Genomic DNA, 114545 nt, shown 5'->3' on the forward strand with positions numbered 1-114545 from the left:
AAAACTCGGTGCATGCGGCCGCAGCAGACCCGAAAGGCGCTGTCCCGCCGCGGAATCAGGGCGGGGTGCGGGCGCGGCCTGCACCCTCACGTCCGCAGTGTCGATCGCGGTCATCGCTCTCCCGTTCACAGTTTTAGTACGCGTATAAATAATGTACCTCGAGCGTACCCGGCGGGCCATAGATCGTTCGACCACACGGGAGCGGCACCCAAATTTGCTAACTTGCCTGGAAGGGAAGGGAGCCTCCATTGACCGATTCAGGTGACCAGCGCATCGATGCCGAAGAGCGCGCAGCAGTCGAGCGTTTGCTTCGACAGGGCGCGGACCCAGGTGTCATCACGTCCTACGGTTCGCATCCGGACCAGGTGCTGGAGGTCTTCGGCGAAACCGGGCCGACCGTGGTCTTCATCCATGGCGGCTACTTCCGATCCACCACCGATCGGACCCATGCTCGTCCCCTCGCCCGCGCGCTGGCCCGCGAAGGAATGCGGGTCGTGCTGCTCGAATATCGGCGGGTGCCGGGTGATCCGCAGGCGGCGATCGATGATCTGGACCGGTTCGAGAGCCAGCTGACCGAGCCGGTCCTCTGGGCCGGTCACTCCGCCGGCGGCATGCTGGCACTGACCCGGGCCTACAACAGGAAGGCCGCGGTCCTCGCCCTCGCACCGGTAGCCGACCTCGCCCGCGCCTCCCGCCTGCATCTCGGCGCCGGCGCGGTCACCACCTGGATGGGCGGCACTCCCGAACAGCAGCCGAGCCGATACGCCGACCTGAACCCCCAACTCCACCTGCCGCCCAACCCACCCGATGTCCTCCTGGTCCACGGCACCGACGACCAAACCGTCCCGGTCGCCCTGAGCCAGGACAGTCCCGCCGAAGCACTGGTGCTCCCGCACACCCACCACTTCGACCTCATCGACCCCGAGTCCGAAAAGTGGCCCGAGATAATGGAATTGGTGCGCTCGGCAGCAGGAAGACTGGTCGCCGCGGACTGAATTCCCGTCGATCGCGGCCGCCGGGCGCGACGATGGTCACTGCCGGTTTGCCGACCTGTCGCCGGCGTGAAATACGGTGTCCTTTGGAACGTAGGAACGCGACGCAGGGAGACCCATGCCGAATCGGTTACCAGCCAATTCGTTGACCAGCGCCGAGGCTCTGGACCAGCTGGAGAAGCTGTATGAGCAGTCCGTCGCCGCTTTGCGCGACGCGATCCGGGCCTTCGTGGAGAACGGGTCCGTGCCGGACGAGGCCACCCGGGATGCGGGTCTGTTCGTCTATCCCGAACTGCGGATCAGCTGGGACGGTGCCGCTCCGTCGAAGGATCGCTCGCGCGCGTGGGGCCGGTTCACCCGGCCGGGCAGTTATGCGACCACGATCACCCGTCCGGATCTGCTGCGCCACTATCTGGCCGAACAGCTGGAGATGATCGAGCGCGACTACGAGGTGCGGATCGAGGTGTCGCCGTCGCGGCAGGAGATCCCGTTTCCCTACGTGATCGATCGCGCCGACCTCGCGCTGGACAGTTCGATGGCCGCGGTGATGGCGCGGTATTTCCCGACCACCGACCTGGCCAGCATCGGCGACGAAACCGCCGACGGCATCTTCAATGCCATCGACACTTTCCCGCTCAGTCATTTCGACGCGCTGCGCACCGATTTCTCGCTGGCCCGTTTGCAGCATTACACCGGCACCCCGGTGGACCATTTCCAGCCGTTCGTGCTGTTCACCAACTACACCCGCTATGTCGACGAATTCGTGCGCTGGGCCTGCGAGCGGATCGCCGACCCGGACAGCCCCTACGACGGCCTGTCTTGTCCGGGCGGCACCGTGATCACCGCCGAAACCATCGGCGCGGCAACCACTTCCGACCTGGCCTGGAAGAAGCATCAGATGCCGGCCTGGCACCTGACCTCCGCCGATCGACGCGGCATCACGCTGGTGAACATCGGCGTCGGCCCGTCGAACGCGAAGACCATCTGCGATCACCTGGCCGTGCTGCGCCCGCACGCCTGGCTGATGATCGGTCACTGCGGTGGCCTGCGGGAGAGCCAGGCGATCGGCGATTACGTGCTCGCCCATGCCTACCTGCGCGACGATCACGTGCTGGATTCGGTGCTGCCGCCGGATATTCCGATTCCCAGCATCGCCGAGGTGCAGCGGGCGCTCTACGACGCCACCAAGATCGTCAGCGGAATGCCGGGCGAAGCGGTGAAGCAGCGGTTGCGCACCGGCACCGTGGTCACCACCGACGACCGGAACTGGGAACTGCGCTACTCCGCGTCGGCGTTGCGGTTCAATCTGAGCCGCGCGGTCGCCATCGATATGGAGAGCGCCACCATCGCGGCGCAGGGTTATCGCTTCCGGGTGCCTTACGGCACGTTGCTGTGCGTGTCGGATAAGCCGCTGCACGGCGAGATCAAACTGCCGGGCCAGGCGAATCGCTTCTACGAGGGCGCGATTTCGGAGCACTTGCAGATCGGTATCCGGGCCGTGGAGTTGCTTCGCGCCGAAGGGGATCGGCTGCACTCGCGCAAGCTGCGCACGTTCAACGAGCCGCCGTTCCGGTAGCGGCTCGGCCGGATCCTGCCGCGCGGGTGCGCCGCGCCGCAGGGTGCACACCGGGTACGTGCGTGCCTTGGTCCACCGCCCAGGTCGGCGGCGGTGGACCGCTCGTGATCCGATGTGATCGGGGCGTGATCTGCCCGTGATCGCCTGTCTCGCTGTTAATCAGCCCTCAACTCGATTTTAGAATTCGACTTACAAGTCGTGGGTTCGGCTGCTGAGTCCTAACCTCGAAGCAGAGCCTGTGCCTTTGGCGGACAGGCGATCCGGCAGGTGATCGACCACTCCGAAAGAAGCGTCTAATGGGTAAGCACAGCGCACCTAGCAAAAGTCAGATTCCGGCCCGATTGGCAATTCTGTCGACGGCCACATTGATCGGCCTCGGCGTCTCGGCGCACACCGGCGCGGGCCAGGCCGTCGCGGAAACGACGACGACCACCACCGCGGGTGACCACGTGGCACCGGCGCCGGCCAAGGCGAAGCGGGTATTGGCCGCGAACGGTCAGGGCCACCACAGCCGAAACGCGGTGCAGCCCAAGAAGAAGAAGCCCGGCGCCAAGCCGAAGGCGAAGCCGGCCGCCGACAAGCCCGCCGACCCGTTCGAGCTGCTGAACAGCGGCAGCGCCGCGCTCGGCGGACTGGCGAAGAGCCTCAACACCGGCAGCGCCGCGGTCACCCCGCTGGCCAAGGCGTTCAGCACCGGCAGCACCGCGGTCTCCGGCAGCGCCGCGACCGGCAGCAAGGCCGCCGGTGGACTCGCGCCGCTGCTCGGCCTGCTCACCGGCAGCGCCTGATTCGAGCGACTCGAGGCCGCTGACCAGCAACCAGAAGGCATTTCATGGGTAAGCACAGTGCACCGCGAAAAGTTTCGCCGGCAACAATGCTCACATTGTCCACCGCTTTCGGAGTATCAGCTTTTGCTGTGACTTTTGCTGGAGCTCCTACGGCCTCGGCGGGGCCCGATTCTCCCGCCGATGAGGTGATCAGCCTTACCAACGCTGCACGCACCAAAGCCGGCTGCTCTGCTTTGAAATCCGAAGAGCATCTCACCGAGGCCGCGCAGGCCCATACCAAAGATATGGCCGCGACCGGAAACCTGGACCACAGCTCGTCGAAGGGCGATCCGGGCGACCGGATCAGCGCGGCGGGCTACAAGGCCCAGACCTGGGCCGAGAACATCGCCCAGGGCCAGACCAGCGCGTCCGAGGTGGTCGACGCGTGGATGAACAGCGAAGGCCACCGCGCGAACATCCTGAACTGCGGGCTGAAGGACATCGGCGTCGGCTATGCCAAGGCCGGCGACGGAACCCCGTACTGGACACAGGATTTCGGTGCGTCCAACGGCTCGGACAAGGACAAGGACAAGGACAAAGATAAGGACAAAGACAAGGGCAAGGAGAAGGACAAAGACAAGCCGTCCGGGGGAGACAAGGACAAGCCCTCTGGTGGTGACAAGGACAAGCCCGGTGGCGACAAGCCCTCTGGTGGTGACAAGGACAAGCCCGGCGGCGACAAGCCTTCCGGCGGCGACGACTCGTCCGAGGATCCTTCGGGTGACGGCTCGGAAGATCCCACGCAGGACGAGGGCGATTCGCCGGCGGACCCGTCGGGTGACGGTTCGGACGAATCTTCCGACGGCGCAGGCGATTCGGCGGAGGATCCCGCGGGCGACGGTTCGGACGAATCTTCGGAAGGTGAGGGTGATTCGTCCGAGGACCCATGGGGTGAGGGTGCCGACGATTCCTCGGCAGACGGAGGCGATGCGTCCGAGGATTCGCCGAGTGACGAGTCGTCCGACGGGGATTGGTCCGACGGCGGGGATTGGTCCGAGGACGCGTTGGGTGAGGGTTCGGATGAATCTTCCGACGACGCAGGCGGTTCGCTCGAGGACTCCTGGAGCGACCTCTTCTCCGACGATGCGGGCGATGCGTCCGCCGACGGTTTCGACTGGTTCAACGCACCCGCCGACGACGGTCTAGGCGAACTCACCGGCGGTGGTGACGCCTTCGGCGGACTCGGTGACCTGCTGAGTGGACTCGGCGGTGCCGGCGACGCGTTGGGCGGACTCGGCGAAGCCGGCGATGTCCTGGGCGGACTCGGCGGTCTGGGCGAGGGCCTCGGCGCACTCGCCGGTGGACTGTAGTCGGTCGTCCTCGCGACTCGATCGCCGAACAAGGTGGACTCCCATCTTGTTCGGCGATCGTCTACGCCGTAGACCCGAACCGCTCAGCCGAGTTCGGCCAGCTGCGCAACCGCCGGCGCCATCTCATCGATCCACGCGGCCGGTGACCCGGTGGTCGGCATGATGATCGCCGCGTGCACGCCGAGCTTGGCGTAATCGGCCATCTTCCGGACGAATTCGTCCCGGGTGTCCGGGTTCGGCCGTGGATTGTTGGCCATGATGGTCACCCGGATGTCGTCGTAATCGCGCCCGACGTCGTCGCAATGCCGGCGCAGCACCTCGAGCTTGTGCTCGACCTCCGCGGGCGAACTGCCGAACAGGTTGCACGCGTCGCCGTACTGCGCGACCAGGCGCAGCGTCTTGCGCTCGCCACTGCCGCCGATGAGTACCTTCGGCCGGTTGATCGGCTGCGGCGCGCAGAGTGTCTCGGCGAGCTGATAGTGCTTCCCGTCGAACGGACCGTTGTCCGCCGGATCCCACATCTGCCGGCAGATCTGCAACGCCTCCTCCAGCCGCTCGAACCGTTCCGCGATCGGCGGGTACGGCACGCCGAGCCCGAGGTGTTCGCGCTCGAACCACGCGGCGCCGATGCCGAGCGTGGCCCGGCCGCCGGAGAGCACGTCCAGCGTGGTGACGATCTTGGCGAGCAGGCCGGGGTGCCGATAGGTCACGCCGGTGACGAGCAGGCCGAGTTCGATGGTCGAGGTGTGCGCGGCCAGGAAGCCGAGCGTGGTGTAGCCCTCGAGCATGTTCGACTCGGCGGGCAGCCCGGTCGGCTCGATCTGAAAGTAGTGGTCCATGAAGGACAGCCAGGTCGCGCCGGACGCCTCGGCCGCGGCGCCGACCCTGGCCAGTTCGCCGGCGATAGCGGTGGTACCACCGTCGATGTCGAAAATCGGAACGTGAAAACCGAGCTCCATCGAGCTTCCCCTTATGTGTCGGTAACCGAGATTTCCTCACGCTACGACCTGGAGTGCACTCCAAGTCAAGTGTCGCCGCCGCCGCACGTCTGCGACGCTCGAGCGGTTGACGAATGTACGTTCGTAGCAGTTCCTAATCCCTGGGAGCCGGTCGACGAGGAAGTAGGTGCGATGCACTGGGACCAGATGACCGCCACACCGGACGAACTACGCGAGCGCGCGAACCGGGTTCGGCGCGCGGTCGGGCAGCTCGGCGTGCTCGAGTCGATCATCAGCGCGGCCGACGGCCCGTGGCTCGGCGCGATGGACGCCGACGGGCGCGGCGCGGCGGAGTTGAAGATGCACCTCGCCGGGCGCTACCGGATCACCGCCATCGTGACGACGGCAGGCAAGCTCAGCCACGTGCAGCTGAACGCGCCGGTCGAAGGGCCGGCCGGCGATCGGGTGCTCTCGGCGAAGACCGCGACCCGGCGCGGCTGGGACGCCGAGGAGGAGATGCCCAAGCAGCCGGAGTGGCTGGACTACGTCGTGGAGTGGGTGCGCAACGCCAGCGAGGACGTGGATCGCCGCGGCGTCATCGAATGGCGCCTCAACGGGGCCGACCAGAAGCTGGCCGCGATGAACGACACCATCGAGAGCATGCGCGCCAGTCTGCTGGAACGCGAACAGCTTCGCGACGAACTCGCCACCGAGGTCGTGGAGCTGCGCACCGAACTCGAATCCCTCGACCGGACAGAATGACTCGCCGCACCCGGGGCGCGGCGAGTCACCTCTTGCCGAAACTTATTGGGACAGTTGTTTGATCAACCGGTAGAGGAATTCGCGGCTGGCGTCGAGCCCGGCGATCGGTGCTCGCTCGTTCACGCCGTGAATGCGGTTGGCGTCCGCGGACACCATGAACAATCCGCTGACCCCGTACATCGGAATCCCCTTGCTGCGCGCGTATTTGCTGTCCGTGGCGCCGGTGGACATGAACGAGCTCACCGCTGCCGTGGGGAACAGCTCCTTGGTCAACGAGGTGACCGCCGCCATGACATCGCCGTTGGTCGGCGAGATGCCGCCGGCCGGATCGAGCTTCGGCGTGACGGTCAGCTTGCTGTCGGCGAGCGCCGCCTTGAACTGCTTGTCGATGTCGTCGGGGTTGTCCTGCGGGAGGATTCGGCAATTGATCGTCGCCGTCGCCGTTTGCGGCAACGCGTTCTCGGCCTCGCCGGCCTTCAGCATGGTGGTCACGCAGGTGGTCCGGAGCTGGGCGTTGTACTCCGGGGTCGCCGAAAGCCGTTCCAGCGCTTCCGGACTCGGATTGCCCGCCGCGACCGCACGCATGTCGTCGGCTTCCTGCCCGGTGCGGGCGGCGGCCAGCGCGCCGAAGTTGTCCCGGGTCGGGTCGCTGAGCGAGGCCGGGAACCGGTATGCGGCAAGCCGATTCAGCGCGGCCGTGAGGGTGTAGATGGCATTGTCGGGCGTCGGCACCGAGCTGTGACCGCCGCTCGCCTTGGCCTCCACCTGGTAGGTGGCGTAGGTCTTCTCGGCCACCTGCACGCCTTGCAGCGACGGCTTTCCGTCGACCAGCAACGCCCTACCGCCCTCGTTGAGGCCGTATTCGGCGCTCATCAGGTCGGCTTTGTTGGCCATCAACCACTTCGCGCCGTTGTCCGTCCCGGCCTCCTCGTCGGCGGTCAGGGCGAGCACGATGTCGCGGTTGGGCTTGAATCCCTCGCGCTTCAATTGGATCAGGCCGGAAACGAGCGCGGACACCATGGCCTTGTCGTCGATCGAACCGCGGGCGGCGTAGAAGCCGTCGGTTTCGGTCAGCTTGTACGGCTCGGTGTTCCACCCGTCCTCGCGTTTGGCCTCGACCACATCGAGATGGCCCAAGAGCAGCAACGGTTTACGCTGCCCGGACCCGGTGAACCGGAGCACCAGGTCGCCCTTGCGCTGCACCGGTTCGAAGATCTGGATATCGGAGTCGGCGAAGCCCGCGTCGAGCAGGCGCTGCTTGACCGCGTTCGCGGCGACCGTGGTGCTGCCGGTCGAGTGCGAGGTATCGGTTTCCACCAATTGCTTGTATATGTCGTGGAAGATTTTCGTATTGTCTTGGGCCGGCGCGCTGGACGAGCTGGGCGGCGGCGGACTCGAATCGTTCTTCGAAGCCTCTGAGCTGCAGGCAGTTGCGGTAAGCGCCGCGATAAGTCCCAATGCGGCCACCAAAATGAGCGAGTTGCGGCGACTGATTTCAGACACCCGAACAATTTTACCCGCAGTGCGGCGTCGTGTCCGCAAATTAGCTTTCTCCCTCCCACAACCGTCGAGCTTCGCCCGACAATGGCCGACCCGCATATCCGGATCTGCACTCTTTCTCGGGAGCTGCACTGGCATTAGGACCCTATTCTCGGTGCGTATCCCGAAAGGGAGTGCAGATCTTCGGTGAAACCAGCTAGCGAACGGCTTCGGACAGGTGGAGTTTGCGGTGCGGCTATTCTGTCTGCCGAAATCGCAGTCGCTCGCCGAAACGGTAGACCAAGCGACAGGTAGGGCGAAGTTCGCACACCTGCTTCTAACTCCGCATACCCCTCAGCGTGCTGACGGATATGCGAAAGATGAAGCAGGTGTGCGAAGAATGAAACAGGTGTGCGGAGGATGAAGCAGGTGTGTGGACAACTACAGCCAACCCCGACAGCCGAAACCGCCGCCCACCCACTTCTTGTCCGAAGCGCTTGTGACCGGACCACAGCCAAGGAACCACGCCGGAACTCGACGAACACGCATCTGACTGCGGGAGGTAAGCCGGGTACGGCACACGACGTGCCCAGCACTGCTTCAGTGAAAACCTGTGTAGGTCTTCAGCTTTCTATCGTCAGGTCGGGTTGGGATGTCTGTTGTTGTGCCTGCCTGGGTAGGTGTACCTGCTCCCTGGGGATGATCGAGTAGTGCTGGGCGCGTCAGGTGGGGTACCCGGCTTACCTCCCGCTGTTGGTATGGGCAGCGTGGGAGTTCCGGCGTGGTTCCTTGGCTGTGGTCCGGTTTTAGAGAGGCTTGGGAAACGAGCGGGTGAGGTGGTCGGGGGAGTGGGGTGGTTGCCCTTGGTGGTCGGGGTGAGTCAAATGGTTGTTCCCCGTGCATCGAGGTGAGTCATAGGGTCGTTAAATGATCTTGTAGAGCGACCAGTTGACTCGCCTCGATGCATGCACGTGGCGGGTGGCTGGTCGGGGCGGGTCGAATGGTGGGTGTTGAAGATCAGCAAATGATCTTTTGGCTCGAATCGAGTGTGCACAGGGCTGCTGGGGCGGCGCTGCCCGTGCCTGCGTCGAGGTGGTGGTCCACGCACACCTTTTGACACATGCACGGGTGTCAGGGCGGCGAGTTGGTGTGCGGGAGATCAGGTGGTGTGCGGCTGCTCAGGTGTTGTGCGGCTGGGCGGACGACGGGATTGGTCGCTGTCCGGTGATCCCGGCATCGAATACGTGATGCGCAACGCGCTGGCCGATCGGCTGCCGGAATGGGTGCTATCGCTGTGTCCGGCCGGCGGCTCGCAACCAACGGGCCGTCGGCTTGGACATGGCGAATACCAGTGTCAGCAAGAGCAATCCCACCCCCGCGGCCATCATCCACCCGGTGGTGCCGACCGGGCTGTCATAGCCGAATCGGACGGGTGCCAGGCTCGCCAGATAGCCCGCACATCCCAAAACCACTAGCGCACGACCCAATCGCTTGCGGGCCAGCAATAGAACCGCGCCGCAGAGGAGTAACAGAACCGCGCCCCCGCTCGCGACACCGGCCGCGGCATAGGGGGCCAGCCGCGGCTCACCGTCGGCGAGGAAAGCGCGGATGACCGGTTCCCTGGGGGACACCACTTCGACGGCGACCAGGCCACCGAGCAGAACCGCGAGCACGCAGGCGCCGAGCGCGTCGCGGAAACCACTCGCGGGTGCCGGACTATTCGCCGAGGCAGCGCCATTCGACGGTGCCGGGTTGCTCGACTGGGCCGGGTTGCTCGACTGGGCCGGATTGTTCGACGGTGCCGGATTGTTCGATTGGGCCGGGTTGCTCGATGGGGCCGGGTGGGGCTGAGATGTCTGCGTGGGCCGGGCGACCGGCGCCTGCCGACCCTGCGCGTGGTGATTCAACGCCGTCGGCGCGATTCGCGCAGGCGCCGCGGCCGTGCGCGCTCGGCCGTGCAGCGACTCCCAGGCCGCCGTGGTGAACTCGCGGCAGCTGCCGAATCGCTCGTCCGGTCGCTTGGCCATCGCCCGGGCGATCACCTCGTCCAGCGCAGGCGGCGCATCGGAGCGCACTGAACTGAGTCGCGGCACCGGTTTACTGATGTGCCCGGCGACGACCTGTCCCGGATTCGTCGCCGCGAACGGCGGATGCCCCGCGAGCAGCGTGAACAAGGTGCAGCCGAGCGAATACTGATCCGAGCGGTGATCGACCCGCTCGCCGGACAACTGTTCCGGCGAGGCATACGCGAGCGTGGCATTGAATGTTCCGCTCGAGGTGAGCTGGGTATTCGAGTCGAGCAGCCGGGCGATCCCGAAATCGGTCAGGACCGCCCGTTCCGCGCGACCGGTGTCCGGCGACGACAACAGAATGTTCGCCGGCTTGATATCGCGGTGCAGCACGCCACGGCTGTGCGCGTGGTCGAGCGCGGACCCGGTCTCGGAGACGATGCGCAACGCGCGGTCCACCGGGACCTCCCGCGGGTTCAACCGGGAGGCGTCGGACCCGTGGATGTATTGCATGGCGATCCACAGGTGCCCGTCCTGCGTGCCCCGGTCATGGATGCCGACGATGCCCGGATGATCCAGCCGCGCAACGACATTGGCTTCCTGTTCGAACCGCCGCCGCAATTCCGGATCCGCGGAGACCTCGCGATTCAACAGCTTGAGCGCGACTCGGCGCGGCAACCGCGGATGCTGCGCCAAATACACGGTGCCCATCCCGCCGCGACCGAGCACGCCCTCGATGAGGTAGTCCGCGAACGACTCGTTCACTCCGAGCTGCACCACGCCTACCCCTACTCCCTTCGAGCGAACAATCCGAGAGGAGTTAACCACCCTCACCCACTACCCCGCACCCTCCGAATCTGCCACCTCGGGCCGGGACCGGGAAACCTCACCGCAGAACCACCGACTGACTCTTCGCCGAATCGACCGGATCGGTTTTGACGTGCACGACGCCGCCGCGGTCGTTCGGGTCGAACCACCAGCCGTTGGGCGCGCGGTTGAGGTCGTCACGACTGGCCCGCTGGGTCAACGGACCCGCGGCGGTCTGTACGGCTTTCGGCGCCGTCGCGGTGTGCACGGTGAGCTCGTAGCGGCGAGCGGCCGGTTTGCCCGGATACGACCCCGAACCGGCGCCGATACTCACTTCGATCGCACCGGCTTCGGGCGAGCGCACGGCGAAACTCTGCGAGGCTTGCTCGCCGCGCTGATAGCCCCGGGTCACCCCGTCGTCCTCGACCAGCGTGAAGTTGCCCGCGGCCTGCGGGTAGACGTCCAGGTTCAGCACGCTCTGGTCGCGGGTCCGCCAGGACTGGGTGCCCTCGGCCCACATCGGCACCACCGCGCCCGCCCGCACGAACAGCGGAAGCGTGTCCAGCGGAGCGTTGTAGCCGTTCACCGTGGTCGGCCCGGTCCAGGTGCGGCCGCTCCAGTAGTCGATCCAGGTACCTTCGGGCAGGTAGATGCCGTCCCGTTTTTCGGCGTCGGTATAGACCGGCGCGACGAGAAAGTCCTTCCCGGAAAGGAATTCGTAGCGGGCCTGCTCGCCCCACGTCGCCTTGTCGTGCGGGTACTCCAGCGCGAGCGGCCGAACCTGGCCCACCCCGGTGCGATTCGCCTCGACCGAGTACGAATAGGTGTAGGGCAGCAGTCTCTCCTTGAGCTGCAAGTACTTCCGGTTGATCGAGGTGTAGGGCTCGCCGTAGCGCCACGGCTGCTTGTCGTTGGGCGCCCAGCCGTCCATCGACATGATGGTGGGCAGGAACGCCTTCCACTGCAAGTCGCGCGTGTAGGTCCGGGGACTGCCGCCGAAGATGCCGTCGACGTCACCGGTGTTGTAGGCGATGCCGGACATCGTCGAGCCCGCGTAGGTGGGAATCTGCCAGCGGATGTAGTCGTAGGTGCCGGATTGGTCCCCGCTCCACAGCACCGAGCAGCGTTGCGCGCCGGCCCAGCTCACCGGCGTCCAGACGAAACCTCGTGCGTCGCTGTTCTCTTCGATGCCGCGGTGCGCGCTGTCGCACGCGTCCAAGGCGAACTGATAGCCGGGACCCACCCAGGCCACGTCCAGCTTGCGCACGCGCACACCGGCTTTGACCTCCTCGGCCTGATTCGGCAGCCCGTTCTCCGTCCACAGCCCGAGCTGCATGTTGTTCTTGCGCAGCCCCTCGCCGACCTGCGGCAGATTCTCGTAACCGCAGCCGTAGCCGTCGTTCACCAGCATCCAGCCGTTGGGCATCTGATTGCGCACGTACCCGTCGGCGATGCCGACCGCGTCGAGAGTGTGGCGCTCGCCCCGGTTGGCGTTGTGCAGATAGCAATCGGAGTCGCCCATTTCGAGGCCGTAGATCGGCGGCAGGAACGGCCTGCCGACCAGCGCGGTGTACGCGGAGATCACCCCCTTGGGGCCGTCGCCGACGACGTAGATCGCGTCGAAGCGGCGTTCCTCATGGGTGGTGCGGGCCGGATCGGTGAAGGCGTAGTTGCCCGGCGCGAAGGTGTTGCGCAGCACGCCGTATCCGTTGCTGGACAGGTAGAACGGCTGGGAGTTCGGCGCGCCGCCGTCGTTCCAGTTGTCGTCGGCGAAGATCTTGATCGTCTGATCGCGGTGGCTGAATCGCCCGTTCTGCTCGCCGCCGCCGAAGAACTGCTCGTCCTTGCCCCGGCCGAGGCTCTGTGTGGTCGCGTTCTTGGTCCAGGACAGCGGCGCCGATTCGGCCCAGATCTGCCGCCGGTTGGTGCCGTCGTAGAGGGCGAAGCGCAGGGGAGACTTGTAGGCGCGCAGGGTGAGATCGGTGGTGGTGACGGCCCAGTAGTCGCCCTTGTCCGTCTTCTTCGTCTTCGCGGGCGGGACCTTGGTCGGCAGGACGATCTTGTCGCGGGCCGGGTCGGTGAATTTGCCGTCCGGTGCCAGCTGCACCCGCACCGCGCCCGCGGTGGGGAAGTTGACCCGGACCGTGGCCGAGCCGGAGTACAGGGTGGTGGTCGTACCGTCGTCGACGATGCGACCGAGATTGCCGAGTCGGCCGTTGTCCGCGTCGGCCCAGGCGTCGGGCGTGGCCACCAGGCTGCCGGCGACCACCAGCAGACCTAGCGTGATATGCGTGATCCTGCGCATTCAGAAACCCTTTCACGCGTGAACGAGCATGGATGATCTAGGACCAAGTAGAACCACACCTGGCCGGTCATCTCGACTGGCGCGCAACTGGGGACCGGTCTACCTGCGGCGGCAGCCCGGAATCTGTTGTACGAGAACCCGACTCGCTACTCGAACAGCACGCAGGTGGCCGCCGGTGCGTCGAGCACCGCCGACGACGCGGCGGGCAGTCCGGTGCGGGGATCGAGGTCGAGCAAGGCCACCGAATTCGACTTCTGGTTGGCCGCGTACAGGTGCCTGCCGTCGGGGCTCAGAGTCAGGTCGCGGGGGAACTTTCCGCCACAGGGGGTGGTGCCCATCGGCATCAGCATCGCGCCGAGCACCGCGAAGGTCGCGACATTGTCGTGGCCGCGGTTGGCGAGGTAGAGGAATCGGCCGTCCTTGGCGACCACCGGCGCGGACGGGTAATTCCGGTCGCCGCCGGTGTTCGGGTCCGCGGGCACCGACTGCCCGGCCCGCAGTTCGCCGCGATCGGGCCGCCAATCCAGCACGGTCACCGTGGAATTCAGCTCGTTGGCGAGAAATGCGGTGCGGCCGTTGGGATGGAAGGTCAGGTGTCGTGGTCCGCTGCCCGGCGCCAGCGCGACCCGTGCGTGCTGTTTCAGCTTGTCGCCGGCCAGCCGATAGACGTAGATCGCGTCGACGCCCAGGTCCACCGCCAGCACCCAGCGGCCGGACGGATCGATGGAGACCTGATGCGCGTGCGGTCCGGTCTGACGGTCCGGATCCGGTCCGCGGCCGGTGTGCTTGGCCACGTCGACCACCCGGCCGAACCGCCCGTTGTCCGCCACGGCGAGCATGCTGACGCTGCCCGACGTGTAATTCGCGGTCAGCACATAACGGCCGTCCGGGGTGACGCACAGGTGAGTCGGGGCATCGCCTTGTACTGCAACGGTATTCAGTACGGTCGGGCGCGGTCCCTGGAGGTCAAGCGCGGTGGCCGTGCCCGCCCCCGAGCCTTCGTTCACCGCGTACAGGTAGCGCCGGTCGGGAGACAACGCCAGGAACGACGGATCAGCAACGGACACAGTGCTTTCCACGACCAGCTGGCCAGTGCCGGGGTTGACGGTGGCGACGCTGATGCCGGAACCGCCTGCGCCACTGGAGGTATAGGAACCGAGAAACGCGCGAGTACCACCCGCCGCGCTCGCTGTCGCGGGCTGCACCGCTCCGGCCGTGACCGCGACACCGACGCCTACCGCGCCGCCCAGTATCCCGAGGAACCCTCGCCGTCCGAGCTCACTATTGCGCACCGATTTCTCCTTCCGCCCCGCGGCAGATCTCTCCGCGGTCGGGTCAGAATGTCGCACGCATCTGAGAATTTCCTTGGCGCAGATCCCCAGTGGGACTGGGGAGATCGGAAAACCTGCCGGTCTGCCACCGACATTCGGGTCGAATGGCCTTCGGCGGCAGAACTTCCCCAGTTGAGTGTCTGGACGCGACGGGCATCCGAGGGGAATCTGGTGGCTGCCAACATCCACTGACCTGGCATCTGAGCTCAGGTGCTGGTCGGTGCAATACCGTTACCAGACAGGCGGTTTGAGTCATGTCCACTCTTCTCAGCGTTATGGATACCGTGCACTACATTGCCGCGAGCACCGGGTCCAGTGATTCCGGGTCCAGCGACGCCGGCGATTCCCTCAGTGGCGGCGGATCATCGACCGGATCGCTCGGCACCGGACTGGATTTGGCCAAGGTGGCCCTCAAACTGCTCAGCCTGTTGGTCGGCCATTTGTCCTGACCTTGGAACGCGATATTCAGCGCGGCGCATTTCGGTTGCCGCGCTGAATATGCGTGCGCATCGTATCGGTAATTTCGCGCGTAGTGAGGTTCAGATGTCAGTTACGCATTCGTCCAATCGCTACGTGGTGGCGACGATGGTGGCGCTCGGGATGGCCGTAGCCTCCGCAACCGTCGCGGCCCCGGCCGTCGTGCACGCGGCGCCCGCCGACTGCGCGGACACCTTCAACCTGTTCATTCCCGGCACCTGGGAGACCAACGAAAAGGCCGACCCCGCACAGCCCATCGGCATGCTCCGGCCGATCGCCGAGGCCATCCAGCGCCAGCACGGCCCGAGCTCCGACATCTACTTCACGCCGTACATGGCCCGCGCCTTCGACAACGGCTACACCTATGCCGACAGCAAGAACACCGCGCTGGTCAACGCGCGCAAGGCGCTGCGTGACTACGACAACCGCTGTCCCGCAGCGAAATTCACCATCACCGGCTACAGCCAGGGCGCGGACGCCGCGGGTGACGTCGCCTCCGAGATCGGCAACGACCGCGGGCCGGTGCCCGCCGAGCGGGTCATCGCCGTCGGACTCATCGCCGATCCGGCCGCGGGCACCAAGGGTGAGACCGCGGTCGGCCCGCACACCGTGGGCTCGGGGATCGCCGATCCGCGCCCGCAGGGCATGGGCAAGCTCACCGGGCGGGTCAGCTCGATCTGCGATCCCGGCGACCTGTACTGCTCGATCAAGAAGGGCGACAACCCGTTACTCGGGAAGCTCGGCTCGCTGCTGAGCAAGGTGCTCAGCAATTCCACCCTGGCCAAGACCCTGACCGCGAACGTCGCGAAGGCCGATCTCCCTGGCATGGCCGGGGCCGTCGACGAGCTGTCCACCAGCCTCACCGCGCCCGGCGGCATCAATCTGGTCCGGGTTCGCGATTCCGCCGCGAAGCTGGAGAGCAATCTCAAAACCCTAGCCGGGATGCAAGATTCCGACACGGCCGCTCGGCTCGCCGAGGCCCCCGCCGGATCGGCGGAGAACAATGCGGGACAGGTGCTGATCAAGGCGGGGGAGTCCGACCTGACCGGAGCCGCCACGGCGGTCAGCACGATCACCGACACCGCGACCAACCTGTTGAACCGAGGCGTGCGCACCCTCCAGGTGAACTCCCCGGACGCGACCACGCTGACCATCAAGGTCGAGGCCCTCGTCGATCAGATCGCGCCGCTGGCCGATCTGCCCGCGGCGATCCTCGGCTCGGCGACGAAGATCCTCGCGATGTTGAAGCCCACCATGCTGGTCGATCAGACCCTGGATGTCGTCGCCAATGTCACCGCGCTCGACTTCGGCGCGATCATGGCGAACCTCGCGCTGCTGCCGCAGAAGGTGGCGGCAATGGACGCCCAGGGCGCCCATCAGGTCGCGGGTGCGTTGAACAACCAGTTCAAACCGCTGGTCGACCTGGTCGCGAGCGCCGACCTGAAATCGGTCGCGCAGGTGCTCGCCACCGTGCCGAACTCGCAGGGCTACGTCCAGATCGCCGCGTCCATGACCTCGATCCTGGCCAATGTCGATGTCATCCGGATGGCCACCCTCGTCGGCCAGATCCAGGAGATCGCCTGGTCGGTGCTGGAGAAGCTGGTCCCGCCGCCTGGCCAGGCGCCTGATCCGGCCGGCGCGGCCGCCGTGCTGTCCGGCCTGCTACCGGTAGGCCTCGAGCTGGGCACCGTTGCCGCCGGCCTGCTCACCAGCAAGACCAACCAGCACCTCGACCTGGATGAGCTGAGCGACGCCCTGGCCAAAACCGCACCCCCCAAAGTGGGCATCAATCTCGTCGCCCTGATCCGCGACGGCCTCAGCGCCGCAACGTTTTTCTCCTCCAACGCCCACATCAACTACGGCGCTCTCGTCGTAGACGATTCCGGCCGCAACGCCATCCAGTGGCTGGGCGACTGGATGAACGGCCAAATCGGGCAGGCCAATTGAATCCGGCGTTAGGGTCGGGTATGCGGATTGCTGCGGCGCAGGCACGGCCTGCCTGGCTCGACCCCACGGCCGGGACGAAGATTGTTGTCGACTATTTGACTCAGGCCGCGGCGGCGGGGGTGGAGCTCGTCGCCTTTCCGGAGACGTTTCTGTCCGGCTATCCGATCTGGTTGGCGCGGACCGGCGGGGCGCGGTTCGACAATCCGCTTCAAAAGGCCGCTTACGCTTATTATTTGGATGCAGCGGTCACGCTCGATGGTCCGCATATCGCCACGGTGCGGGAGGCGGTCGCCGATCTCGGGGTGTTCTGCTATCTCGGCATCACCGAGCGGGTTCGCGGCACCGTGTACTGCACGTTGGTCGCCATTGATCCGGTGCGCGGCGTGGTGAGTGCGCATCGCAAGTTGATGCCGACGCACGAGGAACGGATGGTCTGGGGGATCGGGGACGGGAATGGGCTGCGGGCGCATGACGTCGGCGAGTTCCGCGTCGGTGGTCTGTCCTGCTGGGAGAACTGGATGCCCCAGGCGCGGCATGCGTTGTATGCCGATGGCGCGACGCTGCACGTCTCCACCTGGCCGGGGTCGGTCCGAAACACCAGGGACATAACCCGTTTCGTGGCCATGGAAGGTCGGGTGTACTCCCTTGCGGTCGGCGCTGTTCTGGATTACGAAGACGTGCCCACCGACTTTCCGCTCCGGGACGAACTGCTTGCCGTCGGTAAGCCCGCGGGTTATGACGGTGGCTCGGCCCTCGCGGGCCCCAATGGTGATTGGTTGATCGAACCGGTGGTCGGTGAGGAGCGACTTGTGATCGCCGATATCGAGCCGGGTGAAGTGGCAAGGGAGCGGCAGAATTTCGATCCGACGGGTCATTACGCACGTCCGGATGTGTTCACGGTGACCGTGGATCGTCGGCGCCGGAGCGCCGCGAATTTCGTGGAGGATTGATCGGCTGAACACCGGCGGTACATCGGAAGAACTGTAGCGAGAGTTGGGTCTTGTTGCGGAGCAGTCGATTTATAATTACTTCCGTGTGGAAATATCTGCTATGTCTGCTCATCACTCTGACGGCAATCACCGCACCCACTCCGGCCTTTGCGGCGGATGCTTCGGTCGAGGCGCGCGGCACGGTCTTCAACGATAAGAACGGCAACGGAATTCGCGACCGCGACGAGCCGGGACTGGCGGGCATATCCGTCACCGACGGCGCGGTCTGGGCGAAGACCGGCAACGACGGCGGCTACCGCTTGCGGATAGATCCGCGTCGCCGGGAAACCGATCTGGTACAGGTCGTCTCGCCGGACGGATACACCCCGGCCTTGCGCGAGGACTCGGTCCCGCGATACTTCCGGGCGCTGGCGGAGGGCACGTCCCGGCAGGACGACATCGACTTCGCCATGGTCCCCGACAAACACGCGGCCGATCCGCGCGAGGCGTGGCTGATGTTGTCCGACACCGAGACCGACAACCGCAGCGACGCTTCCGCGGCGGCCACCCGGGCCCAATGGACCGGCCAGGTCGAGGCGATGGCCAGGAACCGGGAGGCCACCGTCGCCATCGCGACCGGCGACATCACGGTCACCGATTACACCGCGCCCGAACGCCGTCAGGGCAGCTACGACATCCTGCGCGCCGGTTTGACCAAAGGCCGCTTCGGCCGCCCGTTCTACCCGGTGATGGGCAACCACGACGCGGGCGGCACCGGGACCGCGTCCGGGTACTCCGCGAGCATGGAGCTCTACCGGCGGAACATGGGTCCCGAGTGGTACAGCCTCGACCGCAACGGCCGCCACATCGTGGTGCTGGAGGACAACTACGACACCACCGGCCTGGCACCGCAATTGCAATGGCTGCGTGAGGATTTGCGCCGCCATGCGACCGGGAAGCAGGTGTTCGTCTTCGCCCATCGGTCGCTGTTCACCAAATGGGGCGCGGGACAGGCCATTCAGCCGACCATCGATGAACTCGCGCGCTACGACGTGCGTATGTTCGCCGCGGGCCACAATCAGCAGAGCGAGTTCCGCCGCGGCGCGTTCCCGCGCTCGGTGGAGGTGAACAACATGGGCGCCACCTACGGAATCGACGGCGCGCGAACGGGATACAAGATCCTGGACTTCGCCGGCATCACCGACGACCGGGCGACGCCGGCGAACGAGGACACCGGCTACGTCTCCGGCGTGCACCGGCAGTTCTTCGTCCGCGACCGGACGGCGCTGGTGAGCCCCGCACCCGAGAGCGCCCATCGCTCCGGTGCGTCGATCCCGGTCGACCTGTATGTCGAGGACGCAGGCCGGACCCCGGCGAGTGCTCAGGTGCTGGTGCGCGACGAGCGCGGCGGCGAGGTGTGGCGCGGGGATCTGCGCTTCGGCAGCACAGACGCCGCGCCCGGCTGGGTGAACTGCTACACACCGCCTGGCGGGCGAACCGAGGCGTGCCCACCCGTGCGCGCCAATGCGGCGACCGCGCACGGCAGCATTCTGTTCCTGCAACCGGGGACCTACCGAGTAGAGGCGATCGCGACCGACACCGCAGGCGGGAAGTGGCCCGCGTTGCAGAGCACCTTCCGTGTGTTGCCGGTCGGCCCGCCGCCGGCCGCCGGCGCGGACTGGCCGCGCCAAGGCGGGGCCGAATCGGGTGGCTCCACCGCGGTATCCGATCCGGGCGCGGTGCTGGACCAGCGGTGGTCGGCCAACACCGGCGAGCACTTCGCGCTCAACGGCGCAGCGGTGGTGGGCGACCTCGTGATCGTGGCGTCGCAGGCGTTTGCCTCGCCGTACAACCAGGTGCTGGCCTATCACCGTGATACCGGTAAGGAGGTGTGGCGGACCTATCTGGACGGTGACGCCGAGTCGTTCCCGACCGTGCAGGACGGGCGGGTGTACCTCACGACCGGCGTCGGGCGGGTGTACGCGCTCAACTCGCGCACCGGTGCGGTGGACTGGCAGACCATCGATGATGAGCACCGCACCGGCGAGACGGTGCGCCGCTACGGCCGGGCGGGCGGCCCGGTCAGCGTCTTCGACCTGCCCGATCAGCATCGCGCGGTCGCGGTCTATCAGGCTTACGACCAGATTGTTTGTCGCGACGCCGGAACCGGAGCCCGGCTGGGCGGCGGCTTCTCCGCACCCGCCGGCTGGGGTGAGTTCCACAGCGCCGCCGTGCGCGGGACCGATGCGAAAACTGCCTACCTGCACTCAGGTTCGAGTCAGTCCCTGATCGCGATGGACCTGACCGCCTGCACCAGCCGATACTCCGTCGACACCGCGGGCGGATTGTTCAGCCACTCGTCGCCCGCGCTCACCGACGGTGGCCGACAGCTGGTCACCATGACCGGTGGTGGTCTGAGCGGTCATGATCCGCGCGACGGCCGCGCGCTGTGGCATGCCGAAATCCCCGGCAGCGCTTGCGAACCCGGTCCTCCTCCGGTGACCAGCCCGGCCGTTCGCGGGCAATTGGTCTATGTCGCAGCCATAGATGGCAAAGTCCGCGCATTCGACACGGCGGCGAGCAACCCGGCAGAACCCTTGTGGGCGGCCGAGATCGGCTATCTGCCGGGCACCGGGCCGCTCGACGATCCCGCAAGGGTGGCAGCCGGCTGCACGGCCGCACCGAACGCTCCCGCGATGCACGCGCTGACCACCGAGACCGTCGTATACGTCGGCACTTGGGACGGGCGATTGGTGGTACTCGATCGACGCACGGGAAAGCAGTTGAACCAGTACGACTTCGGCGGCGCGGTCGCCTCGGCCATGTCGGTGACCGGCGACTGGCTGTTCGTCCTCACCACCGACGGCACTGTGCACGCACTGGCTCGCCGGTGAGAACCTGTGTCCTAGTGCTGAGTCCAGTCCGGTTGCGTGAAGTGGGCTACTCGGGCGGCCGCATGATCGCGTCCGAGTAGTACGACCGCGCGGAACTGCCAGAGCAGCGCACCGGTGGGGGCATGGATGGTCATGCCCTCGCCGAGGCGCATCTGAAGCAGGCCAACGCTTTCCGGCACGGATGCCGCCTGGTTACGGAGTTCGGGTTGCTGCACCGCCTCGTGCGGTGCGACCCAGTGCGGGACATCGTCGGCGGCCAGCCGGGCGAGCGGCACCAGATGCGCGGAGTGCACCTCGTCGGGGCTCGGCTTCAGCTCGGCGGTATCGGGGAGCGCTGCCACGAACGGGGTGATCACGAAACCCGATGCCGCGGGGAAATCGTCGAACCTGCCGAGGAGGTCGCCGGGCGCGGCGGTCAGGCCGAGTTCCTCGTGCAGTTCGCGTAATACGGCCTGCTCCGCGGTCTCACCCTCGTCCAGCCTGCCGCCGGGCAAGCCCCACTGGCCGGCATTGCGTCCACGGTAGGCCCGCCGGATGACGACCACCGACGGCGTGCCGTCGTCCGCCGCGACGACGCACAGCAGCACCGCGGCCCGGCGAAGGCCCGGTGCGTCCGGGACTTCGGTATGCGGGAATTCGCGCAACCGAGTGCGCGCGAGGCCGCGGAATTCGTCCACGGTCTCGGGTACCAGCGGTCCGGTGGCAGAGCTCATGCCCTCGATCTTGCCGCACGCGCCGACCGCTACATCTTGGCGTATCGGGCCATGACGAAGCTGTAGAGACCGTAGGTGATGATGCCCAGGCCGGCTACTACGAGCAGGATCACGCCATACGGTTGCGCACCAAGGGTTTTCAACGCGCCATCCAGTCCGGCGGCCTTGCCCGGCTCGGCCTTGCCCACCGCGAGGATCACCAGCAACCCGATGGCGGCGACCGCGAGCCCCTTCGCGATATATCCGGTCGTGCCCAGTCGGCGGACGAGGTCGCTGGTATTGCCCTCGAGGTCCTTGACGAACTTCCGGCTGATGCCCTTATAAACGTGATATCCGCCGACGCCGATGATGACCAGCCCTGCCACGACCAGGACGACCTTGCCCGCGGTGTTCTGCATCAACCGCCCGGTGATCCCGGCACTCTGTTCGCCACTCGATTTCCCGGACCCACGGGCGAACCCGAACGCGGACAACGCGAAGGAAAAGTAGATCACCGCCAGCGCGAACGCCTTCACCCGGTGAAACGCCTCCGACTTCTTGCTGTCCTTCTCCGGCTTGGACGCGCTCCCGAACGCCGCCTCCGCCAGCCGCCACAACCCCATCAGCGCAAACGCCACCACGCCCACCCACATGAGCACGATTCCGCCCGGCTTACTCGCCAATTCCCCCAGCGCCCCCGACTGATCGGCATTACCGCCCGACCCGCCCAGCGCGATCCGGATAGCGATATACCCGACGAACAGATGCACGATCCCGGTCATCACGAACCCGCCCCGGGCAAACCACTCGAACACCTCGTGCTGCGCAATCCGCTCGGCGGTGGACGAGTTCCCACCCCCGCCCCCCTGACCACGAGACCGATTCGTCCCAGTCGACAACCCACTCATGACGCCCTCATCTCCGTCGAACCGAACGTCCGGCAGATACCCGCCGAGCCCCGTTCGAAACACCACCCACCCGACTGGGCCCGGCGGCGCGGGCCCGCTGAGCGGTGCCTGTCCTGTGGTCGAGCGGCTCCTGCCTTTCCGTGGAATTGCGCGGAATGCGAATACTTACAGCTTATTTATGTGGTGGTTCTCACCGATGTTGTCGAATGATGGTTACGGTAGATTAGCTAACAAATACCTGTATTCAGTGGGAGCTAGGGCTTTCCAATCCGGCGGGGAGACAACCTGAGTCGGATGCGTTGGGTGGAATCCGTTGATTGGGCGTATTGCCCGAAGTATTGCGATACCGACTGGGTCGGTTTGGCCGCGGACTACGTGATCGAGCGCGCGGCCTGGTGCACAGGAGTGTTCATGGCAACCATCACTCGGGGGCTTCGCGCCGATCGGGACGACATCGCTGGTAATGGTGGGGTCTCGGCGGTGGGGCCGGTGTATGTCAATCTCACGGACAAGGCGTTCTTGCGACTGCATCACGGGTATGGGATGCCGGTTGTCACGCAGACGTTGACGGTGCTCGGTCGTCGACCGGGCGACGATCAGTTGGCTGAGATGCATGCGCTGTTGAAATCCGGGCCGTTGGCACGGCGGGTGCGCCGCTCGGTGGTGCCATTCGCTCGTGCGCGGTGGGTGCCTGCCGATGACGCGCTTCCGCTGGATGTCGCGCCCGAGCCGATCGATGCGGCCGACGCGTTGACCTGGGCGAACGAGCAGGCGCAGTATCGGCTCGACCCGGATGGGGGATTCGGGTGGCGATTGTCCGCGGTGCCGACGCATTCCGGTGGAATGGTGGTCTGCTTGACCAAGTCGCACGCCGTCGCCGACGGTCACGCGGGGTTGATGGCCGAGGCAGGTTTGGTCGATCCGGCACTTGCTACGAACGCAGGCCTCGACGCGGAGATAGGCATGTGGGAGGAACTGTCCGACGGCTATCGCCGCGGCATCGACATTGCGCGCCAAGCGTTTACGGAAATGCGGCGAGCCGCTCGCGACCCATTGCATCGCGCCGCCGTCCGCACGGCCTTGTTCTCCCGCCCGCCGGAGCCCATGCCCGACCCCAAGGGTTGGCATGAGCAGTCGGCAGTCGTCACCTTCGATGCGGCGCAATGGAAGTCGGCGGCCGAGCGCGACGGCGGCACCACCAACACGCTGTACCTCGCACTCACCGCGGACCTCCTACGCCGCTGCCCGCTCATCGACAACATCCCGCCGGTACTGACCCCCGCCGTCCGCATCCTCCGCGAACGCGACCAGCCGGATTCGAACTCCTTCACCAGGGTGCCGATCGTGGTGCAGCGCGAATGGCTGGACGCCCACGACCTGGTCGCCCTGCGCGCGGTGAGCAAGGCGGCGTTCGCGGCGGTGGCCACGGTCGGCTCCGGCGTCCTCTCCCAACCGCGCCAGATGCCACCCGATCTGCTCGACGTGCTGCCCGACGGGGTGGTCCACCGACTCCTGGAAACGGTCCCGATCACCGTCGGAATGTGTTCCAACATGGGCGTTCTGGACTCGTTCATCGCCCCGCAACTCGCCAGGTTCGAGCCGTCGCTGCACCTGAAGCGCGCCGTGGTCCAGGGCATCGACGTCCCACGTACCGCCCGGCAACCGGTCGCACTGGCGACGTGGCTGTCGGAATCCGGCGGCAAAATACACTGGGCGTTGGAGAGCCTCAAACCCGAGATGTCGCACACCGCAGCGGAACTGGCCGACCTGGCGAAGAAGGTCGCCAGGTCATGGGGCCTGCACCCGCTGCACATCTACACCGGGGATACGACCCTTACTGGAACAGCTTGAGCAGGTTGACGATCAGCCGATCGAGCCCATAGGCGAAGGGCGCGGCCACCCACAACCAGGCGAAGATCAGCAGCGGAATCCGCTGCGGCGGAGCCGTTTCGGCGCTGTCGAGTTCGGTCATGCCGGATTTCCCTCCGTGACGGCGGCTTCCGCCGGAACCTTCCGGTGATATTTCGAATCGACCGGGCGAATCAGCTCATTGGCGACGAAGCCGATGCACAGCAACGTGATCATGATGGCGAACGAGGCCCCGTACAGCTCGGGCCCGGTCTTCCCGTGCCGCGCACCGGAATCGGCGATGGCATTGACGATCAACGGTCCCGCGACCCCCGCCGCCGACCACGCCGTGAGCAGCCGGCCGTGGATCGCCCCCACCTGATAGGTGCCGAACAAATCCTTCAGATACGCCGGAACCGTGGCGAATCCACCGCCGTAGAACGACAGGATCACCATCGCGCCCAGAATGAACAGCGGCTTGTTGGTCTGCCCGACCGACCACACCATGGCGTAGGCGAGCGCGCCGACACCCAGGTAGATCCGGTACATGTTCTTGCGGCCGATCACATCCGACAGCGACGACCAGCCGATCCGCCCGGCCATGTTCGCCGCGGACAGCACCGCGACGAAGCCCGCCGCCGCGGCCGCCGTCACCGGTGTCGAGGTCTGCTTGAAGAAGTCGATCACCATCGGCGCCGCCTTCTCCAGGATGCCGATGCCCGCGGTCACGTTGAAGCACAACACAATCCACAGCAGCCAGAACTGCGGCGTGCGGATCGCGTCGTTGGCGGCGACATCGTGTTCGCTGATCAGCTTCGCGGTATTCGCCTTCGGCACCCAGCCCGCGGGCCGCCAACCCGGCGGCGGCACCCGCACGAGCAGCACGCCGACCGACATGAACACCGCGTAGACCAAGCCCATGACCAGGAACGTCTCGGCGATGCCGACATTGTCCTTGCCGAAGGTGGTGAGCAACTGGGTCGTCCACGGCGACGCGATCAACGCGCCACCGCCGAAGCCCATGATCGCGAAACCCGTTGCCATGCCCGGCCGGTCGGGGAACCAGCGGATCAGGGTGGACACGGGGGAGATGTAACCGATCCCGAGCCCGATCCCACCGACGAACCCGTAGCCGAACACGATGAGCCAGTAGGCATTCGCGTACGCGCCGACCGCCGAGATCAGCAGCCCCGACGAGAAACACACCAGCGAGACGGTCATCGCCCAGCGCGGTCCGCGCCGCTCGACCAGCGTCCCGCCGAAGGCCGCCGACAGTCCGAGCATGACGATGGCGATCTGGAAGGGCAGCGCGCTGCCGGTCCCTGAGACGTCCATCGCCTTTTCCAGCGGCGGCTTGAACACGCTCCACGCGTAGGCCTGCCCGATGGCGAGATGAATGGACAGCGCGGCGGGCGGAACCAGCCAGCGGCTCCAGCCCGGCGGCGCGATCACGCGGGCATATCCGGTGGTACCGGCGTTGGTAACTGCGGTCATGCGGCTATCTCCACTCTCGCTGTGTGGCGATCATAGGGCGCACGACCCGGTTCTGTGGCAACAACTTTCACTCGCTACCGCCGGACCGAAATCGGTGCCCAACAATCCGCCCGTTACCAGCGGAAACCGCGCCCGCCCCGCGGTCGAGGCGGGGCGAGCGCGGTCCGCTGAGCGGATCAGGCGCCGGCGGTCACCGGGTAGTGGTCGGACAGGTTGGTGTAGGTGTAGTCCTTGCCCTGGCTGGTGACCGTCCAGGCGGCACAGGTCTCCTCGAGCACCCGGTTCTGCCAGCTCGCGGGCTTGGCGTGACCCTTACGGTGCAGGACGTAGTCGAGGTCCTCGCGCGGGTCGTTCGGGTAACGGAAGTTGGCGATCGAGTTCTCCTTGGTGTCGAAGGAGAACGGGTGCCCGGTGCGGGCGGTCGCGGGTTCGAGGCGGGCATCGGCCAGCATCGAACCGTATTCGGCACTGTGCGAGTCGACGTTCAGGTCGCCGGCCAGCAGCACCTGCTCGTTCGCCGGAATGCGCTTCGCGGTCAGGAAGGCGTCGATCTCCTTGAACTGCAACGACCGATCGCGCGCGGCCTCACCGGCACTACAGCCCGGGTCGGTCGACTGGCTGTGCGTGCCGACCACGTGCACCTTGCTGCCGTTGACCGAGAGCACCACATAGGCGATCCCCTTGTTGGCCCACCAGTCGGCCCCGCACGCGTCGGCGAAGATGAACTGCTCCTTGCGGATGATCGGCCACTTGCTGAGGATGGTGACCCCGCCGTCCTCCGGCGTCGCGGCGCTGTACTTGCCGCCGGTGGCGTCCCAGCCGTCCTTCGAGCGGCCGACGACGGGCGTCTGATTCGGGTACTCCGCCTTGGCTTTCGCTTTCAGCGCGTCGGAGGCCTCGTTGTCGAACATCTCTTGCAGCACGACGACGTCGTTGCCCTTGAAGAAGTCGGTCTTCGGGATCTCCGCGGCCCGATGGTCCTGTCCCCAGTTGGGATACAGGTTCTTGCTCATCAGAAAAGTGTTGTAGGTCAGCACCTTCAGCTCGGGGGTCGAGGCGGGTGCTGCGGAGGCCTGCGGGGCACCCACCATGAGGGTGGTGGCGAGTGCGGCGATGATGCTGAGCCGGGTGGGCTTGGGTAGCGGCATGGCACTTCCTCGAATCTCATAGATTCCGGATATGACAGAAGTGATAGGACCAGACGTCGATGACGGATTCATGACGTGTGGATGCACTGAGCGGCACAACAAGTTTGACTGAATTTATTGTGTGCGGAACTGGGGAATATCAGCGTTGACGGACGTGGGTAAAGGCCGGTAAGGCGGTGCCGTTCGCCGGATCGACGGTGTAGGCGTCGAGCGTGACCGTGTTGCGGCGGATCTTCGCGATCATGAAGCCGAGGCTCGAAAAGTCCTGCCAGAAGGCCGGATTGGTGACCAAGGACGAGCCGCCGTTCGGCTTGGCGGACGCGCCGCAGACGATCTGCTGAGTGCCCCGGGCCGTTCCGGCGGTATCGAGGATCTGCAAGGTGTGATCGTGACCGGAAAGAATGTAATCCGCTCTGCCGCAGACGACTTCCTCGAACAATTCCTGCAAATGCCGCCCGCTCATATAGTCACCGATGGTGACTCCGTCGTAAGCGCCTGCGTTGCCGTGCTTTCCGTTGTTGCGATACGGATGATGGGTCAGCACGATCTTCCACGTCGCACGGGAAGCGGTCAGCGCGCGATCCAGCCACAGGCGCTGCTGGCGCATGTAGGGCCCGTCCCACCTGTAGTGGGGATCGGTCTGCAACACCGTCGAGGAGACGGGAACGGTGTCCAGCGCGAAGAATTCGACCAGCGGCGCACCCGCGGCCGGCAGCGCCACCTGGTAGTACCGCGCCGGCATGTACCAGCGCCGAGAGCGCTGATGGTAGGCGACCTCGTGATCGCCCTTGCTCGGATTCCCGCCGCTGCCGGGAAAGGTCCCGCTGCAATCGTGATTGCCGAGCACCATCAACCACGGCACGTCGATGCCCGCGTTGGGTTGCTCGAACTTGGTCGCGAACTCGTCGTCGTCCGCGCTCTCCGCACCGTCCTCGTAGATGTTGTCGCCGAGCCCGACCGCCAGCGACACCCCCTCGGCCTGGCAGATCCGCTTCGCCGCGGTCGCCACCGCGCGCTGCCCCGCCTCGCCGGTGCCCGCGTCACCGGTGATCAGCACAGTGAGGTCCGGCCCGGTCGGCAGCGGAAACTTGCTGTCCGCGCCCGCCATGCCCGGCAGCGCCAGGCTCCCCGCCAACACGCTCGCGCCGACCAGTAGTCCGCGCCTGGAAATACAGAGCTGGTGATGTCGTTCGCCCACTTGCCGTCCCCTGTCTCCGGTGGATTGAAGTGACAACGTTTAACTGGACCGGACGAACTGCGCGCGATAAACCTGGGACGAATCCCCCTCTTTCGGGCAAACAGGAGGTTGCGGACAGCGGTCGCGCCCGCACGCCTGGCGCAACCCGGGGGCGAGATGCTTCGATCAGGACATGACGGACAACATCGAGTCTTCGCGCACCGTGACCGCGAGCCGCGAGATCGCGGCCGGCGCGGAACACGTCTTCGAGCTGATCGCCGACCCGGCCCGGCAGCCGCTCTGGGACGGCAACGAGAATCTGGCGAAAGCCGCGGCGGGGCAACGGGTTCGCGCGGTCGGCGACGTATTCGTCATGACGCTGACCATCGGCGCGGACCGGGACAACCACGTGGTCGAGTTCGACGAGGGCAGGCGCATCGCCTGGCGGCCGTCCGAGCCCGGCCAGCAACCGCCCGGGCACCTGTGGCGCTGGGAACTCGAGCCCATCGATGAGACGCACACCCGGGTCACCCACACCTACGACTGGACGCAGCTGACCGACGAGAAGCGTCTCGTCCGGGCCCGCGCCACCACGTCCGAAAAGCTGCGAGCATCGGTCGACCGGTTGGCCGAACTCGCCGAAGGTCAGTGAATTCGCCTGCGCGACATCTCGGGCGACGCGGACTGTCGGTGGTCCCGGCTACCGTGATCGTGTTGTCAGCACCGGTTAGGCCAGTAGAGGAGACCCATCATGACAGTGCTGTCGGACCGACCCAACACCGCGTTGCTGGTGATCGACGTGCAGAACGGGGTGGTGGGCGAGGCGTACCAGCGCGACGCTGTCGTCGCCACCATCGGCGGACTCGTCGACAAGGCGCGTGAACGCGGCGTTCCGGTCGTCTGGGTGCAGCACAACTCCGAGGAGCTGGTGCGGGGGAGCGACAGTTGGGCCTATGTCCCGGAGCTGGTCCGCCTGGAGTCGGAACCGCTGGTGCAGAAGATGTTCGGCGACTCCTTCGAGGACACCGACCTGGAGGAGGTGCTGGCGAAGGCGGGCATCGGCCGGTTGGTCGTCACCGGCGCCGAGACCGATGCCTGCGTCCGGTCCACGATCCACGGCGCGTTCGCGCGCGGCTACGACGTCACCCTCGTCGGTGACGCGCACACCACCTTCGACAAGAGCGAATGGGGCGCGCCGCCGCCCGAGCAGGTCATCGCGCACACCAATCTCTACTGGCGCTTCCAGACGGCGCCCGGCCGCACCGCGGGCGTCGAGCAGGCCGAGGACGTGACGTTCGGCGGCTGAGTTCGGTTACCGGACACCGGGCGAGGGCGGGCTCGAACAGCGCGGGGTGCTTGGGGTACCGCCTCGGTCGGCCGGGTGTGCCGTGAGATAGCTGGTGCGCCAAAGGAATTCGTCACTACGACGATTGCGACAATCCAGCGGTGCGACCCGGGTTCCGGATATCCTCGGTGCATGGGTACCTCGGTGGCAGACCCGCATCCGCCCGTGGCCGTGTTCCGAGGACTGGCGGACGGGGGAACCGTCCCGAAGCTGAACCCGCAGATCCGATCCGAAGCACAGCGAACCGCGCTGACCCTGGCTGAAATACCGACGCACGCCGGTCCGAGCGAGCGCACCGCCGCACTCCAGCGCGCCGCGATCGCGGCAGGCGCGCTGGTCGACGCGCTGTCGGCAGAAGCGGGCCCGATCATCGGTGCGGACCTGCCCGCGGATTCGGTGAGCCAGTCGTTCTTTCGGGTCCGCGAGGTCGATCTGTCCGATCAGCAGGCGGCCCTGCACGGACTCCTGGTCGTCTATCGCGGTTTGCGGGATCTCTGCCGAGCCCCGCTGTCCGGCGCGGATCTGGCGGTGGAGGTCGCGGGCATGCGGCAGGCCGCCCTCGACCTCACCGGGGCCACGGACTCCGACGCGCCTTCCGACGAAACGTTACCCAGTTCGACAGCGGCGGAAGAGTTTTCGCAAGAGCGCGAATGGACCGCCCGCTGGCTCGTCGGGCACCAAGTCCACGTCCTGTTCAACATCTGCGCGGCCGTCGCGGTGACCGACGCCGCGCAGCACCTGCGTGACGGCGCGACCGGCACCGCATTGACTCGCCTCGAACACGCGACCACTTATGTGCGTGGTTTCCCCGCCGCGATGACCCACGCCAGCACCATCCCGGTGGAGTACTACATGGCCTCGGTCCGCCCGACCATGCAACCGCCGGACGTGTCGATCCCGTTGAGCGGACGACAACACCGCGGCTACAAGACCTTTCGCGGCGCGATGAAGGACCTGCTCGGTGTGCTGCCGGACACCTTCGCCGAATTGCACGCCCGCGACCCGGAACTCGCCGACGCCAGGGACGCGCTGCTGGAAGCCGACCTGGTGGACAGCGAACGTCATGTCACGCTGGCCTATTCGATGGTGCGGTTGCGCCGCTCCATCGCGCAGTTGCCCAGCGGCCCCGACAATGCCGTCGGCGAACTCCGGCTGATGCGGCACCGGCGGGCCGCCCAATATGCCCCGCTGATCCGCTTCGGCGATCACTATCTCGCCGATGCCATCTCGACCCGGCGGCATCGCTGATCGATCGAGAGTTGTTCGCCGCCTTCACCTTCCGATCCAGGAGCGCGCGTTGCCGTACGAGATCGCCGAGACCACCGTCGACTTGGAGCTGAACTCGGCCGACACGACCGAGATCGACCAGCTGGCGCGCACACTCTGTGGAAGTCCGCACGATCAGGTGAACGACCCCGAATGGGTCGCTCGCGCAAGGCATTCCTGGGACGCGCTGCCACTTCCGCTGCGTCGCGGGGTCCGCGAATTCCGGCGGCACTCCGGACCGCGCGGCACGCTGGTGATCAAGGGCCTCCCGGTCGACGAGGCGAGACTGCCCGCGACGCCCTCCACCCCGGATTCGGTGCAGCGCGTCGCGACCGTTTCCGCGGCCGTCCTGACCATGCTGGCGTGCGGTCTCGGCGATCCCGCCGCGTACCTGGCGGAGAAGGCCGGCGCCCTCGTGCAGGATGTCGTGCCGGTGCGCGGCAAGGAGACCTTCTCCGGCAACGCCGGTTCGGTCCTGCTGACCTTCCACAACGAGAACGCCTTCCACCAGCACGAACCCGACTACGTGTTGCTGCTCTGCCTGCGCGCCGACCACGACCGGGTGGCCTGCCTGCGCACCGCCTGCCTGCGGGAAGTGTTGCCGCTGCTGTCCGCCGCGAGCCGCGAAACGTTGTTCGCGCCGGAATTCATCACCGCGCCGCCGCCGTCCTTTCCGTCCGACGGCGAGGCCCGCGCGCCCAAACCCTTGCTGTCCGGCGCGGTCGAAGACCCCGACATCCGGATGGCCACCATCGCGACCACACCGCTGACCCCACGGGCCGAAGCCGCCCTGACCGAGTTCGGCCAGGCCTGCAACACGGTCGCCCAGATCACCCGACTCGCCCCCGGCGACCTGGTCATCGTGGACAATCGGGTCACCGTCCACGGCCGCACGGCGTTCCATCCCCGCTACGACGGCGCGGACCGCTGGGTGCAACGCACGTTCGCCGTGGCCGACCTGCGCCGTTCCCGCGACCACCGACCGGATGACGGTTACGTCATCGCCCGCTGATCACCAATGACCAGTGACCCGACGTCAGCACCACCGAGGAGTCGCACGATGGCACCGCCCAAGAGCCCGACCGACGACCGCGCCCCCGCACCGGACCCGACCACCCCCGACGTGCTCGACCCGGCCCCGGGCAGCGGGGACCTGCGCCGAGAACTGCTGTTGATGAAGGCTTTTCAGAGCCGGATCGCCGGCCCGCTGCTGCGGCGCTTCGCCGACCCGCAGCAGATCCTGGAGACCGGGATGGCGTTCTGGCCGTCCCGGGTCGTGCTCACCGCGGTCGAGCTGGGCGTGTTCACCGAACTGGCGGTGCGCCCGCTGTCGCAGCAGGAATTGATGGACCGGTTGAACTGGCATCCGCGCGCCGCGGGGCCGTTCCTCAACGCGCTCGTCGACATGAGCCTGCTGCGGCGCGATCGTGCCGGGCGGTATACGAATTCGCGACAGGCCGCGCTGTTCTTGGACCGCGCCAAACCCAGCTACATCGGCGGGCTGATGGAACTGTCCAGCACTCGCCTCTACGACCTGTGGTCCGGTCTGGGGGACCTGCTGCGGACCGGCAAACCCGGCGCCGAAGAGGAACAGGGCGAGAGCGAATTCTTTTCCACCCTCTACGGCGATCAGACCGCTCTGCGGAAATTCCTGGCCGGCATGACCGGAATCTCGACCGGCGAGGCCATGCTCATCGCCGCGCGCTTTCCGTGGAAGCGGTTCCGGACATTCCTGGATGTCGGTGCGGCACAGGGCGCATTGCCCGTTCGGGTCGCACTCACCCATGCGCACATCCGCGGGGTCAGCTACGACCTGCCCGCCGTGCAACCGATCTTCGAGGAGTACGTCGAGTCGTTCGGGCTCGGTGACCGTATCCGGTTCACCTCCGGCGACATGTTCGCCGGTCCGCTGCCCAGCGCGGACGTGATCAGCTTCGGCCACGTGCTGCACGGCTACAGCGAAACCGTCCGGCGCGAATTGATCGCCAAGGCCTACACAGCGGTTCCGCCCGGCGGCGCGCTGCTCGTCTACGACGCCATGACCGATCCCGCGCGCAAGCAGAACCTCATCAGTTCGTTGTCCAGCCTGAACATCATGTTGGAGATGCGCGAGGGCTTCGAGGCCACGACCACTCAATGCGCGGACTGGTTCCGCGATGCGGGCTTCGTGAATATCAAGAAACGGCACCTGATCGGGCCGACATCGATGGTGTACGGGCGCAGGCCAGGAAGCCTGAGTCGGTCGAACGACGGATACTGACAAGGGATTTCGGCACCTACCGTTGGCCATATGTCTGGACTGATCGCGCCCGCGAAGGTCGGCGTCGTGCTCACCGCCGCGGCGCCGATCACCACGGTGGCCGCGGCGGTGCACATGGCCGCCACGAAGAATCCGACGTTCACCGAGCGCAGGCTCAAGTACTACAAGACGCCGGGGATCGGCGAATTCTGGACGGTGCGCGCGCTGAATCCCGGCGAGGCGCGCAGGCTCGTCACCGAGCACGAACCCGCGATGGCGATGCTGATCGACGCGGGCGGCGGCCTGCATATCCAGACGCTGTTCTATACCGCGGGTAAAGGCACCCTGGCGTCGTTCCTGGCGATCAATTACGACGTGAACGGCTTCCTCCAGATCGCCAGCGCGTTCTGGTGGGCCGACGCGCTGGCCAAACGGACCGCGGAATTTCTCGCGGAGTCGGATGTTTCCAGCGATCTGGAGATCAAGAAGATGCGGAGTCGATAGTCCTTACGGGACGTCTTCGTCGGGTGCGTTGCCGGCCGCCCAGATGCCGCGGACGTGCCCGATGTGCTTGCGCAGGAATCGCTCCAGCTCCTCGTCGCGCTGCGTCTCGATCAGGTCGATGATCGTGTGGTGCTCCTGCGCCGACTTGTCCAGCTCGCCGCGCTCGACGAGCGCGGCGAGACCGAACAGGCGGGTTTGGGCGCGCAGGTCGCCGACGATCTGCGACAGCCGCGGGTTGTGGCAGTAGTCCAGCAGCATCAGGTGGAATTTCCGGTCGGCGTCGACGTATTCGACGAGATCGCCGCGCTTGGCCGCGTCGACGATCTTGTCGGCCTGGTTGCGCAGGCCCGGGATATCCGCCGCGGGGATCTCGCCGAGGATCGCCCGGACGCTGGGCGGCTCCAGCAGCATCCGGATCTTGGCGATCGAATCGAGGTCCGCGTCGGAGATCTCGGTGACCCGGAAACCCTTGTTCGGCACCGACACCACCAGGCCCTGCTTGACCAGGTCCAGCATCGCCTCGCGCACGGGGGTGGGGGAGACCCCGAAGCGCTCCGACAGCCACGGGGCCGAGTAGAGCACTCCGGGTTCGAGCTCACCGGAGATGATCGCGGCGCGCAGCGCGTCGGACACGTGATCGCGCAGCGTGGGCCGCTTGGGTATATCCAGCCGTTCGATCATCTCAATGCGCTCCGGGTTTCTCCTGTGTGCGAGCACCGCTGGTATCAGGTTAGTGAACGGTCGGCATCGTTCAGCTTCGAGTGCCGGTAGCTGAACGCGACGTACACCGCGAGGCCGAGCAGCAGCCAGACCACGAACCGCAGCCAGGTGACCCAGGTGAGGTGGCTGATCAACCAGATGGAGAAGACGATCCCGATCAGCGGCACCACCGGCACCCACGGGGTGCGGAACGCGCGTTCGACCTCCGGGCGGGTCCGGCGCAGCCGCATGACGCCGAGCGCCACCACGATGAACGCCATCAGGATGCCGACATTGGTGAGCTCGGCGGCCTCGCGGATCGGCAGGAAGCCGGCGATCAGCGCGGACACGATGCCGACCGGCCAGATCACCCGGGACGGCACCTTGCGGACCGGGCTGGACTTGGCGAAGTATGCCGGCAGCAGGCCGTCGCGGCTCATCGCGAAGCCGACCCTGGTCACGGCGAGCATGTTGGCGAACGCCGAGGTGGTCACGCCGACGACGGCGCCGACTGCGATGATCAGGCCGAGGATGCCCATGCCCACCGAGTCGAACGCGCTGGAGAACGGCGAGGAGACGTTGATGTCGGTGAAGTTGACCATCCCGACGATGACCAGGCAGACCAGCAGATAGACCACCGAGGCGATGCCGAGGCTGATCATGATCGCCTTGGGCATCAGCTTCTTGCCGTCCTTGGACTCCTCCGCGGCCGCGCTCATCGCGTCGTAGCCGTAGACCGCGAAGAAGGCCAGGGCAGCACCGGATACCGCGCCGCCGACGCCGAACGGGAAGAACGGCTGGTAGTTACCGGCCTTGATGTGGAATGCGCCGGCCACCACCACGATCGCGACGATCACCATCTTCAGCGCGACGAGACCTGTTTGCACTCGGGCGGATTCGCGGGTGCCGCGGGAGAGCAGGAAGGCCAGCAGCAGGCAGAGCAGCACCGCGAAGAGGTCGACCTTGTGCCCGGAGCCGGTGCCCGGCGCGCCGAGTGCCCAGGTGGGCAGGTCGAATCCGATGTAGTGGGTGATGTAGTTGAGGTACCCGGACACCGCGATCGCGACGACGGAGACGATGGCGGTGTACTCCAGCAACAGATCCCAGCCGATCATGAAGCCGATGATCTCGCCGAGCGCGACGTAGGAGTAGGTGTAGGCGGACCTGGCGCGCGGGACCATGCCCGCGAATTCGGCGTAGCAGAGCCCGGCCGCACCGGAGGCGATGATCGCGATGGCGAACGAGACCAGCACCGCCGGACCGGCGACCTCGTTGGCCACCACGCCGGCCAGCGAGAACACCCCCGCGCCGACCAGCCCGCCGAGGCTCAGCGCGACCAGCTGCCACAGCCCCATGCTCTTCTTGAAATCGCCGGTGTCGGCAACGATTACCGGCATTCGCCGCATGACCCCGCTCTTGGTGAGCGGTGGGCGTGCGGACCTGGTGACGACTGTCTTCATTGACTGTGCCTTTCAAGGTGGAGCGGTGGAGCGGGTGGTGCTGGTCAGAATCGGAAGCCCTCGGGGAAGGGGTCGGTGGGGTCGAGTAGGTAGTTGGCGGTGCCGGTGACCCAGGCGCGGCCGGTGATGGCGGGCACGATCGCGGGGCGGTCGCCGACGGTGGTGGTGTCGACGGCGCGGGCGTGGAAGGTGGTGCCGATAAACGAATCACTGCGCAGGACTTGGTCATCGGCGAGCAGGCCGCGAGCGTGCTGGCGGGCGAGCAGCGCGGAGGTGCCGGTGCCGCAGGGGGAGCGGTCGAACCAGCCGGGGTGGGCGACCAAGGCGTTGCGGGTGTGGGCCGGTTCGGATGCGGGGTCGAGGAACAGGACGTGCTTGCAGCCGGCGATGCGTTCGTCTTCCAGATGGACCGGACGACGGAACTCGTTGATGGCCGCCATGATTCGCAGTCCGGCGTCGAGGATGCGGTCCTTGTGCGCGCGTTCGTAGGGCAGGCCGAGCTTGCCGAGGTCGACGATGGCGTAGAAGTTGCCGCCGTAGGACATGTCGTAACGCACGGTGCCGAGGCCGGATACCTCGACCTCGTTGTCCAGGCTGTCGCAGTAGGCGGGCACGTTGCGCAGGGTGACCGAATCCGCGTGGCCGTCGGTCACCGCGACCGAGGCGACGACGCGGCCGGCGGGGGTGTCGAGGCGAATGTCGGTGACCGGTTCGGTGACCGGCACCATGCCTGCCTCGACCAAGGCGGTGGCGACACCGATGGTGCCGTGTCCGCACATCGGCAGCAGGCCGCTGACCTCGATGAACAGCACGCCGTAGTGGCCGTCCTCGGTGGTGGCCGGTTGCAGGATCGCGCCGCTCATCGACGCGTGGCCGCGCGGTTCGTCGACCAGCAGGGTGCGCAGGCCGTCGAGGTGCTCGATGAAGTGCATGCGCTTGGCGGCCATGGTGTCGCCGGGGACCGTGCCGATCCCGCCGGTGATCACCCGGGTGGGCATGCCTTCGGTGTGGGTGTCGATCGCGGAAATGATTCGGTTGCTGCGCATCAGGACTGTCCTTCGTCTAGTTCGGCGAGTTCACGTAAGCGCACCGATGCGGCGAGCGGTCGCCAGGCGGGTCCGGCCGCGGCGAGGCCGGTTGTCGTGGTCGCGCCGTCGGCGTACGGCCGGTCGCGCAGCGCCTCGATGTTCGCCGCGCACATCCGGCCTTGGCAGGGGCCGAGTCCGGCGCGGGTGGCCAGCTTGGTGGAGCGGTAGCTCTCGCCTGCCGCGCGGGACCAGGCGGCGGTCAGTTCGCCGCAGGTGGTGCCCTCGCAGCGGCAGAGGACGGTGTCGGGGCGGGCCCAGGTGAGGACGCCGGGACGGATGGGGTGTGCGGTCGCGAGGCGGGTCACGAATTGCTCGGCCGTGCGGTGGCGGGTCTGTAGTGCGCGGTCCGCGATGGCGCCTGCTGCGGCCAGTCCGGCGACGGTTCCCTCGATGGCGGAGACCTGGGCGCCGCCGATGCCGGTGATTTCTCCTGCGGCCCAGACGCATTCGGCGCTGGTCAGCTGGCTGTCGTCGACCTGAACGAAGCCGTCCGTGGTCAGTTTCGCGCCGGCGGCGACCGCGAGTTCGTGCTGCGGGGTGAAGCCGTGTGAGACCGCGACCGCGTCCACCGGCACTGTGGTGTGGCTGCCGGGGATCGGCGTCCAGTTCTCGTCGAGCCGAGCGACGGTGGCCTCTTCCACTCGGCCGTCACCGGCGACCGCGACTATCGCGCGCGAGGTGCGTAGCGGAATCCGGTGCCGCACACCGCAGGCCAGGTATTCGATCAGCTCGGCGGCTTTGCCCGCGCTGTGTCGCAGTTCCCACGGCCGCGCCGCCCAATGCTTGACGATCCGGCGACCGGGGTTGGCCTCGAGCACGGCCCGCACTTCGGCACCGTTGTCCGCCAACGATTGTGCGACCGGTAGGAGGAAGGGGCCGGTGCCGGAGAGCAATACGGACTTGCCCACCAGCAGCCGCTGGGTTTTCGCGAGAGTCTGTGCGGCACCGGCGGTGTAGACGCCGGGCAGGTCCCAGCCGGGGAACGGGCACACCCGGTCGTAGGCGCCGGTGGCGATTACCAGTGCGTCGCCTTGCACTACGCGATGCTCTCGCCGGTCGCCTTCCGCGCCGATCAGCACACGTACTGCGGGACAACCACCTTCGAGATGGCGTTCGATCTGATAGACGGACGCCCATGGCAGATATTCACAGCGCGGGTGCTCGATCAGCAGCCGGGCACGGCGGGCGGCCGCGGCATACCCGTGCCCGATGGTCAGCGGTTGACCGACGCCGTACGCGGCCGGGATGCGCCGGTTGTACTGGCCGCCGAGCGCCTCGTTCGAGTCGATCAGGGTCACCGTCGCGCCGTGCCGCAGCGCGGATTCGGCGGCCGCGGTACCGGCCGGGCCGCCGCCGATCACCACTACATGCGTGCTCATTCGTTGCTTCCCGTCCGCCGGGTCTGAGTGGTGATACGGTCGCCGTCTCGCGCCGGACGCCGGCACAACCGCACATCCGGAACACCGTTGACGGTGGCGACGCAGTCGAAACACACTCCGATACCGCAGAACACGCCACGCGGGCCGCCGGTGGGCGCGGTGCGCCAGTGCGAACGGCCGTCGGCCAGAAGGACTGTCGCGAGCGTCTGGCCGTGCACGCCCGGAACCGGTGTGCCGTCGACGGTGACGGTCAGTGGCCGATCGTCGCGGCCGACCGCGTCGGCCTCGGGTCGAATCAGGTGCGGACTCAACGGAATATCTCCTCCGTCCAGGGTTCGGTGATGACCGCGGGGCGGTCTACGGCGAAGGCCATGATGTCGACCTCGTCCGGCTGCCCGGCCAGGGCAGACGAAATCAGTTGGGCGGTACCGACCGACAGGCCGATGCCCGCACCCTCGTGCCCGGTCGCGTGCCAGAGGCCGGGGAGTCGTGGATCGGGGCCGATCACCGGGAGGTGGTCGTCGACGTACGGGCGGAAGCCGCCGTAGGCCCGCATGATCGCGACGTCGGCGAGGATCGGATAGAGCCGCAACGCCTTTCGGGCGATGGCGGCCAGGCTGTCCGGCTGGATCCGATTGTCGAAGCCGCACTGGCGGCGGGAGGAGCCGAGCAGCAACGGGCCGCCCCTGGTCGATTCGACCACTGCGGAGGATTGCAGTGCGGCGTCCGAGCTGCCGACCGCGCCAACGTAATCCGCGTCGTACACCTTGTGGAACACCGTCGGCGGCATGGGTGCGGTGATGAGCACGTCGCCACGGCGGGGCTTGATCGCGATCGGCGCGCCGAGCACTTCGGACACCGTGCCCGACCACGGGCCCGCCGCATTGATCACGATGTCGGCATACCGATGTCCGCGTATCGTTTCCACCCCGATCAGTCGGCCGTCCTGGATCAGCGGCGCGGTGACCTCGCAGCGGGTCTCGATGATCGCGCCGGCCGCGATCGCCGATCCGAGCAAAGCCGTTGCGGCACCGGCCGGTTGGACCTGCGCGTCATCGGGGTAGTACATCGCCGCGCACACCTCGCGGGTGAGAGCGGGCTCGGCCGTGGCCAGTTGGTCCGCGTCGAGACTTTCGCACCGCACTCCGGCACCACGCTGGCTGTCGGCGAACCCCGTCAGCGCGATAGCGCCCGCGTCGGTGGTGGCAACGACTATGCCGCCCTTGGGTTCCCATTCGAGGCCGGCCGCATCGTCGGGTAGTCGCTCGGCGAGCCGCTCGAGCACGGCGGGCCACAGTCGCCGGGACAGCTGGGCCAGCGCCAACTCGGGCCCCGGTCCTTTGTCCGAGACGAGCACATTGCCTTCGCCGTGCGCCGTGGTGCCGGAGGCGACCCCGCCCCGCTCGCACACGCGGACCGAGGCGCCGTCCAGGGTGAGCCGGTCCGCGAGCGCGCATCCGATCATGCCGCCGCCGATGATCAGGACGTCTGTTCCCCGCAGGGGCGAGGCTCCGGTCATTGTGCGCGTGCCCCGTTCACCGAGCGCGGTACGGAAAGCGGGTTTTCCGTGCGCAATTCGAGCGGCAGCAGATCCTCCGGCACCGACTGGTAGGTCACCGGGCGCAGGAAGCGGGAAATCGCCGCGGTACCGACGGAGGTCGCCGTCGGTGCCGTCGTCGCCGGGTAGGGTCCGCCGTGCTGCTGGGCGTAGGTCACCGACAGCCCGGTCGGCCAGCTGTTCCACAGCACCCGCCCGGCCGCGCCCACCGCGGCGGCGGTCAATGCACGAGCGGTGTCATCGACTTGGTCGCCGAAGATGGACACCGTCAACTGACCGCCCACCGAGCGAGCCAGCTCGAGCAGTTCATCGGTATTCCGATAGCTGACCAGAAGCGTTGCCGGGCCGAACATCTCGTGCAGCAATGCGTCTGGATCGGACAACACTGTGCGCGCTGTAGTGGCGAGTAGCAGCGCCTCGCCCGGTCCGCCGCCCGCGAGCAGTTCCACGTTCGAGTGCTCGCGGACCTGCTCGACGGCCCGGGTGAATCCGGCGGCGATCTCCGCATTGAGCATGTCCCCGGTGGGCACCGGCCGGTCCCGGATCAGCTCGGCCAGCTCACTGAAAACCGTTGCCTCCTCGGGGATCGCGATCAGGCCCGGCTTGGTGCACAGCTGACCCGCACTCGCGCTGACCGCCGTCAGGAGTCCCGATGCGATCTCCGTCGGCCGGGTTCGTGCGGCCTCGCCGGTGACGAATACCGGGTTGATGGAACCGAGTTCGCCGTAGAACGGGATCGGCACCGGACGACGAGCCGCCAGATCGTACAGCGCCCGCCCACCCGCGGTGGACCCGGTGAACGCCGCGGCGGCGACGGCAGGATGGGTGAGCACCTGAACCCCGGCGTCGCGACCGAACACGAGACCGAAAGTCCTACTCGGAGCATCACATTCGGCTAGCGCCTCGTCGATCAGCTGTCCGACCGCGCGGGACAGCGCGGGATGGCCAGGACTGGCCTTGACGATCACCGGACAGCCCGCCGCCAGCGCGGATGCGGTATCACCCCCGGCTACCGAGAACGCGAACGGAAAGTTGCTCGCCGCGAAGTTCACCACCGGACCGAGCGCGATATTCATCCGCCGCAGATCCGGCCGCGGCGCACCCATCGGCCAGTCCGCGTCCGCGGTGTCGATCCGCACATCGAGGAAGTCGCCGTCGAGCACGGCTTGCGCGAACAGCCGCAGCTGGAAACTGGTGCGCTTCAGCTCACCGGCCAGTCGCGGTTCGGACAGGTGCGTCTCCCGCATCGCCAGCGGGATCAGCTCGGCGGCCTGCGCGTCCAGCCGATCGGCGATGCCGCGCAGCACCCGGGCCCGATCGGTCGGTCCCATCGCCGCCCAGGGCGCCGCCGCCGCGGCGGCCGCGGCAGCGATGGCGTCGACCTCCTCGGCCGTCGTGTCGCGAATGGATTCGACCGTGCTCATCGCCAACTCCTCGTCTTTCGTGTGTACCGAGCTACAGACTGCCTACCGGTAACCCTTGGCGAGCAGGTCCCGGGTGTCCTCGGTGAGTTTCGCGATCAGCTCCGGCGCCAGCGGCACCCGCGGCGGACGGCACTTGCCGCCCTTACGCCCGGCCAGGTCCATGGACAGCTTGATCGCGTGCACGAACTGCGGCTTCGAGTCCCAGCGCAGTAGCTTGTGCAGCTCGCGGTACAGCGGAAGCGCCTTGTCCAGATCCCGGTTGACCGCGGCGTTGTACAGCTCGACGGTGGCCCGGGGGATGGCGTTCGGGTACCCGGCCACCCAGCCGACCGCGCCCGCGATGCCGAGTTCCAGGAGCACGTCGTCCGAGCCGACGAGCACGTCGAGTTCCGGGGCGAGCTCCTTGATCTCGTAGAAGCGCCGCACGTCGCCGGTGAACTCCTTGACCGCGACGATCAGGCCCTCGCCGTGCAGTTCGGCCAGGATGTCGGGGGTCAGGTCGATGCGGGTGTCGAACGGGTTGTTGTAGGCGACGATCGGCAGGCCGACCTCGGCCACCGTGCGGTAGTGATCGAGGATCGAGTCCCGGCCGCCGCGGTAGGTGTTGGGCGGCAGCAGCATCACGGCCTGCGCGCCGGCCTCGGCGGCTTGCGCGGCCCACTTGCGCGCCTGCAACGCGCCGTACGCGGCGATGCCGGGCATCACGGTGAATCCGTTCGGTGCGGCCTCGATGGCCGTCCGCACCACCCGGGCCCGCTCCTCGTCGTCGAGGGTCTGGTATTCGCCGAGCGATCCGTTCGGGCTCACGCCGTGGCAGCCGTTGGCGGCCAGCCACTGCACGTGCTGCGCGTAGGCGTCGTAGTCGACCGAGTAGTCCTCAGCGAACGGCAGGGTGGTCGCCACCAGGATCCCGTGCCAGGGCTTGGTCACGGCTGAGGTGATCGGGTCGGACATGTGAAGCCTCCATCTGCGCGATTGTCCGGATCAACGGTCGATCCGAATGTCATGTGACGTGTGACATTGCACAAGATAGCTAAGTGATGGTGGTCACGCAAGATGCGGAAAGTGACTGGGGACACGCACGTTGAACGCATCTCGGATACGCAGAAACGCCCAGCCCCGACAACAGCGTTCACCGTCCGCTCGCGCGGGGATGACGTTGCGGCTGTTCGGCTTTCGATCAGCGCGCTGGGTCGGGGCTGGGCGTTGTTCGGCTGGGGTGGATCAGCGGGGGACCGGGGTGACCGCGATCGGCGGGATGGCATCCACGCAGGCGGTCGGTCCGGGATTGCCGGTTCGGATGAAGCGGGCCACCAGATCGGTGACGCAGCCGCTGGGCTCCAGGTCGGGGACGTGGCCGGTGTTGGGCACGGAGAGGAAGGTCGCGTTCGGGAAGCCGGCGGCCACCCGCTTGCCGTTCGCGTCCGGGGTGATGGCGTCGAGGTCGCCGGACATGACCAGCACCGGGACGTTCGGCAGCGCGGAGACCGGGCGGCCGGGGTAGGCCTGGGTGACGGCGGGCCACTGGATGCACGCATCGCCACCGTCGCGCATGCCCGCGCTGAATCCCGCCGCGCTGAAGGCGCCGACGCCGTCGGATCCGGCCGTGGCCAGCCCGTCCCGGTACTGCTGCTCCCGCTCGTTCAGCGACAATTGACGGTTCCAGATGTTGGGATAGTCGTTGCAGGCGACGGTGATGAAGAGGTCGATGTTCTCGGCGGTCGGCTCACTGCCGGCCTGCTCGGCCCACTGCCGCAACCCGGTGTCGTCGCCGTTGGCGGCACCGTGCAGCGCGGCGGGCAGCGCGCCCATCAGGGTCGGTTGCGTCGGATCGGCGCCGACGCTGGTGCTGGCCACCTCGAAGGCGAGGGTGGCGAACTTGCTTTCGCTGAGCTGCAATGGATTCCGCCCGGCGATGGTGAGCGGCTGGGCGGCCAGGCGCTGGGTCACCGTGCGCAGGTCGGCCACGGCGGTCGCCCCGTCGCAGGCCCGGCTGCGATCACAGATCCGTTGCAGCGCAAGCGAAACCGCTTCGGCATTGGGGCGCGACAGCAGGTCGAACTCGGGCGGGTAGGCGCCGGAGAGTACCATGGACTGCACGGTGTCGGGGTGGCGTTCGGCGTAGATCGGCATCAGGTAGGTGCCGTAGGAGATGCCGTAGAGCACCAGCTTGGGGATGCCGAGCCGGGCGCGGATCGCGTCGAAGTCGTCGGCGGTGGCCGCCGAGGTGTAGCCGGCGGCGCGCGGGCCGAGCTGTTCGGCGCAGCGGCCCACCGTCTGCTGCTGGTATTCGCGGGTGCCGAGTTCGTAACCGGCCTCGTCCGCGCCGCAATCCAGCGGGCTGGACAGCCCGGTGCCGCGCGGGTCGATGAGCAGCAGGTCGTGATCGTCGAGCAACTGCGCGGAGAGCTGGGTGGCCTGCGCGGCGTGGTCGATCAGCGGTACGCCGGGTCCACCCGGGTTCGGGGCGATCGTGCCCGCGGCAGGCGCGTCCGTGTTGCTGCGCCGGACCAGCGCGTAACTCACTGCGACAGTGCCCAATTCGGGTTTGTCGGTGACCAGCGGCCGGGACTGCACGCCGCACTCGACCTGATGACCCGGCACCGTCGGGCACCAGTCGGGGCCGGGTGGTTTGCTGTCCCCGCACGCCGTGATCAGTGTCGTGGCGGCGAGTGCGGCGACCAAACATGCGACTGCCCGCATTCCGTTGCGCATCCTCGAAATCCCTTCCCTCAATGCAACTCCCGCGTTCGGCGGGGTGTTGAGGAGAATCCTGCGCGGGAGAAGTCAAGGGTTGGCGAGCACAACGACAGAATCACGTAAGAATCCACGGCGAGTGATAGCGGTCACGAAGTGAACCGCCCGATACCTGCGAACTCGCTACTCACCAGCAACAATGGCAGCGTGAGCACACCGAACTCGTCCGCCCCCGCCGCCTCGGTGCTCGTCGTCGAGGACGACCCGCACGTGCGCAGCACCCTCGATCAGCTGCTGCGCTTCGAGGGCTACACCGTTCACCTGGCCGCGGACGGGCAGCAGGCCCTGGAGATGCTGGCCGAAATCCAGCCGGACCTGGCGGTGGTCGACGTGGTCATGCCGCGCATGGACGGACTGTCGCTGTGCCGGCTGCTGCGCCGCCGCGGGGACCGGTTGCCGATCCTGGTGCTCACCGCGCGTCAGCAGATCGGTGATCGGGTCGCCGGGCTGGATGCGGGCGCCGACGACTACCTGCCCAAACCGTTCGCCACCGACGAACTGCTCGCGCGGCTGCGCGCGCTGCTACGCCGCAGCGCACCGGACGACGAGGACACCGCGGTGCTGTCCGTCGCGGATCTGACGCTGAACCCGGCGACCCGTGAGGTGTATCGCGGGGACCGGCCGATCGAACTCACCAAGACCGAGTTCGACGTGCTGGAACTGCTGCTGCGCAATGCGCGAATCGTGCTGAGCCGCAACCGGATCTACGAACACATCTGGGGTTACGACTTCGACACCGATTCCCGTTCGCTCGATGTGTACATCGGCTATCTGCGCCGCAAGACCGAGCAGGAAGGCGAATCCCGGCTGATCCACACCGTCCGCAATGTCGGTTACGCCGTGCGTCCCGCGTGATGTTGCGCGCCCGGATCACCCTCGTCGTCATCGTGGCCGTGGTGGCCGCCATCGTGGTCACGCTGGCCACCTCGTATCGAGGGGTCAGCGAGCTGGTCGGCAATCAGATCGATCGCAGCCTCAATGATCGGGTCGACGCCGTCATCGCCGTGCTGCCCGCGGTGCTGCCCGAGCGGTCCGACACCATCGAGCAGTTGCTCTCGGCCGACGGGAGCGCGCGCCCGCTGCTGCCGGGTCACATGTCGCTCCCGGTCTCCGACGCGGACCACCGGGTGGCCCGAACCGGTAGCGGCACAGCCGAATACAACATCGACCTGGACGGTGAGCCGTACGGGATCCTGACCAAGCCGCGCCCCGGCGGCGGCGCGGTGATGGTGGCGCAGCGCTACCACGAGTCCGAACGGATCGACAACGAATTCCTGTGGCGCACCGGCGGTATCACCGCGATCGCGGTGGCGTTGTCGGCGTTGCTGAGCTGGCTGGCGATCGGGCGCATCCTGCGGCCGGTCCGCCGCCTGCTCGCCGCGACCGAGCAGATCAGCACCACACAAGACCTGTCGGTGCCGCTGCCACCCACCGGGCGCGACGAAATCGGCAGGCTCACCGGCAGTTTCGACACCATGCTGAGCGCGCTACGGCGTTCGCGCGCGCAGCAGCACCGGCTCGTCCAGGACGCCAGTCACGAGCTGCGTACCCCGCTGACCTCGATCCGCGGCAGCGCCGAACTGTTGCAGCGGGCCCGCGGCCGGCTCGACGCCGAAGACGAGACCAAGGTGCTCAACACCCTCGTGCAGGAGTCCGCCGCGCTCGACGATCTGGTCGCCGAACTCGTGGAACTCGCTACCGATCAGCACACCGCCGAGGAACCCGTCGAACTGGATCTGCCGACCCTGGCCGAAGACTGCGCGCAGCGCTTCCGGCACCGCAGCGGCCGCACCATCACCGTCACCGCGGACGACCCCGCACCCGTGCTGGCCCGGCCGCGAGCGCTGGCCCGGTGCGTGGACAACCTGATCAGCAACGCGATCAAGTTCAGCCCGCCGGACACCCCGGTCGACGTGCACATTCATCGCACCGAGTTGACAGTGCGCGACCAGGGGCCCGGTATCGCCGCCGACGACACCGCCGCCATCTTCGACCGGTTCTATCGGGCCGCGAACACCCAGGGCACACCGGGTTCGGGGCTCGGGCTCGCCATCGTCGCGGACATCATCACCGCACACGACGGCACGGTGTTCGCCGAGCACGGGCCCGGCGCGCGCATCGGTTTCCGGCTCCCGCCGCGCGAACCCGCGGACGGGCGTCGCCGGCGCTAGCTCGCCTTGGTGCCGATGCCGCCGTAGATCACCAGGCGGGTGGCGGGCAGGTCGTCGTCGAGCCAGTCCTGCGCGGGCACCACGCCCGGGTCGATCAGGTCGAAGCCGTCGAAGAACGCCTCGGTCTGCGCTTTCGTCCGGTATATGACCTGGGAGGGGCTCTTGTCGGTGTCGTCCTGCGACTGGGTGATGAAGTCCGGGTGCGTGTCGTTGGAGCCGTGGGTCATCGCGAAGTAACTCCCCGGCACCATCAGGTCGCGGAACTTCGCGACGATCTCGTAGGGGTTCTCGTTGTCCATCACGTAGTGCAGCACGCCGATGATCAGCACGGCGACCGGCTCGTCGAAGTCGATCAGGCCGCCGGTCTTCAGCCGGTCGATGATGTCCTCCGGCTTGCGGATGTCGGCCTTCAACGCCGTCACGCCGGGCGAATGCGCCAGCAGCGCATCGCAATGCGCGTGCACGATCGGGTCGTTGTCGATGTAGACCACGCGTGCTTCCGGATGGATCTTGCGCGCGACCTCGTGCACGTTGGGCGAGGTCGGGATGCCCGAACCGAGATCGATGAACTGCTGGATGCCCGCGTCGGCGGCCATCTCGATCGCCTTCACCAGGAACTGGCGGATGAACCACGCCAGGGTCTTGGTGTCCGGCGCGATGGCCAGCATCCGGTGCGCAACCTCGCGGTCGACGTCATAGTTGTCTTTGCCGCCGAGCATGTAGTCATAGATCCGGGCCGAACTCGGAATGTTCGGGTTGAGTCCTGGTGCACGCTCTACGTCCGACAAGGTGTCCTCCCGATCCTCGATCACAATCGTAGCGATCTTCCCGGCTGGATGGTGTGGCTCGATGCCACCGCGGGGTGAGCTCCGTGCCGCCCGCGCACCGAATCACCCTTTGGCGGCAAGTGTATTCGCTCGCGCCATGAGCGCGTCGGCGACCGTGCGTGGGCGGCGGCCGAGGCCGCACGCGGTGGCCACGCCGTCGACCGGCCGGCCGAGCGCGTGCTCGATCATCTGCAATGTGTGCAGTTGCTCCGACTCGGTCGGGCTCTCGTGCACCATGCCCGCATAGAAGGCGGTGCCCTCGGGTAGCGCCAGCTTCGCAAGGGGCGCATAGAATTTCGGGCTCGTGGACGGTGGGATGTCACCCGCGGCGAGCGGTGCGTGCACGAACGTCAGGGTGCGATCCGCTGGCCAGTGCCGCACGATCGAATTCGCCAGGTCCACGGCGGGCCGCATGGTGCGCAATGTGGCGCGGGCCTTGTTGTTCATGCTGCCGAGGCACAGGTGCACGCCGAAGCGGGTGCCGGGTGGGGACGCCGCGGCAATCTCGGCGATGCCGCGCCCGATGCCGAACGCGCGATCGAGGAGCCGGTGCAGCGGCTGGGTCTTGGCCATCAGCAGCAGTTCCGCGGTTGCCTCGAGCTGGATGACGACGTCGTCACCGATCAATTCACGGATCGCCACTATGTCGCGCACGGTGGCATCGGTGAAGGCCTGCTTGCTTTGCCACACACCCTTGGGGCCGAGTGCGACGAACGCCATCGTGAAATCGGTTGCCATCCCCAGTTGGAGTGTGACACCGGACAAATCCCGCTCCGTGCGGAGTGCGTCGAATACCGGGGCTGCTTCCTGCGCTTCGCGGAAATATCCGAGATCCATCATGTCGCCGGTGAGTTTCTTACCGCCCGCGGGCCGATAGATAGTCCGTTCCCGGCTGGTGCGCCACTGGCCAGGTCGCTTCGATTCCAGCGCGCCTTGATTCACCAGATCTTCGATGATGGGGCGGATGTAGAACTCGTAGCGCCACGTCTCGCCGGTGGGCAGCGTTCGTAGCTGCGGACCCACGCTGTCCAGCATCGCTCTCATCGCGGCGTCTGTGCTCTCCGCTGGAAAACTCCCGACGAAGTGCACCGCTCGCGTACTCATGGGTCGGATACTAGACCGACGGTTTGCTGAGCGCGATCCTGTGCGCGGTCCGGTACGACTCGTTGTCGTACTGTGACATCCGGCGGGCGGCGGAGTGCGCGCCCTACCTCATCTGCGCCGCGAATCATGTTGATGGGTAACATTATTCGCCGAACGATGGTTCGAAGCATGGGTTACCCGCTCGGCGCACGTACGTTCGAAGTCGTTGCCGGGGTGATCAATCCGGGCGCTTCCGGGGTCGACATCGTGAAACTCATTCCGCTGATCAATAGTTGAGCGTCTGTCCAACTGAAATGTCGTGATTTATCAAGTGCGGCAATGTAAGTCCGTCGGTGGTGGCGACGGTAACGAGTATTCAAATCTTTTTCGATAACCGTTGCGGGTCGGCCGGTCGGCGGTCTAACCTCCGGACCTACAACTGAATCAGGATGCCAAAGTGGTTATCCTCGTGTAACTCCGAGGGGAGCGCGTCTCGTGCGGGCCTTCTTAAAAGTGTTTGTCGTGTCATCAATTCTGTGTCTGGTTCCGGTGGTAGCCCACGCCGACGACACCTCACCACCGGGCAGCTGCACCGCGATTTCATTCTCCGTTCCCCCGACTGGCACTTTGGCTGCAAAATTATGTATGCCGGCGACACCGACCAGCACCGTCCTGGTGTTGATGCCGGGCTCCAATTACAACCACACCTATTGGGACTTCCCGTACGCCCCTGAGACATATAACTTTCGGCGCGCGATGAACGCCGCGGGCTACGCGACGCTGGTCGTCGACCGCTTCGGCAACGGCGCGAGCACCCGGCCGCCGAGCGCGGTGCTGACGGCGACCGGTTCGGTCATCGCCCTGCATCAACTCGTCGGCGCGGTGCGCCAGGGATTGCCCGGCGTGCAACCGTTCAGCAAGGTGATCACCGGCGGCCACTCGCTCAGTTCGGGTGTCGCGGTCATCGAGGCGAGCACCCATCACGACGTCGATGGTGTTCTGCTGACCGGGTTTTCGCATAGTTTGAATCTGCTGGGCACGCTCGGCGTGGTGGCCACCTATTATCCGGCGGCCGGCGACCCGCAATTTGCCGGAAAGGGCTACGACCCCGGCTACCTGACCACCCGGCCCGGAACTCGGGCGGGTGATTTCTACGGCGCCGGTGATTACGACCCCGCGGTGCTCGCCACCGACGAGGCGACCAAGGAGGTCTTCTCGCTGACCGAGTATCCCGATGGTCTTACCTCCACCCTCCCGCCGGCGACCAACTTGATCAACGTGCCGGTCATGGTGGTCAACGGAAGTGAAGATCGGTTGTGCCTGAACGCGTGCGCGAGCACCGCGTCCCTGGCCGCCGCGGAGGCGCCGTATTTCAGTTCGGCCGCCCGGTTACGCACCTTCGTATTGCCGGGGAGCGGGCATTCGGTCAATCTCGCCCTGAATACCGCCGCTTATCAAGCGGCAGTGCGGGATTGGCTGGCGTCGATGTTCTGAGGTCCGCGCCGCTGGTTCGGTGGAGGCAACAGGTAGCCCCGAGGGCGGGAGCCGGTCAAGGCTCCCGCCCTCGGGCGGTTGCCGCTCGGTGTGCCCGAAAAGTGAAGTCCGGCTGGTGTCGCCGGTTTGTCAAGTGGGCCAACGCATCTCCGTCGGCGAAGCGAAACGGACAGAGTAGCCACATCTTCGCGATAGGTATTGCGCATCAACGAGGCGCGGGTTAGCCTCCCGGTTGATGACTCAACAAGGATGCCAAAGTGGTTATCCGCGTATAACTCCGAGGGGAGCGGGTCGCGTGCGGGCCTCGATACGGGCTTTTGTCCTGTCCACACTGCTCTGTCTGACGCCGGGTATTGCCCAGGCGGACCAAGTTTCGCCGCCGGATCGCTGCCAGGAGATCACCTTCCCGGTGCCGCAGGGAACGCTGGCGGGCAAGCTGTGCCAGCCGACGGACCGGCCGGCCGATGCCGTCATGGTGTTGATGGCGGGCTCCAATTACAACGGCTCCTACTGGGATTTCCAGTACGAACCGGCGACGTACAATTTCCGGCGCGCGATGAACGGCGCGGGCTACGCGACGCTGATAGTGGACCGGCTCGGCAACGGCGCGAGCACTCGGCCGCCGAGCGCGACCCTGACGGCGACGGCCACCGCGGAAGCGCTGCACCTCATCGTGCAGCAACTGCGGCAGGGTCTGCCGGGTGCGAAGCCGTTCGGCAAGATCATCACCGGCGGCCATTCGCTGAGTTCAGGCACCTCCGTCATGGAGGCCACCAAGTATCACGACGTCGACGGCGTGCTGCTCACCGGATATTCACACACGCTGTATGTGCCCGGGGTGCTCGGTGTGATCGGCACCTACTACCCGGCCGCCCAGGATCCGGCGTTCGCCGGACGTGGCTATGACCCCGGCTACCTGGTGTCGCGGCCCGGCTCGCGCGCCGCGGATTTCTACGGACCGGACAACTTCGATCCGAAGGTGGTCGCCGCCGACGAGGCGACAAAGGAAACCTTCTCGCTCACCGAGTATCCCGACGGGCTGATGTCCACCCTGCCGGGCATGTCCAGCCTCATCACCGCGCCGACCATGGTGGTCAACGGCAGCAAGGACATCCTGTCCTGCGGGCCCGGTTTCTCGATCTGCGCGGACAGCGCGGCCCTGCAAGCGGCCGAGGCGCCGTATTTCGGTCCCGACGCGAAGCTGCGCACCTTCGTGCTGCCCGGTGCCGGGCATTCGGTGAATCTCGCACCCAACACCGCCGAGTATCGCGCCGCCGTCATCGACTGGGTGGACTCGATCGTCCGGTAGCGACCCGAACCCGAGCCCGGTGCCGACGACCGTCGGTACCGGGCTCAGTCGTTTCGGAACCTGTTCTCAAGCACGGGGTTTCGGATCGAAGGCCGATCCGTTGCCGGGTTCGATGCGCGGGTCGGCGAAGATCTCGGTCCCGGTCGAACTCATCCGGGCCGCGGCGGCATCGGTTACCCGCAGGGCGTACAGACCGTTCGCCGGATCCACGGCCACCAGGCCGTAGGCGGTATCGACATCGTCAGCGGTGAGTTTCAACTCCCGCAGGGCGGCCTCCAGGGTCGCCTCCTGCGGGAGCCGAACGGTCAGCAGCGGCATGCCCCCACGTTACGCGCGGGCGGCGGTCCGATTCAGCTCCGCGAGGATCGCCGAGGCATCGGCGATGCCGTATCCGTAGTCGTAGTTGTAGCCCCCGGCCTGCGCGGTCGCGGTGCGCTGCAACAGCTCTCGTAGCTGAGCGGGCGGCAGTTCGGTCGCCGACCACTGGGTCCGGATGGCGGTGACCAGGCCCGCCGCGACCGGGCATGCCGCGGACGTGCCGGTATCCGGTTCGGTGGCGCCGAAGGCCGTCGACCCGAGGAAATGGGTGTAGGCGCAGATATCCGGCTTGCGGTCGGTCAGGCGGCCGGGGCCCTGCGAGGAATAGCCGACGCGCTGGCCCGCGGTGTCGACGCCGGCGATGGACAGCACGCTCGGATGCGAATTGGCGCCGCCGATCGGCTTGTTCGGGTAGGCGCAGCGGCCGTCCGGGCACTCCCGCCCGCAATTACCGGCGGCGAAGATGATGTCGGCGCCGGCCGCCTCGAGCGAGCCGACGATCACGTTGAACGGGTGCGCGGGGTTGTCGGAATAGTTCCCCGGCTGCCCCACGGGGAAGTCCCAGCTGGGCGAGAACGATCCCCAACTGTTGCTGATCACCAGCGCCCGCGAGGCGGCGGGCTGGTCGGTGAGCACGGTACGCAGGTGGGCGTACCCGGCCAGCGCGTCCGAGAGCAGTCCCTCCATGACCGAGCCGCCCTGCCGCCTGCTCTGTAAGACCGGGAGGTCGAGCAGCGACGCCTTCGGTGCGGCGATGAGCGCGTCGAACGCGCACATCGAGCCGTGGTCCACCGGGAACTCACCGGCCGTGCCGGTGACGCCGGACGGATTCCAGCTGCGCGCCTTGTCGATGGTCACCGATCCGCCGCGCACCTGCTTGACCTTCGCGGCGTTGATGCCGGTGTCCACGATGGCCAGGGCCACCGCGTTACCGTCCAGGCCCGCGGCCGCCAAATCGCTGTGGTGCAACAGGGTTTCGACGTCGTGCCAGTTGCCGACCGCGGGCGTGCCGCCGCAGGTGAGGTTGGTCTGGATCACCGGATCCGCGAAAACTCCGGTGACCCCGCGCGCTGTCGCCAATCGCGACACACTGTCCGCGATGCCGTCATCCTCGATCTCCGCGCGGACCAGCACCGACGCGTCCGCCGGTTCCAGTGAATAGCGCAACCGATCGGTATTCGACACCGCGGGAACGGATTTGGGCACGGCGATCGGAGCGTAGGCGTGATCCAAGGTGATCCCGGGCAGATGCCCGGCAACATCGGCGGAGGCGACCGGCACCGCGCGATCGGCCACTGCGGTAATCAGATCGACGGACGGACGAAGCTGAATAAGTACGCGCATATCTGTCATGATGCCGCGCCGTTCGGCAAAATTCGCGCCTGGCGTGCAAAGTGCGGCTGTGTCGATGCGCGACGGCGACCGGGGTAACTGCAAGCTGCCAGCAATTTCACCGAAGAGCGTGGCGCGGATCACAGTACGGTGCCCGGGCGGGTTTGCCGAATATCGAATCAGACACACCGGACAGCGGTGCGCTGTCCGCGCCGGATGCCTTGCCTGGCGGGTTGTTCGGTATCGTCTGCGCAGGTCACCGCCAGAAATGCTGTGCGCCAAATATATTGAGGTCTTGCTAGTCGAGATCCCTTTTGCTAGAGCGTATTTCGATTTCTCGAACATTGCCACGGTGCCGATAAGGTCGCTACCCTGGTGCTGGTTGCCGACGTTGTCGACCGTTATTCGGCACCGTGGCAACCAGGTTCATCCGGTAGATCTCGATGATTGATGGGACGGTTCGATGAAATCAGGAACCCGCTCTGGCCTATTGCGGATTGCCGCGATCGCCTGCCTCGCCGTGACCGCCGCCGGCGCACCCGCGGCCTTCGCCGCTCCGAACGACCCGTCCGCGCCGATATGCACGATAAGTTACCCGGTCCCGGTGGAGCCGTTCCAAACTCCGGCGTCCAGCGAGGTGTTCGCGACGTCCGGCAACGGCTCGGTCGATCTGAAAGTCCACACCGATGCGGGCACGGATTTCGCCTACGACCAGAAATTCTCGGTCAACTGGGCGAATCTCGACACCGGCCGCAGCGGCGTAGCCGACACCTCCGCGCAGGTGAAAGGCCACGACAACACCCTGACCGTCACCGGCATCCCGACCAAGCCGGGCCGAGTCCTGTTCAACCTGGGCGTGTTCAACCACGGCGAGGGCCAGAACTACACCAACGGCGAGTGCAGCGCGGAGTACCAGGTCAGCTGATCCGCCGTGCCGAAACGACGAGCGCCCGGCCGATGGATCGGCCGGGCGCTCGGTTCGGACTTGATCAGTCGGCCTGGATTTCGCTGCGGTCACCGCTCCACAGCGTGTGGTATTTGCCCGGCAGGTCGATGCGCTCGTAGGTGTGCGCGCCGAAGAAATCGCGCTGGGCCTGGGTGAGGGCGGCGGGCAGGCGCTCGGCGCGCAGGCCGTCGTAGTAGGCCAGCGACGAGGCGAAGGCCGGGACCGGGATGCCGAGCTGCACGGCCGCCGCGACCACCCGTCGCCAGCTGTCGATGGCGTTCTCGATGGCTTCCTGGAAGAACGGGTCGAGGATGAGGCTCGGCAGCTGCGCGTTGGTGTCGTACGCGTCCTTGATCCGGTTGAGGAAGCGGGCGCGGATGATGCAGCCGCCGCGCCAGATGGTGGCGAGGTCGCCGGGGCGCAGGTTCCAGTCGTATTCGGTACTGGCGGCGGCGATCTGGTCGAACCCCTGGGCGTAGGCGACCACCTTGGACGCGTACAGCGCGCGCTCGATGTCCTTGGTGAACTGCTCGACATCGGTGGGCTTGTCGGCGAGCCGCCCCGAGGCGAGGCCGACGGCGGCGCGGCGCTGATCCTTGGCGCCGGACAGCGCGCGGGCGAACACCGCCTCGGCGATGCCGGTGACCGGGACGCCGAGATCGAGCGCCGCCTTGACCGTCCAGCGGCCGGTGCCCTTCTGCTCGGCCGCGTCGAGGATGACGTCGACCAGCGGCTTGCCGGTCTTGGCGTCGACCTGGTTGAGCACCTCGGCGGTGATCTCGACCAGGTAGCTCTCCAGCTCGCCCTGGTTCCAGCCGGTGAACACGTCGGCGATCTGCTTGGCGTCGTAGCCGACGGCGTCGCGGAGCAGGTGGTAGGCCTCGCCGATGAGCTGCATGTCGGCGTACTCGATGCCGTTGTGCACCATCTTCACGAAGTGGCCCGAGCCGTCCGGCCCGATGTGCGTGCAGCACGGGGTGCCGTCGACCTGTGCGGCGATCGACTCCAGCAGCGGGCCGAGCACCTCGTAGGACTCCTTGGGCCCGCCCGGCATGATGGCCGGACCGTTGAGGGCGCCCTCCTCGCCGCCGGAGATGCCCGCGCCGACGAAGTGCAGGCCGCGCTCGCTCAGCGACTTCTCCCGGCGGATGGTGTCGGTGAACAGCGCGTTGCCGCCGTCGATGATGATGTCGCCCTCGTCCATCGCGGCGGCGAGTTCCTCGATCACCGCGTCGGTCGGATCGCCGGCCTTGACCATGATCAGCACCCGGCGCGGCTTCTGCAGCGCGCCGACGAACTCCTCGATCGTCTCGGTGCGGACGAAGTCACCCTCGTCGCCGTGCGCCGCGAGCAGCGCGTCGGTCTTGGCGATGCTGCGGTTGTGCAGCGCGACGGTGTGTCCGTGCCGGGCGAAGTTGCGCGCGATATTGCTCCCCATCACTGCGAGGCCGGTGACCCCGATGTGGGCGCGTGCGTTCGATCCCGCCGATGACGTCATGCTGAAAGGCCTTTCACTCGGCGCGGACTTCGCCGCGCTCCACCGACTGTTCGACATCCGGGCGCACAACTGATCGCCCGAGCAAGCGTGCGCACCGAAACCGCAGGTAGCGACGGTTCGATGGTTCCGCTTGTGCCGCAAGAAAACCTGCCGTCCAACCTACATGGGTGGCCTTTCACGATTGTCGGCCGTTCAGGTAGGCCGCGGTCCACGGGATGACGGCAAGGGGTCTTGTCATAGGATCATCCGATGCCACTACGTCGCTGGATAGTCGCGTTGACGGTGTTCACGACGGTCGCCATGGCGACCGGTTGCGGCGGCGGGGAGCCGAGCGCGGCCTCGGTGAAGGTCGGCGTGCTGGTCATCACGATGTTCGACCCGGAGGTCGAGCCGTGGTTGCAGCGCGAGTCGCTGCCGATCACCGTGGACGTTCCCACCTCCTACAAGCCGGTGCACTGCAACGACGACGGACTGTGCGTCGCGGAGACCGGGCAGGGCAAGGCCAACGCCGCCGCCACCATGATGGCCGTGTTGGACAGCCCGAATCTCGACTTCACCAACGCCCACTTCCTCACCGTCGGCACCGCGGGCGCGCCGCCGGACCAGGCCACCCTCGGCTCCGCGACCTGGGCCCGCTGGGTCGTCGACTTCGACCTCGGCAACCACCTGATCCCGGCCGAAGCGCCTGGCCTGCCGTACGGCTACCGCCCGGTCGAGAACTACAACACCGCCGCCTATCGCCTCAACGATCAGCTGATCGACACCGCGTTCGGCCTCACCGAACACGCGACTCTCGCCGACAGCCCCGAGGCCGCCGCCGAACGCGTCCAGTTCGGTCAAGGCGACCGCAAGCCGTCGGTGACCAAGTGCGACACCATGACCGGCGACGACTGGTTCTCCGGCAAGGAACTCTCCGACACCGCGCGCCACATCATGGGCGTCCGCACCAACGGCCAGGGCAACTACTGCACCACGCAGATGGAGGACAACGCCACCGCCGCCGTCCTCGACCGCCACGGCTACCTCGACCGCTACCTGGCCTTGCGCACGGTGAGCAATTTCGATCAGCCCTACCCGGGCCAAAGCGTGCTCGACCACCTCGAACAGCAGTCCGCCGGTTTCCGTCTGTCCCTCGACAACGGCTACACCGTGGGCCGCACGGTCGTCGACTACTTCCTGAAGAACCGGTACCAGCCGGCTCGTTGAGCGGACTGGTACCGGTGATCGGCCTTATTCGTCATGGTCGTAGTCGGCGACGCCGCGTTTCCAGTACCCGGCGATCAGGTAGTCCTTCGGGTCGATGCCGAGGTCGCTGCGCACCCAGCGGCGCAGCGGCTTCAGCACGCCCGATTCGCCGGCCAGCCAGACGTAAGTCCGTTCTCCGGCAGGCACTTCGATGGCGCGCAGCGTCTTCTCGAAGGCGTCGCCGGTGCCTGGTGCGGTGTTGCCGCGGTGTACCCAGTGCACCTCGAAGCCGGCGGGTGGGTCGAGGGGGATCTCTTCCTCCGGACCGCGTACCTCGATGACTGCCCACCCGGCCGACTCGCGAGGCAGCCATTCCAGCCAGCGCGCGATGGCGGGCAGCGCGGTGATGTCACCGGCGAACAGATACCGGTCGTAGGTCTTCGGCACCACCACGCCGCCGGGCGGGCCGGCGATGTGCATCGGGGTGCCGGGGACCGCGGCCAGCGCCCAATCCGAGGCGAGACCGCCGGGATGCACGGCGAAGTCGATATCCAGTTCGCGATCCTCGGCGCTGAAGCGCCGCACGGTGTACTCCCGCGACACCGGACGCGGCTTGCCCCACTCCAGGGAGAGCCCGTCCTTCTGCGGCAGGCGCAGTACGCCGTCGGCGTCCGGGAAGACCAGTCGCACATGCTCATCCGGCACATAACTGTGGAATTCGGCAAGATCCGTCCCGCCGAAGGTAATGCGGATCAAGCCCGCGCCCACCTGTGCGGTGCGCACCACCTCTACCGCGCACAGACCGATCGGATATCCGACCTTGGCCCCGTGCGCGCCCGACAGCACCTCGACGATGCGATCGGCATAACCGGCGCGATCCATCAGGGCTTCTCCTTTCCCATCAGCGGCATGGCGGCGAGCGCCGTCAACCCGCCCAAAACCAGTACGGACAGCCCGTAGATCACCAGAGCGGTTCCGGGCGCGAAGAATTGGCCGACCACACCGGCCACCATCGAGCCGACCGCGGTCCCGGTCACCGCCTGCACCATGAGCAGACCGGAGAGCCGGCCACGCAGCTCCTCCGGGGACTCCTGCTGCAGAATCGTATAGCGCAGCACGATATTCAACGCCCGCGCCAGACCGAATCCGGCCAGGCCGAGGAAGACCACCGCGGCATGCGGCCAGAGTCCGGCGACGATCACGCCGACCGGCATGACCGCCATCGAGATCAGCAGCGCCCGGCCGGGTCGCGTGGTGCGCCCGATCCAGCCGCTGGTCAGCGAACCCAGCACCGCGCCGGCGCCCGGTGCGGCGTAGAGCAGGCCGAGAGTTGTTGTGCCGACCCCGAGTTCGTCGTTGGCCAGCGCGGGCAGCAGCACCAGCGGACCGCTCACCAGCATGGCGATCGTGCCGGTCAACAGCGCCGCACGGATGACCTTGTGCTTGGCCGCGAATTTGATGCCGATGGCGAGTTCGCGCAGTGGGTGCGCGATCTCGCGCTGTGGCGGTGGTTGCGGTCCGATGGACCGGATCAGTCCCACGGTGGCGACGGTCGCGCCCGCACACAGGAAAAAGGCCAGTGCTACACCACTTTTCGCGATCAGCAGGCCGGCCACTGCCGGGGTGACCATGGTGCCGAGATCGGTGGTGAGCGAGGTGAGCGCACCCGCGGCGGCCACCTTCTCCCGACCGACGAGCTTGGGGATCAGCGCCATCAGCGCCGATCCGCTGACGCCGCCGGCCAGACCGTCCACCACGCCGGCGGCGTAGATGACGGCCAGGAACGGATCCGGCAGCAGTGCGTTCAGGCCGAGCGCGAGGAAGCCGAAACCGGCTGCGCTACGCGCCCATTGGATGACATCGCGCCGGTCGTAGCGGTCCGCGATCACCCCGCCCGCCAGACTTCCGGCGAACAGGGAGACCGCGGTGACCGCCGTGACGCCGGCGACGTGCAGTGACGATCCGGTGGCTTGGTAGACCTGCACCGGCAGTGCCACCATGAGCAGTCCGATACCGAGCACCGAGATCAGCCGGGCCGCAAAGGCATTGCGGAACTCCCGGCTGGCTCGCAGTGGCGAGGTGTCGATCAGTAAGCCACCGAAGGATGTCACTTGAAGCGCTCCGCCAGCAGGTCGAGGGTGGCCATGGCGGTGCGGTAGTCCGGACGCTGGCTGGTCGCGGGCAGCTCGTAGAGCTGGCCGTTCTGGAAGGCGGGCAGCTTGGCCAGCAGCGGGTCCTCCTTCAGCTGGGCGATGGTGCGGCCGCCGTCGAGGGTGATCACGAACAGCACCGGAGCGTCGACCACCGTGCTCAGCAGTTCGGGGCTGAAGCTCACCCAGTCACCGGCCGCGGGCCGGGCCGGGTTGCCCGCCTTCGCCTCGACCTTGTCGTCCATGGTGATGCCGACCGAGGACAGCAGGGTGGCCAGCGAGGTGTTGGGGGCGATCAGGGTGGGCTTGCCGTCCTTGCGCGACTGCATCACCGCGGCCTGGCCCTGCGGCAGCTTGATCCCGGCCTTCACCTTCGCGACCTTGTCGTTGTAAGCGGTGATCAGGCCGTCCACCTTCGCGGAGCGGTCGACGATGTCGGCCACCGCCTTCAGCTGGTCCTGCCAGTCGGTGGCGTTGGACGGCACCAGCGCGGTGGGCGCGATGGCGGTGAGCTTGTCGTAGTTGTTGATCGACTGCTGGCCCGGGTAGCCCGGTCCGCCGCCGATGATCAGGTCCGGCTGCTGCGCCGCGATGAACTCCAGGTTCATGTCGTCACCGGAGGGCACGGCCACGGTGCCCTGCTGCTTGGCATCGGCGGCCCACGCCGCGGGGAACTCACCGGGCTTCATCGTGACGCCCAGGATGCGCGGATCCGCGGCCTTCACCTTGGCGCCCAGGTCGTAGAGGTATCCGGCGAGCACGCCGTTGACCACCACGATGCGCTGCGGGTCGGCGGGCACGGTGACCGCGCCCTTGGCGGTCTGCACCTCTCGGGTGCCGGACTTGGTCGATTCATCGGTGGTGGAGCTGTTGCAGCCCGCCACCAACGCGACGAGCGCGAGGATCAGCAGTGCGACGGCGGCACGCAGGCGGGCCGTCTTTCGGTTCAGCGACATGGAGAGTTTCTTTCTTGTTGGGGGGAGGTCAGGTGCGGATCCGGGGATCCACGTCGAGCAGCGCCGCGACTTCGGTCCAGCCGGTCGGGGACACGATGTCGAAGTGCGAGTAGGGAAGCCGGCGCACCACCAGTCGGGCACCCGCCGCCTGCCAGCCCGTCATCTGGGCTTCGGCGCGTTCGGGTTCGGTACCGGTGTCACCGGAGTACAGGGCCATCGGCCCGGTGTAGCGGGGCGACTCGGAGCCGATGACCAGGCGCAGCAGCACGGTGGCCGCACCACGAATGGCGGCCGCGAGTTCCGGTGCGTCCTCCGGGATTTCGGGTAGCAGCCGGTCCAGCTGCGCCGGATCCGCGAGGCTCTGTTCGGCCCGCTCGGTGAGATTGGACAGCGGATGCGAATCCACCAGGCCGACGTAGGCGACGGCGTCACCGCCGGCCTCGAGCGCGGCGGCCAGCGCGTGCACGATATTGCCGCCGAGTGAGTAGCCCAGCAGGTGGTACGGCCCCTGCGGCTGGATCCGGCGGATGGTGGCCAGGTAGTGCCGTGCCAGCTCGTCCAGGGTACGCACCTCGAAGTCGGGATCGCTCAGGGTCGGCAGCTGCAAGCCGATGATCGGCCGGTCGGCCCGCAACAGCGTGGCCAGCGGCCCGAACTGCCAGGCCGTGCCGCCCACCGGGTGCACGCAGAACAGGGGCGCGGCCGCGCCGCCGGTCCGCAGTGGCAGAACATGATCGAGGCGGCTGCCGAGCAGGGCGAGCCCGTCGATCACCCCGGCCGCGCCCGGTTCGGCGCCCCCGAGTCGTGCCGCCAGCGCCCGCGGAGTCGGCGCCGCGAACACGTCGTCGAGTACCGCCGCGATGCCCGCGCGCCCGAGCCGGCCGACCAGCCGGACCGCGCTGAGCGAATGCCCGCCTGCCGCGAAGAAGTCGTCGTCAGCGGCGAATTCGGGGAGCGACAGCACCGCGGCCATGGCCGCGCGAATCCCGTCGACCTGACCTGCCGTGACTCCGGCCGCCGGAGTCAGCGGCGCTGTCACCGGCACTGCGGGCGACGCCACCTCGGCGACGGACTGCGCCTCCGTCGCGACGGCGTCCGTCTCGTACGCCGGGATCGGCAGCGCCTTGCGGTCGATCTTGTCGCTGGAGGTGCGCGGAATCTGGTCCAGCACCAGGAACGCGGCGGGAATCATGTACGCGGGCAGCAGTGTTCGCAGCTGCTCGCGCACGCTCGCCGGGTCGAGCTCGACGCCGGAGCCGGGAATGAGATACGCGGCCAGGCGCTGATCGCCCGGGGTGTCCTCGCGCAGCAGCACCACGGCGGTCGCCACGCCGGCGCAGGTGAGCAGCGCCGATTCGATGTCGCCGAGCTCGATGCGCTGTCCGCGCAGCTTGACCTGGCTGTCCGCGCGCCCGACGTAGTCGAGTTCGCCCGCCGCGTTCCACTTCACCAGATCGCCGGTGCGGTACATCCGTTCGCCGCTGCCGGACGGGTCCGCGACGAATGCTCCGGCGGTCAGGTCCGGCCGGGACAGATATCCACGCGCCAGCTGGGTGCCGGTCAGGTACAGGTCGCCGATCGCGCCGGCCGCCACCGGCCGCAGCCGCTCGTCCAGCACCCGCACACCGCAGCCGGTGGGCGGGACACCGATGGGCACCGACAGCAGGTCGGCGTCGGCGGTCTCGTGATGGGTGATGCACACCGCGGCCTCGGTCGGGCCGTACAGGTTGTGCACCACGGTGCCGGTGAGCGCGCGCATCCGCTGTGCGGTCGCGGGCGGCAGTGCCTCACCACCGGTGTAGACACAGCGCAAGTCGGTGTACCCGGTCAGATCGGCTTCCTCGGCGAGCACCGTGAGCATTGAGCTCGTCATCTGAATGGCGGTTACCCGCTCCGCGCGCATGAGTCTCGCCTGATAGTAGGGGTCGCGATGGCCGTTCGGCCGGGTCAGCACGATTCGCGCGCCGACGTGCAGCGGCAGGAAGATCTCCAGCAGCGACGCGTCGAACACCGGCGGCGTCCGGTACAGCACGGTGTCGCCGGGCCCGAACCGATCCAGCCGCTGCAACCACTCGAAAGTGTTGATGATCGCCGCGTGCGAGACGGTGACGCCCTTGGGCATGCCGGTGGATCCGGAGGTGAACAGCAGATATGCGGAGTTGGCGGGCCGCAGTGGCGCGATGCGGTCGGCGTCGGTGACCTCGGCCGCGGTGAACTCTTCGACCTCGAGCCCGTCGAGTGAGTCCAGAACGACTGTCGGAGCGGCGGTTTCGAGTATCCGTTCGATGCGTTGCGCGGGCTGTTCGGCGTCGATCGGCAGGTACACCCCACCCGCCCGGCAGATCGCGTGTGCGGCGACCACCGCGTCGATCGTGCGCGGAATGGTCACCGCCACTACCGATTCCGGACCGACGCCCTGGGCGATCAGGTACCGCGCGAGGCGGTTGGCCCTGGCGTCGAACTCGCGGAAGTCGATGGTCACGCTGTCGGCGGTGATGGCGGGTGCGGCCGGATCGACTTCCGTGCCCCAGTCGGCCAGGGTCGAGCCTTGCGGCGATACCTGTTGCTGGACCGGGTGATCCAGGAACTCCGCGGCGCGCACGTCCGCCTGGACGGTTATCTCGGTCAGAATCGCGGCGACCCGGTCGGCGGTCCACGCCAGCGTCGCCTCGGTGATGCCGCCCCGGTCATAGCCGATCAGCAGCTCCAGCTGCTCGGCCGGCGGCGCGACCAGCGTCATCGGGTAATGCGTGACCCCGTGGTTGTGGAACGCGCCCAAGCGCAGCTCGTGCGATTCCGGTTGCCGTGCACCGGAATTGGGGAAGTTCTCGAACACCACGAGGGTGTCGAACAGCTGCCCGATTCCGGCGATGCGCTCGATCTCCGCGAGGCCGGCGTGATCGAATTCCTGCATGGCGAACTGCTTTTCCTGCAAGTCGGCCAGCTGATCGAGCAGGCCCCGCTCCGGGTCCAGCGTGCAGCGCACCGGAACGGTGTTGGTGAACAGCCCGACCATGGCCTCCACCCCGGCCAGCTCGGCGGGCCGCCCGGAGACGGTCGCGCCGAACACCACATCGGTGCGACCGGTGAGTCCGGCCAACGCCATGGCCCACGCACCCTGCACGAGGGTGTTCATGGTGAGGCTGTGGCGACGGCCGAGCTCGGCGAGCGCGGCCGCGAGTTCCCGGCTCAGCGGTATCGGCCGCTGGAAGAACTCGCTGTCCCGGAAGGTGTTCTCCCGCACCAGTGTCGGCGCGGCGATCCCGGCCAGCCGTTCGGCCCAGGCCGCGCGCACCGCGCCGTGATCCCGGGTGCCGATCCAGGCGAGATAGTCGCCGTACCGGGCCGGGGCGGGCAGTTCGTCACCGTGATAGGCGGCGAGCAATTCGCGCAGCACGATCGGCGTGGACCAGCCGTCGATGATCAGATGATGGGTATTGAGCACCAGCCGGTGCTCGTCACCCGGCAGCCGAATCAGCGTGGCGCGCAACATCGGTGACCGATCCACCACGAACCGATGCCGAGTCGCCTCGGCCTCCAGTCGCTCCGCGGTGGCCACCGCGGTCCGCGGCGGCAATCCGGACAGGTCGATCTCCCGCCACGGCATCCGCGCCGTGCGCGGCATGGCCTGGACCGGCTGGTCCAGATCCGCGTAATGGAAGGCCGCCGCCATATTGGGGTGGCGACGCACCACCGTGTCGAAGGCAGCCGACAACCGCTGCCCGTCCAGTGGACCGTGCAGGTCGACCCGTGCGGTCAACGTGTACACGTCCGCCGCGCCATCGCGAATCGCGTGGAACAGCAGTCCTTCCTGCAACGGCGAGAGCGGCAGCAACTCGGCCAGCGGACCGTGCGCGGCCTCCAGCGTGTCGATGACGTCCTGCGAGACCCCTGTGCCCGGACAATCCGACGGCGTCAGCCCGCCCTGGAACAGCACCGCGTGCGCGGCGAACGCCTCCAGCGCGATCTCCCAGTGCCGCTGCAACTGCGCGACGGCCTCGGCCCCGAGAATCCGTCCTGCGGCCGTCCACTCCACGGCGATCCGGGGTCCGCCCGACTGTGCGGTAGTGCCTTCGTGCACGAAGACGTTGAGCGAAAGTACTTCCGTCAGTGCTTTTTTCGGCGGCTCTGTGACCGCGAACGCATCGTGTTCGGGCAGGCTCCAGCCGATGGCGGCGCCTCCGCCGAAGCGGCCGAGATAGTTGAGCAGCAGCTCGGGTGCCCGCCGCGAGCCGAGCAGCGGCGCCGTTTCCGGGTCTTGCCTGCGCAGCACGCCGTAGCCGACCCCGTTGCCGGGGACCGCCCGCTTGGCCTCCTTGACCGCGCGCAACAGCCTCCCGGCCGCCGCGCCACCGGACAAGGCGTCGGCCAGCCCGGCGGGGTCGTCGATACCCGTCGCGGGCGTCCACACGGGGTACTCGCTGGTGAACCAGCCGATGGTGCCCGCGAAATCGGTATCCGCGCTCAGCGATTCGCGCCCGTGCCCCTCGACCGTGACCGGCCGGCCCGATTCGAGAGCCTCGCCCCGCTCGTGCCGCCAGGCATTGACCGCGAGCATGAGGGCCGCGAGCAGCACCTCGTCGGTCTTCGCCCGATACGCGGCGGGCAGGGTGCTCAGCAGCGCGTCGGAGATCTCCGGTGCGGCGAAAGTCCGGGTACGGACCGCACTCTCGACGAGGTCGAGGCCATGGTCGAGCGGCCGATCGCCCAGCGCCGCGACCGCGTCGGCGCCGAGGGCGTGCTGCCAGTGCGCCAGTTCCCGGCGGTATCCGCCCGTCGCGCCGGACTCGGCGAGCAGCGTGGCGTGCCGTCGCCACGAACTCCCCTTGGCCGGCAGCCGCGCCGGACGTCCGTCCCGCGCCGCTACGCACGCCTCGTACAGCTCGGGTACCAGGATTCGCCACGAAACACCATCGACCACAAGGTGATTGGCAACCAGTACGAGCCGGTCGGCCGCGTCCGGCGTCAGCCGGACCAGCGCGGCACGGATCTCGATGCCCGTTGTGGGATCCAATTCCGCCGCCAAGTCCGCCGCGACCTGTTCGATGAGCGTCGCGTCGGATCGAGGTCGGTCGTGCACCGCCAGTTCGCGGACCAGATCGGCCGCGTTTACCGCGCCGACCTCCGCGACCACCAGTCGGGGATCGGTGCCGGTCGCGTCGAACACCAGCCGTAGCGCGTCGTGGCGGTCGAGCAGGGTTTGCAGGCCGGTGATCAGGTGGTCGAGCGAGACGTCCTCGTGCAGGGTCAGCGCGGTCCACTGGGCGTATCCGGCGATATTGCCGCCGCCCGGGTTCGCTTCCAGCAGCGCGCCCACCAGGGGTGGAACCGGGACCGGGCCGGTGGCCTCGTCCGGTACCGCGGTGTCTGCCCGGTGCTCCACGGATTGGGCCGCGGCGGCGATGGTGGCCAGATCACGCTGGGCAAGTAGGGTTTTCGGCTGGACGGCCAATCCGAGGGCGCGCAATCGGCTGCTCACGCCGATGGCGGTGATGCTGTCGCCGCCGAGTCCGAAGAAGTCGTCGGTGGCGTTGACCCGCGCGACGCCGAGTATCTCCGCGACCACACCGCAGACCGCGCGCTCCGCCTCGGTGCGGGGCGGTCTTCCGGTCGAAACCACTTGGGGCGCAGGCAGCGCCGCCCGATCGAGCTTGCCGTTCACGGTGGTGGGCAGCGCGGCGAGCAGCACGAGCGCCGACGGGATCAGGTGGTCGGGAACCATCGTGGTCAACCGGTGCCGCAGCTGGTCGGTGTCGAGAGTTCCGCCGGTCTCGGGCACCAGGTAGCCGACCAATCGGGTGCTGTCGCCGGCCTTGCGGACGGTGGCCGCCGCGGCCGCCACGCCGGGCAGCGCACCTAGCGCGGCCTCGACCTCGCCCAATTCCACGCGATAGCCGCGCACTTTGATCTGCTGGTCGGCGCGGCCGAGATAGTCGTAGCCATGGCCGGGCAGCCAGCGCGCCCGGTCGCCGGTGCGGTACATGCGCTCGCCCGCCGCGAACGGGTCGGCGATGAAACGGTCGGCCGTCAGCGCGGCGCGGCCGAGATAGCCGCGCGCCAATTGTGTTCCGGCCAAATACAACTCGCCGATCTCGCCATCGGGTACGGGTTGCAACCCGCCGTCGAGCAGATAGGCGCGGGTTCCGGCCAGCGGAGCGCCGACGTGCGGTACCGCACCGGTCAGGGGCGCGCTGAGCGCGTCGACGGTCGCTTCCGTCGGGCCGTACATATTGCGGGCGGGCACATCCGCGGCGACGATCGCCGACCACAGCGCGGGCGGGGTCGCCTCGCCACCGAGGAGCAGCAGTCCGGGACGGTGCGCGCCACCGAGCAGCCCGTTGTCGATCAGGGCGGTCGCCATCGACGGGGTGGTGTCGACGACATCGATCCGGTCGGCGGCGAAGGCGGTGACCTGTGCGGCGGCGTCCTTCTGAATGTCTGTGTCGTACAGGTGGATCCGGTGACCGCCCCATAGCCACAGCAGCTGGTCCAGGGCCGCGTCGAAGGCGAAGGAGTAGGTGTGGGCAATGTGCAGCTGCCGTCCGCCCGCTCGCGCGGCCGCGTCGGCGTAGTCGATCGACAGATGGTGATGGAGCAGCTGAGCCATTGCGCCGCAGGGGATCTGGACGCCCTTGGGCTTTCCGGTGGAGCCGGAGGTGTAGATCACATAGGCGAGATGCGCGTCCGAGCGTGGCGCGGCGAGTTCGGCCTCGGTCAGAGGGTCGCTCGCGAGTTCGGCGACGGCTTCCCGAATCACGCTGTCCGACAGCCGGATCAGCTGGTCGGAGCGATCGGCGAACACCGTGTCCACGGTCTCGTCGCCGGTCAGGATCAGCGCCGGCGCGGCGTCGTCGACGATATCGGCGAGCCGCTGCGCCGGATGCCCGAGATCCAGCATGAGGTAGGCCGCGCCCGCGTGCCGCACCGCGAGCAGGGCGACCACGATGTCCACGGTGCGGGGCAGCGCGATGCCGACGATGTCCTCGGGACCGACGCCCCGGCCGCGCAGATATCGCGCCAGCCGGTGTACCCGCGCACCCAGTTCGGCCGCGGTGACCTGCTCGCCGCCGCCGACCAGCACGACGTCGTCCGGCCGCGCGGCGACCATGCGGTCGAAGACCTCGACCGCGTCCGCGGGTTGCCCCGGCAGTGCCGCGCCGGCCCGCTCGACGGCGATACGCGCGCCGATCTCGGTGGGGTACAGGGGGATCGCGCCGATGTGCCGGTCCGCGTCGTCGACCAGTTCGGTGATCATCCGGACCAGCGCGGCCAACCGGCGGTGTGCCGTCTGCGCGTCGATCGACCGCGCGTCCACCTCGAACCCGAGCTGGATCCGGTCCTGCGCCAGCGGCGTGACGGTCAGGCCGAGATCCTCCGGCGGACCACCGGCGACATTGCGCAGAATGCCGGTGGCGCCGTCGAAATCGAGCGCGAAGTCGAAGGCCTTCAGATTGATGCCGATGCCGTGCAGCAGCGCGCCGGTCTGCGTGCCGCCGAACTCCCGCGCCAGATCCTCACCGCGGAAACGCTGGTGGGCACGCACCTCGCGCAGCGCGTCGGCCACCCGCTTGCCGAGCTCGCCGAGGCGGTCTTGGCCGGACACCGGAATCCGCAGCGGCAGCACGTTGACCGCCATGGACGGCGTGGTGAGCGCGACCTTACCGACCCGCGCCATCACCGGCAGGGCGATGACCACATCGGTCTCACCGAGCAGCCGGTGCACGAATCCCGCGTAACCGGCGACGAGTACGTCGGCCCAGGTGATGCCGGTCGCGGCGGCCGCGTTCTTGATCCGGGCCACCAGGTCGGCGTCGAGGATCGCGCGCGCCTCGTGGGTCTGCTCGACAACGCCCTCGGGCGCCGCGCCGCGCCCGTCCAGCGACGGCAACGGGGTGAGCCGATCGCGCCAGTACTCGCGGTCGTGCCGATGGGCTTGGCTCGCCCGGTAGTCGAGGTCTTCCTCGACGAGCGTCCGGAACGAGCCCCACCGCGGCGGCGGTGCGTCGGTGCCCCGGCGCAGCGCGGTGTAGTGGGCGGCTACCCGGCGCGACACCATGGCCGCGCTGTAGCCGTCGATGATCAGGTGGTGGTAGAGCTGGATGCACCACACGTCGCGGTCGGTCAGGCGCAGCAGCGTGTAGGTGTACAGCTGCCGGTCGACCATGGCGCGGCACTCGGTGGCCGAGCGTTCGCGTTCGGCCGCGACCAGCCGGTGTGCGGTGGCAACCGGGTCGGTCTCGCCGCGCAGGTCGACGAGCGGACGCAGTTCGGGTTCCAGGTCGGTGATCCGCTGGCGCGGGCCGTCGGCGGTGTCGCTGAACCGTAGTCGCATGGTGTCGGTCTCGGCGATGGTCCGGCGGATGGCGGTGTCCAGCAAGGCCACGTCGATGGTCTCGGGTGCGGAGATCTCGAGCACCTCGCCGACCAGGTAGCTGAGCGATTCGGGGTCGAGGCGCTGGGCGTTCCAGATGCCCAGTTGCGCGCCGGTGAGCGGCAATCCGGGATGACCTGCGCTCGTGTCGTCCCGTTCCACCGGTCCCATGGCAACTCCTTCACCGTCGACGTGTTGCGACCCCTACTCGGTCCACCCGGGCTCGACGAGAGTCCAGCGAGAGAACACAGGATAGGTTAACCTAAGTTCAATTCCGATAGGAAAAAGCGGCCCACGGCACCGGAGCTGTCATATCCCGATGCCGCGTCGGTCCGAGGCCGGGTCAGCTCATGCCCGCGGCGTTCTCGGCCAGCGGAATCACCAGTGGCGCACCGGTTTCCGGGTCGTCGATGATTCGGCAGCCGAGGGCGAAGACCTCGCGCACCAGCTCGGCGGTCGCGATCTCGCGCGGCGCACCGGCGGCGATCACCTGACCGTCGCGCATGGCGATGAGGTGATCGGCGTAGCGGAAGGCGTGGTTGAGGTCGTGCAGGACGGCGACCACGGTCCGGCCGGATTCCCGGTTCAGCGAACGGCACAGGTCCAGCAGCTGGATCTGATGCGCGATGTCCAAATAGGTGGTCGGCTCGTCCAGCAGAATGATCGGCGTCTCCTGCGCCAGCACCATGGCGATCCAGACGCGTTGGCGCTGGCCGCCGGACAGCTCGTCGACCGAGCGGGCGGACAGGTCAGTGACGCCGGTGGCCGCCATGGCCGCGGTGACCGCGGCCTCGTCCGCCTGCGACCACTGCCGCAGCAGGGTCTGGTGCGGATATCGGCCGCGCGCAACCAGATCCGCGACCCGGATGCCGTCCGGGGAAGTGGAGGACTGGGGGAGCAGGCCGATGCGGCGGGCCACCTCCTTGGCCGGATAGGCGGTGATGGCCTTGCCGTCGAGCAGTACGGCGCCGGCTTCCGGGGTGAGCAGCCGGGCCAGCGCGCGCAGCAGGGTGGATTTCCCGCAGGCATTGGGGCCGATGATCACCGTGAAGGCGCCGTCCGGAATGTCCACCGAGAGTTGGTCGCTGATGGTCCGGCCGCGATAGCCGAGGCGCACCTGGTCGGCCCGCAACCGGACCTGATCCCGTGGTGCGCGGTGGCCATTCGTCTGCGCGCGATCCACGCCGTCGGCGGTCAATTCGATGCCGGCGCTGGGTTTGTCGTTCATCGTCGCTTCCCCTAATTCCGTCGCGCCTCGGCGACCAGCACGTACGCCAGATACAACCCGCCCACCGACACGGTGACGACGCCGACCGGAAGCGCCGTGGGCGCGAACAGCCGTTGCGAGATCCAGTCGCAGGTCACCAGCAGCAGCGCACCCATGGCCGCGGCCGGAGCCAACGCGGTGGAGGCCGTGCGCGCCAGGCGACGGCCCAATTGCGGTGCGGCCAAGGCCAGGAAGGCGATGGGCCCGGCGATCGCCGTGGCGACCGAGCAGAACGCGACGCTCAGCACGATCAGCAGCAGGCGGTCCCGTCCGGCCCGGATGCCGAACGCCTGCGCCAGGTCGTCACCCAATTCCAGGATCTGCAAGCGCGGCGCGGCGACGACAGCAAGCACGCCCAGCACCGCCAGCAGGATGAGCGCGGGCGCGACCTGCGCCGAGGTGGCCCCGCTCAGCGAGCCCGCGCCCCAGGCGGCCGCCGAGGTGGCGGCGGCGAGGTCGGCGCGCAGGATGAGCCAGGTATTGACCGAGGCCAGCATGGCGCTGACGCCGATACCCACGATGATCAGCCGGAAGCCGGTGACGTTGTGCCGGAAGGCCAGCAGCTGAATCGCCAGGGCCGCGGCCAATCCGCCGAGGAACGCACCCGCCGAGGTCTCGAATCCGCCGCCGCCCAGCACCAGCATGACGATGAGCGCACCGGTGTAGGCGCCGGTGTTGAAGCCGATCAGATCCGGGCTGCCGAGCGGATTGCGGGTCACCGATTGCAGGATCGCGCCGCTCACCCCGAGGGCCGCGCCCAGCGCCAGCGCCAGCACCACCCGCGGAAATCGCCAGTCCCACACCACAAGCCGGTCGAAGCGCTGATCCCCGACGAACAGCGCACGCAGCACCCGGTCGGGGGGAATCGGGTAATCGCCGGTGCCGAGCGACAATACGGCCACGGCCAGCGCGGCGATGACGAGAATCGCGCACACCACCACGGTGCGAACGCTCACCCGAGCCGCGAGACGCCGGGTTCGGAGCACCAGCACCGAGTGGCCGAAATCGATTGCGGTCATTGCGCACTCACCCGGGGTCGCCGCGCCAGCCAGATCAGGACGGGCGCCCCGAGGAAGGCGGTCACCAATCCGGCCGCGACTTCATCGGGCCGAATGATGATGCGTCCCAGCATATCCGCGCCAAGCACCAGAATCGGCGCGAGCAGCATGGAGTAGGCGACGATCCAGCGTTGGTCGGGTCCGACGATCCAGCGTGCGATGTGCGGCACGGCCAGGCCGACGAAGGTGATCGGGCCCACCGCGGCGGTCGCGGTGCCGCACAGCAGGGTGAGCGCGGTGACGGTGAGCAGCCGGGTCCGCCCGACGTGCACGCCGAGCGCGTGGGCGAGGTCGTCGCCGAGGGCGACCGCGTTGAGCGAGCGCGCGGCGATCACCGCCATCACCAGACCGACGAGAATGAACGGCGCCGCGCCGGCGATGACGTCGTGACCGCGCCCGGTCAACGATCCGGCGTCCCAGTTGCGCATATGGTCGAAGGCCTTGGGGTCCAGCAGCATCAAGCCCTTGGTGAGGCCGGAGAGCACGGCCGTGATGGCGACCCCGGCCAGCGTCAGCCGGACCGGATCGGTCCCTTGCCTGCCCGCCGTGCCCAGCCGATACACCACGATCGACGCTACTGCCGCGCCGATGAACCCGAACCACACATACGAGGTGATCTCGGTGACGCCGAGGAAGGAGACCGCGATCGCGATGACGAAGGCCGCTCCGGCATTGATGCCGAGCAGCCCCGGATCGGCCAGCGGATTGCGGGTCAGCCCCTGCATGAGGCAGCCGGCCACGCCCAGCGCCAGTCCGGCGAGCAGTCCGAGCAGCGTGCGCGGCACCCGGTACTCGGTGACGACCAGTGCGTCCGCCGACCCGTCGCTGCCCCACAGCGCATCCCACACCAGTCCGGCCGGGATCGCCTTGGTGCCGATCATCAGGCTGAGCACACAGGCGGCCACCAGTACGGCGGCCGCCAGCAGCCACCCCGGCCAGCGCCTGGACCGTGCGCGCGTACCTTCCATCTGGTAATTTCTCCACGACTTCCGAGCTGTGACCTGGCCTTCGGCGAAGTTCCGCCGAGTGGGACACAAGCCTCATGAGCAAGGCTATTATTTAGGTTTGCCTACCCTAGCGCGTTAAACCATTCGGTAGTAATCGCCAGTGCACGAACTGCCGAGAACGCGGTGGAGGTCGACGGCCTGGCGCAGGTGAGTGGCCGCGCCGGCAGTGTCGCCGAGTGCCGCCAGGCAGTGGGCCGTGCCCTCCAGGGCACGGGCTTGCTCGATTCGGCTGTCGATGGTGCGGGCCAAGGCCAGCGCATCGGTGAACACCGTCAATGCCTCGCTGGGTTCGCCGGTCGCCAGCAGTACCTTCGCGGTGTTGTTCAACGCCTCGGTTTCGCCGACGCGGTAGCCGATCTCCTGGAACAAGGCCAGGGACTGCCGGGAAAGGTCCGTGGCCTCCGCGTATTTCCCGGTTTCCCGGCACACGGCCCCGAGGTTGGCGAGTGCTTCGGCCTCGCCGATGCGATAGCCGATCTCCCGGAACACGATCAGGGCTTGCCCGGAGAGGTCGGCGGCCTGCTGGTGGTTGCGGGTTCGCTGGTACACGGTGGCGAGGTTGTTGAGGTTGATGGCTTCGCCGAGCCGGTGGCCGATGTCCTGGAACAGGGTCATGGCGTGCTGGATCAGGTCGGCGGCTTGTCCGTAGTCCCCGGTGTCCCGGTGCACGAGACCGAGGTTGCCGATCCAGCGGGCTTCGCTTCGGCGGTGCCCGAATTCCTGGAACAGCGTCGTGGCTTGCCGAAACAGGTCGGCGGCCTGCCGGTAGTCCCCGGTTTCGCGGCGCACGCTGCCGAGGAATCCGAGCGCGTCGGCCTCGCCGAGGGCGTAGCCGGTCTCGCGGAACAGGTGCAAGGCTTGTCCGATCAGGTCCGCGGCCTGGCGATGGTCCCCGTTGTCTCGGAGCAGGCCACCGAGTCTGATCAGCGTGCCGGCTTCGCCCAGCGGGTAGCCGTTCGCCCGGTACAGGGCGCGCGCCTGCCGGAGCAGGTCGGCGGCCTGCCCGACGTCACCGGCGTATCGGTGGAAGCCGCCGAGGTTGGCCAGGGTGTCGGCTTCGCCGATGGGGTTACCGTTCGCCCGGTACAGGGCGTGCGCCCGCCAGAGCAGGTCGGTGGCTTGGTGGTAGTTCCCGGTCTGCCACTGCAGGGTGCCGAGGTTGGTGAGGGCGTTGGCCTGGCCGAGACGATCGCCGATGCGGTCCGCGGCCGCGGCGGCCCGCTGGTGCAGCCGCAGGGCCGATGACCACGGGCCTTCGCGCTCCAGCAATTCCGCCAGCGCCGCGGTCAGCTCGACCATTCGCGTGGGATCGTGGGTGGCGGTGTACTCGATGCAGGCGAGCAGGTTGGCGCGCTCGGTCCGCATCCACGCCAGCGCAGGCATCGCGCCGTCGAACTCCCGCACCAGGGCACCGGTCGCAGTCGGCGGGCGGTTGCCGTCGGTGGCGCGGGGCCTTCGGGTCAGCCATTGATCCGCCGCTGCGGCGGTGGCCCGGTAGTAGTCCAGCAACCGCTGTACCGCGGCGTCGATGGACGACTCCGCCGAGTCGAGGGCGCGCACGTACTCGCGCACCAGATCGTGCAAGCGGTATCGACCGAGTGTGGTCTCCTCGATGAGGTTGTAGGTATAGAGCGCGTCGAGGTCGGTTCGGGCGTCGGCGAGCGGGATGTCGTTCAACGCGGCGACGGCGTAGGCGTCGAAATCGGTGCCGGGGTGTACTCCCAGCCGGCGGAACAGTTGTTGCCTGGCGAGTGACAAATTGTCGTAGGAGGCGGTGAAGGCGGCGCGGACTGCGCGGTGGCCGGCGTCGAGTTCGCCCAGCCGATCCTGGGCGGTGCGGAACTCCTCGGCCAAGCCACTGAGCGTCCAGGCGGGATGGTGCGCGAGCCGGCCGGCGAGCAGCACGATCGCCAACGGCAAATACCCGCACAGCCGGACGAGTTCGGTGACGGCTGCACGGTCGTCGCCTTGCGGTTTCCGTTGGGCCAACCGGTGGAACAGATCGATAGCGCTGTCGGGATCGAGGGTGTCCAGGGGTAGGGGGAGGGCGTCGTCGAGGGCGATGAGTCGGCGGCGGCTGGTGATCAGGGTGAGGCAGTCCGGTCCGGCGGGGAGCAGCGGTTCGATCTGGTCGTGGTCGCAGGCGTCGTCGAGGATCAGCAGGATCCGTTTGGTGGCGACGCGGTCGCGCCATAAGTCGCGGCGGGCTTCGAGGGTGTCCGGGATGTGGCTAGGCGCGATGCCCAGGCCGGTGAGCAATGTGGCGAGTACCTCGGCGGGGTCCGCGGGTGCCTGGCCTGGGGTGTGTGAATTCAATTCGACGAAGAACCTGCCGTCGGGAAACCCGTTCGAGAGCAGATGCGCCGCGCGGGTGACCAAGGCGGTTTTGCCGACGCCGGGCATGCCGTCGATGGTGTGGATGGAGACCACCCGGCCGGGTCCGGCGGCGTCGAGGATTCGCTGCACTTCGACATCGCGCCCGACGAACATCGGGACATCACGTCGTAGCGAGGTCAGTACCGCCGGGCGTACCGGCTCAGTGCTTGCCGCTTTCCACAGCCGCCGCCAGGCCGACCGGTTCGACAAGACCGAAGGGACCGGGCCAGATGTCTGTCGCGCCAGCGAAATCAGCGTCACCAGCACTGGATCCAGCGATTCGAAGCGAGAGGGCACGTTGCGCCCGGACCGCCAATCGCTGATGCGCTGCATCGATGAACGCTGACTCTGGGTAGGTGTGCGCGCGGCCTTCAGCCGTGTCTCGGTGGTGGCCGCGACTCGCTGCAATGTGGGATTGCCTGCGGCTTCCCACAACTCGGCCAACCTGGCCACGAACAGCGCTCGCGGCGAAGCGTCCTCGGCGCCATCGGTCTCGCTCGTCTCGCCACGCACCAACACACGATAATGGCTGGTCTGTCGATTGTGGACCCGCTCAGCGGCACCGCATACGACATCGACGACGTACGCGGTGACCGCTGGTGTGCCCGGGTCAGCTCGCGGACGCCTGCGCGGTGAGGGCGGCGCGCAGGGAGCGGCGGCTGATCTTGCCGACGCTGGTTTCCGGGAAGCTGTCCACGACCTCGAGCAGGTCGGGGATCTTCCAGGTCGCGACGCCGCGCTCGCGGACGAACTGACGGATCTGGCCGAGCGCGGGCGGGGTGGCCGGATCGGCGGCCAGCACGAATACGCAACTGCGCTCGCCGAGCCGCTCATCCGGCACCGAGACGACGATCGCGTCGCGAATCAGCGGGTGGTCCAGCAGATGTGCTTCGATCTCCTCGGCGGAGATCTTCTCGCCGCCGCGGTTGACCCGGTCGCCGAGCCTGCCCTTGACCACCAGGTTGCCGTCCGGGCGCAGGTTCACCACATCGCCGGTGCGGTACCAGCCGTCCGCGGTGAACGAGGACTCGTTGGCCTCGGGGTTGCGGTAGTACCCGCGAATTGTGTACGGCCCCTTGGTGATCAGCAGACCATCGGTGCCGGGCGGGACGTGGTTGCCCGCCTCGTCGACTACCGCGATCTGATCGTGCGGGGACATCGGGCGACCCTGGGTGGCCAGCACCACCTCTTCCGGATCGTCGAGCCGGGTGTAGCAGACCAGGCCCTCGGCCATGCCGAACACCTGCTGCAACGTCGCGCCCAGCGCGGGGCGGATGCGGCGGGCCAGCTCGTCCGGGCAGCGGGCGCCGCCGACGAGCAGCACCCGCAGGCTCGAAATGTCGTACTTGGTACTGGCTTCCGCGCGTTCGACCCAGAGCCGGGCCAGCGGCGGGACCAGTCCGGTGATGGTGACGCCGAACCGCTCGATCGCGCTGAACGCGGTGGTGGGGGAGGGATCGATGGCCATCGCCACGGTGCCGCCCGCGACCAGCGCGCCCAGAATGCCGGGCGAACTCATCGGGAAGTTGTGCGCCACCGGCAACGCCGCGAGGTAGACGCTGCTGCTGTCGAGTTCACACAGCTCGGCGCTGCGCCGCACGCTGTAGAGGTAGTCGTCGTGCGTGCGCGGGATCAGCTTCGGCGTCCCGGTGCTGCCGCCGGACAGTTGCAGGAACGCGACGTCGCCGGCGTCCACCTGCGGCAGCTCGCGGGGTTCGGCGCGCAGGTCGTCGAGGGCGTGGGTGCCGCCGGGCAGCGCGGCGCCCTGCTGGTCCGGGACGATGATCAGGTGCCGCAGCGCGGCCGAGTTGTCCCGCAGGATCGCGGAAAGGGTTGCGTGGTTGAACTTCTGGTGGTGATGGCAGGTGACGATCGCCACAGCGCCGCTGGCCTGCGCGATCGGGATCAGCTCGGACTGGCGGTGCGCGGGCAGACAGAAGACCGGCAGTGCGCCCGCGTAGAACAGCCCGAAGATCACCTCGACGAACTCGGCGATATTGGGCAGCTGGACCAGCACCCGATCACCCGGCTGCACGCCTAGATCCAGGAACCCGGCCGCGAGTGAAGTGGCGCGCGTCGCCAGTTGCGCGTAGGTCCAGCGGTTTCGGTCGTCTACCACGGCAATCGCGTCCGGCGTCGCCGCGGCGCGGGCGCTGAGCATGCTGCCGAAGGTCTCGCCGGTCCAGTACCCCAACGCGCGATATTGCTCGACTTCCGTTGTGGACCACGGGGTTAGGTCGGATTGAGACGGCACTGGCGAACTCCTTCTAGCCGAAACGTTGTTGATTTACTTCTATCAAGAATTAAGGTTAGGCTAAGTATATGTCTAGGGAGAGTAAAGCCGAAGGTGGTGTGATCGTCACCGGTGCGGCCCGTGGTATAGGCCGCGCGGCGGCACAAATCTTCGCGGCCAGGTCCGCGGCGCCGGTGGTGCTGTGGGATCAGGATCCTTCCGTGCACGACACCGCCGCCGAGATCGGCTCGGCCCGGGGCGAGAGCATCACCCATGCGCAGCAGGTCGACGTGACCGACGCCGATTCGGTGGACAAGGCGTTCGCCGCGGCCGCCGAGCGGGTCGGTCCGATCGGGTCCGTCGTACACGCGGCGGGCATCCTGGAAACCGGTTCGGTAGCGGAATTGACCGGCGCGCAATGGGATCGGTGCCTGGCGGTGAACGCCACCGGGACGATGAACGTCACCCGGCGGGCCGCCGCCGTGCTCGCCGCGAACGGGGGCGGCTCGATCGTGGTCGTCACCTCGAACGCCGCGGGCACCCCGCGGGTCGGCATGGCGGCCTACGGCGCGTCCAAGGCCGCGGCGCGCGCGTTCGCGATGGCCCTCGGCCTGGAGGTGGCCGCCGCCGGCGTCCGGGTGAACATGGTGTCCCCCGGCTCCACCGACACGCCTATGTTGCGCGGCATGTGGGCCGAGGACGCGGCCGAATTGTCCGAGTCCGCCCGCGATCACGTGCTCGCCGGTGATCCCGCGAACTTCCGCCTCGGCATCCCGCTGCGCCGGGTGGCGCAGCCCGAGGATGTCGCCGAAAGCATCTACTTCCTGACTTCCCCGCGTGCTCGCCACATCACCATGCACGACCTGCGGGTCGATGGTGGCGCCACGTTCGACGCCTGACACTGTCCGACATCACTGAACAGGAGAAGACTGTTGGCTATCCCGCCGATAGCACCGTATTCGATCCCGGGACGCGACGATGTCGTGTCGAATCAGGTGCCGTGGTCGCTGGACCCGTCGCGCTCGGCGCTGCTGATCCACGACATGCAGCGGTACTTCATCGACGCGTATGAGCTGGACCAGGAACCGATCTCGACGGTCATCGCGAACATCCGGCGGCTGCGTGAACGGTGCAACGCGGCCGGCGTTCCGGTGATCTACACCATGCAGCCCGGCGATCAACATCCTTCGCGCCGCGGCATTCTCGCGGATTTCTGGGGCAGCGGCCTGACCACGGGTCCGTCCACCGAGGTGGTCGGCGACCTGACGCCCGGCCCGGCCGACATCCAGGTGACCAAGTGGCGCTACTCGGCGTTCCAGCGGACCGACCTGCGCGAGTTGCTGAACCACTACAACCGCGACCAGCTGGTCGTCACCGGCGTGTACGCGCACATGGGCTGCATGCTCAGCGCCGCGGACGCGTTCATGAACGACATCAAGCCGTTCGTGGTGCTGGACGCGACCGCCGACTTCGGCCGCGACGAGCACCTGATGGCGATGAACTACGTAGCCCGCCGCTGTGGCGCGGTGACGACGACCGACGCGCTGGAATTCGCGCTGCGGCAATCGAATGCGGCCTGACCCGGCTTGCTGACCGACACGGAGGAAATCATGAGCGAGTCGATGACCCTCGGCCGCCAGGACGTGATCGCCGATATCGCGGCCGCGTTGGGTGTGACACCGGATGAGGTGCCGGTAGACGGGGATCTCACCGATGCAGGGCTGGATTCGGTGCGACTGATGTCACTGGTGGAGAAGTGGCGCGCGGCCGGCGTGGACGAGGCCGACTTCGCGACCTTGGCGGCCGAGCCGGTGCTGAGCGCCTGGCTCGACGTCCTTGTGCCCGCTGACCGGGCGGGGAGGTAGTTACGGCGAGTGCCTCGGCCGGCTTGATCGGCGACGAAATCGCGTAGCCCGGTGCCTGTCCAGGCATCTGGGTCGATGAAGCACGCTGCCTGGGGGGACCCCGGGGCTAGAACGTACCTCTTGACAGGTTTAGGAGTGCCTATCCTAAGCTCACCGCATCCCGACCACACCTAAGAAGGATCTAAGAATGTTGATGAGGAACTTTGCCGCGACGGCCACGCTGCTGATCGCAGCGCTCGGCGTCTCGGCCGGCACCGTCAACGCGGCTCCGGCCGCGGACGCTGACGCGCCGATCAATTTCACCGCCGAGTCCACCGACTCCCAGGCGATCGTCTCCATCGACGCAGGCTCGATCGTCGTCGAGGGCGACGCGCTGAAGATCAAGGCGGCCAACGGCACCACCGTCGCCGGTACCCCGCTGAAGTTCCGGATCGACGAGTTCGAGTTCCCGATCGCGGCCGACGTCGCGGGCCGCACCGCGACCCTGACCCCGCAGCTCGATATGACCAAGGCCACCTACAAGCCGGTCGCCCTGCCCTTCGAAGACAAGGCGCCGTGGAAGTCCGAATACGACCGTGAGCAGGCCGCCTGGTCGCGGATGACCGGCACGATCAGCCTCGGCGCCAGCATCGCCACCCTGGTCGGCGGCCTCGGCGGCGCGGCTGTCGGCTGCGTCCTGGGCGGCGCGCTCGGCGGCGTGATCGTCGGCGGCACCATCGTCGGCCTGTTCGGCCCGTTCGTCGGTGGCATCATCGCCGGCTGCCTCGGTGGCGCGGCCGCCATGGGTGCCCTCGGCACCGTCGCGGGCCAGATCTTCATCACCGCGCCGGTCGCGATCGCCGCGGCGATCCAGTACTTCACCACGATCAACCAGCCGTTCACCCCGGCCCCCGCCCCCAAGTAATACCTTTTCGTCCCTGATCAGGCCCCGCTCCGGCGGGGCCTGATCTGTTTGCGCACAACGACTGTCACGCGCTCGGCGCGCTCACATAGGGGAGATCGCGGTCGGCCCACGCGGCCATGCTCGCCAGGACCGATTCGAGCCGTTGGCCTGCCGGCGTCAATTCGTATTCCACTCGCGGCGGTACCTCGGCGTAGGCGGTGCGGGTGACCAGTCCGGTGAGTTCGAACCTTTGCAGGCGTGCGGACAAGGTTTTCGGGCTGATGCCGGGTAGCGCGGTGCGCAGGGCGGTGAAGCGTTTGGGGCCGTCGAGGAGTTCGCGCACGATCAACGTGGCCCACGGTCCGTCGAGCACGACGAGGAACCGCGCGATCGGACATTCCGGCAGCGGGTGAGGCAGCTCACTCATGCGTTCTCCATTAGTTCATTTGAAGTAACTGGTTCCCCAACGGAACTATAGGCGTGTACCTGCTAGGACGCCAACCAAGGGAGAACGACATGACCACGACCGTCAGCACGGCGATCGCAGTGGCCACGCGGAACTACGAGCTGTATGACACCGGGAATGTGGCCGGCGTCGATGAGGTGTTCGCGCCTGACTTGATCGATCACAACCCGGTTCCCGGCGTTGCCTCCGGGATCGAGGGGATGCGGTTCTTGATCGGCGAGGTCCGGGACGGGTTCACCGGGACTCGGCACGAGATCATCTTTCAGGCGGAGTTGCGTGATGGGTGGGTGGTCAACCATTGGCGGATGACGGCCGATCACACCGGCGATGCGTTCGGCTGGCCGGCCAGCGGGCGTCCGGTGTCGTTCACCGGCACCGATATCGTGCGCGTGGTCGACGGCCGGATCGCCGAGATCTATCACGTCGAAGAGCTGCTGCAAATGCAGATGCAGGTGACCGCGTAGTTGTCGCGGCACGCGGTGAGCGCCGCACGCGGGCGGCGCTCACCGGAGTGAATTCTGTTGTTGTGCTGTAGGTTACGAGGGCAGGGGGCCGACGGGTACTGGAGTGCGGTGTGCCACTTCGGGTTCCGGTCGCCGGATCTCCAGTAGTCCGGCGGCGCCGAACTTCCGGACGAGTTCGGAGTCGGTGATGACCTCGAGGAATTTCTCCACGTGCATCGACTTGTCCCGCGCGTGCACCGTCAATTCCCGGCGAATCGGACGGGACAGCCGAATGATGGACAGCAGCCGGGCCGATCCGTGCAGCGCCATCTTCGGCACCAGCGCGACGCCGACGCCGTGTTCGACCAGGCTCAGCGCGGTGGTCACGTCGGGGGCCCGGACGGCGAATCGGACATGCACGCCGGCCCGGCCTGCCTCGCGCGAAACCGTATCGGTGAGATCGGAATTCGAGCCGCAGCGGATCCAGGGCGCCTCGACGAGCTGCTTCCATGAACCGTCGAAGCTGCTGCGCTGGCTCGGATGGCAGACGACGACGAGTTCCTCCTCGCCGAAGCAGTGCACAACCCGCGAGCTGGACTGCTCGAGCGGGCCGACGGCGAGATCGAGCGCACCCTCTTCCAGGGTCGCGTTGAGCTCGCGGAGGTCGGTGAACGCCCGGACCTCGATGCTGTCGATATTGCGTTCGTGGCGCATCCGGTAGATGAGCGGCGGCAGCAGTTTCTGCGCGATGGTCGGCGTGGTGCCGACGGTCATCACGCCGTCGCCGAAGGTCTGCCCCATGGCCATCGCCTGCCGGGCGGACTCGACCACATCCGAGGCCTGGGCGAAGAACTCCCGGCCGAACTTGGTCAGTCTCGACCGGCGCGAGCGCGGATCGAACACCTTCCGGCCGAGTGAGGTCTCCAGCGCGTCGATCTGTTGCGACATCGCGGACGGAGTTATTCCGAACCGCCTGGCGGCAGCAGACAGCGAGCCGAGTTGCACCGCGTTGACAAAGTAATCGAACTGTCGCAGCGTGATCGTATTTGAAGTTAGCAAGGGGTAATCAGACATCGGCAACCTTTGTATCGAGCCGTCGGCTCATCCGCAGCACCTTCGGTCCACACTGAAAATTAAGTGAGCATTCCGTCACCGAGTCATGGCACCTGCCGGTCGACACGGACCGGCAAACACATCACATTCTTTCGTTAACTGTGCGTTCATCCGCGAATTGTGGCGAGAGTCTGAATGACCGCCTTCGGGGTGTTACGCCGACTTGTGTGCAAGCAGTATCTACTGCGACGACTGTTACGTCAAACGTTACGCCAAGCTAAACCTTCCTGTTGCCCAGATCACCTTGTGTCTTCAACTGAATAACTCTGCAAAGCCCCGACCAGGGGATGTCATTGGAGAACGGTCGCTCGCCAAGTGCGGGCACGTGACCTTCCTTCGCGGTCGCAGGATGCCCGTCATGCCCCCATTTTGACCACAAATGGCCTTGGCTAGGTGCTGATTCAAGGCAAATCTCACATGACTTTAGCTGGCCTAACAACTACCGCTCGACGCCATTCGGGAGGGCTCTGATCGGAATTCGGCCTGTTTCATCCGGAAGGACTGAACGGAGTGCTTCGTGTCCGTGCTGTGATCGGGTGGTGATCTGTTGTGGTAGTGCATGTGATCTGGTCGTGATCGGGAAATCGGACATCAGTTAATCGCATCTTGATTCGATGTAAGAATGTCCGTTCTGCTTGTTCGTCACACCCGTGAGTTCTACGCTCCAAAATGGAAGCCGACAGCCCGCAGGACCGCGTACTTGACCGCAGAGCGGCGGTCGAAAACGGCTCCCGACCGGCAGTTCGAACCAGGTCGTACCCAGCGGAGGGGCTGTCGGCTTCGCCAGCGATCGATCATTTCGAAGGAAGGCACTCATGGGGAAGCACAGCGCGCCGCGAAACAACGTCGTCCCCGCGCGATTGGCGATGCTCTCGACGGCGACGCTGATCGGCCTGGCGGTCTCGGCCAACGGCGGTGCGGGGCAGGCCATCGCCGACGACACGAACTCGACCTCGGCTTCGGGTGACGGCGTGTGGGTCGCGCCGCCGAAGCGTGCGCTGGTCTCGGTGGCGCCCGTGTCCTATCCGCAGCAGACGCGGCTGGACGGTTTCGCGGCCGCGCCGGCCGAGCTGCCGGTGCGCCGCGCCGACCGTCCGGCCGGCAAGCTGGGCGGAAATACCAAGCCGCGCAGCGAGAATCCGGGTGGCACCGGTAAGCCGGGCGGGAACACGGCACCGCTGGCCGCCCTCGTGGACACGCTCGCCACCGGCAGTGCCGCGCTGCCCGCACCGCTGCGCGCGGTGCTGGACGACCTGGTCAAGCAGGTCGGGCCGGTCCTGGCGAAGGGCTTGATCCAGCTGATCACCAGTAACAACCAGCCGAGCCCGACCCCGGCGCCGAGCCCGGCTCCGAAGGGCAGGCACGCGGCGCCCGCGCACGCCGCACCCGCTGCCGTCGTCACCGAGGACGACAGCGACGATCTCGAAGGCGACGATCTCGGCAGCGACGAAACCGATGACTTCGCCGCCGACGACATCGATGACGCCACCGACGACATCTCCGCCGCCGACAGCTACATCGCTGACTCCACCGACGGCGACGACCTCGCCGTCACCGCCGCCGACGCCGTCCCGGACGCCGACGCGGATTGGCAACCACTGGCGCTCGGTCCGACCACGGTCGGCTGATACCGCTTTTCTGTTTCTATACGCTCGACAACTCTCGAAGGAAATAGTGCGTTTCTCTCCCGCTACAATGCTGTCTTTTTCCACTGCTATCGGCGTCTCGGCCATTGCCCTCTCCGCCGTCACCGGGGCGCCTGCGGCCCTCGCTGCGCCCCAGTCCCAATCTCCGGCCGACACGGTGGTCAGCCTCACCAACGCCGAGCGCGCCAAAGCCGGCTGTTCGCCGCTGAAAGCGGAAAGCCATCTTACCCAAGCCGCGCAAGGCCATTCGGAAGATATGGCCGCCGGCGGCTTCATGGATCACAACTCGTCGAAGGGCGATCCGGGCGACCGGATCAGCGCCGCCGGATATCGGGCGCGGACCTGGGCGGAGAATATCGCCGCCGGTCAACGCAGCGCGGAGGAGGTGGTCGACGCGTGGATGCACAGCGCGGGCCACCGCGCGAACATCCTGAACTGCGGGTTGAAGGACATCGGCGTCGGCTACGCCAAGGGCGGGAACGGCACGCCCTATTGGACGCAGGACTTCGGCACGTCCAATGGGCAGAGCGACGAGAAGCCCGCGGAGCCCGGCGGTAAGCCGGGTGGCGAGAAGCCCGGTGGCGAAAAGCCGGGTGGGGAAAAGCCCGGTGGCGAGAAGCCCGGCGGGGAAAAGCCGGGCGGGGGCAACAAGCCCGGCAAGCCCGGCGGCGGTTCGCCGTGGGATCCGTGGAATCCATGGAACCCGGGCGGCGACGACTCTTCGGACAATGGCGACAATTCGCCGTGGGATCCGTGGGGCGATGGTTCCGATGACAATTCGGACAATGGAGACAATCCCTGGGATTCGGGCTGGAATCCTTGGGATTCGTGGGGTACCGACGATTCCGCGAACACGGGCGACTCCTGGGATCCCTGGGGTGACGGCTCCGATTCGCCGTCGAACAACGGCGGCGACGCGGCGTGGGATGCGTGGAGCAAGAGCTTCGACGAGATCCTCGGACAGTTCGCGGGCAAGGGTCGCTGGTAGCACTCCTCACGAACGGTGCCGCCGAACTCGACGAGGAGTTCGGCGGCACCTTTATGTCCGCCGGCCGAGCGCTTCTCGGTCGGCGGACTTTGCCGTGCCGGTTCAGCTGTTCGGCGGGGTGCTCGTGCAAGTGGGGTGCTCGATGTCGGTCGGATCCAGCGCGTTGAGCACGAGCTGGGCCACCACCTTGTCGTAGGGCAGCAGCAGGTGGTCGGTCAGGTCGCCGGGGCAGTAGTCCTGCACGATGTGGTTGGTGATGTTCTGGCCCTGCACGATTCCGCTGGAGTACGGCACCACGAACTCGTCGTGACTGGTGACGATGTTGGTGTAGGTGACGCCGGGAACCGTTGGGCCACTTGCGGAAAGCTTGCGCAGGAACTCCGAGCCGGTCTGAATCTGTAAGCAGGCGGCGCACACCGGATCCATGACCGCGCCGAGCGCAGGCGTGAGCCGCAACCTGGCGGCCAGCGCGGTGAACAGCGCCCCGAACCCGAGCGAGCTGGTGCCCTGCCACCCCGGACCGATCGAGATGAACCGATCGATTTTGTTCGCGCCCCCAAGGAATTTGGCGTAATAGTCGGTGACCAGACTGCCTTCCGAGTGCGCGACGATGTCGACATTCTGCGCCCCCGTCGCCGCCCGCACCTTGATGATGAAGTCGCGCAACTGCTGCGCGCTCTGCTCGATCGGCAACAGTCCGCCGAGCGCGCCCAGTGGCGCCGGCATGCCGGGGAGCGAACCGTAGGTCAACGCGTACACGCAGTACCCGTTGTTCGCCAGCAACGGCGCGAGCGCACCCCAGTCCAGCCGCACGGTCTCCGGCCCGCCGTGCACCAGCACGATCGGATTCGGATGCAGCGCAGTAGGTTTGCACGCCCAGTCGTTGGCTCCGGTCGGCGGCGCACCCGGATGATCCGCCTCGGCATCGACCGCATCGCTGAACAGATACGAGACGGGATGCGGCGCCCGCGACCCCGGCGGCTCGCCAGAAGCAGTGGGCGAGGCCAGAACTCCGGCGAGAACCGCCGCGGCGGTCATCCAGACAACGGGCTTGTGGCGCATAACCGGACCCCTTTCTCCGACCAAGTCCAGACCCACTATCTGTCCGAGAAGTGACCGCGACAACACACCTCGGTAGCCATCCTGTTGTCTTTGTCACCACCCCGCAACGAACATCACCACAACTTAATTCGCTTAAGTGCCGCAACACATTTGGATGTTCCGGAGGATGCAGAACATAGCAGACTGCTCGCCTGGGCCGATCGCGACGAATCGACACGATATTCGCACCGATCCGGGATGCACTCGGGTCCGAATACATCGAAGTACGGTGACCCAGACTGGCTGGTCCACCTCGATGGTTGGGAGTAGCGATGGGATTCGAACGTGTCCGGAACGTCTTGATCGGAGTTTGCGCCGTGTCGGCGACGGCGCTCGGATGGGTCACTGCCGGGCCGTCGGTCGCAGCTGTGGAGCCACTGCCTGTAGTGCCGGATGCCGCGCACAAATGCGCCGCCGACTCGAAGACCTACAAGGAGTTCAAGGATTGCATGAGCAAGACAGATCCGTGTGAGTCCGCGGGACCGGCTGAGGGGGACTCCGAGTCGGGACCAGTGGAGCAGCAGACGGAGGGGTTGCCGGGATGCCCACAACCTGTGTCCGGACCTCCGGTCAAGGGATAAGTAGGTATCCACGTGGTCAACTCGGTGGCGGCCCGGCTACCACCTCTCGACCCTCGGCACGTGCTCGATCGGTATGGCCGCCCGGAGACTCGACGCCGCTACTCGAAGGGCGAGTTCGTCGACCTGTGGGAGACCGCGACGCGTCGGACGATGACCAGAGCGGAACGGGAGACCCTGGCCCGAGGGTGTGTCGGCGTGACGATGCTGCGTCTCGGCTTGTCCGAGTGTGCGCCGCCGACCAACCTTGCCTTCGGTGATCCGGGTACGCACCGAGCGATCGCGACCGCCGAAGCTGTTCTGGCGCTTGGCGAAGTGGCCAACGTCAGGGTGCGAAATTTCCGGGCCTGCGTCGCCGAGGCAACGGAGGAAGACTTACGAGCGCGGCTCGAGCACGGTCTGGAGCAGGCGAGAGCGACCGCGCGGGATATCTGGACCGGCATACCCAAAGAGCGGATAAAGCGCATGCGGGATGCCCGGTTCGCGGCGAAGCTCGAGGGCGATCGACGGACCTTCGCTCGGGTATCGGAATACGTCCTCGGGCTGAGCGACATACTCGCCACGGAACCGAGCGACGCCCGTTGCTTCCTGCGTTCGGTGGCAGCGGATCCGGACCTCTCGCTGCTGCGGGGTCTCGACCGGAACCTGCCTGCCGGCTGCCCGCGAGATTGGGAAACGGTCATCTTCGCGAAGCGCTTCTGGTCAGGTCAGGAGCATATTCGAGACGAGGACGGGAACTTCGTCCGCAACGCCGCGGGGCTGCGCCGCACCCGTTCCAGCGAAACGCCGGACGCCACCGGCTTCGTGCCGGACCCGATGACCGGACAGGTCGACATGTCCGGCGACTTCTTACGAGGTAAGCCCGGGCACACCAACTTCGACTACGGGTTCTATGACCTTCGATCCGACAGTTGGTGGCATGCGAATCATCGAGAATTCGACAACGCACAGCCCATGTACGTCTATCAGAGCTCCGCGGAGAGGTTCTTCACCGGCCGACCGGACTTCGATCGATCAGTGATGTGCATCGGCTTCGTGAACAGATCCGTCGATCGGGACGACCTCGACCCCGCTGCTGGTGGCAGCGGGGTCGGGTGGGTCAGGCGGTGAACGGTCCCGCTTCGCCGAAGGCCAAGTCGGCGAAGCGTTCGCCGATCCGCCGTTGGGCGGCGGGGTCGGGGTGGAGCTGGTCGGGGAGGGGGAGCTCCACGAAATCGGTTTCGCCGTAGAGCGAGCGGCCGTCGAGGTAGTGCAGGTTGGGGTCGTCGGCGGCGCGCTGTTTGACGATTCGGGCCAGTTCGTCGCGGATCGTGTTGAGGGTGAGTCGTCCCATCGCCCGGTCGGCCGGGTCGCCGGTGGCGCGGAAAGTCACTCTCGTGCCGTCGAATTCGAGGGCGCCCGGGCCTGGGGTGTCCTCGTGCACGGGGCACAGGATGGGGGACACGACCAGCAGCGGTGTGGTGGGGTGCCCGTCCCGGATCAGGTCGAGGAACCCGTGCACCGCCGGGCCGAACGCCCGCATCCGCATCGCGTCGACATTGACCACGTTGATGCCGAGCTTGAGGCTGATCAGATCCGCCGGGGTGTCGCGAATGGTGCGCGCGACGAACGGATCCAGCACGCTGTTCCCGCGCAGGCTCAGGTTGATCAGCTCGACCCCGGCCAGGGTGGAGGCCAGCGCCGGCCACGTCTGGGTCGGGACCTCGGCGTTGGAGCCGTGGCTGATCGAACTGCCGTGGTGCAGCCACGTTTTGCGACCGCGGTCCGGTGTCACCTCGACCGGCGCGTCCGTGCGCAGGGCGACCAGCTCGGTGATTTCGGTGTGCGGCAGCCAGATCTCGACATCCTTCGGTTCGGCCGACAGGTCGGTGAATCGGACGGTGCCGACCGCTCCCTGCTCGGTGACCTTGGACTGGGTGGCCATGTCGATGATGTGCCGGGTGCCGCCGGGCACGCTGGCCCGACCGGCGGGCCTGCCGTCGACGCGCAGTTCGTAGACACCGTCCGCGGGTGCCGGGGCGCCCTTGTACACGGTCCGCGTCGGCAGCACGTCCAGCTCGACAGTGGTTGCGCTGGTGTGGAATACCACGCGCACGCCGGCGGGCTGGGCTTCGACCATCGCCAGGTAGTCGTCCGGGTATTGGGCCAGGGCCCAGGCCGGAAGCCGGTGCGGCAGAACACCGTTCGCGGTGTGCTCGAGTTCGAGCGCGCCACGCAGGATGGGTAACTCGATGGGGGTGGTGATCCAGTTCGTCATGGGGTGTTCCTTAAGTCTTGAAAGTCACAGCCGATATGTTCGGCGGGCAGCGTCGGAAAACATCGAGGCCAGTTCAGTTTTCGAGGCGCCGGCCGCGAGCCGCTTGAAGGTGTTCCACAGCGTCGCGTATCCGGTTCCCATCTTGTCGACGGGGAAGTTGCTCTCGAACATGCACCGTTCCGGTCCGAACGCGTCGATGCACGTCTCGAACCATGGAAGCCACAGGGCGGCAAGCTCTTCCGAGGTCGGCGGGGTCGGTGCGGTCCGATAGTCGAAGGCGGCGGCGGTGGCGAGGATGCCACCGAGTTTGCAGACGACGTTCGGCCGCTCGGCGACTTCGCGGATGCCCCGCGCCCAGGTCGCGAAGTGCTCGGCCCGATCGGTGGCGTACGGCCCGAAGCCGAGCGGCGCACCGCAGTGGTTGAGCACCAGCCGCAACTCGGGAATCGCGTCGGCCAACTCGGCGGCGTCGGCGAGTTGTGGGGACAGGATCCACAGATCGAGGCTCAGGTCGCGGTCGGCGACGACGCGCACGCAGTCCCGGATGGCCGGTTCGGCGAGCATGTGCGGACGATTATCCGGATGACTGAGCTTGATCTCCGCGCTCGCGTCCCAGCTCGCTCCGAACCTGAGTCCGCGAAAGCGGCCCTGACCGGCGGCGATGTGGTGCTCGATGACGTTGTCGACGATCTCGGCGCCGAGCGCGAAGTCGGCCCGCCCGATGATTCCGGCGGCCACCTTCGTCGGGCCACCGGCCGCGTCACCGGCCTCCGCCAGGTTCGCGACGAACTCCGTCTCGCCGACCGGCCGCAGCTCCGTCGGCCCGTCGGTGCGATAGGCCGACATGGCCTCGGCGTGCACGGTCGCGATCACGTGGTGCCCACTGCCCGTGTCCGCGCCGAATTCCTCTAGGAGATAACGGAATCCGGGGTGGTACCAGAGGTGGTGGTGCGGATCGATGATCGGCAGTTCGGGCAGCAGGATCGGCTCCTGCGGCTGTCCCGCCAGCCAGGCCTCGTCCGGCGGAAAGATCCGGCCGAACTCGGTCGGGCGCGCGGCATGGGAAACCGATGCGTTCATGGTGGAGGTCTCCCCTCAGTCGTACCTACTCGCTGATTTAACAAGTATGTACGCTAAACTACCTAGAGTCATTAGGCAAATGAGTTAAAGCTGTAGGCAACGAGGAGGGCGGCATGGCGCGCGCGAGGATGACCGACGAGAGCCTGATCCAGGCGGCGGCGGAACTGGCCGACGAGGTCGGCTTCGACAACGTGACCGTCTCGGCACTGGCCCGGCGGATCGGCGTCAAGGACGCGAGCCTCTACTCGCGTCTGGAAAACGCCCGCGACCTGCGGGTGAAGATCGCGGTCCTGGCCCTGGCCGAGCTCGCCGACAAGGTCGCCGACGCGCTGGCCGGCCGCGCGGGCAAGGACGCATTGGTCGCCTTCGCCAACGCCTACCGCGACTACGCCAAGCAACACCCCGGCCGCTACGCCGCCGCCCAGCTCGACCTCGACCCGGAAACCGCCGCCGCCAGTGCGGCAATGCGGCACTCGGAAATGACCCGAGCGATCCTGCGCGGCTACGACCTCGCCGAACCCGACCAAACCGACGCGATCCGCCTCCTGCACGGCACCTTCTACGGCTACGTCACCTTGGAGAACACCGGTCGCTACGACACCCACCCCCGCAACGTCGAAGACTCGTGGACCAGAGCCCTGGACGCTCTCGACGCCGTTCTGAAGAACTGGCCGCCGACCGCCCCTTAGGGGGAGTGCAGTTGCTGCCAGAACTGGCCGAGGGTTGTGGGGTCCTGTTGGATCAGGGCGCGGAAGCTGTCGACGAATCGTTGTTCGGCTTCGATCAATTCGAGGCGGTAGTGGTATTCGATGAGGAAGACCTGGTCGACTTCGGGTGCCGCGGCGACGACCGCGCGCTGGTGTTCGGCCTGTTCGGCGAGGGCGAGTCGGCGTTGTTCGAGTAGGGCGGGGACTTCGGCGGGGGACAGCACGACGAGGACCGACAGTGCGGCCTCGAATTGGCGGTACTCCTTGGCGGGTACCGAGATCATCTCGCGCATCCGTTCGCGCAGCCGGGCCCGGCCGGATTCGGTGGGCTGGTAGACGGTGCGTTCGGGGCGCTGACCATCGCGTTCGGTGTGCAGCGCCTCGATGTAGCCGGCCCGGGTGAGCTGTTCGACGACCATGTAGAGCGACGCGTGCTTGTAGTCGATGCTGCGCTGAGCGTTGCGCCCCTTGAGTAATTTGCCCAGCTCGTAGGGGTGCATGGGACGTTCGATGAGGTAGGCCAGCACGACCAGCGCGAGTGAGTTGTGCAGCGGGTCCCGCCGGACAGCCACGGGACCCTCCTTGAACGTCGTGCGTGATCAGATCGTATCGACGCGGCGGCGCGCCCGGACCGGCTGGAGTCTGCGTCCGCGTCGGGTCTTACCGCCGGGCTTGTACAACGACAGTAGAACGGCCGTAACGAGACTGAGCAACGAGCCGCCGAAACCCCAGGCCGCCACGTCGGCTGCCGCGCCGAGCTGCGCGGTGGTCCCGCCGATCGCGGCCAGGTGCTCGGCCTCCGCGGCCGCTCGCTCGAGCGCATCGTGCAGAAATCCGAACGCCACGAACAGGATGCCCACCGAGATGACGAGTTTGATGGCGACCCAGTAGTACCGGATCAACCCCCAGCTCGTGGTCAGGCCGAGGGCGAGGCCGGTGAGGATGGTGGCGAAGTTCATCCACGGCAGCAGCGTGAGGTCGAAGGTGGCCATCAACGCGTAAGCGACCCTGCTGGTTTCGATGTCGCCGGTCGTCATCGCGACCACCGACATCGCGAGTACGGCCAGGGTGACGCCGACCCAGCAGGCGGAAGCGACCGCATGCGCGGCGACCAACGCCTTGCGCGGTTTCGGCCGCAACTGCCCGGCGGCCAATGCCAGGATCGGGACGACCAGCCAGGTCGCGAACATCGCGACCACGTCTCCGACTAGAAACGCTTGCACCACCGTCGCGGTGACCAATACCCAACCGCCGCTGAGCATTGCCGCCCGTGGCGTGCTCGGCTGCACGGTGAGCAGTACCGCCAGACCGCCGCTGAGCGCGGCGAGCAGGCACCACATCGGCACACGCGCGTCTGCCAGTGCCGCAGGGAAAAGCGGCGGTAGCAACGCGGCGACGATCGCGAGAATCATGAAGCCGAACAACATGTTTCGCGCACTTCGCGGCGTGCGATGGGGTGCGCGGGCCGGTTTCGGCAGGGTACGGCTCTGGACTGACATGGGGTCTCCACATACTCGAATAGTCGATATCGACTATTCGAGTATCGAGAACCGACCCTCGCCCGTCATCGGGGATGACCCTGATTCGTGCCCCCGGTTTACCTGCGGCGTAACAGAACTCCGCGGATGAAGGCGGCCTGGCCAGAGTGCTGGATGTCGTCGTCGACGACGCTGATCAACCGGACGGCAAGGGCGACCGGCGGATCCCAGCGGGTGTCGACGACGCGGGGGAGATCGGCATCGGTGAGGCCGGAAACATATTTGATGGTCTGCTCATGCACGGCGTCGTAATAACCGAGGAGCAGATCCGCCGACACCGCACCCAGCTGCGCGACCTCGTCGGGGTTGTCGCCGTAACCGGTCGCGGTGTCGTCGAACGGCAGGCCGAACCGCTCGGCCCAGCCCGCCGCGGTCCACACCTGTTCGGTGTCCGCGACGTCGGCGAGGTGGTCGTCCTGCACGCGGGTCAGATGCCAGATCAGCCAGGCGATGGAGTTGGCGCCCGGGTCCAGCTGAACGGCCAGTTCGTCGCGGGTGAGGCCGGCCACGGCTCCGTGCACGTTCTCCTGCACGCGGCCGAAGGCATCGATCAACAAGTCAGCGCTGGTCATGATCGGGTCCAATCGTGAGGTGGGCGTTCATTATTCCCGCCGCGGGTGGGCCGCAACCGGGTGCGGGTCCGGCTATCGGCCGGCGACGGCCGCCGCGCGGTGACCCCTGCGCAGTGAATTCCGCCGGAGCGCCTCGTTAGTGGAGCGTGAATTCTTCGCGTCGGACGGTACTCGGATAGACCGTCCGCGCACTCGCCATTACGCTGACCGGACGATGGCAACGGGATAGTCGACTCGGGAGTGCGCTACGTTCGGATAATCACCGGTATTCAGCGGAAAACGCTTTGAAGTAGAACTAACAAGCGATTTCAGGTCGACCTGAAGAGGGTCGGCGGAATCAAATCATTGCCATGGTGCGCAAGTCTTGCTCGGGTTCTGGCAGCGATGAAACCGCCTGGCCAGCAGGCTTGTTGCGCTAGCAGGCAGCCTGGCCGTGCCTTGTCGCCATTACCGGCGCGGCACTATAAGCACAGCTTTTAATTCGTATTAAGACCGGCATGTAATCTGCGACACTTTCGCACCGGCACGCCCACGACAAGCGGCGTATCGATGACTATTGTCGTTTCGCGCACGTGAAATGCAGTTCACCGGATCACCTGAAATTCTCGCGATGCAGTGGAGGTATAGCCCAGTGGGTAGACGACTTTTTCGGTTGGCAACCGGTGGCACGAAACTGAGACCGATCCTCGCGGCGTTCGGCGCGCTGACGATCAGCGCGGTCATGGTCACCTCGGGCGCGGCCACCGCAAACGCCCAGCCGATCTGGCCGAACCCGGACCCGGACCCGTTCTACGCCGCGCCGGCCGACATCGGCAGCAAGGCCAACGGTGACGTGCTGGACAGCCGCCCGATGCCGCCGCTGTTCTACTTCCCCAACGCCTCGGTCACCCTGATCAAGTTCCGCTCGACCAACTCTCAGGGCCAGCCGATCGCGGCGACCACCACGGTGCTGACCCCGAACGGCCACCGCGCGGACGCGCCGCTGCTGTCGTTTCAGCACATCATCAACGGGCTCGGCACCCAGTGCGCGATCTCGCACGGTCTCTACGCCAACGACACGAACTTCATCGTCCCGTTCGCACCGGCGTTGAACATCGCGCTACTGCGCGGTTGGTCGGTCGCCCTGCCCGATCACCTCGGCCCGAAGAGTGCCTACGGCGCAGCGAAATTGGGCGGCCAGATCACCCTCGACGGCGTCCGCGCCGCCCAGCGACTCTCGCGGCTCGCCCTCGGGAAGAGCCCGGTGGCGTTGGCCGGCTATTCCGGTGGCGGCATGGCGACCGCTTGGGCCGCCGCGCTCGCGCCGAAGTACGCGCCGGAGCTGAACCTCGTCGGCGCCGCCGAGGGCGGTGTCCCGATGAACCTGCAGACGATGGGCTGGGCCATCGGGCACAACCAGCACCCGGCGTTCGGCCTCGGCTTCGCCGCCGTGCTCGGCTTGGAGCGGGAGTACCCGGACCGGCTGCCGGTCACCGACGCCCTGAGCGAGCGCGGGCTCGCCGCGGCCAGGGAGATCGCCAACAGCTGCACCAATGACCTGATCGCGCGCGGAGTCGGGCACTCCTTCGACGATTACGCGAAAGACAATGTGATGGCGCATGATCCGAAGGCCTGGGAGGTGGCGGATGAGAACAGCGTCGAGCTGTACGGCGGTGTGCCCGATGCGCCGATTTTCGAGTGGCACTCCCCGCAGGACAACCTGATCCCGCTGGACGCGATCGCGAACACGGTCAACCGTTATTGCCGGGCGGGCGTGCGGGTGGAATCCGAACTCTTCCCCTCGCCGGACCACCTGACCACCGCGGTCATCGGCTTCCCCTCGATGCTGAACTGGCTCGACGGTCGATACAGCGGCAAACCGGCGCCGAGCAACTGCGCCTAGCCGGCCCGCGAAAATGCCCCTGATCGGTAGCTACCGATCAGGGGCATTTTTCATCGAGTAGGCAGGTCAATCGCGCGCCGGCAGCTCGCATCCGTCCGGGCCGCAGGCGTCCGCGCCACCGATCGTCTGGATGACCGGCTGCCGCTCGCCCCACGCCTGATCGAGGGCCTGGGCGAACACCGCGACCGGCTGCGCACCGGAGACGCCGTACTTGCGGTCGATCACGAAGAACGGCACGCCGGTCGCGCCGAGCTGCGCCGCTTCCCGCTCATCGGCGCGCACCGCGTCGGCATAGGCGTTCGGATCATCGAGCACAGTGCGCACACTCGACTCGTCGAGCCCCGCGTCGACCGCGAGCCGCACCAGCCGCTCCTGATCGCCGAACAGCGACGCTTCCTCCGCGAAGTTCCCGCGATAGAGCGCGTCGAGCAGCTCTTCCTGCTTGCCCTGCGCCAACGCGAAGTGCAGCAGCCTATGCATGTCGAACGAGCTGCCGTAGTCGCGCCCCTCGGTCACATACGGCAGACCCAACTCGGCCGCCTGCGCCCTGATTCCGCGCTCGTTGGCCGCGGCCTGCGCCTCGCTGATCCCGTACTTCTGCGCGATCTTCGTGATCACCGGCCCCGACTCGTCCGCGGCCAGGCTCGGATCCAGCTCGAACGACCGATGCACCACCTCGACGTCGTCGCCATGCGCGAACTCCGCCAACGCCTGCCCGAACCGCTCCTTACCCAGGTAGCAGAACGGACAGTTGATATCGGTCCAAATCTCGACCCGCACGTGCACCCTCAGTCTCGTCTCGACCCCCGTCTACGCAACACCCGAGCTACCGGATCTGTTCCGCGCCGAGGTCTAGATCTGAGTGAGACAGGCTGTTACTGTAAACATGTGTCACATTAACCTCGACCGGATATGAGGTAGACGTCATGGCTACAAAGTCGGCAACGGCGCCGTCTCGGACCGCGGCGCAGAGCGCGTACGCGGGAATCCTGACGACGCTCTCCGAAGGGTCGGTGAACAAGCACTTCGACCCGTATACCGAGATCGACTGGGACTCGCCGGAGTGGGCGGTGGTGCCGAACGATCCGCGCTGGATCCTGCCTGCGGACAGTGATCCGCTGGGCGCGCATCCCTGGTATCTGGCGCAGACCGAAGCGCGCAAGATCGAGATCGGGATGTGGCGACAGGCCAACATCGCCAAGGTCGGCTTGCAGTTCGAAGAGGTGCTGATCGGCGGCGTGATGAACTATCTGTTCGCCGTGGTGCCGAACGGATCCGGTGAGTTCCGCTACCTCAATCACGAGGTCGCCGAGGAGGTCAACCACACCCTGATGTTCCAGGAGATGGTGAACCGGATCGGCCTGGACGTGCCCGGCATGAGCCGGTTCATGAAGGCGGTCGGCCCGCTGGTGCCGCTGCTCGGCCGGTTCTTCCCGACCACCTTCTTCGTCGCCGTGCTCGCCGGCGAGGAGCCGATCGACCACGTGCAGAAGTCGGTGCTGCGCGCGGGCGAGAACGTGCACCCGATCATGCGCGACGTGATGCGCATCCACATCGCCGAGGAGGCGCGCCACATCGCCTTCGCGCACGAGTACCTGCGGCAGCGGGTGCCGAAGCTGGGGTTCGTGCAGCGCAGCACGCTGTCGCTGGCCTACCCGATCATCATGTTCATCGCCTGCGACCTGATCGTGAAGCCGCCACGCTCGCTGTTCCACGAGTTCGACATTCCGCTCGGGATTCGCCGAGAGTTGTTCTGGCGCAGCGCCGAAGCGCGTGCGCGCCGCCGCGACTTCTTCGGCGAGGCGCGCATGCTCGCCGCCGATATCGGGCTGATGAACCCGGTGGCGAAGCTGACCTGGCGGCTGCTGCGAATCAACGGCGGGAAGTCCCGCTACCGCGGCGAGCCGGTGCGCACCCGCTCCTGAATGCGCGAGACCCGGCGCTCATTGCCATGCGCGCCGGGTTCCCGGCATTCCGGTGTGCCCCTGCGGATCCGGCACCACGCCGAGTACCTGGTGCAGTCCGAGCCCACCGTCCTCGAAGCCGAGGGCCGAGGCGGCCATATATAGTCGCCAGACCCGGGCCCGGCCTTCGCTGGTGAGCGAAACCGCTTTGTCCCAAGCATTTTCGAGATTGGCGACCCACGCGCGCAAGGTCAGCGCGTAGTGCTCGCGCAGCGCCTCGACATCGCGCACCTCGAAGCCGGCCCGCTGCATCGCCAACGCGACCTCACCGACGTCGACCAGCTCGCCGTCCGGAAAGACGTAGCGGCCGACGAACGAGCGACCACCCATCACGGACCCGCCCGCGGAGGAGATCGCGTGGTTGAGTAGCCGGCCCTCGGGGCGGAGCAGCGCACGCAGGGTCTCGAAGTACGCCGCGGCCCGCTTGGTGCCGACGTGCTCGAACATGCCGATCGAGGAGATGGCGTCGAACTGCTCGCCGCGCAGGTCGCGATAGTCGGACAGCCTGATCTCGACGTTCGCGGACAGCCCGGCCTCGGCGACCCGCTCGCGCGCCAGCTCGACCTGCGCGCTGCTGATCGTCACGCCGACCACCTGCACGCCGTACGTCGCGGCCGCGTGCATCGCCATGGATCCCCAGCCGCACCCGACGTCGAGCAGGCGCATCCCGGGTTGCAGATCGAGCTTGCGGCAGATCATGTCGTGCTTGGCCCGCTGCGCGTCCGCCAGCGACACGGTCGCGTTCACGCCGACATGTCCGTCATCCTCCTCGGCGGCGAACCGCGCGCAGGAGTACGTCATGCTCTCCCCGAGGACCAGCCGATAGAAGTCGTTCCCGACGTCGTAGTGGTGGCTGATCGCCGCCGCGTCCCGCCGTTTGGTGTGCAGCGGCCCGCGCCGTGGCCGGGCCTCCTCCGGCGGTGGCGCCGGCCGCTGCCCGAGCGCGCCGAGTTCCCTGGCCGCGACGATGGCCTTGCGGGCCGCGTCGAGGCCGAGCTTGGCGTCGCTGGGCGCGGTCGTGGCCAGCGATCGAAGGATGGTGAAGATGTCTCCGTCCAGGTCCACCGCGCCGGAGACAAAAGCGCGTCCGATCCCGAGTTCGCCTGGCGCCCAGACCATATGGCGCAGCGCGTCCTTGGACCGGATGCGGATGGTGCCCGCACACGCGCCCTCGGGTTCGATGGAGCTGCCGTCCCAGAACTCGAACCGCACCGCCAGATGCGCTCCGAGTGCGGCCTCCGCGAGCGGTTCGAATACCGCCGCGACCGTCCTCTTGTTGCCCATCACTCCACTATGGCCCGCGCCGCCCGCCGACCACGGCAACGACTGGCGGGGAATCCGAGTCGGGCGGTGGATCGGCGGGTGACGAGGGCGTTTCGGGTGGTCAGCTCAGGGGCAAGTGCTCGGTGCGGTGTGCCAGGTCGCGTAGTCGTTGGTGCACCAGCAGTTGATCGTGTCGTTCAGCTTTCGGCATTTGCCGTCTTTGTACTTGTTGCATTTGCATCTCGCGGCGCACGGAGATTCGCCGGTACTGCTACCGCACAGCGACGTGCTCGGTGCGGCTTGCGCGAACTCGGGGAAAACGGCGGCGAGTGCGGTGGCGAGGGCGCCACCGACGACGCCTAGCCCGGTGCGCTGGAGAAAGGATCGTCGAGAAGTCATAGCGGTGGCCGTTCTGTTCGAGGGCTGTCGATTGGAATGGCAGCTACCGGAACACGTTCCGTGTCCTGGGCAGAGCGGGAGTGCCGCCGGGCCGACGTTGCGACGACCGCGAACAGAATCGCGATCATCGAGATCTGTGCCGGCGCACCGAACATCGCGACAGTCGCTGTGAGGCCGTGTACCGCCAGGCCGATGAGCGACGCGACGAGCACCAGGTTGCGGACGACGATGCGCCACGAGATCAGCTCGCCCAGCATGCCGAAGCATCCGCAGGGAACCCCGAGCCGACGCATCAGCGCGCTGATCACCGCCGCGGTCACAACCAACAGGACCGCGACCGCCACCCACACGCTCGTAGGACCGAAAGCCCCTAGTAGTAGCCAGATTCCGGTGGCCAGTTCGACCAGCGGCACCGCCGTTGCGGCCGGCCGGACCAGTGCCCCGGGGACTAGCTCATAGGACGCCACCCACTCCTGCCGCCACCGTGCGGTCGCGGATAGTTTGGCGAAACCGGCGGCGACGAACAAGCCGCCGACGATCGTGCGTATGAGAAGTTCGACACCGATCCACACAGGGTCTCCCGCCACTCGGAGGAAACGCACAGGGAAGCCGAAAAGTATTGCACAGCAATGTAAAATGAGCAGACGATCATTGGTCGCTCCGTTATTGAATCAAGTATCACTATTGCACAGTTACGCCCCCGCTATCGGGTTTCCGGCAGAAAAGTGGTCTGACCGAGAACGCGCTGTCCTGCGTCAGCGCAACAGTTCTTGCGCATACAGGGCGTAAACCGCTGCGACCGAACGCATCTCACGCTCATCGACGTACTCCTCCGGTCCATGCGAGACGTCGAGCCGACCGGCCCCGTAGGCGAAGGCGGGGATGTCGAGCTGGGCATACCAGCGGGTGTCGAGAATGCCCGCGCACATCTCGAAGGCCGGCTCCACGCCGGTCACGCGCGAAATGCATTGCGCGAGAGCCCGGCCCGTCGGGTCGTGCCGATCGGTGCTCGCCGACGGCTGGAACTGGGTCAGCTCGATGGTCACCTCCGCGCCGATGCCGTCGGCGGCGGTCTCGATGATCGTGGTCAGGTTCTTCAGCTCGACCTCGAGGTCCTCCTCGGGATTGAACCGGCTGTCGATGGTGAACCAGGTGGTGCCGGGGACCACGTTGAAGTTGGATCCGCCGCCGGACAGTCCGCCGACCACGACCATCGAGCCGCGCCCGTCGTTGCCGTCCATGGCGAATGCCGTGTGCCGGGCCAGCATCGTGCGGACGTACTTCTCCAGCGGCGCCGCGATCCGCACCATGTGCTGAAACGAGTTGATCCCGAAGTTCGCCTGCCCGACGTGTGCCTCGCGCCCGTGCACGGTGACCCGCAGGCTGACCGCTCCGCGCGCGGCATGCCAGATCTTGCCCGCGCTCGGCTCCGCCGTGACCATGGCGACCGCGGCCGGGTCGATCATGCTGTGCCGCCGCAGGAATCCCGACCCCGCGACGCTGCCGGTCTCCTCGTCGCACACCAGGTGAACGACGATCTTGCCGTCCCCGAGCAGCCCGAGCTCCCGCGCGGCGGCCGCCCCGTAGAGCATGCTGACGATGCCGCCCTTCATGTCGGCGGTACCGCGGCCGACGATCCTGCCGTCCGCCCGCCGAGCGGTGAACTGCCCGCGATCCTGCACCGGCACGACATCGAAATGCCCATGGAAATATAGAGTTTTCGCGCCGTCCCCGACCGTCGCCCGGACAATGCACGGATCCTCCTGCCCACCCATCGCCGGCACCCCGATGATCTCCCCGTCGATCCCGAGCCCGCCCATCGCATCGGCCAGCACACCGGCACACCCGCGCAGACCACGACCGGGCGGATTCTCCGTCTCCTGTCCGACGAGCGCGCTCAGCAGCCCCGCCATCTCGTCGGCACGCGGTTCGAGCCACGCTCGAACCCTGGCGGAGTCATCGATCGTCACGATTTCGAGTGTCGCCGACCCCCGCCGATTACGGGCCGGTTCACCCCCGAGACCTCCTGCCGAGCCACATCGATTGCTCGGTGTTTCGGCCTTGGCCGAATCATGGTGACCTTGACCCCTCCTCGTTCATAGGCTCTGAACAGTGACAACGAGGAGTTGGAAGATGATGGAAAACGTAGCGGGGCGCGCCGATGGCGGCGTCGTTCCGGCGGTGGCCCGGCTGATCGACGGCCTGGCGGCGGAATGGAAACGGGGGCGGCGGCGGTTGCCACCCATGTGGTCGCGGCGCGACGAGCTGGCGGCGAAGGAGTCGCTGACTCCGGTGCATGTGGACGATCTTTTGCTGGGAGTGGACCCGCTCATCGCGGTACGGTGGCGAGGTTCTTGGTGATCGGAGGTGCCGTCTTGCGGTATCGGGGCAGGGGAGTGGCGGCCGGGCGAGGCCCGTCCGCGAACAGGCGAGGTCGTCGAAGATGAAGCGGATCTATTGCACGCCGGACGATCTGCTGCGCATCCGCGTCGGCGCCCCGCTCGGCGCCATCGCGGAGACGATGCTGGCCACCCGGGTGGTGCAGCGTAGAAACGTCGCGGGTTTCGCGGGCTGGCGCAGCCAGGTGCGCGGCGCGATGCCGGCCAATTTCGGGGTGCTGGCCGACATCTTGCCCGCCGACGATTCGTTTCTCGACCTGATCACGCCGACCCGGGGCGCCCGGTCGATCTCCGCGGGCATCGAGGCCTTGCACCTGGCCTCCCGCGACGAACTGCGGATGGAGTTGGACAGCGTTATCCGCAGCCGGGCGCGGGAAGGGCAAGCGCCCCTGCCTGCTTGGACGGCCGAGCTGTCGGATCGCGACGGCACCGCGCGCCGCAATGTCGCCGATGCTGTCGAGGCGTTCCACTCGGTGGCGTTCGCCGGACGCTGGTCCCACATCCAGACCTATCTCGAACAGGCCGCCGAACGGATGGCGCACACGCTCGCCACCGAGGGGGTGGAACGGCTGCTGGCCGATCTGCACCCCTACGTGAGCTGGCGCGCGCCGGTACTCGAAATCCACCGCCAGCACGACTGCACCCACGACGAGCACCTCGACGGCCGCGGATTGATCATCATCCCGTCCCTGTTCGCCTGGCCCCAGCCGCTCACGCTGATGTCCCTGGTGGACAAGGACGCACCGATGACGGTGATCGTCCCGGCCCTGCGCGACATCAACGATTTCACCGCCGCGTGGGGTCCGCGCGCGACCAACGAGGCCCTGACCGCGCTGCTCGGCCGCACCCGCGCGGCCGCGCTCCAGGTGATCGCGGAGGGCTGTAGCACCACCGAACTCGCTCGCCGACTGGGGGTTTCGCCCGCGACGGCGAGCGAGCACGCATCGATCCTGCGCGAGTCCGGACTCATCGACAGCTGGCGGCACCGCAATGCCATGCGCCACGAGGTGACCACGCTCGGCGCGGCCCTGCTCGACGGCAATCTCGGCAGCAACGTCCGGATCGCGTAATGCCTTGCGCGGCAGCGGAGTAACTCAGAACTCGTCCGCGCACCCACAGGAACCGCGCGTCTTCAATTCCGCGCCCAGGCTGACCACTCCCGGTTCGGCCGACCCGGTATCGATCTGCTTCAGCAAGAGTTCGACCGCCAGTTCGCCCATCTTGCGGGTCGGCTGAACCATGGTCGTCAAACCGGGCCTGGTGTAACGGGAGTACTCGATGCCGTCGAATCCGACGATCGCGAGATCGTCGGGGACGCGCAGGTTCGCGTCGTAGGCCGCGCGCAACATGCCCATCGCCTGGAGATCGCTGGTGACGAATACCGCGGTGGGCGTGGTCGCGCCGCTCATCAACTCGTCGAGCGCGTGATAGCCCGCGGCGCCGCCGAATTCGGCACGCACGACGACACTTTCGGGCAATCCGGCATCGTGCAGCGCCTGCCGATAACCCGCGACCCGTTCGTCGGCGGTCGATACGTGCGGTCCACTGAGGCAGGCGATATCGCGATGCCCATGAGAGATCAAGTGCTCCACGGCAATTCGCGCCCCGGCCAGGGAATCGCACATGACGTGCGCGCACCGCCCCGGATCGATGATCCGGTCCACCGCAACCAACGCCATGTCGGCCGCCGCGCACGCATCGGCGATGCCCGACTCCCAGGACGACGAAATCGCCAGCAGCCCTTCGACCCGGCGATCGATGAACGCACTCACATACGCGCGCTCCCTGGCCTCGTCGCCCGCGGCGTTGCCGACGATCAGCGGGAATCCGCGCGCGAACGCGGCCGCCTCGACGACCGCGGACAGCTCGGCGAAGAATGGATTCGCCCCGTCGGGAATGACCATCCCGAGCGCATGTCCGCGGTTCATCCGCAAGCTGCGCGCGGACATGTTCGGCCGGTAGCCGAGCTGCTCGATGGCGGCTTCGATGCGGGCTCTGGTCGCGGGGGCGACGCTGCGTGGACCGTCGTTGAGCACGTAGCTCACCAGGGCGGGTGAGGTGCCGGCGAGCCGGGCCACGTCGGCTCGGGTGACTGCCATCGGGTCACTCCTGTCGTGCTGGCAATTCGAGCGAGCTGCCGAAGAACCCTTGACAGTCTCGTGATGCGGGTCACACACTACACATCAACTCGTGTTGTCAACACGAGTTGAACTCGTACAGGATAGGTCGAATACCAGATGAGCACTCGATACCGGATCGGGCTTGTGGCCCTGGCCCTCGTCAGCGCGGCGGCCCTCACCGCCGGATGCGGCCGCGGCGGCGACGCCTCGTCCGACTTCAAGATCGCCGTAGTCACCCGCAACTTCACCAACCCGTATTGGGCGGCACTGCGCGACGGCGCGCTGGCGGAGGGCAAACGGCTCGGGGTCGACGTCGCGGTGCAGGCGGGCCAGTCCGAGACCGACGCCGACGGCGAGAACGCGCAGATCTCCACGTTGGCCGCGCAGGGCTACGACTGCTTCGCCGTGGTGCCGGTGAACGCGACCAACGTGATCACCCCGCTGGTTCCGGTGGCCCGCAAGAACATTCCCATCCTGAATCTGGACACCCAGATCGACGCGGACGCCTCCAAGCAGGCCGGGGTCGGCTACGCCAGCTTCATCGGCTCGGACAACCTCGCGGCGGGCAAGATCGCCGGCGAGAAGATGCTCGACGCGCTCGGTGGCAGCGGCAAAGTGATTGTGCTGCAAGGCATTGCCGGTGAGCAGAACGGCATCAACCGGGACAAGGGCTTCACCGACGCGGTCGCGGGCAAGCTGGAGATCGTGCAGCGCGCACCCGCCGACTACGAGCAGGACAAGGGTCTCACCGTCACCGAGGCGATCCTGAAGGCGCATCCGGACATCACCGGGATCTTCGCGGCCAACGACACCATGGGACTCGGCGCCGCACAGGCGATCAAGAACGCGGGCCGCACCGGGCAGGTCAAGGTCATCTCGGTCGACGGCATCCAGGCCGCGCTGGCCGCGGTCAAGGCGGGCACCCTGCACGGAACCGTCACCCAATACCCGTACGCCGAAGGCGAACTCGCGATCCAGGCCTGCCTGGCCAAGCATCAGGGCAAGGCCATCCCGGACCGGGTGGTCGCGCCGATCGCGTTCATCGGCGCGGACAATGTCGAACAGCAGATCACCGCGTTCCCGCGGCCCATCACCACATTCGACAATCCGCTGGCCGGGTTGGTGAACAAGTGAGCGCCATCGCCGATGTCGCGCGCGCCGCACCCGGCCGGCTCGGCGAGCGGCGCATCCCGGCCAAGCTGGCCGACTACGCGGCGCCGATCGCGCTGGTGCTCGTGTGGCTCGGGTTCTTCATCGCGACGCCGAACTTCTTGACCACCAGCAACATCGACGACCTGCTCGTCGCGTCGACCATCCTGACCGTGCTCGCGCTCGGGCAGCAGTTCGCCGTGGTGGTCGGCGGCATCGACCTGTCGGTCGGCGCGACGCTGCCGTGGTCGGCGGCGCTGCTCGGGTACTTCACCAGTCACGGGTACCCCCTGACGGCAGGCATCGTGGTGGCGATCCTGGGCGGCTTGCTGGTCGGGGTGGTCAACGGACTGTTGATCGGGCACTTCCAGATGACCGACTTCGTGGTCACGCTCGGCTCGCTGAGCGTGCTCAGTGGCTGCACCCTGCTGCTCACCAGCGGCAACAGCGTGGCGGTGAATTCGCCCTTCCTGCAAAGCCTTGCGCTGGACGGCGCAGGCCCGCTGCGCTGGTTCTGGCTGCTCGCGCTGGTCGCTGCGCTCGGGGTGGCGGGCATTCTGTTCCGCACCAGGGTCGGCACGCACCTGCTCGCCACCGGCGGCAATATCGACTCGGCCAGGGAGACCGGCATTCCGGTGCGCCGGATCCGGTTGCTCGCCTACAGCGCCTGCGGGCTGCTGTGCGGCGTCGCCGGCGTCATGCTGGTCGCGCGCAACGGCGGCGCCGATCCGTCGCTGCAAACCACCTATCTGCTGAGTTCGATCGCGGCGGTGGTGCTCGGCGGTTCGTCGCTGAGCGGCGGCAAGGCCTCGGTGCTCGGCACCGTCTGCGGCGCCATCCTGTTCACCTCGCTGATCAACGGGTTCACCATCCTCGGCATCTCGCAGTACTACCAGCCGATCGCGGTGGGCGCGGTATTGCTTCTCGCAGCGGCTATTTCGCGATTCCGGAAGTAGGCAAGTCATGACCGAACCGATGCTGGAGGCCCGCGGCCTGACGAAGTCGTTCGACTCCGTCCGCGCGCTCGACGACGTCACCCTGACCATTCCGGAAGGCGAGGTCACCGCGCTGGTCGGGGACAACGGGGCGGGCAAGTCCACCCTGGTGCGCTGCCTGACCGGCGTCCAGCCGCCCGATTCCGGCGAGATCCGCTTCCGCGGTGCGCCGGTGCGGCTCGGATCGCCGGAGGATGCCCGGAAGCTGGGCATCGAGACCGTGTATCAGGATCTCGCCCTGATCGACGATCTGACCGTGTGGCAGAACCTCTTCCTGAACCGGGAACTCGTGTATCCGTCCTGGCCGATCAAGATCGTCAATCGGAAGGCGATGATCAGCCGCAGCGGGGAGATCCTGCGGGATCTCGACGTGGACGTGCCGTCGGTGCGGACCACGGTGCGCCGGATGAGCGGTGGTCAGCGGCAGAGTATCGCCATCGCGCGCGCGGTCGCCTGGGGCAAGGCAATGGTGATCATGGACGAGCCGACCGCCGCGCTGGGTGTGCGGGAGACGGCGGCGGTGGAGAAGCTGGTGCGCGGGCTGCGCGACCGCGGGGTCACCGTGTTGATCATCAGTCATGATCTGGCCCAGGTGATGCGGATCTGCGACAACGTGGTGGTGCTGCGCCGCGGGCGTTCGGTGGCCGCGCACCGGGTGGGGGAGATCGACGGAGATCGGTTGGTGGCGTTGATCACCGGGGCCGCGCCGGGCAACCTGGAGCCGAAGCCCGCTGTGGAACACCAGGTCTCGTGACCGGGGTGGTCGTGGTCATCGGATCGATGAACCAAGATGTGGTGTGTGAGGTGGCGAAGCTGCCCGGGCCGGGGGAGACCGTGCTGGCCGTCGGCTCGCGGACGAATCCGGGCGGCAAGGGGGCCAACCAGGCGGTTGCCGCCGCCAAGGTCGGCGGGTGCGTGGAGTTCGTCGGACGGGTCGGGCGCGATTCCGCCGCCGGGGCGTTGCGCGACTCGATGGGTGCTGCGGGGGTGAAAACGACTGGGCTGCGGGAAGTCCCGGGTGTGCGGACCGGGCGGGCGTACGTCACGGTCGCCGCGGGGGAGAACCAGATCGTGGTGGACCCCGGTGCCAACTTCGTCTGGGAACCCGGTGCGGAACCGGCCGAGGCCGATTTGCTCGGATCGGCGGATGTCGTTGTCGCGCAACTCGAAATACCCCTGGGCGTGGTCAGCTGGGCGGCCGGTCTGGCGCGCCGGTTCGTGCTCAATGCGGCTCCGGCGGCGCAACTCGACGATGACCTGTTGTGCCGGTGCGATCCGCTCGTGGTGAACGAATACGAGTTGGCCGCGATCAGCGGTACCGCGACCGGGACCAGGGAGCAAGCAGGTCGGGCCGCACGCTCGCTGTGCCTGCGGGGAGCGCCGTCGGTCGTTGTCACCTTGGGCGCGGACGGCTCGATCCTGGTCCGTAGGACCGCGGATTCGGTCGAGATCACGTATCAAGCTGCGCCACAGGTCGACTCGGTGGATTCGACCGGAGCGGGCGATGCGTACGTCGGCGCGTTGTCCACCGCCTTGGCCGACGGAGTCGACCTGCCCGAGGCGGTCGCCTTCGCCACGGCCGCCGCCTCCCTGTCCGTCCAGTCGCCGGGCACTCATGCCGCCTATCCCACTCGGGCGCAGGTCGTCGCGGCGCTGACCGCGGTACCGCCCGCGCACAACTAGATTGGAACCTCCTTGCGTACAGGTGGATTGATTCACGCCGAACTCATGTCGGCCCTGGTCGCGCTCCGGCACACCGACACCTTCGCCGTCAGCGACTCGGGTCTGCCGGTGCCGCCCTCGGTTCCGGTGATCGATCTCGGAATCACTTACGGCATGCCGCGATTCGCGCCGGTGGTCGAGCTGATCCTCGACGAGATCGCCGTCGAGGCGGCCTGGGGCAGCGCCGACGTCGTCACGGCCAACCCGGAAGCGGCGGACCTGCTGACGAATCGCTTGAAGGCCGAGTTACTCGATCATGAAGAGTTCAAGCAGCGAATCGGTCGATGCCGCTTCGTCGTTCGCACCGGCGAGGCGCGACCCTATGCCAACGTGTTGTTCCGCGCGGGCGTGCCGTGGTTGTAGGCATTACGCGGTTGCCGAACAGGTTTATTCCATCCTGGACCCGTGACCATCACAACAAATGCCGTGGCCGAAAACCGCGTGAGTTCGCGCGGCAGGTCATCTAGCGTTCGATAAATGGAGCAAGTCGTTCGCTCGGCCGAGCAGAAGGCCGTCATCGCGGCCGCGGTCACCGTGGTGCTGTGGGCCTCGGCCTTCGTGTTCATCCGGGCCGCGGGAGCAGACTTCTCGCCGGGCGCGCTGGCCCTCGGCCGACTGCTGACCGGCGCGATCGCGTTGGTGATCATCCTGGTCATCCGCGGTGAGGGCCTGCCGGCCCGGGGCGCCTGGCCGGGGATTCTGGTGTCCGGTGTGCTGTGGTTCGGGGTCTACATGGTGGCGCTGAACTGGGGCGAGCAGCACGTCGACGCGGGGACCGCGGCGATGGTGATCAACATCGGCCCCATCCTGATCGCGGTGCTGAGCGGACTCGTGCTCCGCGAAGGGTTTCCGGCGCGGCTGATGGCCGGGATCGCGGTGGCGTTCGCCGGCGCGGTCGTGGTCGGGCTGTCGAATTCCGGTGGCGGCAGTGCCGCGGTGCTGGGCGTCGTCCTCTGCCTGACCGCGGCGCTGGCCTGGGCGGTGGCGGTCGTCGCGCAGAAGCCCGCGCTGGTGCACGCGTCCGCGTTGCAGGTGACCACCGGCGGGTGCGTCATCGGCACCATTGCCTGCCTGCCGTTCGCGGGGCAACTGTTCCGCGAGGCCGCCGACGCACCGTTGTCCTCGACGTTGAGCGTGGTCTACCTGGGCGTGTTCCCGACCGCTCTGGCCTTCACCACCTGGGCTTACGCGCTCTCCCGCACCACCGCGGGAAAGATGGGCGTGACCACCTACGCCGTTCCCGCCCTGGTCATCCTGATGGCCTGGATCGCCCTCGACGAGGTTCCCGGCCTGCTCGCCGTGCTCGGCGGCCTGCTGTGCCTGTCCGGTGTGGCGATCACCAGGTCCCGGGCGGACAAGCCGGTCGAACCCGAAGACACGGTCACGCAAGAGGTTTCGACTCCGACGTAAGCGCCACACCGGCGCTCGCCGTCAGTGGTGGCCGAGCACGGCGTGCGGCCGATACGGCGCGTGCAGCGCGGCCACCTCCTCCTCACTCAGCCGTATCGGCTCGGCGGCCAGCGCGTCCACCAGGTGTTCGGTCTTGGTCGCGCCGATGATCGGCGCGGTGACACCGGGCCGGCCGAGCAGCCAGGCCAGCGCGATCCGGGCCGGCGGCAGCCCGCGCTCGGCGGCGACCGCGCGCACCGCGTCGACCACGTCGAAGTCGGCGTCGACGTACATGGCGTCCGCGATGGGGTCGGAGCCGGATCGCACGGTGGTCTGTTCGCTGCCGCGCTCGCGGGAGCCGGTCAGCAGCCCCCGCGCCAGTGGGCTCCACGGGATGACGCCGACACCCTGGTCGCGGCACAGCGGGATCATCTCCCGTTCCTCCTCGCGGTAGACCAGGTTGTAGTGGTTCTGCATCGAGACGAACCTGGTCCAGCCGTGCGTCTCGGCGACCTGCTGTGCCTTGGCGAACTGCCAGGCGAACATGCTCGACGCGCCGATGTATCTGGCCTTTCCGGCCGCGACCACGTCGTGCAGCGCGCTCATGGTCTCCTCGATCGGCGTCTCGTTGTCCCAGCGGTGGATCTGGTAGAGGTCGACGTGATCGACGCCGAGCCGGTCGAGCGAGGCATCGATCGCGGCCATGATGTGCTTGCGGGACAAGCCTTTGTCGTTCGGGCCGGAGCCCATCGGAAAGTAGACCTTGGTGGCCAGCACGTAGTCGTCGCGGCGGGGGAACAGCTTGGCGAGCAACCGCCCGGTGACCAGCTCACTGACCCCGTCGGAGTACATGTCCGCGGTATCGAAGAAGGTCACCCCCGACTCGACGGCCCGCCGGACGATCGGCTCCGCGGCGTCCTCGCCGAGGATCCAATCCCGGGACGCGGGACTGCCGTAGCTCATCATGCCGAGGCAGAGCCGCGACACCACGAGACCGGAGGCGCCCAGCCGTACGTATTCCATCATTTCTCCTTTGCTTGCCGGTGAATCGAGACGCCCGCGGCGATCAGCGCGATGCCGATCAACTCCGCGACGGCGGGAACCTGGTCGAGCACGACGATCCCGATGACCGTCGCGACCGCGGGCAGAATGCTCAGCATCAGCGCGAACGTGTGCCTGCTCAACCGGGCCATCGCGAGTTGATCGGTCACATAGGGGATTACCGACGAGCAGATGCCGACGCCGGCCCCGGCCAGCAGCGCCGCCGGGCTGGTGAACGCGGGGGCCGCGGCGCCGAGGCAGAACGGCGTCGCGACCAGCGCGGCGATCAGCATCGCCGCGCCGAGCTGGTCGATTCCGGCGAAACCCACGCCGGTATTGGCAATTCGATGGCCGAGTACCACGTAGCGCACGAACAGCGCGCAGTTGACCAGGGCGAAGGCGAATCCCAGTGGCGCACCGGCCAATTGGATGTCGGCCAAGGCCGCCACCCCGGCCACGGCGAGTACGAGTGCGATCGCGTTGCGGCCGCTGCGCACCCCGGCCGCGGCGAGCACGATCGGGCCGAGGAATTCGATCGCGCCGACGGTGGCCAGCGGCAGTCGCGCGATGGCCAGGTAGAACGTCGCGTTCATGGCCGCGAGCACCACCCCGAGCCCGAGCAGCACCCACCGCTGCTCCGGTGAGCAGCGCCGGACCAGCCGCCAAGGCTTGCGCCACACCGCGAAAACCACTGCGGCGCTGGCGATTCGCAACCAGGCCACACCCAGCACGTCGATCCGCGCGAACAGCAACACGGCGCAGGCGGGCCCGAGGTAGTGGAAGATCGCGCTGATGCCGAAGTACGCCGGCGCGGGCATCCGCGATCGGGTGCGCCGCGCAGCGAGCTCGGGCGGTGTGGTCATGCGGAGTATCTTCCAAAGAAATGCCGGTGGCCGGAATGGCACTTTCCAGGAAGGTGACGCGAGTTGGCTGGAAAATCAAGGCCGAATGGCCGAGATGCCTTCACCGAGCGATCTCGGCTGCTGGACGAGGTGAATGTGCGGCTGCTCAACGAGCTGCACGACGATCCGCGACTGTCCATGTCCGAACTCGCCCGCCGGGTCGGCATGTCCGCGCCCGCGGTCACCGAGCGGGTGCAGCGCCTGGAACGGCTCGGCGTGATCACCGGCTTCCGGATGGAGGTCGACCCGGCCGCGCTCGGCATGCCGGTGACCGCGCTGGTCCGGATCAAGCCCGGCCCCGGCCAGCTGCCCAAGATCGTGGCCGCGGCCAAGGACACGCCGCAGGTGGTCGAGTGCTTCCGGATCACCGGCGAGGACTGCTTCCTGCTCAAGGTGCACGGACCGTCGATCGGTGAGCTGGAGGAGTTGCTCGACGGGTTCCTCATGTTCGGCCAGACAACCACCTCGATCGTGGTGTCCGAGCCGGTGCCGCGGCGGCCGCTGCCCGTTCCGGTCCTCGACGAGCGATAGCGTGCACACTGGGATCGACGGGAAAGGGGTTGCGGTGGTGGACGATCGAAAGCCGGGGAGGCGCTGGGCGCGCAGGCTGCTCGGCGTGACCGCGGTCGCGGCGACCGGGCTGGTGCTGGTCGTGGTCGGCGCGAATGCCCGGCTGTGGCTGGTGTCGTCCGGCCATCGGTTCGGCCCGGCGGACGCGCCGGCGGTTCCGGTCGTGATAGTGCCCGGGGCGAAGGTCGGCCCGGATGGTGCGCCGATGGCGTATCTGCGTGGCCGGCTCGATGTCGCGATCGAGCTCGTGCGGGCCGGGAAGGCCGGGGAGATCCTGGTGTCCGGCGACGCGGCGGGCACCTCGGGCGACGAGATCGCCTCGATGACAAAGTATCTCGTCGATCAAGGGATCGATCCGGCGCTCGTCCGACCCGACGGCGAAGGATTGTCGACGCGCGCCACCTGCGAACGCGCGAAGCGATTGTTCGGCATCGATCGGGCGATCATCGTCACGCAGTACCGGCACGTGCCCCGCGCGGTCGCACTGTGCCGGGCCGAGGGCATCGATGCCGACGGAGTCACGGCCTACTGCGAGTGCCGTCCAACGACGGTGATCCGCAACAACATTCGCGAGTGGCTCGCCGCGCCCAAAGCCGTCGCCGCACTGATCGGGCGGTGACTTGCCGTGCGACCCGTGGTGGTGACCGTCGGCATCGACATTTCGGCTGCGCCGCAACGGATCTGGGAGCTGCTCACCGACTGGGAGAACCAGGGGGAGTGGATGCGCGAAGCCTCCGCTTTCGAGGTGGAGTCGGCACAGCGGTCCGGCGTCGGCACGATCGTGGCGACCACCGTGCGCATCGGCGGCATCGCCACCCGAGACCGGATCCGCGTCGACGTGTGGCAGCCGCCGGACGGATCGGATCCCACCCAGCTCGGCATCGTGCACCTGGGCTGGGTCAAGGGCCGCGGCGACATCCGGCTGACGGAACTGCCCGGCGGACGCGCCCGGCTCGACTGGACCGAGCGCCTGCAACCGCCCCTCGGCCTGCCGGGCGCGATCGGAATGCGCTTGTTCGCACCGCTGTTCGCCCGCACCTTCCGCCGAGACCTCGCGCTACTGCGAACCCTCGCCGAGCGCGACTGACACTCACAGCTTCAGCCCGCCTTCCAGCCGGGCCAGGCAGTCGTCGAGCAATTGCCGGTGGCGGGCCATGAATCCCTCCGACAAATCGTCGGCCGCCGCGGTCCACGCCGCGATCGCCACCCCGATGATCGCGCCGGAAAGCGTCGTGAGGGCAAGGTCGTTCGCGGGTCGGCCGAGCCGCCGGGCGAGTTCGGCCGCCAGCGCCGGGATCGCGGCGGCCATCTGGGCGGGCACTCGGGCCCGGAGTTCGGGAACGGTCCGCAACAGCAGTTCTCGCTCGGCATTGATCGCGTGGTCCTCGGGTGCTGCCGAGTCGCTCAGCGTGCGCACCGTTTCACGCAGTGCGCGAACCGGATCGACCCCGTCGAGCGCTTCCGGCAGCGCGCCGAGCACCGCGAGGTCGGCGACGTCGTGCAGCACGACATCGGCCTTGGTCGGAAAGTAGCGAAAGAAGGTCACCCGCGATACGCCCGCGGCCGCGGCGATCTGATCGATCGTGGTCGCCGTGTACCCCTGCTCGCGGAACAGGCGCAACGCCTCGCGCTGCATCGTGGCCTGCGCCAGCGCCTTCTTCCGTTCGCGGTGCGACCCGGAGCCGGCGGTCGAACGGTTCGGTGACGTCACAGGCAGATCCTCCTTCAGCGGGTCCCGAATATGAAATGTTACTAGTAACAAATGATACTAGTATCAGGAGGCATGAACGATCAGCTGTTGGATCTCGCACGTGACGTAATGGGTTCGCCCGCCGTCTATCTCGTCCTCTTCGCGATCGCCGCGCTCGACGGCGTGCTGCCGATATTTCCCAGCGAGGTGGCCCTGCTCGCCGCCGGGGCGTTCGCCGCGACCGGAACGCCGAACCTCGGCCTGCTGATGCTCGCGGCAACTGCCGGGGCGGCCGCCGGCGACCAGGTGAGCTATCGGATCGGCAGGCACGCGGGCCGGCCGATACTGCGCAAATTCCCCGAAGGAACCAAGCGCCACCGCGCAATCGGCTGGATAGCCGGCTTCCTGGAACGTCGCGGCCCGGTGGTAATCATCGTCGGCCGCTTCCTCCCCGGCATGCGCATCCTCACGACCCTCACCGCGGGCGCGGTCGGCGTCCCGCCCCGCACCTTCACCGCGTTCGACCTCGTCGGAGCCCTGCTCTGGGGTGTATCCGGTGCCTTACTGGGCTACTTCGGCGGCAACACTTTTCAAGAGTCCCCGCTCGCCGGCCTGGCCTTCGCCGTCGTGCTCGTCGCGGTGGTCATCACCCTCGGCGAACTGAGCCGTCGACTGCAACCGCCACCTTCGGCCACCCGGCCGCCGCGTTCCCCCGCCGAGCCGTGAACTCGAGTGGATACCGAAACGCCCCTGCCCTTCGAACATGAAGGGGCAGGGGCGTTTTCGTGTCGGGTCTACTTGTCCGGATCCGGGGGGAACTGGCCCTGGGCGGTCACGGTGGTGCCGTTCAAGGTGTAGGTCACCGTGGACGGGCCGCCGGACGGGCAGCACAGGGCATCCTGCGGCAGCGCCCAGCGGTACTGCACCGAGACGGTGTTCTTGGTCTTGCCGAGGACCGTCGTGTAGCCGTAGTACTTGGACGTCGCCGTGCCCAGGTACGTGCCGTTGGTGAAGAACAGGACGTGATAGCCGGGGTGGCTGCCGTTCCAGTCGACCAGCATCCAGGACAGGACGCCGGAGCAGCCCGCGTCGATCGGATCATTGCTCGCCTCGAGGATGACCCACGGGTATCCCTCTTTGTTCGGCGCCAGCCGGCCCAGCGCGTTGCGGGCGAGCTGGGAATTCGAGTCGAAGCACAGGCCGTGTCCGCTGCCGTTGGGCGGTTGATTCGCGGGCGGCGGCGGGGCGGGCGCGGGTTCCTTCTGGTCGACCGGCACGCTGGCGCGCGGCGGTGCCTTCTCGGTCTCGGGTGCGTTCGTTTGCGCCTGCGGCGGAGTGCCGGGCCGATCGGTGTCGCCCGGCTGGGCCGGTGTCGACGCGCCGGGTGACGCGGGCGCGGCCGACGGGATCGGTGTCCTGGACGCCGCCTGTGGCGTCGAGCTGGAACCGCAGCCGGTGGCGCCGAGGACGACGCTGGCGGCTAGTGCGGCAAAAGCCCATGACTTGACGTTCATTGAACCCCCGGAATCGGTGTGGTTGGTCTGTAGTTGTCCGTACTGCTGCGTCCTCGCGAAGGCTCCGGTCTCCCGAAACCCGTACGCGGTCCTCCATCCGCGAACCCGCGACGACACAGTGGTCATCGGGTGAATTCCGGTACGTGTTACTAAGTTTCACTTGAGTTGTGTCATGGCAAAAATAATGCCCCCGATGTCGGGGGCACCGGCGCCCGAGGTCGAATCGACGCCGCTGCAGAGTGTCGGGTTGCTCCCGCCCGGTCCGCTGGGAAAGATGCAGAACACCGAGCACTACCGGTGACCTGCGTTTTCCGTCTAGCGACACAGCGAGGGAAGGGCGTTCATGCGGAAGTCGAGGGTTCCGTTCGTGCTCTCCGGTCTCCTGGTGGCCGGCTCGGTGATCGCGGCCGCACTGATGTACGAGCCGCGGGTAACCGAGCACCCCGGTCCGGTACCCGGGACCCCGGCGCGGGAGGAGCCCAGTGTGTCGCACGGTTTCGACGCCGCGTTCACCTCGCGGATCGCGCAGGCGGAGGCGTACGCGAAGAGCCGTCCCGGCTTCACCGGGATCGTGGTACGCGACCGTCGCACGGGCGCGGTGTGGCGCAACGCGAATGCGGCGACACCGATCTGGGCCTGTTCCACCCCGAAACTGGCGATGGCGACCGACCTGCTGCTGCGCGACGACCTCGGCGCGATCACGCTCGGCGCCGAGGACCGCGAGCTGATGCACCGGATGCTGCATTCCAGCGACAACGACGCGGCGACCACCCTGTGGGACCGCTACGGCGGGGAGAAGACGTTCGCGCCGCGGTTCCGGTCGTTCGGCATGGCGGGCATCAGGTTCGCCGACCGGCACCCGGATTCCTGGGGTTGGATTCTGGCCACCGCGAACGACCTAGAGCAGCTGATCGATTTCATCCTGGAGAAGATGCCCGCCCGGCACCGCAACTACCTGGTCGGCGAGATGCGCTCGGTCGACGGCGGGGATTCCCTGGACACCAACCAGCAGTGGGGTGTCTGGGGTGCGGGGGACCGGGCGGCGCCGGGGAACAAGAACGGCTGGTCCGATGACAACGACGACGGCTCGTGGCTGATGAACTCGGTCGGGTTCGTCGGTCCGCGTGAGCAATTCACCGTTGCCATCATGAACAACACCCAGGTGGTCGACGATGGCTACCAGGTCGGTAGGGAGACCGTCACCAAGGTCAGCGAGATCCTGTTCAAGGACTACTTCAGCTAGCTCAGGGCTGATAGGGCGGCGCTTCGCCCCAACCCCAGTGCGGCATCGGCGCTTTCAGCGGCGGCGTGGCGTCGGGCTGGGAGTTCGAGTGGGCGAGCCGGGTGCCCCATTCGATGTAGGCGAAGAACGCGGAGCGGAACTCAGGGTCGTTCGGCATGCCCACCTCGTCGGCGGCGTCCATGAGCAGATTGATCCAGCGGCGGCGTTGTGGCTCGGTGATCGCCTTGCCGAGGTGCTGGCGGACCATATGCGCGTAACCACCGCGGTCGGTGCTGTAGGCCTCCGGTCCGCGGAAGACCTCGGCCAGCCACATCGCGACGTATTTCGGATGTCCCGGATCCATGCCGGCGAACAACGGGCCGACCAGCTCGTCCTTCAGGACCTCGCGATAGAAAACTTCGGTGAGCGCCTCGAAAGCCGCTGTGCCCCCGGCCCATTCGTAGAGAGTGGGCGTTGCCTCCGTCATTATTGAACTCCGATCCACAACGGCATGGCACTAATCGAACATGCGCCAGCATAATGGCCGCAGCCGGAGGAGGCCGAGCGGTTTTTCTTGCCGGAGGGCCCCGCTCGAGTGCGGTGAGTGGGGCTCAGGTCCGTCGTTGGTGCGCGGTCAGTTCCACTGGGACTGGGTGCGGGTCCGGCCCGAGGATCCGGTGTTCGCCATCGCCTGCAGGTCGTCCAGGAACCGCTCGACCGCGTCGGACTTGATCTGCGGCGATTGGACCTGCTCGCGCACGCTCTCGGTGGTGTGCGTCATGACCTGCTTGGAGAAGTCGGCCTTCAGATCGCGGATCAGCTGCCTGCGCATCAGCTCGATCTGGTCGCGGCCCTGCTTGCCGACGCGTTCGACCTCGGCGGCGGCGGTTTCCCGCATCTTCACCACGATGTCTTCGGCGTCGGCGTGCGCGTCCTCGAGCAGTTGGGCCAGTTCGGCTTTCGCCTCGGCCATGCCCTCGTCGTAGACCTGCTTGGCCTTGCTCAGCCGGGCGGCCGCCTGCTCGTTCTCTTCGATCTGTTTGCGAATGTCGCCCTGCGCCTTGGCCATTATCTTTTTGACCCACGGCACAATGTATTTGATCATGAACCAGACGATGATCGCGAAGCCGAACAGCTGGCTGAAGAACACCTGCCACTCGAAATGGATCTGGTAGATGCCTTCGGCAAGGATGTCGCTGCTAGGAGTCATGACGACGCCCGTCCTGTCTGCCGGCCTCGACTTGTCTCGGCCCGCCGCTCATCATCGACACCGACCACGCGGTCGGCCAGCGATCGAGCCAATGGCTCGACCGTCTCGCGCAACTCCGCGGCGATCTGATCCGCTTGTGCCCGCAATTGCGCCTCGGCTTCGGCGACGATGCCATTGGCTTCCTGCTGCGCCTGTCCGCGCATCTCCTCGAGAATTTCCCGGCCCTCGGCTCGCGCCTTGCTCCGGATCGCGGCCGCTTCCGACCGCGTCTTCTCGAGTGCCGCTTGATGCTTGGCTTCGGCCTCGGCGAACAATTGCCTCGCCTCTTTGGTCGTCGCCAGGGTCTCTGCGGCCCGCTCTTCGCGTTCCTCCAGAACCTTGCGGATCGGCGGAACCACGAAGAACCAGATGACGCCGAGCACGATCAGGAAGATCAGCAACTCGACGAAAAAGGTGCCGTTGGGGATGAGGAAGTTCTCCGCGGCAACTACATCGGTTCTCGGAGACATACCCGGTTACTTGCCGGGAGTCGCGAATACGAAAAGGGCCATGAAGGCTAGATTGATGAAGTACGCCGCCTCGACCAGACCGACGGTCAGGAAGAAGATGCCGCGCAACCGACCCTCGGCCTCCGGCTGCCGGGTTACACCATTGATCAGCGCCGCGCCGGCCAGGCCGTCACCGATGCCTGCGCCGATGGCGCCGCCGGCCATGATGATGCCGCCGC

General features: G+C 67.3%; 103 protein-coding genes (2 of these 103 cut by a window edge). 46 read left to right on the plus strand and 57 right to left on the minus strand.

Annotated elements, in window-relative coordinates:
* Positions 1 to 114 carry the start of an ABC transporter ATP-binding protein gene (locus AB0M22_RS01125; protein WP_364719431.1) on the minus strand. The gene continues 1719 nt to the left of window position 1, outside the view, so only the first 114 of its 1833 coding nucleotides appear in the window; the start codon lies at positions 112 to 114; the stop codon falls past the left edge of the window.
* 134 nt (positions 115 to 248) lie between these two features.
* On the opposite strand from AB0M22_RS01125, the gene AB0M22_RS01130 reads away from it, so the two are divergent.
* From AB0M22_RS01130 to AB0M22_RS01145, 4 genes are all read left to right on the plus strand, one after another.
* Positions 249 to 995 (plus strand): alpha/beta hydrolase, encoded by a 747-nt coding sequence (locus AB0M22_RS01130; RefSeq protein WP_364719434.1) that lies wholly within the window; start codon positions 249 to 251, stop codon positions 993 to 995.
* A gap of 115 nt (positions 996 to 1110) precedes the next feature.
* Entirely contained in the window at positions 1111 to 2568 is a 1458-nt protein-coding gene (locus AB0M22_RS01135) for an AMP nucleosidase (RefSeq protein WP_364719436.1), read from the plus strand.
* Between the two features lie 296 nt (positions 2569 to 2864).
* The gene (locus AB0M22_RS01140) at positions 2865 to 3356 is read left to right on the plus strand and encodes a hypothetical protein (protein WP_364719439.1); all 492 of its coding nucleotides are present in this window, start codon (positions 2865 to 2867) and stop codon (positions 3354 to 3356) included.
* Between the two features lie 86 nt (positions 3357 to 3442).
* Positions 3443 to 4705 carry a CAP domain-containing protein gene (locus tag AB0M22_RS01145; RefSeq protein WP_364719441.1) on the plus strand — a complete coding sequence of 421 codons (1263 nt, stop codon included), beginning with the start codon at positions 3443 to 3445 and terminating at the stop codon, positions 4703 to 4705.
* Between the two features lie 83 nt (positions 4706 to 4788).
* Here the strand turns inward: AB0M22_RS01145 and AB0M22_RS01150 are convergent, their stop codons facing one another.
* Positions 4789 to 5664 (minus strand): LLM class F420-dependent oxidoreductase, encoded by an 876-nt coding sequence (locus AB0M22_RS01150; RefSeq protein ID WP_364719443.1) that lies wholly within the window; start codon positions 5662 to 5664, stop codon positions 4789 to 4791.
* Positions 5665 to 5850: 186 nt separating this feature from the next.
* Here AB0M22_RS01150 and AB0M22_RS01155 point away from each other — a divergent pair, with 186 nt between their 5' ends.
* Positions 5851 to 6405, plus strand: a complete 555-nt coding sequence (locus AB0M22_RS01155; protein WP_364719446.1) for a hypothetical protein — start codon at positions 5851 to 5853, stop codon at positions 6403 to 6405.
* A 42-nt stretch (positions 6406 to 6447) separates the two neighbouring features.
* On the opposite strand, the gene AB0M22_RS01160 is transcribed toward AB0M22_RS01155, so the two are convergent.
* The 4 genes from AB0M22_RS01160 to AB0M22_RS01175 all read right to left on the minus strand — a co-directional run bounded on the left by AB0M22_RS01160 (position 6448) and on the right by AB0M22_RS01175 (position 14297).
* Positions 6448 to 7908 (minus strand): M20/M25/M40 family metallo-hydrolase, encoded by a 1461-nt coding sequence (locus tag AB0M22_RS01160; RefSeq protein WP_364719449.1) that lies wholly within the window; start codon positions 7906 to 7908, stop codon positions 6448 to 6450.
* Between the two features lie 1262 nt (positions 7909 to 9170).
* Positions 9171 to 10673, minus strand: coding sequence for a serine/threonine-protein kinase (locus AB0M22_RS01165; RefSeq protein ID WP_364719451.1), 1503 nt, complete (start codon positions 10671 to 10673; stop codon positions 9171 to 9173).
* A gap of 106 nt (positions 10674 to 10779) precedes the next feature.
* Positions 10780 to 13005, minus strand: coding sequence for a TIM-barrel domain-containing protein (locus tag AB0M22_RS01170; protein ID WP_364719453.1), 2226 nt, complete (start codon positions 13003 to 13005; stop codon positions 10780 to 10782).
* 146 nt (positions 13006 to 13151) lie between these two features.
* Positions 13152 to 14297 carry a lactonase family protein gene (locus AB0M22_RS01175; RefSeq protein WP_364719455.1) on the minus strand — a complete coding sequence of 382 codons (1146 nt, stop codon included), beginning with the start codon at positions 14295 to 14297 and terminating at the stop codon, positions 13152 to 13154.
* A 293-nt stretch (positions 14298 to 14590) separates the two neighbouring features.
* Here AB0M22_RS01175 and AB0M22_RS01180 point away from each other — a divergent pair, with 293 nt between their 5' ends.
* From AB0M22_RS01180 to AB0M22_RS01195, 4 genes are all read left to right on the plus strand, one after another.
* The gene (locus AB0M22_RS01180; RefSeq protein WP_364719457.1) at positions 14591 to 14785 is read left to right on the plus strand and encodes a hypothetical protein; all 195 of its coding nucleotides are present in this window, start codon (positions 14591 to 14593) and stop codon (positions 14783 to 14785) included.
* 94 nt (positions 14786 to 14879) lie between these two features.
* On the plus strand, positions 14880 to 16760 hold the full coding sequence (locus AB0M22_RS01185; protein WP_364719459.1) for a cutinase family protein: 1881 nt from the start codon (positions 14880 to 14882) through the stop codon (positions 16758 to 16760).
* Positions 16715 to 17710 carry a carbon-nitrogen hydrolase family protein gene (locus AB0M22_RS01190; protein ID WP_364719461.1) on the plus strand — a complete coding sequence of 332 codons (996 nt, stop codon included), beginning with the start codon at positions 16715 to 16717 and terminating at the stop codon, positions 17708 to 17710. The genes AB0M22_RS01185 and AB0M22_RS01190 overlap by 46 nt, the downstream gene beginning before the upstream one ends.
* A gap of 83 nt (positions 17711 to 17793) precedes the next feature.
* The gene (locus tag AB0M22_RS01195) at positions 17794 to 20583 is read left to right on the plus strand and encodes a PQQ-binding-like beta-propeller repeat protein (RefSeq protein ID WP_364719463.1); all 2790 of its coding nucleotides are present in this window, start codon (positions 17794 to 17796) and stop codon (positions 20581 to 20583) included.
* An 11-nt stretch (positions 20584 to 20594) separates the two neighbouring features.
* Here AB0M22_RS01195 and AB0M22_RS01200 read toward each other — a convergent pair whose 3' ends face one another.
* Both AB0M22_RS01200 and AB0M22_RS01205 read right to left on the minus strand, forming a co-directional pair.
* Positions 20595 to 21296 carry a CoA pyrophosphatase gene (locus AB0M22_RS01200; protein WP_364719466.1) on the minus strand — a complete coding sequence of 234 codons (702 nt, stop codon included), beginning with the start codon at positions 21294 to 21296 and terminating at the stop codon, positions 20595 to 20597.
* Positions 21297 to 21325: 29 nt separating this feature from the next.
* Entirely contained in the window at positions 21326 to 22183 is an 858-nt protein-coding gene (locus tag AB0M22_RS01205; protein WP_364719468.1) for a DUF1206 domain-containing protein, read from the minus strand.
* Between the two features lie 411 nt (positions 22184 to 22594).
* Here AB0M22_RS01205 and AB0M22_RS01210 point away from each other — a divergent pair, with 411 nt between their 5' ends.
* Positions 22595 to 24034 (plus strand): hypothetical protein, encoded by a 1440-nt coding sequence (locus AB0M22_RS01210; protein WP_364719471.1) that lies wholly within the window; start codon positions 22595 to 22597, stop codon positions 24032 to 24034.
* Here AB0M22_RS01210 and AB0M22_RS01215 read toward each other — a convergent pair.
* The 4 genes from AB0M22_RS01215 to AB0M22_RS01230 form a co-directional block, all read right to left on the minus strand.
* On the minus strand, positions 24018 to 24155 hold the full coding sequence (locus AB0M22_RS01215) for a hypothetical protein (protein ID WP_364719474.1): 138 nt from the start codon (positions 24153 to 24155) through the stop codon (positions 24018 to 24020). The genes AB0M22_RS01210 and AB0M22_RS01215 overlap by 17 nt on opposite strands.
* Positions 24152 to 25525 (minus strand): OFA family MFS transporter, encoded by a 1374-nt coding sequence (locus AB0M22_RS01220; RefSeq protein WP_364719477.1) that lies wholly within the window; start codon positions 25523 to 25525, stop codon positions 24152 to 24154. The genes AB0M22_RS01215 and AB0M22_RS01220 overlap by 4 nt, the downstream gene beginning before the upstream one ends.
* Before the next feature lie 176 nt (positions 25526 to 25701).
* Positions 25702 to 26673, minus strand: coding sequence for a sphingomyelin phosphodiesterase (sph, locus tag AB0M22_RS01225; RefSeq protein ID WP_364719479.1), 972 nt, complete (start codon positions 26671 to 26673; stop codon positions 25702 to 25704).
* Between the two features lie 139 nt (positions 26674 to 26812).
* A complete protein-coding gene (locus AB0M22_RS01230) occupies positions 26813 to 27871 on the minus strand; it encodes a metallophosphoesterase (protein WP_364719482.1) in 1059 nt (352 codons plus the stop codon).
* A gap of 172 nt (positions 27872 to 28043) precedes the next feature.
* Here AB0M22_RS01230 and AB0M22_RS01235 point away from each other — a divergent pair, with 172 nt between their 5' ends.
* The 6 genes from AB0M22_RS01235 (at position 28044) to AB0M22_RS01260 (ending at position 33204) form a co-directional block, all read left to right on the plus strand.
* On the plus strand, positions 28044 to 28502 hold the full coding sequence (locus AB0M22_RS01235) for an SRPBCC family protein (RefSeq protein WP_364719485.1): 459 nt from the start codon (positions 28044 to 28046) through the stop codon (positions 28500 to 28502).
* A gap of 99 nt (positions 28503 to 28601) precedes the next feature.
* On the plus strand, positions 28602 to 29156 hold the full coding sequence (locus tag AB0M22_RS01240; RefSeq protein ID WP_364719486.1) for a cysteine hydrolase family protein: 555 nt from the start codon (positions 28602 to 28604) through the stop codon (positions 29154 to 29156).
* A 171-nt stretch (positions 29157 to 29327) separates the two neighbouring features.
* Complete coding sequence (locus AB0M22_RS01245) at positions 29328 to 30443, plus strand: hypothetical protein (RefSeq protein ID WP_364719489.1); 1116 nt, start codon at positions 29328 to 29330, stop codon at positions 30441 to 30443.
* Between the two features lie 49 nt (positions 30444 to 30492).
* Positions 30493 to 31473, plus strand: a complete 981-nt coding sequence (locus tag AB0M22_RS01250) for a TauD/TfdA family dioxygenase (protein WP_364719492.1) — start codon at positions 30493 to 30495, stop codon at positions 31471 to 31473.
* 48 nt (positions 31474 to 31521) lie between these two features.
* On the plus strand, positions 31522 to 32721 hold the full coding sequence (locus AB0M22_RS01255; RefSeq protein WP_364719496.1) for a methyltransferase: 1200 nt from the start codon (positions 31522 to 31524) through the stop codon (positions 32719 to 32721).
* Between the two features lie 30 nt (positions 32722 to 32751).
* Positions 32752 to 33204: a hypothetical protein gene (locus tag AB0M22_RS01260; RefSeq protein WP_364719498.1), complete on the plus strand. Its 453-nt coding sequence runs from the start codon at positions 32752 to 32754 to the stop codon at positions 33202 to 33204.
* A gap of 3 nt (positions 33205 to 33207) precedes the next feature.
* On the opposite strand, the gene AB0M22_RS01265 is transcribed toward AB0M22_RS01260, so the two are convergent.
* The 9 genes from AB0M22_RS01265 to AB0M22_RS01305 all read right to left on the minus strand — a co-directional run bounded on the left by AB0M22_RS01265 (position 33208) and on the right by AB0M22_RS01305 (position 43515).
* Positions 33208 to 33885, minus strand: coding sequence for a GntR family transcriptional regulator (locus tag AB0M22_RS01265; protein WP_364719501.1), 678 nt, complete (start codon positions 33883 to 33885; stop codon positions 33208 to 33210).
* 44 nt (positions 33886 to 33929) lie between these two features.
* Positions 33930 to 35363: an amino acid permease gene (locus AB0M22_RS01270; protein WP_364719503.1), complete on the minus strand. Its 1434-nt coding sequence runs from the start codon at positions 35361 to 35363 to the stop codon at positions 33930 to 33932.
* 44 nt (positions 35364 to 35407) lie between these two features.
* Positions 35408 to 36409 carry a proline racemase family protein gene (locus AB0M22_RS01275; protein ID WP_364719505.1) on the minus strand — a complete coding sequence of 334 codons (1002 nt, stop codon included), beginning with the start codon at positions 36407 to 36409 and terminating at the stop codon, positions 35408 to 35410.
* Positions 36409 to 37830 (minus strand): FAD-dependent oxidoreductase, encoded by a 1422-nt coding sequence (locus tag AB0M22_RS01280; RefSeq protein ID WP_364719507.1) that lies wholly within the window; start codon positions 37828 to 37830, stop codon positions 36409 to 36411. Before AB0M22_RS01280 ends, AB0M22_RS01275 begins: the two co-directional genes overlap by 1 nt.
* Complete coding sequence (locus AB0M22_RS01285; protein ID WP_364719510.1) at positions 37827 to 38141, minus strand: (2Fe-2S)-binding protein; 315 nt, start codon at positions 38139 to 38141, stop codon at positions 37827 to 37829. Before AB0M22_RS01285 ends, AB0M22_RS01280 begins: the two co-directional genes overlap by 4 nt.
* Positions 38138 to 39349 (minus strand): FAD-dependent oxidoreductase, encoded by a 1212-nt coding sequence (locus AB0M22_RS01290; RefSeq protein ID WP_364719512.1) that lies wholly within the window; start codon positions 39347 to 39349, stop codon positions 38138 to 38140. Before AB0M22_RS01290 ends, AB0M22_RS01285 begins: the two co-directional genes overlap by 4 nt.
* Positions 39346 to 40812, minus strand: a complete 1467-nt coding sequence (locus AB0M22_RS01295) for an aldehyde dehydrogenase (NADP(+)) (RefSeq protein WP_364719514.1) — start codon at positions 40810 to 40812, stop codon at positions 39346 to 39348. Before AB0M22_RS01295 ends, AB0M22_RS01290 begins: the two co-directional genes overlap by 4 nt.
* A gap of 42 nt (positions 40813 to 40854) precedes the next feature.
* Positions 40855 to 41766 carry a dihydrodipicolinate synthase family protein gene (locus AB0M22_RS01300; RefSeq protein WP_364719516.1) on the minus strand — a complete coding sequence of 304 codons (912 nt, stop codon included), beginning with the start codon at positions 41764 to 41766 and terminating at the stop codon, positions 40855 to 40857.
* Positions 41767 to 42036: 270 nt separating this feature from the next.
* Positions 42037 to 43515 (minus strand): alpha/beta fold hydrolase, encoded by a 1479-nt coding sequence (locus AB0M22_RS01305; RefSeq protein ID WP_364719519.1) that lies wholly within the window; start codon positions 43513 to 43515, stop codon positions 42037 to 42039.
* Positions 43516 to 43716: 201 nt separating this feature from the next.
* Between AB0M22_RS01305 and AB0M22_RS01310 the strand changes: the two genes are divergently transcribed.
* Both AB0M22_RS01310 and AB0M22_RS01315 read left to right on the plus strand, forming a co-directional pair.
* Positions 43717 to 44424 carry a response regulator transcription factor gene (locus AB0M22_RS01310; protein WP_364719522.1) on the plus strand — a complete coding sequence of 236 codons (708 nt, stop codon included), beginning with the start codon at positions 43717 to 43719 and terminating at the stop codon, positions 44422 to 44424.
* Positions 44424 to 45740: a HAMP domain-containing sensor histidine kinase gene (locus AB0M22_RS01315; RefSeq protein ID WP_364721590.1), complete on the plus strand. Its 1317-nt coding sequence runs from the start codon at positions 44424 to 44426 to the stop codon at positions 45738 to 45740. Before AB0M22_RS01310 ends, AB0M22_RS01315 begins: the two co-directional genes overlap by 1 nt.
* Here the strand turns inward: AB0M22_RS01315 and AB0M22_RS01320 are convergent.
* Both AB0M22_RS01320 and AB0M22_RS01325 read right to left on the minus strand, forming a co-directional pair.
* On the minus strand, positions 45737 to 46528 hold the full coding sequence (locus tag AB0M22_RS01320; RefSeq protein WP_364719524.1) for an SAM-dependent methyltransferase: 792 nt from the start codon (positions 46526 to 46528) through the stop codon (positions 45737 to 45739). The genes AB0M22_RS01315 and AB0M22_RS01320 overlap by 4 nt on opposite strands.
* Before the next feature lie 102 nt (positions 46529 to 46630).
* The gene (locus AB0M22_RS01325; RefSeq protein WP_364719526.1) at positions 46631 to 47671 is read right to left on the minus strand and encodes a hypothetical protein; all 1041 of its coding nucleotides are present in this window, start codon (positions 47669 to 47671) and stop codon (positions 46631 to 46633) included.
* A gap of 624 nt (positions 47672 to 48295) precedes the next feature.
* On the opposite strand from AB0M22_RS01325, the gene AB0M22_RS01330 reads away from it, so the two are divergent.
* Both AB0M22_RS01330 and AB0M22_RS01335 read left to right on the plus strand, forming a co-directional pair.
* Positions 48296 to 49144 carry an alpha/beta hydrolase gene (locus AB0M22_RS01330; RefSeq protein ID WP_364719528.1) on the plus strand — a complete coding sequence of 283 codons (849 nt, stop codon included), beginning with the start codon at positions 48296 to 48298 and terminating at the stop codon, positions 49142 to 49144.
* 295 nt (positions 49145 to 49439) lie between these two features.
* Positions 49440 to 50453 carry an alpha/beta hydrolase gene (locus AB0M22_RS01335; RefSeq protein WP_364719530.1) on the plus strand — a complete coding sequence of 338 codons (1014 nt, stop codon included), beginning with the start codon at positions 49440 to 49442 and terminating at the stop codon, positions 50451 to 50453.
* Positions 50454 to 50519: 66 nt separating this feature from the next.
* Here the strand turns inward: AB0M22_RS01335 and AB0M22_RS01340 are convergent, their stop codons facing one another.
* Complete coding sequence (locus tag AB0M22_RS01340) at positions 50520 to 50771, minus strand: hypothetical protein (protein WP_364719532.1); 252 nt, start codon at positions 50769 to 50771, stop codon at positions 50520 to 50522.
* Positions 50772 to 50780: 9 nt separating this feature from the next.
* A complete protein-coding gene (locus tag AB0M22_RS01345; RefSeq protein WP_364719535.1) occupies positions 50781 to 52115 on the minus strand; it encodes a S8 family serine peptidase in 1335 nt (444 codons plus the stop codon).
* A gap of 451 nt (positions 52116 to 52566) precedes the next feature.
* Here AB0M22_RS01345 and AB0M22_RS01350 point away from each other — a divergent pair, with 451 nt between their 5' ends.
* Positions 52567 to 53028: a hypothetical protein gene (locus tag AB0M22_RS01350; protein ID WP_364719537.1), complete on the plus strand. Its 462-nt coding sequence runs from the start codon at positions 52567 to 52569 to the stop codon at positions 53026 to 53028.
* 64 nt (positions 53029 to 53092) lie between these two features.
* Here the strand turns inward: AB0M22_RS01350 and gndA are convergent, their stop codons facing one another.
* Positions 53093 to 54547, minus strand: coding sequence for an NADP-dependent phosphogluconate dehydrogenase (gndA, locus tag AB0M22_RS01355; protein ID WP_364719539.1), 1455 nt, complete (start codon positions 54545 to 54547; stop codon positions 53093 to 53095).
* 249 nt (positions 54548 to 54796) lie between these two features.
* On the opposite strand from gndA, the gene AB0M22_RS01360 reads away from it, so the two are divergent.
* Positions 54797 to 55753, plus strand: coding sequence for a purine nucleoside permease (locus tag AB0M22_RS01360; RefSeq protein WP_364719541.1), 957 nt, complete (start codon positions 54797 to 54799; stop codon positions 55751 to 55753).
* Positions 55754 to 55777: 24 nt separating this feature from the next.
* Here the strand turns inward: AB0M22_RS01360 and AB0M22_RS01365 are convergent, their stop codons facing one another.
* The 9 genes from AB0M22_RS01365 to AB0M22_RS01405 form a co-directional block, all read right to left on the minus strand.
* Positions 55778 to 56614: a siderophore-interacting protein gene (locus AB0M22_RS01365; protein ID WP_364719544.1), complete on the minus strand. Its 837-nt coding sequence runs from the start codon at positions 56612 to 56614 to the stop codon at positions 55778 to 55780.
* Entirely contained in the window at positions 56614 to 57843 is a 1230-nt protein-coding gene (gene entS, locus AB0M22_RS01370) for an enterobactin transporter EntS (RefSeq protein WP_364719548.1), read from the minus strand. Before entS ends, AB0M22_RS01365 begins: the two co-directional genes overlap by 1 nt.
* Entirely contained in the window at positions 57840 to 58838 is a 999-nt protein-coding gene (locus AB0M22_RS01375) for an ABC transporter substrate-binding protein (protein WP_364719550.1), read from the minus strand. The genes entS and AB0M22_RS01375 overlap by 4 nt, the downstream gene beginning before the upstream one ends.
* Before the next feature lie 28 nt (positions 58839 to 58866).
* Positions 58867 to 67380 carry an amino acid adenylation domain-containing protein gene (locus tag AB0M22_RS01380; RefSeq protein ID WP_364719552.1) on the minus strand — a complete coding sequence of 2838 codons (8514 nt, stop codon included), beginning with the start codon at positions 67378 to 67380 and terminating at the stop codon, positions 58867 to 58869.
* A 172-nt stretch (positions 67381 to 67552) separates the two neighbouring features.
* Positions 67553 to 68437, minus strand: coding sequence for an ABC transporter ATP-binding protein (locus AB0M22_RS01385; RefSeq protein WP_364719555.1), 885 nt, complete (start codon positions 68435 to 68437; stop codon positions 67553 to 67555).
* A gap of 11 nt (positions 68438 to 68448) precedes the next feature.
* A complete protein-coding gene (locus tag AB0M22_RS01390) occupies positions 68449 to 69495 on the minus strand; it encodes an iron chelate uptake ABC transporter family permease subunit (RefSeq protein ID WP_364719557.1) in 1047 nt (348 codons plus the stop codon).
* Entirely contained in the window at positions 69492 to 70502 is a 1011-nt protein-coding gene (locus AB0M22_RS01395; RefSeq protein WP_364719560.1) for an iron chelate uptake ABC transporter family permease subunit, read from the minus strand. The genes AB0M22_RS01390 and AB0M22_RS01395 overlap by 4 nt, the downstream gene beginning before the upstream one ends.
* 114 nt (positions 70503 to 70616) lie before the next feature.
* Positions 70617 to 73430 (minus strand): tetratricopeptide repeat protein, encoded by a 2814-nt coding sequence (locus tag AB0M22_RS01400; RefSeq protein WP_364719563.1) that lies wholly within the window; start codon positions 73428 to 73430, stop codon positions 70617 to 70619.
* Positions 73431 to 73527: 97 nt separating this feature from the next.
* Positions 73528 to 75078 carry an AMP-binding protein gene (locus AB0M22_RS01405; RefSeq protein WP_364721592.1) on the minus strand — a complete coding sequence of 517 codons (1551 nt, stop codon included), beginning with the start codon at positions 75076 to 75078 and terminating at the stop codon, positions 73528 to 73530.
* A gap of 161 nt (positions 75079 to 75239) precedes the next feature.
* On the opposite strand from AB0M22_RS01405, the gene AB0M22_RS01410 reads away from it, so the two are divergent.
* From AB0M22_RS01410 to AB0M22_RS01425, 4 genes are all read left to right on the plus strand, one after another.
* Entirely contained in the window at positions 75240 to 76049 is an 810-nt protein-coding gene (locus AB0M22_RS01410) for an SDR family oxidoreductase (protein ID WP_364719565.1), read from the plus strand.
* Positions 76050 to 76082: 33 nt separating this feature from the next.
* Complete coding sequence (locus AB0M22_RS01415; protein WP_364719568.1) at positions 76083 to 76730, plus strand: isochorismatase family protein; 648 nt, start codon at positions 76083 to 76085, stop codon at positions 76728 to 76730.
* 30 nt (positions 76731 to 76760) lie between these two features.
* Positions 76761 to 77015, plus strand: coding sequence for a phosphopantetheine-binding protein (locus AB0M22_RS01420; RefSeq protein WP_364719571.1), 255 nt, complete (start codon positions 76761 to 76763; stop codon positions 77013 to 77015).
* A 187-nt stretch (positions 77016 to 77202) separates the two neighbouring features.
* Positions 77203 to 77919, plus strand: coding sequence for a hypothetical protein (locus tag AB0M22_RS01425; RefSeq protein WP_364719573.1), 717 nt, complete (start codon positions 77203 to 77205; stop codon positions 77917 to 77919).
* 64 nt (positions 77920 to 77983) lie between these two features.
* Here AB0M22_RS01425 and AB0M22_RS01430 read toward each other — a convergent pair whose 3' ends face one another.
* Positions 77984 to 78325 (minus strand): helix-turn-helix domain-containing protein, encoded by a 342-nt coding sequence (locus tag AB0M22_RS01430; RefSeq protein WP_364719576.1) that lies wholly within the window; start codon positions 78323 to 78325, stop codon positions 77984 to 77986.
* An 89-nt stretch (positions 78326 to 78414) separates the two neighbouring features.
* On the opposite strand from AB0M22_RS01430, the gene AB0M22_RS01435 reads away from it, so the two are divergent.
* Positions 78415 to 78828 (plus strand): ester cyclase, encoded by a 414-nt coding sequence (locus AB0M22_RS01435; protein ID WP_364719578.1) that lies wholly within the window; start codon positions 78415 to 78417, stop codon positions 78826 to 78828.
* Between the two features lie 72 nt (positions 78829 to 78900).
* On the opposite strand, the gene AB0M22_RS01440 is transcribed toward AB0M22_RS01435, so the two are convergent.
* On the minus strand, positions 78901 to 79881 hold the full coding sequence (locus tag AB0M22_RS01440) for a LysR family transcriptional regulator (protein ID WP_364719580.1): 981 nt from the start codon (positions 79879 to 79881) through the stop codon (positions 78901 to 78903).
* Between the two features lie 854 nt (positions 79882 to 80735).
* On the opposite strand from AB0M22_RS01440, the gene AB0M22_RS01445 reads away from it, so the two are divergent.
* Both AB0M22_RS01445 and AB0M22_RS01450 read left to right on the plus strand, forming a co-directional pair.
* Complete coding sequence (locus AB0M22_RS01445; protein ID WP_364719583.1) at positions 80736 to 81548, plus strand: hypothetical protein; 813 nt, start codon at positions 80736 to 80738, stop codon at positions 81546 to 81548.
* Between the two features lie 46 nt (positions 81549 to 81594).
* The gene (locus tag AB0M22_RS01450; RefSeq protein WP_364719585.1) at positions 81595 to 82554 is read left to right on the plus strand and encodes a CAP domain-containing protein; all 960 of its coding nucleotides are present in this window, start codon (positions 81595 to 81597) and stop codon (positions 82552 to 82554) included.
* A 102-nt stretch (positions 82555 to 82656) separates the two neighbouring features.
* Here AB0M22_RS01450 and AB0M22_RS01455 read toward each other — a convergent pair whose 3' ends face one another.
* The gene (locus AB0M22_RS01455) at positions 82657 to 83616 is read right to left on the minus strand and encodes an alpha/beta fold hydrolase (protein ID WP_364719587.1); all 960 of its coding nucleotides are present in this window, start codon (positions 83614 to 83616) and stop codon (positions 82657 to 82659) included.
* Between the two features lie 680 nt (positions 83617 to 84296).
* Between AB0M22_RS01455 and AB0M22_RS01460 the strand changes: the two genes are divergently transcribed.
* The gene (locus tag AB0M22_RS01460) at positions 84297 to 85343 is read left to right on the plus strand and encodes a hypothetical protein (protein WP_364719589.1); all 1047 of its coding nucleotides are present in this window, start codon (positions 84297 to 84299) and stop codon (positions 85341 to 85343) included.
* On the opposite strand, the gene AB0M22_RS01465 is transcribed toward AB0M22_RS01460, so the two are convergent.
* Together AB0M22_RS01465 and AB0M22_RS01470 are read right to left on the minus strand one after the other, a co-directional pair.
* Entirely contained in the window at positions 85333 to 86490 is a 1158-nt protein-coding gene (locus tag AB0M22_RS01465) for a GDSL-type esterase/lipase family protein (protein WP_364719592.1), read from the minus strand. The genes AB0M22_RS01460 and AB0M22_RS01465 overlap by 11 nt on opposite strands.
* 24 nt (positions 86491 to 86514) lie before the next feature.
* Positions 86515 to 87570: an amidohydrolase family protein gene (locus AB0M22_RS01470; protein WP_364719594.1), complete on the minus strand. Its 1056-nt coding sequence runs from the start codon at positions 87568 to 87570 to the stop codon at positions 86515 to 86517.
* 113 nt (positions 87571 to 87683) lie between these two features.
* On the opposite strand from AB0M22_RS01470, the gene AB0M22_RS01475 reads away from it, so the two are divergent.
* A complete protein-coding gene (locus tag AB0M22_RS01475) occupies positions 87684 to 88259 on the plus strand; it encodes a WHG domain-containing protein (protein ID WP_364719596.1) in 576 nt (191 codons plus the stop codon).
* Here AB0M22_RS01475 and AB0M22_RS01480 read toward each other — a convergent pair.
* The 3 genes from AB0M22_RS01480 to AB0M22_RS01490 all read right to left on the minus strand — a co-directional run bounded on the left by AB0M22_RS01480 (position 88256) and on the right by AB0M22_RS01490 (position 90387).
* Entirely contained in the window at positions 88256 to 88849 is a 594-nt protein-coding gene (locus tag AB0M22_RS01480; RefSeq protein ID WP_364719598.1) for a PadR family transcriptional regulator, read from the minus strand. The genes AB0M22_RS01475 and AB0M22_RS01480 overlap by 4 nt on opposite strands.
* 27 nt (positions 88850 to 88876) lie before the next feature.
* Positions 88877 to 89776, minus strand: a complete 900-nt coding sequence (locus AB0M22_RS01485; protein ID WP_364719600.1) for a hypothetical protein — start codon at positions 89774 to 89776, stop codon at positions 88877 to 88879.
* A gap of 98 nt (positions 89777 to 89874) precedes the next feature.
* Positions 89875 to 90387, minus strand: a complete 513-nt coding sequence (locus AB0M22_RS01490; protein WP_364719602.1) for a DUF664 domain-containing protein — start codon at positions 90385 to 90387, stop codon at positions 89875 to 89877.
* A 721-nt stretch (positions 90388 to 91108) separates the two neighbouring features.
* On the opposite strand from AB0M22_RS01490, the gene AB0M22_RS01495 reads away from it, so the two are divergent.
* A complete protein-coding gene (locus tag AB0M22_RS01495) occupies positions 91109 to 92269 on the plus strand; it encodes a lipase family protein (RefSeq protein WP_364721594.1) in 1161 nt (386 codons plus the stop codon).
* Between the two features lie 66 nt (positions 92270 to 92335).
* On the opposite strand, the gene AB0M22_RS01500 is transcribed toward AB0M22_RS01495, so the two are convergent.
* Positions 92336 to 93049, minus strand: coding sequence for a DsbA family oxidoreductase (locus tag AB0M22_RS01500; RefSeq protein WP_364719605.1), 714 nt, complete (start codon positions 93047 to 93049; stop codon positions 92336 to 92338).
* A gap of 146 nt (positions 93050 to 93195) precedes the next feature.
* Here AB0M22_RS01500 and AB0M22_RS01505 point away from each other — a divergent pair, with 146 nt between their 5' ends.
* A complete protein-coding gene (locus AB0M22_RS01505) occupies positions 93196 to 94194 on the plus strand; it encodes a diiron oxygenase (RefSeq protein WP_364719608.1) in 999 nt (332 codons plus the stop codon).
* 18 nt (positions 94195 to 94212) lie between these two features.
* Here the strand turns inward: AB0M22_RS01505 and AB0M22_RS01510 are convergent, their stop codons facing one another.
* The 4 genes from AB0M22_RS01510 to AB0M22_RS01525 form a co-directional block, all read right to left on the minus strand.
* A complete protein-coding gene (locus AB0M22_RS01510) occupies positions 94213 to 95517 on the minus strand; it encodes a cyclopropane-fatty-acyl-phospholipid synthase family protein (protein ID WP_364719610.1) in 1305 nt (434 codons plus the stop codon).
* 105 nt (positions 95518 to 95622) lie between these two features.
* Positions 95623 to 95895: a twin-arginine translocation signal domain-containing protein gene (locus AB0M22_RS01515; protein WP_364719613.1), complete on the minus strand. Its 273-nt coding sequence runs from the start codon at positions 95893 to 95895 to the stop codon at positions 95623 to 95625.
* Positions 95892 to 96467, minus strand: a complete 576-nt coding sequence (locus AB0M22_RS01520; RefSeq protein WP_364719615.1) for a MauE/DoxX family redox-associated membrane protein — start codon at positions 96465 to 96467, stop codon at positions 95892 to 95894. The genes AB0M22_RS01515 and AB0M22_RS01520 overlap by 4 nt, the downstream gene beginning before the upstream one ends.
* A gap of 183 nt (positions 96468 to 96650) precedes the next feature.
* Complete coding sequence (locus AB0M22_RS01525; RefSeq protein ID WP_364719617.1) at positions 96651 to 97865, minus strand: M20/M25/M40 family metallo-hydrolase; 1215 nt, start codon at positions 97863 to 97865, stop codon at positions 96651 to 96653.
* Between the two features lie 163 nt (positions 97866 to 98028).
* On the opposite strand from AB0M22_RS01525, the gene AB0M22_RS01530 reads away from it, so the two are divergent.
* Both AB0M22_RS01530 and AB0M22_RS01535 read left to right on the plus strand, forming a co-directional pair.
* Complete coding sequence (locus AB0M22_RS01530; RefSeq protein WP_364719619.1) at positions 98029 to 98256, plus strand: hypothetical protein; 228 nt, start codon at positions 98029 to 98031, stop codon at positions 98254 to 98256.
* Positions 98257 to 98338: 82 nt separating this feature from the next.
* Entirely contained in the window at positions 98339 to 99364 is a 1026-nt protein-coding gene (locus tag AB0M22_RS01535) for a winged helix-turn-helix domain-containing protein (protein ID WP_364719621.1), read from the plus strand.
* A 24-nt stretch (positions 99365 to 99388) separates the two neighbouring features.
* Here the strand turns inward: AB0M22_RS01535 and AB0M22_RS01540 are convergent, their stop codons facing one another.
* Positions 99389 to 100393, minus strand: a complete 1005-nt coding sequence (locus AB0M22_RS01540; protein WP_364719623.1) for a LacI family DNA-binding transcriptional regulator — start codon at positions 100391 to 100393, stop codon at positions 99389 to 99391.
* 138 nt (positions 100394 to 100531) lie between these two features.
* Here AB0M22_RS01540 and AB0M22_RS01545 point away from each other — a divergent pair, with 138 nt between their 5' ends.
* From AB0M22_RS01545 to AB0M22_RS01570, 6 genes are all read left to right on the plus strand, one after another.
* Positions 100532 to 101548, plus strand: coding sequence for a substrate-binding domain-containing protein (locus AB0M22_RS01545; RefSeq protein WP_364719625.1), 1017 nt, complete (start codon positions 100532 to 100534; stop codon positions 101546 to 101548).
* On the plus strand, positions 101545 to 102519 hold the full coding sequence (locus AB0M22_RS01550; RefSeq protein WP_364719628.1) for an ABC transporter permease: 975 nt from the start codon (positions 101545 to 101547) through the stop codon (positions 102517 to 102519). The genes AB0M22_RS01545 and AB0M22_RS01550 overlap by 4 nt, the downstream gene beginning before the upstream one ends.
* 7 nt (positions 102520 to 102526) lie before the next feature.
* A complete protein-coding gene (locus AB0M22_RS01555; protein WP_364719630.1) occupies positions 102527 to 103312 on the plus strand; it encodes an ATP-binding cassette domain-containing protein in 786 nt (261 codons plus the stop codon).
* A complete protein-coding gene (locus tag AB0M22_RS01560; RefSeq protein ID WP_364719633.1) occupies positions 103309 to 104241 on the plus strand; it encodes a ribokinase in 933 nt (310 codons plus the stop codon). Before AB0M22_RS01555 ends, AB0M22_RS01560 begins: the two co-directional genes overlap by 4 nt.
* 12 nt (positions 104242 to 104253) lie before the next feature.
* Positions 104254 to 104643 (plus strand): D-ribose pyranase, encoded by a 390-nt coding sequence (rbsD, locus tag AB0M22_RS01565; RefSeq protein WP_364719636.1) that lies wholly within the window; start codon positions 104254 to 104256, stop codon positions 104641 to 104643.
* 114 nt (positions 104644 to 104757) lie between these two features.
* Positions 104758 to 105690, plus strand: a complete 933-nt coding sequence (locus AB0M22_RS01570; RefSeq protein WP_364719639.1) for a DMT family transporter — start codon at positions 104758 to 104760, stop codon at positions 105688 to 105690.
* A 21-nt stretch (positions 105691 to 105711) separates the two neighbouring features.
* Here AB0M22_RS01570 and AB0M22_RS01575 read toward each other — a convergent pair whose 3' ends face one another.
* Together AB0M22_RS01575 and AB0M22_RS01580 are read right to left on the minus strand one after the other, a co-directional pair.
* Positions 105712 to 106692, minus strand: a complete 981-nt coding sequence (locus tag AB0M22_RS01575) for an aldo/keto reductase (RefSeq protein ID WP_364719642.1) — start codon at positions 106690 to 106692, stop codon at positions 105712 to 105714.
* The gene (locus tag AB0M22_RS01580) at positions 106692 to 107573 is read right to left on the minus strand and encodes an EamA family transporter (RefSeq protein ID WP_364719645.1); all 882 of its coding nucleotides are present in this window, start codon (positions 107571 to 107573) and stop codon (positions 106692 to 106694) included. The genes AB0M22_RS01575 and AB0M22_RS01580 overlap by 1 nt, the downstream gene beginning before the upstream one ends.
* Positions 107574 to 107636: 63 nt before the next feature.
* Between AB0M22_RS01580 and AB0M22_RS01585 the strand changes: the two genes are divergently transcribed.
* From AB0M22_RS01585 to AB0M22_RS01595, 3 genes are read left to right on the plus strand one after another with little or no spacing between them, the layout of a single operon-like run.
* Positions 107637 to 108143, plus strand: a complete 507-nt coding sequence (locus AB0M22_RS01585) for an Lrp/AsnC family transcriptional regulator (RefSeq protein WP_364719647.1) — start codon at positions 107637 to 107639, stop codon at positions 108141 to 108143.
* Positions 108144 to 108177: 34 nt separating this feature from the next.
* The gene (locus AB0M22_RS01590; protein ID WP_364719649.1) at positions 108178 to 108801 is read left to right on the plus strand and encodes an ElyC/SanA/YdcF family protein; all 624 of its coding nucleotides are present in this window, start codon (positions 108178 to 108180) and stop codon (positions 108799 to 108801) included.
* Between the two features lie 6 nt (positions 108802 to 108807).
* Complete coding sequence (locus AB0M22_RS01595; protein ID WP_364719652.1) at positions 108808 to 109269, plus strand: SRPBCC family protein; 462 nt, start codon at positions 108808 to 108810, stop codon at positions 109267 to 109269.
* A gap of 3 nt (positions 109270 to 109272) precedes the next feature.
* Here the strand turns inward: AB0M22_RS01595 and AB0M22_RS01600 are convergent, their stop codons facing one another.
* Complete coding sequence (locus tag AB0M22_RS01600) at positions 109273 to 109893, minus strand: TetR family transcriptional regulator (protein WP_364719654.1); 621 nt, start codon at positions 109891 to 109893, stop codon at positions 109273 to 109275.
* 72 nt (positions 109894 to 109965) lie between these two features.
* Between AB0M22_RS01600 and AB0M22_RS01605 the strand changes: the two genes are divergently transcribed.
* Complete coding sequence (locus AB0M22_RS01605; protein ID WP_364719657.1) at positions 109966 to 110598, plus strand: DedA family protein; 633 nt, start codon at positions 109966 to 109968, stop codon at positions 110596 to 110598.
* Positions 110599 to 110666: 68 nt separating this feature from the next.
* On the opposite strand, the gene AB0M22_RS01610 is transcribed toward AB0M22_RS01605, so the two are convergent.
* Positions 110667 to 111386, minus strand: coding sequence for an LppP/LprE family lipoprotein (locus tag AB0M22_RS01610; protein ID WP_364719660.1), 720 nt, complete (start codon positions 111384 to 111386; stop codon positions 110667 to 110669).
* Between the two features lie 343 nt (positions 111387 to 111729).
* On the opposite strand from AB0M22_RS01610, the gene AB0M22_RS01615 reads away from it, so the two are divergent.
* Positions 111730 to 112629 (plus strand): serine hydrolase, encoded by a 900-nt coding sequence (locus AB0M22_RS01615; protein ID WP_364719662.1) that lies wholly within the window; start codon positions 111730 to 111732, stop codon positions 112627 to 112629.
* 1 nt (position 112630) lies between these two features.
* Here the strand turns inward: AB0M22_RS01615 and AB0M22_RS01620 are convergent, their stop codons facing one another.
* The 4 genes from AB0M22_RS01620 to AB0M22_RS01635 form a co-directional block, all read right to left on the minus strand.
* Positions 112631 to 113095, minus strand: a complete 465-nt coding sequence (locus tag AB0M22_RS01620; RefSeq protein ID WP_364719664.1) for a group II truncated hemoglobin — start codon at positions 113093 to 113095, stop codon at positions 112631 to 112633.
* A gap of 147 nt (positions 113096 to 113242) precedes the next feature.
* The gene (locus AB0M22_RS01625; protein ID WP_364719666.1) at positions 113243 to 113818 is read right to left on the minus strand and encodes a hypothetical protein; all 576 of its coding nucleotides are present in this window, start codon (positions 113816 to 113818) and stop codon (positions 113243 to 113245) included.
* Positions 113815 to 114327: a F0F1 ATP synthase subunit B gene (locus AB0M22_RS01630; RefSeq protein ID WP_364719670.1), complete on the minus strand. Its 513-nt coding sequence runs from the start codon at positions 114325 to 114327 to the stop codon at positions 113815 to 113817. The genes AB0M22_RS01625 and AB0M22_RS01630 overlap by 4 nt, the downstream gene beginning before the upstream one ends.
* Positions 114328 to 114333: 6 nt before the next feature.
* On the minus strand, positions 114334 to 114545 hold the 3' portion of the coding sequence (locus tag AB0M22_RS01635; protein WP_040742384.1) for a F0F1 ATP synthase subunit C. Its footprint extends 46 nt past the window's final position; 212 of the gene's 258 nt are visible here — the last part of the coding sequence; its start codon lies beyond the right edge, outside the window; it ends in the stop codon at positions 114334 to 114336.

The organism is Nocardia sp. NPDC051756 (assembly GCF_040681495.1).
Classification (GTDB): domain Bacteria; phylum Actinomycetota; class Actinomycetes; order Mycobacteriales; family Mycobacteriaceae; genus Nocardia.

Excerpts from the sequence above, each read along its gene's own strand:
- AB0M22_RS01155 (WP_364719446.1), top strand. The coding sequence starts at position 5,851 with ATGACCGCCACACCGGACGAACTACGCGAGCGCGCGAACCGGGTTCGG.
- AB0M22_RS01540 (WP_364719623.1), bottom strand. The coding sequence starts at position 100,393 with ATGGCAGTCACCCGAGCCGACGTGGCCCGGCTCGCCGGCACCTCACCC.
- AB0M22_RS01240 (WP_364719486.1), top strand. The coding sequence starts at position 28,602 with ATGACAGTGCTGTCGGACCGACCCAACACCGCGTTGCTGGTGATCGAC.
- AB0M22_RS01490 (WP_364719602.1), bottom strand. The coding sequence starts at position 90,387 with ATGACCAGCGCTGACTTGTTGATCGATGCCTTCGGCCGCGTGCAGGAG.
- AB0M22_RS01630 (WP_364719670.1), bottom strand. The coding sequence starts at position 114,327 with ATGTCTCCGAGAACCGATGTAGTTGCCGCGGAGAACTTCCTCATCCCC.
- AB0M22_RS01430 (WP_364719576.1), bottom strand. The coding sequence starts at position 78,325 with ATGAGTGAGCTGCCTCACCCGCTGCCGGAATGTCCGATCGCGCGGTTC.
- sph (WP_364719479.1), bottom strand. The coding sequence starts at position 26,673 with ATGCCGCTACCCAAGCCCACCCGGCTCAGCATCATCGCCGCACTCGCC.
- AB0M22_RS01260 (WP_364719498.1), top strand. The coding sequence starts at position 32,752 with ATGTCTGGACTGATCGCGCCCGCGAAGGTCGGCGTCGTGCTCACCGCC.
- AB0M22_RS01625 (WP_364719666.1), bottom strand. The coding sequence starts at position 113,818 with ATGACTCCTAGCAGCGACATCCTTGCCGAAGGCATCTACCAGATCCAT.
- AB0M22_RS01510 (WP_364719610.1), bottom strand. The coding sequence starts at position 95,517 with ATGGGCAACAAGAGGACGGTCGCGGCGGTATTCGAACCGCTCGCGGAG.
- AB0M22_RS01555 (WP_364719630.1), top strand. The coding sequence starts at position 102,527 with ATGACCGAACCGATGCTGGAGGCCCGCGGCCTGACGAAGTCGTTCGAC.
- AB0M22_RS01135 (WP_364719436.1), top strand. The coding sequence starts at position 1,111 with ATGCCGAATCGGTTACCAGCCAATTCGTTGACCAGCGCCGAGGCTCTG.
- AB0M22_RS01185 (WP_364719459.1), top strand. The coding sequence starts at position 14,880 with ATGTCAGTTACGCATTCGTCCAATCGCTACGTGGTGGCGACGATGGTG.
- AB0M22_RS01215 (WP_364719474.1), bottom strand. The coding sequence starts at position 24,155 with ATGACCGAACTCGACAGCGCCGAAACGGCTCCGCCGCAGCGGATTCCG.
- AB0M22_RS01485 (WP_364719600.1), bottom strand. The coding sequence starts at position 89,776 with ATGTCAGTCCAGAGCCGTACCCTGCCGAAACCGGCCCGCGCACCCCAT.
- AB0M22_RS01435 (WP_364719578.1), top strand. The coding sequence starts at position 78,415 with ATGACCACGACCGTCAGCACGGCGATCGCAGTGGCCACGCGGAACTAC.
- AB0M22_RS01345 (WP_364719535.1), bottom strand. The coding sequence starts at position 52,115 with ATGCGCGTACTTATTCAGCTTCGTCCGTCCGTCGATCTGATTACCGCA.
- AB0M22_RS01280 (WP_364719507.1), bottom strand. The coding sequence starts at position 37,830 with ATGAGCACGCATGTAGTGGTGATCGGCGGCGGCCCGGCCGGTACCGCG.
- AB0M22_RS01610 (WP_364719660.1), bottom strand. The coding sequence starts at position 111,386 with ATGAACGTCAAGTCATGGGCTTTTGCCGCACTAGCCGCCAGCGTCGTC.
- AB0M22_RS01410 (WP_364719565.1), top strand. The coding sequence starts at position 75,240 with ATGTCTAGGGAGAGTAAAGCCGAAGGTGGTGTGATCGTCACCGGTGCG.
- AB0M22_RS01265 (WP_364719501.1), bottom strand. The coding sequence starts at position 33,885 with ATGATCGAACGGCTGGATATACCCAAGCGGCCCACGCTGCGCGATCAC.
- AB0M22_RS01205 (WP_364719468.1), bottom strand. The coding sequence starts at position 22,183 with ATGAGTGGGTTGTCGACTGGGACGAATCGGTCTCGTGGTCAGGGGGGC.
- AB0M22_RS01315 (WP_364721590.1), top strand. The coding sequence starts at position 44,424 with ATGTTGCGCGCCCGGATCACCCTCGTCGTCATCGTGGCCGTGGTGGCC.
- AB0M22_RS01375 (WP_364719550.1), bottom strand. The coding sequence starts at position 58,838 with ATGTCGCTGAACCGAAAGACGGCCCGCCTGCGTGCCGCCGTCGCACTG.
- AB0M22_RS01505 (WP_364719608.1), top strand. The coding sequence starts at position 93,196 with ATGGCTACAAAGTCGGCAACGGCGCCGTCTCGGACCGCGGCGCAGAGC.
- AB0M22_RS01445 (WP_364719583.1), top strand. The coding sequence starts at position 80,736 with ATGGGGAAGCACAGCGCGCCGCGAAACAACGTCGTCCCCGCGCGATTG.
- AB0M22_RS01570 (WP_364719639.1), top strand. The coding sequence starts at position 104,758 with ATGGAGCAAGTCGTTCGCTCGGCCGAGCAGAAGGCCGTCATCGCGGCC.
- AB0M22_RS01360 (WP_364719541.1), top strand. The coding sequence starts at position 54,797 with ATGCCACTACGTCGCTGGATAGTCGCGTTGACGGTGTTCACGACGGTC.
- AB0M22_RS01530 (WP_364719619.1), top strand. The coding sequence starts at position 98,029 with ATGATGGAAAACGTAGCGGGGCGCGCCGATGGCGGCGTCGTTCCGGCG.
- AB0M22_RS01545 (WP_364719625.1), top strand. The coding sequence starts at position 100,532 with ATGAGCACTCGATACCGGATCGGGCTTGTGGCCCTGGCCCTCGTCAGC.
- AB0M22_RS01365 (WP_364719544.1), bottom strand. The coding sequence starts at position 56,614 with ATGGATCGCGCCGGTTATGCCGATCGCATCGTCGAGGTGCTGTCGGGC.
- AB0M22_RS01220 (WP_364719477.1), bottom strand. The coding sequence starts at position 25,525 with ATGACCGCAGTTACCAACGCCGGTACCACCGGATATGCCCGCGTGATC.
- AB0M22_RS01465 (WP_364719592.1), bottom strand. The coding sequence starts at position 86,490 with ATGACGAACTGGATCACCACCCCCATCGAGTTACCCATCCTGCGTGGC.
- AB0M22_RS01575 (WP_364719642.1), bottom strand. The coding sequence starts at position 106,692 with ATGGAATACGTACGGCTGGGCGCCTCCGGTCTCGTGGTGTCGCGGCTC.
- AB0M22_RS01395 (WP_364719560.1), bottom strand. The coding sequence starts at position 70,502 with ATGGAAGGTACGCGCGCACGGTCCAGGCGCTGGCCGGGGTGGCTGCTG.
- AB0M22_RS01275 (WP_364719505.1), bottom strand. The coding sequence starts at position 36,409 with ATGCGCAGCAACCGAATCATTTCCGCGATCGACACCCACACCGAAGGC.
- AB0M22_RS01325 (WP_364719526.1), bottom strand. The coding sequence starts at position 47,671 with ATGAGTACGCGAGCGGTGCACTTCGTCGGGAGTTTTCCAGCGGAGAGC.
- AB0M22_RS01235 (WP_364719485.1), top strand. The coding sequence starts at position 28,044 with ATGACGGACAACATCGAGTCTTCGCGCACCGTGACCGCGAGCCGCGAG.
- AB0M22_RS01470 (WP_364719594.1), bottom strand. The coding sequence starts at position 87,570 with ATGAACGCATCGGTTTCCCATGCCGCGCGCCCGACCGAGTTCGGCCGG.
- AB0M22_RS01200 (WP_364719466.1), bottom strand. The coding sequence starts at position 21,296 with ATGAGCTCTGCCACCGGACCGCTGGTACCCGAGACCGTGGACGAATTC.
- AB0M22_RS01270 (WP_364719503.1), bottom strand. The coding sequence starts at position 35,363 with ATGAAGACAGTCGTCACCAGGTCCGCACGCCCACCGCTCACCAAGAGC.
- AB0M22_RS01425 (WP_364719573.1), top strand. The coding sequence starts at position 77,203 with ATGTTGATGAGGAACTTTGCCGCGACGGCCACGCTGCTGATCGCAGCG.
- AB0M22_RS01170 (WP_364719453.1), bottom strand. The coding sequence starts at position 13,005 with ATGCGCAGGATCACGCATATCACGCTAGGTCTGCTGGTGGTCGCCGGC.
- AB0M22_RS01405 (WP_364721592.1), bottom strand. The coding sequence starts at position 75,078 with ATGCTCAGCGCCCGCGCCGCGGCGACGCCGGACGCGATTGCCGTGGTA.
- AB0M22_RS01605 (WP_364719657.1), top strand. The coding sequence starts at position 109,966 with ATGAACGATCAGCTGTTGGATCTCGCACGTGACGTAATGGGTTCGCCC.
- AB0M22_RS01390 (WP_364719557.1), bottom strand. The coding sequence starts at position 69,495 with ATGACCGCAATCGATTTCGGCCACTCGGTGCTGGTGCTCCGAACCCGG.
- AB0M22_RS01420 (WP_364719571.1), top strand. The coding sequence starts at position 76,761 with ATGAGCGAGTCGATGACCCTCGGCCGCCAGGACGTGATCGCCGATATC.
- AB0M22_RS01350 (WP_364719537.1), top strand. The coding sequence starts at position 52,567 with ATGAAATCAGGAACCCGCTCTGGCCTATTGCGGATTGCCGCGATCGCC.
- AB0M22_RS01245 (WP_364719489.1), top strand. The coding sequence starts at position 29,328 with ATGGGTACCTCGGTGGCAGACCCGCATCCGCCCGTGGCCGTGTTCCGA.
- AB0M22_RS01330 (WP_364719528.1), top strand. The coding sequence starts at position 48,296 with ATGCCGGCGACACCGACCAGCACCGTCCTGGTGTTGATGCCGGGCTCC.
- AB0M22_RS01580 (WP_364719645.1), bottom strand. The coding sequence starts at position 107,573 with ATGACCACACCGCCCGAGCTCGCTGCGCGGCGCACCCGATCGCGGATG.
- AB0M22_RS01305 (WP_364719519.1), bottom strand. The coding sequence starts at position 43,515 with ATGCGGGCAGTCGCATGTTTGGTCGCCGCACTCGCCGCCACGACACTG.
- AB0M22_RS01615 (WP_364719662.1), top strand. The coding sequence starts at position 111,730 with ATGCGGAAGTCGAGGGTTCCGTTCGTGCTCTCCGGTCTCCTGGTGGCC.
- gndA (WP_364719539.1), bottom strand. The coding sequence starts at position 54,547 with ATGACGTCATCGGCGGGATCGAACGCACGCGCCCACATCGGGGTCACC.
- AB0M22_RS01210 (WP_364719471.1), top strand. The coding sequence starts at position 22,595 with ATGGCAACCATCACTCGGGGGCTTCGCGCCGATCGGGACGACATCGCT.
- AB0M22_RS01180 (WP_364719457.1), top strand. The coding sequence starts at position 14,591 with ATGTCCACTCTTCTCAGCGTTATGGATACCGTGCACTACATTGCCGCG.
- AB0M22_RS01140 (WP_364719439.1), top strand. The coding sequence starts at position 2,865 with ATGGGTAAGCACAGCGCACCTAGCAAAAGTCAGATTCCGGCCCGATTG.
- AB0M22_RS01385 (WP_364719555.1), bottom strand. The coding sequence starts at position 68,437 with ATGAACGACAAACCCAGCGCCGGCATCGAATTGACCGCCGACGGCGTG.
- AB0M22_RS01255 (WP_364719496.1), top strand. The coding sequence starts at position 31,522 with ATGGCACCGCCCAAGAGCCCGACCGACGACCGCGCCCCCGCACCGGAC.
- AB0M22_RS01495 (WP_364721594.1), top strand. The coding sequence starts at position 91,109 with ATGGTCACCTCGGGCGCGGCCACCGCAAACGCCCAGCCGATCTGGCCG.
- AB0M22_RS01340 (WP_364719532.1), bottom strand. The coding sequence starts at position 50,771 with ATGCCGCTGCTGACCGTTCGGCTCCCGCAGGAGGCGACCCTGGAGGCC.
- AB0M22_RS01440 (WP_364719580.1), bottom strand. The coding sequence starts at position 79,881 with ATGTCTGATTACCCCTTGCTAACTTCAAATACGATCACGCTGCGACAG.
- AB0M22_RS01290 (WP_364719512.1), bottom strand. The coding sequence starts at position 39,349 with ATGACCGGAGCCTCGCCCCTGCGGGGAACAGACGTCCTGATCATCGGC.
- AB0M22_RS01455 (WP_364719587.1), bottom strand. The coding sequence starts at position 83,616 with ATGCGCCACAAGCCCGTTGTCTGGATGACCGCCGCGGCGGTTCTCGCC.
- AB0M22_RS01535 (WP_364719621.1), top strand. The coding sequence starts at position 98,339 with ATGAAGCGGATCTATTGCACGCCGGACGATCTGCTGCGCATCCGCGTC.
- AB0M22_RS01295 (WP_364719514.1), bottom strand. The coding sequence starts at position 40,812 with ATGAGCACGGTCGAATCCATTCGCGACACGACGGCCGAGGAGGTCGAC.
- AB0M22_RS01380 (WP_364719552.1), bottom strand. The coding sequence starts at position 67,380 with ATGGGACCGGTGGAACGGGACGACACGAGCGCAGGTCATCCCGGATTG.
- AB0M22_RS01300 (WP_364719516.1), bottom strand. The coding sequence starts at position 41,766 with ATGTCCGACCCGATCACCTCAGCCGTGACCAAGCCCTGGCACGGGATC.
- AB0M22_RS01150 (WP_364719443.1), bottom strand. The coding sequence starts at position 5,664 with ATGGAGCTCGGTTTTCACGTTCCGATTTTCGACATCGACGGTGGTACC.
- AB0M22_RS01515 (WP_364719613.1), bottom strand. The coding sequence starts at position 95,895 with ATGACTTCTCGACGATCCTTTCTCCAGCGCACCGGGCTAGGCGTCGTC.
- AB0M22_RS01145 (WP_364719441.1), top strand. The coding sequence starts at position 3,443 with ATGCTCACATTGTCCACCGCTTTCGGAGTATCAGCTTTTGCTGTGACT.
- AB0M22_RS01620 (WP_364719664.1), bottom strand. The coding sequence starts at position 113,095 with ATGACGGAGGCAACGCCCACTCTCTACGAATGGGCCGGGGGCACAGCG.
- AB0M22_RS01475 (WP_364719596.1), top strand. The coding sequence starts at position 87,684 with ATGGCGCGCGCGAGGATGACCGACGAGAGCCTGATCCAGGCGGCGGCG.